The sequence below is a fragment of the Pantoea sp. SGAir0175 genome, assembly GCF_043547855.1.
The window spans coordinates 1838644-1951124 of record NZ_CP028081.1 but is presented as its reverse complement, the minus strand read 5'-3'; the positions used below and the strand labels follow the sequence as shown (position 1 = coordinate 1951124).

General features: G+C 56.9%; 116 protein-coding genes and 3 pseudogenes (2 of these 119 only partly in view). 58 read left to right on the top strand and 61 right to left on the bottom strand.

Annotation, left to right across the window (positions count from 1 at the left end; translation table 11 throughout):
* On the top strand, positions 1 to 216 hold the 3' end of the coding sequence (gene dsbB, locus C1N56_RS09005) for a disulfide bond formation protein DsbB (RefSeq protein ID WP_040679952.1). It extends 315 nt beyond the left edge of the window; the window shows 216 of its 531 coding nt (coding positions 316-531); its start codon lies beyond the left edge, outside the window; the stop codon is at positions 214 to 216.
* Positions 217 to 273: 57 nt separating this feature from the next.
* Here the strand turns inward: dsbB and C1N56_RS09000 are convergent, their stop codons facing one another.
* The 3 genes from C1N56_RS09000 to C1N56_RS08990 all read right to left on the bottom strand — a co-directional run bounded on the left by C1N56_RS09000 (position 274) and on the right by C1N56_RS08990 (position 1991).
* Complete coding sequence (locus C1N56_RS09000) at positions 274 to 720, bottom strand: YcgN family cysteine cluster protein (protein WP_021510046.1); 447 nt, start codon at positions 718 to 720, stop codon at positions 274 to 276.
* A gap of 65 nt (positions 721 to 785) precedes the next feature.
* Positions 786 to 1445: a fumarylacetoacetate hydrolase family protein gene (locus C1N56_RS08995; protein WP_021510045.1), complete on the bottom strand. Its 660-nt coding sequence runs from the start codon at positions 1443 to 1445 to the stop codon at positions 786 to 788.
* A 270-nt stretch (positions 1446 to 1715) separates the two neighbouring features.
* Positions 1716 to 1991: a YcgL domain-containing protein gene (locus C1N56_RS08990; RefSeq protein WP_021510044.1), complete on the bottom strand. Its 276-nt coding sequence runs from the start codon at positions 1989 to 1991 to the stop codon at positions 1716 to 1718.
* A gap of 153 nt (positions 1992 to 2144) precedes the next feature.
* Between C1N56_RS08990 and minC the strand changes: the two genes are divergently transcribed.
* From minC to minE, 3 genes are read left to right on the top strand one after another with little or no spacing between them, the layout of a single operon-like run.
* Positions 2145 to 2852, top strand: coding sequence for a septum site-determining protein MinC (minC, locus tag C1N56_RS08985; RefSeq protein WP_021510043.1), 708 nt, complete (start codon positions 2145 to 2147; stop codon positions 2850 to 2852).
* A 33-nt stretch (positions 2853 to 2885) separates the two neighbouring features.
* Positions 2886 to 3698 (top strand): septum site-determining protein MinD, encoded by an 813-nt coding sequence (gene minD / locus C1N56_RS08980; RefSeq protein ID WP_021510042.1) that lies wholly within the window; start codon positions 2886 to 2888, stop codon positions 3696 to 3698.
* Positions 3699 to 3701: 3 nt separating this feature from the next.
* Positions 3702 to 3971: a cell division topological specificity factor MinE gene (gene minE / locus C1N56_RS08975; protein WP_010616394.1), complete on the top strand. Its 270-nt coding sequence runs from the start codon at positions 3702 to 3704 to the stop codon at positions 3969 to 3971.
* A gap of 55 nt (positions 3972 to 4026) precedes the next feature.
* Here the strand turns inward: minE and rnd are convergent, their stop codons facing one another.
* The 5 genes from rnd to C1N56_RS08950 form a co-directional block, all read right to left on the bottom strand.
* Positions 4027 to 5148, bottom strand: a complete 1122-nt coding sequence (gene rnd, locus C1N56_RS08970; protein WP_059009717.1) for a ribonuclease D — start codon at positions 5146 to 5148, stop codon at positions 4027 to 4029.
* A gap of 105 nt (positions 5149 to 5253) precedes the next feature.
* On the bottom strand, positions 5254 to 6927 hold the full coding sequence (gene fadD, locus C1N56_RS08965) for a long-chain-fatty-acid--CoA ligase FadD (RefSeq protein ID WP_241798699.1): 1674 nt from the start codon (positions 6925 to 6927) through the stop codon (positions 5254 to 5256).
* Positions 6928 to 7135: 208 nt separating this feature from the next.
* Positions 7136 to 7729: a Slp family lipoprotein gene (locus C1N56_RS08960; protein ID WP_010616392.1), complete on the bottom strand. Its 594-nt coding sequence runs from the start codon at positions 7727 to 7729 to the stop codon at positions 7136 to 7138.
* A 60-nt stretch (positions 7730 to 7789) separates the two neighbouring features.
* Positions 7790 to 8491 (bottom strand): tRNA (adenosine(37)-N6)-threonylcarbamoyltransferase complex dimerization subunit type 1 TsaB, encoded by a 702-nt coding sequence (tsaB, locus tag C1N56_RS08955; protein WP_021510038.1) that lies wholly within the window; start codon positions 8489 to 8491, stop codon positions 7790 to 7792.
* A 52-nt stretch (positions 8492 to 8543) separates the two neighbouring features.
* Complete coding sequence (locus C1N56_RS08950) at positions 8544 to 10454, bottom strand: ATP-dependent DNA helicase (protein ID WP_058771245.1); 1911 nt, start codon at positions 10452 to 10454, stop codon at positions 8544 to 8546.
* A 125-nt stretch (positions 10455 to 10579) separates the two neighbouring features.
* Between C1N56_RS08950 and C1N56_RS08945 the strand changes: the two genes are divergently transcribed.
* On the top strand, positions 10580 to 10924 hold the full coding sequence (locus C1N56_RS08945; RefSeq protein ID WP_058757734.1) for a RidA family protein: 345 nt from the start codon (positions 10580 to 10582) through the stop codon (positions 10922 to 10924).
* Positions 10925 to 10937: 13 nt separating this feature from the next.
* Here the strand turns inward: C1N56_RS08945 and C1N56_RS08940 are convergent, their stop codons facing one another.
* Entirely contained in the window at positions 10938 to 11123 is a 186-nt protein-coding gene (locus C1N56_RS08940; RefSeq protein WP_021510035.1) for a YoaH family protein, read from the bottom strand.
* 115 nt (positions 11124 to 11238) lie between these two features.
* Here C1N56_RS08940 and pabB point away from each other — a divergent pair, with 115 nt between their 5' ends.
* The 4 genes from pabB (at position 11239) to C1N56_RS08920 (ending at position 16514) form a co-directional block, all read left to right on the top strand.
* Complete coding sequence (gene pabB / locus C1N56_RS08935) at positions 11239 to 12591, top strand: aminodeoxychorismate synthase component 1 (protein ID WP_394517413.1); 1353 nt, start codon at positions 11239 to 11241, stop codon at positions 12589 to 12591.
* A gap of 1 nt (position 12592) precedes the next feature.
* A complete protein-coding gene (locus tag C1N56_RS08930) occupies positions 12593 to 13162 on the top strand; it encodes a CoA pyrophosphatase (protein WP_058781826.1) in 570 nt (189 codons plus the stop codon).
* Between the two features lie 190 nt (positions 13163 to 13352).
* Positions 13353 to 14717, top strand: coding sequence for an L-serine ammonia-lyase (locus C1N56_RS08925; protein ID WP_058774595.1), 1365 nt, complete (start codon positions 13353 to 13355; stop codon positions 14715 to 14717).
* A gap of 234 nt (positions 14718 to 14951) precedes the next feature.
* Positions 14952 to 16514, top strand: a complete 1563-nt coding sequence (locus C1N56_RS08920; protein ID WP_058757738.1) for an EAL domain-containing protein — start codon at positions 14952 to 14954, stop codon at positions 16512 to 16514.
* A gap of 12 nt (positions 16515 to 16526) precedes the next feature.
* Here C1N56_RS08920 and C1N56_RS08915 read toward each other — a convergent pair whose 3' ends face one another.
* A complete protein-coding gene (locus tag C1N56_RS08915; RefSeq protein ID WP_021510030.1) occupies positions 16527 to 18095 on the bottom strand; it encodes a TerC family protein in 1569 nt (522 codons plus the stop codon).
* Between the two features lie 510 nt (positions 18096 to 18605).
* Here C1N56_RS08915 and manX point away from each other — a divergent pair.
* The 4 genes from manX (at position 18606) to C1N56_RS08895 (ending at position 21837) form a co-directional block, all read left to right on the top strand.
* Positions 18606 to 19568, top strand: a complete 963-nt coding sequence (manX, locus tag C1N56_RS08910) for a PTS mannose transporter subunit IIAB (RefSeq protein WP_058757739.1) — start codon at positions 18606 to 18608, stop codon at positions 19566 to 19568.
* A 57-nt stretch (positions 19569 to 19625) separates the two neighbouring features.
* Positions 19626 to 20426 carry a PTS mannose/fructose/sorbose transporter subunit IIC gene (locus tag C1N56_RS08905; protein WP_031280203.1) on the top strand — a complete coding sequence of 267 codons (801 nt, stop codon included), beginning with the start codon at positions 19626 to 19628 and terminating at the stop codon, positions 20424 to 20426.
* Positions 20427 to 20440: 14 nt separating this feature from the next.
* Positions 20441 to 21286, top strand: a complete 846-nt coding sequence (locus tag C1N56_RS08900; protein ID WP_021510027.1) for a PTS mannose transporter subunit IID — start codon at positions 20441 to 20443, stop codon at positions 21284 to 21286.
* A gap of 92 nt (positions 21287 to 21378) precedes the next feature.
* The gene (locus C1N56_RS08895) at positions 21379 to 21837 is read left to right on the top strand and encodes a DUF986 family protein (RefSeq protein WP_394517412.1); all 459 of its coding nucleotides are present in this window, start codon (positions 21379 to 21381) and stop codon (positions 21835 to 21837) included.
* Here C1N56_RS08895 and rlmA read toward each other — a convergent pair.
* The 5 genes from rlmA to C1N56_RS08870 form a co-directional block, all read right to left on the bottom strand.
* A complete protein-coding gene (gene rlmA / locus C1N56_RS08890; protein ID WP_031280202.1) occupies positions 21834 to 22640 on the bottom strand; it encodes a 23S rRNA (guanine(745)-N(1))-methyltransferase in 807 nt (268 codons plus the stop codon). The two genes, C1N56_RS08895 and rlmA, sit on opposite strands and share 4 nt — an antisense overlap.
* A gap of 140 nt (positions 22641 to 22780) precedes the next feature.
* Complete coding sequence (cspE, locus tag C1N56_RS08885; protein WP_021510024.1) at positions 22781 to 22990, bottom strand: transcription antiterminator/RNA stability regulator CspE; 210 nt, start codon at positions 22988 to 22990, stop codon at positions 22781 to 22783.
* Between the two features lie 83 nt (positions 22991 to 23073).
* Complete coding sequence (locus C1N56_RS08880; protein ID WP_110866451.1) at positions 23074 to 23148, bottom strand: DUF2627 domain-containing protein; 75 nt, start codon at positions 23146 to 23148, stop codon at positions 23074 to 23076.
* A gap of 540 nt (positions 23149 to 23688) precedes the next feature.
* Complete coding sequence (locus C1N56_RS08875) at positions 23689 to 24687, bottom strand: MBL fold metallo-hydrolase (RefSeq protein WP_394517411.1); 999 nt, start codon at positions 24685 to 24687, stop codon at positions 23689 to 23691.
* Between the two features lie 18 nt (positions 24688 to 24705).
* Positions 24706 to 24981, bottom strand: coding sequence for a YebO family protein (locus C1N56_RS08870; protein ID WP_021510022.1), 276 nt, complete (start codon positions 24979 to 24981; stop codon positions 24706 to 24708).
* A gap of 218 nt (positions 24982 to 25199) precedes the next feature.
* Here C1N56_RS08870 and C1N56_RS08865 point away from each other — a divergent pair, with 218 nt between their 5' ends.
* Entirely contained in the window at positions 25200 to 25436 is a 237-nt protein-coding gene (locus tag C1N56_RS08865) for a YobH family protein (protein WP_021510021.1), read from the top strand.
* 40 nt (positions 25437 to 25476) lie between these two features.
* Here the strand turns inward: C1N56_RS08865 and kdgR are convergent, their stop codons facing one another.
* Positions 25477 to 26268 (bottom strand): DNA-binding transcriptional regulator KdgR, encoded by a 792-nt coding sequence (kdgR, locus tag C1N56_RS08860; protein WP_394517410.1) that lies wholly within the window; start codon positions 26266 to 26268, stop codon positions 25477 to 25479.
* Positions 26269 to 26430: 162 nt separating this feature from the next.
* Here kdgR and C1N56_RS08855 point away from each other — a divergent pair, with 162 nt between their 5' ends.
* Positions 26431 to 27813: an MFS transporter gene (locus C1N56_RS08855; protein WP_394517409.1), complete on the top strand. Its 1383-nt coding sequence runs from the start codon at positions 26431 to 26433 to the stop codon at positions 27811 to 27813.
* Positions 27814 to 27856: 43 nt separating this feature from the next.
* On the opposite strand, the gene htpX is transcribed toward C1N56_RS08855, so the two are convergent.
* The 4 genes from htpX to C1N56_RS08835 form a co-directional block, all read right to left on the bottom strand.
* Entirely contained in the window at positions 27857 to 28738 is an 882-nt protein-coding gene (gene htpX / locus C1N56_RS08850) for a protease HtpX (RefSeq protein ID WP_021510018.1), read from the bottom strand.
* 210 nt (positions 28739 to 28948) lie between these two features.
* Positions 28949 to 30988 carry a carboxy terminal-processing peptidase gene (gene prc, locus C1N56_RS08845; RefSeq protein WP_021510017.1) on the bottom strand — a complete coding sequence of 680 codons (2040 nt, stop codon included), beginning with the start codon at positions 30986 to 30988 and terminating at the stop codon, positions 28949 to 28951.
* 20 nt (positions 30989 to 31008) lie between these two features.
* Positions 31009 to 31689, bottom strand: coding sequence for an RNA chaperone ProQ (proQ, locus tag C1N56_RS08840; RefSeq protein ID WP_010616374.1), 681 nt, complete (start codon positions 31687 to 31689; stop codon positions 31009 to 31011).
* Between the two features lie 96 nt (positions 31690 to 31785).
* Entirely contained in the window at positions 31786 to 32286 is a 501-nt protein-coding gene (locus C1N56_RS08835) for a GAF domain-containing protein (RefSeq protein ID WP_058774590.1), read from the bottom strand.
* Between the two features lie 218 nt (positions 32287 to 32504).
* Between C1N56_RS08835 and yebS the strand changes: the two genes are divergently transcribed.
* The 3 genes from yebS to rsmF all read left to right on the top strand — a co-directional run bounded on the left by yebS (position 32505) and on the right by rsmF (position 37889).
* The gene (gene yebS, locus C1N56_RS08830) at positions 32505 to 33749 is read left to right on the top strand and encodes a membrane integrity lipid transport subunit YebS (RefSeq protein ID WP_058757746.1); all 1245 of its coding nucleotides are present in this window, start codon (positions 32505 to 32507) and stop codon (positions 33747 to 33749) included.
* Complete coding sequence (locus C1N56_RS08825) at positions 33718 to 36351, top strand: PqiB family protein (RefSeq protein WP_058771299.1); 2634 nt, start codon at positions 33718 to 33720, stop codon at positions 36349 to 36351. Before yebS ends, C1N56_RS08825 begins: the two co-directional genes overlap by 32 nt.
* Before the next feature lie 113 nt (positions 36352 to 36464).
* Positions 36465 to 37889, top strand: coding sequence for a 16S rRNA (cytosine(1407)-C(5))-methyltransferase RsmF (rsmF, locus tag C1N56_RS08820; protein WP_394517464.1), 1425 nt, complete (start codon positions 36465 to 36467; stop codon positions 37887 to 37889).
* A 6-nt stretch (positions 37890 to 37895) separates the two neighbouring features.
* Here rsmF and C1N56_RS08815 read toward each other — a convergent pair whose 3' ends face one another.
* Positions 37896 to 38543: a metallophosphoesterase gene (locus tag C1N56_RS08815; protein WP_394517463.1), complete on the bottom strand. Its 648-nt coding sequence runs from the start codon at positions 38541 to 38543 to the stop codon at positions 37896 to 37898.
* A 251-nt stretch (positions 38544 to 38794) separates the two neighbouring features.
* On the opposite strand from C1N56_RS08815, the gene C1N56_RS08810 reads away from it, so the two are divergent.
* Positions 38795 to 39526 carry a class I SAM-dependent methyltransferase gene (locus C1N56_RS08810; protein WP_260640142.1) on the top strand — a complete coding sequence of 244 codons (732 nt, stop codon included), beginning with the start codon at positions 38795 to 38797 and terminating at the stop codon, positions 39524 to 39526.
* Positions 39527 to 39760: 234 nt separating this feature from the next.
* Here the strand turns inward: C1N56_RS08810 and C1N56_RS08805 are convergent, their stop codons facing one another.
* Positions 39761 to 39931 (bottom strand): hypothetical protein, encoded by a 171-nt coding sequence (locus C1N56_RS08805; protein ID WP_021510008.1) that lies wholly within the window; start codon positions 39929 to 39931, stop codon positions 39761 to 39763.
* A 388-nt stretch (positions 39932 to 40319) separates the two neighbouring features.
* Between C1N56_RS08805 and C1N56_RS08800 the strand changes: the two genes are divergently transcribed.
* The 4 genes from C1N56_RS08800 (at position 40320) to C1N56_RS08785 (ending at position 41996) form a co-directional block, all read left to right on the top strand.
* Positions 40320 to 40550, top strand: a complete 231-nt coding sequence (locus C1N56_RS08800; RefSeq protein WP_125310105.1) for a hypothetical protein — start codon at positions 40320 to 40322, stop codon at positions 40548 to 40550.
* A gap of 75 nt (positions 40551 to 40625) precedes the next feature.
* Positions 40626 to 41018: a YgiW/YdeI family stress tolerance OB fold protein gene (locus C1N56_RS08795; RefSeq protein ID WP_058757753.1), complete on the top strand. Its 393-nt coding sequence runs from the start codon at positions 40626 to 40628 to the stop codon at positions 41016 to 41018.
* 69 nt (positions 41019 to 41087) lie between these two features.
* Positions 41088 to 41258, top strand: a complete 171-nt coding sequence (locus C1N56_RS08790) for a hypothetical protein (protein WP_394517408.1) — start codon at positions 41088 to 41090, stop codon at positions 41256 to 41258.
* Positions 41259 to 41435: 177 nt separating this feature from the next.
* A complete protein-coding gene (locus C1N56_RS08785; RefSeq protein ID WP_394517407.1) occupies positions 41436 to 41996 on the top strand; it encodes a diguanylate cyclase in 561 nt (186 codons plus the stop codon).
* 110 nt (positions 41997 to 42106) lie between these two features.
* On the opposite strand, the gene C1N56_RS08780 is transcribed toward C1N56_RS08785, so the two are convergent.
* The 3 genes from C1N56_RS08780 to C1N56_RS08770 form a co-directional block, all read right to left on the bottom strand.
* The gene (locus C1N56_RS08780; RefSeq protein ID WP_021510004.1) at positions 42107 to 42235 is read right to left on the bottom strand and encodes a hypothetical protein; all 129 of its coding nucleotides are present in this window, start codon (positions 42233 to 42235) and stop codon (positions 42107 to 42109) included.
* 253 nt (positions 42236 to 42488) lie between these two features.
* Positions 42489 to 42638 (bottom strand): cold shock small protein YmcF, encoded by a 150-nt coding sequence (locus tag C1N56_RS08775; protein ID WP_230857119.1) that lies wholly within the window; start codon positions 42636 to 42638, stop codon positions 42489 to 42491.
* 20 nt (positions 42639 to 42658) lie between these two features.
* Positions 42659 to 42871 (bottom strand): transcription antiterminator/RNA stability regulator CspE, encoded by a 213-nt coding sequence (locus C1N56_RS08770; RefSeq protein ID WP_021510003.1) that lies wholly within the window; start codon positions 42869 to 42871, stop codon positions 42659 to 42661.
* A gap of 1070 nt (positions 42872 to 43941) precedes the next feature.
* Here C1N56_RS08770 and C1N56_RS08765 point away from each other — a divergent pair.
* On the top strand, positions 43942 to 44166 hold the full coding sequence (locus C1N56_RS08765) for a hypothetical protein (protein WP_394517406.1): 225 nt from the start codon (positions 43942 to 43944) through the stop codon (positions 44164 to 44166).
* 319 nt (positions 44167 to 44485) lie between these two features.
* On the opposite strand, the gene C1N56_RS08760 is transcribed toward C1N56_RS08765, so the two are convergent.
* On the bottom strand, positions 44486 to 44818 hold the full coding sequence (locus C1N56_RS08760; RefSeq protein ID WP_394517405.1) for a hypothetical protein: 333 nt from the start codon (positions 44816 to 44818) through the stop codon (positions 44486 to 44488).
* On the opposite strand from C1N56_RS08760, the gene C1N56_RS08755 reads away from it, so the two are divergent.
* Positions 44805 to 45044, top strand: a complete 240-nt coding sequence (locus C1N56_RS08755; RefSeq protein ID WP_394517404.1) for a hypothetical protein — start codon at positions 44805 to 44807, stop codon at positions 45042 to 45044. The genes C1N56_RS08760 and C1N56_RS08755 overlap by 14 nt on opposite strands.
* A 107-nt stretch (positions 45045 to 45151) precedes the next feature.
* Here the strand turns inward: C1N56_RS08755 and C1N56_RS08750 are convergent, their stop codons facing one another.
* The 3 genes from C1N56_RS08750 to C1N56_RS08740 form a co-directional block, all read right to left on the bottom strand.
* Positions 45152 to 46183 (bottom strand): putative phage abortive infection protein, encoded by a 1032-nt coding sequence (locus C1N56_RS08750; protein ID WP_394517403.1) that lies wholly within the window; start codon positions 46181 to 46183, stop codon positions 45152 to 45154.
* 172 nt (positions 46184 to 46355) lie between these two features.
* Positions 46356 to 46907: a hypothetical protein gene (locus C1N56_RS08745; RefSeq protein ID WP_394517402.1), complete on the bottom strand. Its 552-nt coding sequence runs from the start codon at positions 46905 to 46907 to the stop codon at positions 46356 to 46358.
* Positions 46908 to 46979: 72 nt separating this feature from the next.
* Complete coding sequence (locus C1N56_RS08740; RefSeq protein ID WP_394517401.1) at positions 46980 to 47822, bottom strand: phage repressor protein CI; 843 nt, start codon at positions 47820 to 47822, stop codon at positions 46980 to 46982.
* A 114-nt stretch (positions 47823 to 47936) separates the two neighbouring features.
* Here C1N56_RS08740 and C1N56_RS08735 point away from each other — a divergent pair, with 114 nt between their 5' ends.
* The 7 genes and pseudogenes from C1N56_RS08735 to C1N56_RS08705 all read left to right on the top strand — a co-directional run bounded on the left by C1N56_RS08735 (position 47937) and on the right by C1N56_RS08705 (position 53449).
* On the top strand, positions 47937 to 48338 hold the full coding sequence (locus C1N56_RS08735) for a hypothetical protein (protein ID WP_394517400.1): 402 nt from the start codon (positions 47937 to 47939) through the stop codon (positions 48336 to 48338).
* Positions 48339 to 48369: 31 nt separating this feature from the next.
* Positions 48370 to 48939, top strand: a complete 570-nt coding sequence (locus tag C1N56_RS08730) for a phage regulatory CII family protein (RefSeq protein ID WP_394517399.1) — start codon at positions 48370 to 48372, stop codon at positions 48937 to 48939.
* A gap of 12 nt (positions 48940 to 48951) precedes the next feature.
* Positions 48952 to 49228: pseudogene (locus C1N56_RS08725) on the top strand (phage major tail tube protein); the annotation flags it as partial.
* Positions 49227 to 51454: pseudogene (locus C1N56_RS08720) on the top strand (phage tail tape measure protein); the annotation flags it as partial. The pseudogenes C1N56_RS08725 and C1N56_RS08720, both read left to right, overlap by 2 nt.
* Before the next feature lie 3 nt (positions 51455 to 51457).
* Positions 51458 to 51961, top strand: a pseudogene (locus tag C1N56_RS08715) (phage tail protein); the annotation flags it as partial.
* Between the two features lie 19 nt (positions 51962 to 51980).
* On the top strand, positions 51981 to 53156 hold the full coding sequence (locus C1N56_RS08710; protein WP_394517398.1) for a phage late control D family protein: 1176 nt from the start codon (positions 51981 to 51983) through the stop codon (positions 53154 to 53156).
* A 77-nt stretch (positions 53157 to 53233) separates the two neighbouring features.
* The gene (locus C1N56_RS08705) at positions 53234 to 53449 is read left to right on the top strand and encodes an ogr/Delta-like zinc finger family protein (RefSeq protein ID WP_394517462.1); all 216 of its coding nucleotides are present in this window, start codon (positions 53234 to 53236) and stop codon (positions 53447 to 53449) included.
* 55 nt (positions 53450 to 53504) lie between these two features.
* Here C1N56_RS08705 and C1N56_RS08700 read toward each other — a convergent pair whose 3' ends face one another.
* Positions 53505 to 54347, bottom strand: a complete 843-nt coding sequence (locus tag C1N56_RS08700; RefSeq protein ID WP_394517397.1) for a potassium channel family protein — start codon at positions 54345 to 54347, stop codon at positions 53505 to 53507.
* Between the two features lie 178 nt (positions 54348 to 54525).
* Here C1N56_RS08700 and C1N56_RS08695 point away from each other — a divergent pair, with 178 nt between their 5' ends.
* A complete protein-coding gene (locus tag C1N56_RS08695; RefSeq protein WP_394517396.1) occupies positions 54526 to 55590 on the top strand; it encodes a phage integrase in 1065 nt (354 codons plus the stop codon).
* Between the two features lie 312 nt (positions 55591 to 55902).
* Here the strand turns inward: C1N56_RS08695 and C1N56_RS08690 are convergent, their stop codons facing one another.
* The 3 genes from C1N56_RS08690 to copC are packed head-to-tail and all read right to left on the bottom strand — an operon-like array spanning position 55903 to position 57537.
* Entirely contained in the window at positions 55903 to 56250 is a 348-nt protein-coding gene (locus tag C1N56_RS08690) for a YebY family protein (protein WP_394517461.1), read from the bottom strand.
* A 28-nt stretch (positions 56251 to 56278) separates the two neighbouring features.
* Entirely contained in the window at positions 56279 to 57160 is an 882-nt protein-coding gene (gene copD, locus C1N56_RS08685; protein ID WP_394517395.1) for a copper homeostasis membrane protein CopD, read from the bottom strand.
* A complete protein-coding gene (gene copC, locus C1N56_RS08680) occupies positions 57160 to 57537 on the bottom strand; it encodes a copper homeostasis periplasmic binding protein CopC (protein ID WP_262257869.1) in 378 nt (125 codons plus the stop codon). Before copC ends, copD begins: the two co-directional genes overlap by 1 nt.
* 153 nt (positions 57538 to 57690) lie before the next feature.
* Between copC and C1N56_RS08675 the strand changes: the two genes are divergently transcribed.
* Complete coding sequence (locus C1N56_RS08675) at positions 57691 to 57921, top strand: DNA polymerase III subunit theta (RefSeq protein WP_132462384.1); 231 nt, start codon at positions 57691 to 57693, stop codon at positions 57919 to 57921.
* Between the two features lie 3 nt (positions 57922 to 57924).
* Positions 57925 to 58593, top strand: a complete 669-nt coding sequence (gene exoX, locus C1N56_RS08670; protein ID WP_021509985.1) for an exodeoxyribonuclease X — start codon at positions 57925 to 57927, stop codon at positions 58591 to 58593.
* Here the strand turns inward: exoX and C1N56_RS08665 are convergent.
* Entirely contained in the window at positions 58587 to 60650 is a 2064-nt protein-coding gene (locus C1N56_RS08665; protein WP_394517394.1) for a prolyl oligopeptidase family serine peptidase, read from the bottom strand. The two genes, exoX and C1N56_RS08665, sit on opposite strands and share 7 nt — an antisense overlap.
* Before the next feature lie 119 nt (positions 60651 to 60769).
* Complete coding sequence (locus C1N56_RS08660; RefSeq protein ID WP_088518143.1) at positions 60770 to 61411, bottom strand: tellurite resistance TerB family protein; 642 nt, start codon at positions 61409 to 61411, stop codon at positions 60770 to 60772.
* A gap of 161 nt (positions 61412 to 61572) precedes the next feature.
* On the opposite strand from C1N56_RS08660, the gene purT reads away from it, so the two are divergent.
* Positions 61573 to 62751, top strand: a complete 1179-nt coding sequence (gene purT / locus C1N56_RS08655) for a formate-dependent phosphoribosylglycinamide formyltransferase (protein ID WP_031280195.1) — start codon at positions 61573 to 61575, stop codon at positions 62749 to 62751.
* A gap of 85 nt (positions 62752 to 62836) precedes the next feature.
* Here purT and C1N56_RS08650 read toward each other — a convergent pair whose 3' ends face one another.
* Both C1N56_RS08650 and zwf read right to left on the bottom strand, forming a co-directional pair.
* Complete coding sequence (locus C1N56_RS08650; protein WP_058771226.1) at positions 62837 to 63484, bottom strand: bifunctional 4-hydroxy-2-oxoglutarate aldolase/2-dehydro-3-deoxy-phosphogluconate aldolase; 648 nt, start codon at positions 63482 to 63484, stop codon at positions 62837 to 62839.
* 278 nt (positions 63485 to 63762) lie between these two features.
* Entirely contained in the window at positions 63763 to 65238 is a 1476-nt protein-coding gene (gene zwf, locus C1N56_RS08645) for a glucose-6-phosphate dehydrogenase (protein ID WP_021509979.1), read from the bottom strand.
* A gap of 373 nt (positions 65239 to 65611) precedes the next feature.
* Here zwf and C1N56_RS08640 point away from each other — a divergent pair, with 373 nt between their 5' ends.
* From C1N56_RS08640 to C1N56_RS08630, 3 genes are all read left to right on the top strand, one after another.
* The gene (locus tag C1N56_RS08640) at positions 65612 to 66481 is read left to right on the top strand and encodes a MurR/RpiR family transcriptional regulator (RefSeq protein WP_394517393.1); all 870 of its coding nucleotides are present in this window, start codon (positions 65612 to 65614) and stop codon (positions 66479 to 66481) included.
* A gap of 107 nt (positions 66482 to 66588) precedes the next feature.
* Positions 66589 to 68031: a pyruvate kinase gene (gene pyk, locus C1N56_RS08635; RefSeq protein ID WP_021509977.1), complete on the top strand. Its 1443-nt coding sequence runs from the start codon at positions 66589 to 66591 to the stop codon at positions 68029 to 68031.
* Between the two features lie 92 nt (positions 68032 to 68123).
* On the top strand, positions 68124 to 69359 hold the full coding sequence (locus tag C1N56_RS08630) for an MFS transporter (protein ID WP_058757513.1): 1236 nt from the start codon (positions 68124 to 68126) through the stop codon (positions 69357 to 69359).
* A gap of 44 nt (positions 69360 to 69403) precedes the next feature.
* Here the strand turns inward: C1N56_RS08630 and lpxM are convergent, their stop codons facing one another.
* The 3 genes from lpxM to znuA all read right to left on the bottom strand — a co-directional run bounded on the left by lpxM (position 69404) and on the right by znuA (position 72820).
* On the bottom strand, positions 69404 to 70378 hold the full coding sequence (lpxM, locus tag C1N56_RS08625) for a lauroyl-Kdo(2)-lipid IV(A) myristoyltransferase (RefSeq protein ID WP_058771224.1): 975 nt from the start codon (positions 70376 to 70378) through the stop codon (positions 69404 to 69406).
* A 127-nt stretch (positions 70379 to 70505) separates the two neighbouring features.
* Positions 70506 to 71834, bottom strand: a complete 1329-nt coding sequence (gene mepM / locus C1N56_RS08620; RefSeq protein WP_031280193.1) for a murein DD-endopeptidase MepM — start codon at positions 71832 to 71834, stop codon at positions 70506 to 70508.
* A gap of 14 nt (positions 71835 to 71848) precedes the next feature.
* Complete coding sequence (gene znuA, locus C1N56_RS08615) at positions 71849 to 72820, bottom strand: zinc ABC transporter substrate-binding protein ZnuA (protein WP_058757511.1); 972 nt, start codon at positions 72818 to 72820, stop codon at positions 71849 to 71851.
* A 77-nt stretch (positions 72821 to 72897) separates the two neighbouring features.
* On the opposite strand from znuA, the gene znuC reads away from it, so the two are divergent.
* Both znuC and znuB read left to right on the top strand, forming a co-directional pair.
* The gene (gene znuC, locus C1N56_RS08610; protein ID WP_058774752.1) at positions 72898 to 73653 is read left to right on the top strand and encodes a zinc ABC transporter ATP-binding protein ZnuC; all 756 of its coding nucleotides are present in this window, start codon (positions 72898 to 72900) and stop codon (positions 73651 to 73653) included.
* Positions 73650 to 74435 (top strand): zinc ABC transporter permease subunit ZnuB, encoded by a 786-nt coding sequence (gene znuB / locus C1N56_RS08605; protein WP_021509971.1) that lies wholly within the window; start codon positions 73650 to 73652, stop codon positions 74433 to 74435. The genes znuC and znuB overlap by 4 nt, the downstream gene beginning before the upstream one ends.
* A gap of 6 nt (positions 74436 to 74441) precedes the next feature.
* On the opposite strand, the gene ruvB is transcribed toward znuB, so the two are convergent.
* The 6 genes from ruvB to aspS form a co-directional block, all read right to left on the bottom strand.
* Positions 74442 to 75446: a Holliday junction branch migration DNA helicase RuvB gene (gene ruvB / locus C1N56_RS08600; RefSeq protein WP_021509970.1), complete on the bottom strand. Its 1005-nt coding sequence runs from the start codon at positions 75444 to 75446 to the stop codon at positions 74442 to 74444.
* 8 nt (positions 75447 to 75454) lie between these two features.
* Positions 75455 to 76069 (bottom strand): Holliday junction branch migration protein RuvA, encoded by a 615-nt coding sequence (gene ruvA / locus C1N56_RS08595; RefSeq protein WP_394517392.1) that lies wholly within the window; start codon positions 76067 to 76069, stop codon positions 75455 to 75457.
* Between the two features lie 154 nt (positions 76070 to 76223).
* Complete coding sequence (gene ruvC, locus C1N56_RS08590; protein ID WP_021509968.1) at positions 76224 to 76751, bottom strand: crossover junction endodeoxyribonuclease RuvC; 528 nt, start codon at positions 76749 to 76751, stop codon at positions 76224 to 76226.
* A gap of 37 nt (positions 76752 to 76788) precedes the next feature.
* Positions 76789 to 77532: a YebC/PmpR family DNA-binding transcriptional regulator gene (locus tag C1N56_RS08585; protein WP_021509967.1), complete on the bottom strand. Its 744-nt coding sequence runs from the start codon at positions 77530 to 77532 to the stop codon at positions 76789 to 76791.
* A gap of 241 nt (positions 77533 to 77773) precedes the next feature.
* Positions 77774 to 78205, bottom strand: coding sequence for a dihydroneopterin triphosphate diphosphatase (gene nudB, locus C1N56_RS08580; RefSeq protein ID WP_058771222.1), 432 nt, complete (start codon positions 78203 to 78205; stop codon positions 77774 to 77776).
* On the bottom strand, positions 78205 to 79986 hold the full coding sequence (aspS, locus tag C1N56_RS08575; RefSeq protein WP_394517391.1) for an aspartate--tRNA ligase: 1782 nt from the start codon (positions 79984 to 79986) through the stop codon (positions 78205 to 78207). Before aspS ends, nudB begins: the two co-directional genes overlap by 1 nt.
* A 230-nt stretch (positions 79987 to 80216) precedes the next feature.
* Here aspS and C1N56_RS08570 point away from each other — a divergent pair, with 230 nt between their 5' ends.
* The 3 genes from C1N56_RS08570 (at position 80217) to cmoB (ending at position 82810) form a co-directional block, all read left to right on the top strand.
* The gene (locus C1N56_RS08570; RefSeq protein ID WP_058757508.1) at positions 80217 to 81038 is read left to right on the top strand and encodes a DUF72 domain-containing protein; all 822 of its coding nucleotides are present in this window, start codon (positions 80217 to 80219) and stop codon (positions 81036 to 81038) included.
* 78 nt (positions 81039 to 81116) lie between these two features.
* Positions 81117 to 81845, top strand: a complete 729-nt coding sequence (cmoA, locus tag C1N56_RS08565) for a carboxy-S-adenosyl-L-methionine synthase CmoA (RefSeq protein ID WP_058757507.1) — start codon at positions 81117 to 81119, stop codon at positions 81843 to 81845.
* On the top strand, positions 81842 to 82810 hold the full coding sequence (gene cmoB / locus C1N56_RS08560; protein ID WP_088517809.1) for a tRNA 5-methoxyuridine(34)/uridine 5-oxyacetic acid(34) synthase CmoB: 969 nt from the start codon (positions 81842 to 81844) through the stop codon (positions 82808 to 82810). The genes cmoA and cmoB overlap by 4 nt, the downstream gene beginning before the upstream one ends.
* A 3-nt stretch (positions 82811 to 82813) precedes the next feature.
* On the opposite strand, the gene C1N56_RS08555 is transcribed toward cmoB, so the two are convergent.
* The 3 genes from C1N56_RS08555 to cutC all read right to left on the bottom strand — a co-directional run bounded on the left by C1N56_RS08555 (position 82814) and on the right by cutC (position 85249).
* Positions 82814 to 83434: a LysE family translocator gene (locus C1N56_RS08555; RefSeq protein WP_059009766.1), complete on the bottom strand. Its 621-nt coding sequence runs from the start codon at positions 83432 to 83434 to the stop codon at positions 82814 to 82816.
* A gap of 45 nt (positions 83435 to 83479) precedes the next feature.
* Positions 83480 to 84328 (bottom strand): hypothetical protein, encoded by an 849-nt coding sequence (locus C1N56_RS08550; protein WP_058757505.1) that lies wholly within the window; start codon positions 84326 to 84328, stop codon positions 83480 to 83482.
* 168 nt (positions 84329 to 84496) lie between these two features.
* Complete coding sequence (gene cutC, locus C1N56_RS08545) at positions 84497 to 85249, bottom strand: copper homeostasis protein CutC (protein ID WP_058774576.1); 753 nt, start codon at positions 85247 to 85249, stop codon at positions 84497 to 84499.
* An 85-nt stretch (positions 85250 to 85334) separates the two neighbouring features.
* Here cutC and C1N56_RS08540 point away from each other — a divergent pair, with 85 nt between their 5' ends.
* Entirely contained in the window at positions 85335 to 86474 is a 1140-nt protein-coding gene (locus C1N56_RS08540; RefSeq protein WP_394517390.1) for a MalY/PatB family protein, read from the top strand.
* Here the strand turns inward: C1N56_RS08540 and C1N56_RS08535 are convergent.
* A complete protein-coding gene (locus tag C1N56_RS08535) occupies positions 86471 to 87031 on the bottom strand; it encodes a VOC family protein (RefSeq protein ID WP_136548306.1) in 561 nt (186 codons plus the stop codon). The genes C1N56_RS08540 and C1N56_RS08535 overlap by 4 nt on opposite strands.
* A gap of 313 nt (positions 87032 to 87344) precedes the next feature.
* Between C1N56_RS08535 and C1N56_RS08530 the strand changes: the two genes are divergently transcribed.
* Positions 87345 to 87467 (top strand): hypothetical protein, encoded by a 123-nt coding sequence (locus C1N56_RS08530; RefSeq protein ID WP_007889544.1) that lies wholly within the window; start codon positions 87345 to 87347, stop codon positions 87465 to 87467.
* A gap of 166 nt (positions 87468 to 87633) precedes the next feature.
* On the top strand, positions 87634 to 89364 hold the full coding sequence (argS, locus tag C1N56_RS08525; RefSeq protein ID WP_031280190.1) for an arginine--tRNA ligase: 1731 nt from the start codon (positions 87634 to 87636) through the stop codon (positions 89362 to 89364).
* A 50-nt stretch (positions 89365 to 89414) separates the two neighbouring features.
* Here the strand turns inward: argS and C1N56_RS08520 are convergent, their stop codons facing one another.
* The 3 genes from C1N56_RS08520 to flhB are packed head-to-tail and all read right to left on the bottom strand — an operon-like array spanning position 89415 to position 93053.
* Entirely contained in the window at positions 89415 to 89822 is a 408-nt protein-coding gene (locus C1N56_RS08520) for a flagellar protein FlhE (RefSeq protein WP_058771217.1), read from the bottom strand.
* The gene (gene flhA / locus C1N56_RS08515) at positions 89822 to 91909 is read right to left on the bottom strand and encodes a flagellar biosynthesis protein FlhA (protein ID WP_125310400.1); all 2088 of its coding nucleotides are present in this window, start codon (positions 91907 to 91909) and stop codon (positions 89822 to 89824) included. Before flhA ends, C1N56_RS08520 begins: the two co-directional genes overlap by 1 nt.
* Positions 91902 to 93053, bottom strand: coding sequence for a flagellar biosynthesis protein FlhB (gene flhB, locus C1N56_RS08510; RefSeq protein WP_394517389.1), 1152 nt, complete (start codon positions 93051 to 93053; stop codon positions 91902 to 91904). Before flhB ends, flhA begins: the two co-directional genes overlap by 8 nt.
* Positions 93054 to 93692: 639 nt before the next feature.
* Between flhB and C1N56_RS08505 the strand changes: the two genes are divergently transcribed.
* From C1N56_RS08505 to C1N56_RS08470, 8 genes are all read left to right on the top strand, one after another.
* Positions 93693 to 94184 carry a hypothetical protein gene (locus C1N56_RS08505; protein ID WP_021509952.1) on the top strand — a complete coding sequence of 164 codons (492 nt, stop codon included), beginning with the start codon at positions 93693 to 93695 and terminating at the stop codon, positions 94182 to 94184.
* A gap of 85 nt (positions 94185 to 94269) precedes the next feature.
* The gene (gene icmH, locus C1N56_RS08500) at positions 94270 to 95481 is read left to right on the top strand and encodes a type IVB secretion system protein IcmH/DotU (RefSeq protein WP_058774571.1); all 1212 of its coding nucleotides are present in this window, start codon (positions 94270 to 94272) and stop codon (positions 95479 to 95481) included.
* Entirely contained in the window at positions 95481 to 97595 is a 2115-nt protein-coding gene (gene tssM / locus C1N56_RS08495) for a type VI secretion system membrane subunit TssM (RefSeq protein WP_058774570.1), read from the top strand. The genes icmH and tssM overlap by 1 nt, the downstream gene beginning before the upstream one ends.
* Before the next feature lie 13 nt (positions 97596 to 97608).
* Entirely contained in the window at positions 97609 to 98307 is a 699-nt protein-coding gene (tagF, locus tag C1N56_RS08490; RefSeq protein WP_021509949.1) for a type VI secretion system-associated protein TagF, read from the top strand.
* Positions 98308 to 98340: 33 nt separating this feature from the next.
* Positions 98341 to 99471 (top strand): type VI secretion system-associated FHA domain protein TagH, encoded by a 1131-nt coding sequence (tagH, locus tag C1N56_RS08485; protein WP_394517388.1) that lies wholly within the window; start codon positions 98341 to 98343, stop codon positions 99469 to 99471.
* Complete coding sequence (locus C1N56_RS08480) at positions 99468 to 100244, top strand: PP2C family protein-serine/threonine phosphatase (RefSeq protein WP_394517387.1); 777 nt, start codon at positions 99468 to 99470, stop codon at positions 100242 to 100244. The genes tagH and C1N56_RS08480 overlap by 4 nt, the downstream gene beginning before the upstream one ends.
* A 711-nt stretch (positions 100245 to 100955) precedes the next feature.
* Complete coding sequence (locus C1N56_RS08475) at positions 100956 to 101030, top strand: zinc finger domain-containing protein (protein WP_088517819.1); 75 nt, start codon at positions 100956 to 100958, stop codon at positions 101028 to 101030.
* Between the two features lie 245 nt (positions 101031 to 101275).
* Entirely contained in the window at positions 101276 to 102691 is a 1416-nt protein-coding gene (locus C1N56_RS08470) for a serine/threonine protein kinase (protein WP_058771211.1), read from the top strand.
* A 2-nt stretch (positions 102692 to 102693) separates the two neighbouring features.
* Here the strand turns inward: C1N56_RS08470 and C1N56_RS08465 are convergent, their stop codons facing one another.
* On the bottom strand, positions 102694 to 103365 hold the full coding sequence (locus C1N56_RS08465) for a gamma-glutamylcyclotransferase (RefSeq protein WP_021508695.1): 672 nt from the start codon (positions 103363 to 103365) through the stop codon (positions 102694 to 102696).
* 238 nt (positions 103366 to 103603) lie between these two features.
* Positions 103604 to 103834 carry a putative cation transport regulator ChaB gene (gene chaB, locus C1N56_RS08460; RefSeq protein WP_021313035.1) on the bottom strand — a complete coding sequence of 77 codons (231 nt, stop codon included), beginning with the start codon at positions 103832 to 103834 and terminating at the stop codon, positions 103604 to 103606.
* Positions 103835 to 104203: 369 nt separating this feature from the next.
* Between chaB and chaA the strand changes: the two genes are divergently transcribed.
* The gene (chaA, locus tag C1N56_RS08455) at positions 104204 to 105295 is read left to right on the top strand and encodes a sodium-potassium/proton antiporter ChaA (RefSeq protein WP_021508693.1); all 1092 of its coding nucleotides are present in this window, start codon (positions 104204 to 104206) and stop codon (positions 105293 to 105295) included.
* 253 nt (positions 105296 to 105548) lie between these two features.
* Here chaA and kdsA read toward each other — a convergent pair whose 3' ends face one another.
* The 6 genes from kdsA to hemA are packed head-to-tail and all read right to left on the bottom strand — an operon-like array spanning position 105549 to position 110855.
* Complete coding sequence (kdsA, locus tag C1N56_RS08450) at positions 105549 to 106403, bottom strand: 3-deoxy-8-phosphooctulonate synthase (protein ID WP_021509944.1); 855 nt, start codon at positions 106401 to 106403, stop codon at positions 105549 to 105551.
* A gap of 27 nt (positions 106404 to 106430) precedes the next feature.
* A complete protein-coding gene (gene sirB1 / locus C1N56_RS08445) occupies positions 106431 to 107240 on the bottom strand; it encodes an invasion regulator SirB1 (protein ID WP_021509943.1) in 810 nt (269 codons plus the stop codon).
* Positions 107237 to 107635 (bottom strand): SirB2 family protein, encoded by a 399-nt coding sequence (locus tag C1N56_RS08440; protein ID WP_058757490.1) that lies wholly within the window; start codon positions 107633 to 107635, stop codon positions 107237 to 107239. The genes sirB1 and C1N56_RS08440 overlap by 4 nt, the downstream gene beginning before the upstream one ends.
* A 9-nt stretch (positions 107636 to 107644) precedes the next feature.
* A complete protein-coding gene (prmC, locus tag C1N56_RS08435; protein WP_394517386.1) occupies positions 107645 to 108475 on the bottom strand; it encodes a peptide chain release factor N(5)-glutamine methyltransferase in 831 nt (276 codons plus the stop codon).
* Positions 108475 to 109557 (bottom strand): peptide chain release factor 1, encoded by a 1083-nt coding sequence (gene prfA / locus C1N56_RS08430; RefSeq protein WP_021509940.1) that lies wholly within the window; start codon positions 109555 to 109557, stop codon positions 108475 to 108477. The genes prmC and prfA overlap by 1 nt, the downstream gene beginning before the upstream one ends.
* A gap of 41 nt (positions 109558 to 109598) precedes the next feature.
* Positions 109599 to 110855, bottom strand: coding sequence for a glutamyl-tRNA reductase (gene hemA, locus C1N56_RS08425; protein WP_021509939.1), 1257 nt, complete (start codon positions 110853 to 110855; stop codon positions 109599 to 109601).
* Between the two features lie 216 nt (positions 110856 to 111071).
* On the opposite strand from hemA, the gene lolB reads away from it, so the two are divergent.
* Both lolB and ispE read left to right on the top strand, forming a co-directional pair.
* Positions 111072 to 111698, top strand: coding sequence for a lipoprotein insertase outer membrane protein LolB (lolB, locus tag C1N56_RS08420; RefSeq protein WP_058774564.1), 627 nt, complete (start codon positions 111072 to 111074; stop codon positions 111696 to 111698).
* On the top strand, positions 111695 to 112481 hold the 5' portion of the coding sequence (gene ispE, locus C1N56_RS08415; RefSeq protein WP_058774563.1) for a 4-(cytidine 5'-diphospho)-2-C-methyl-D-erythritol kinase. The gene runs 71 nt beyond the window's last position; 787 of the gene's 858 nt are visible here — the first part of the coding sequence; the start codon lies at positions 111695 to 111697; its stop codon lies beyond the right edge, outside the window. The genes lolB and ispE overlap by 4 nt, the downstream gene beginning before the upstream one ends.

Below are 112481 nucleotides of genomic sequence, written 5' to 3'. Positions count from 1 at the left end.
TTTGCTGCTCGCTTCCCGAGCTGGCTGCCGCTGGATAAATGGCTGCCGGCGGTATTTGTCGCCAGCGGTGACTGCGCCGAACGCGGATGGACTTTCCTGACCTGGAGCATGCCGCAGTGGATGATCGTGATTTTTGCCGCTTATCTGCTGGTGGGCATTCTGGTATTAATTGCGCAACCGTTCAAAGCAAAACGTCGCGATCTGTTTGGTCGCTGAGTCCCAGTCAAACTAAGTCTCAGACAAAACAGGCAGCCGCGGCTGCCTGTTGCGTTATCAGCCGTTCCGATCCGGCCGGTCAATAATGTGTTCTTCCCAGTCGCGCACTTCACTCTCGCGCACCGCGATGTATCGCACCGAAATACGCTGAGCATGCATCGCCTTCTTCGACCCGGCAATCAGCGGGTGCCACGCCGGCAGCGTTTTGCCCTCCCCTAACAGCCGGTAAGCGCAGGTGCGCGGCAGCCAGTTAAATGTGGTGAGATTCTCGCGCGTCAGCTTGATGCAATCTTCTTCGTACTCGAAGCGACGCTCATAATTGCGGCACTGACAGGTCTTGATGTTGAGCTGATTGCAGGCGACGTTGGTGAAGTAAATCTCATCGGTATCCGCATCCTGCAACTTATTCAGACAGCACTGTCCACACCCGTCGCACAGCGATTCCCACTCTGCGTCGTTCATTTGGTCCAGGCGTTTGGTCTGCCAGAAAGGTTGATCGGTCATGATAGCGGTCCGGGTTGAGCAACAAGACCGCACCTTATAAAGCTTCAGGTGCGGTGATGCAAGTATTACAGTACGCGGGTGCTGATACCGTGACCGGCCAGCGACACTTCCAGCTTATCGCCGGAGCGCAGCGGGCCCACGCCTTCAGGCGTACCGGTCAGCACCACGTCACCGGCGCGCAGCGTGAAGTACTGGCTCATGTAAGCAATCAGCGGCAGAATTTTGTGGATCATGTCTGCCGTGGTGCCGTGCTGACGCACCTCGCCGTTGATCACAAGCTTCAGTTCGGCGTCCTGCGGATCGACGCTGAATTCAGCCGCCGGAATAAACCCGGACAGCGGACAGGAGTTATCGAAACTCTTGGCGCGCTCCCATGGCTGACCGGCTTTCTTAAACCCGGCCTGCAGATCGCGCAGCGTTAAATCCAGCGCGACGCCATAACCGGCGATCGCTTTCGCCACGTGCTCTTCACTGGCCTGCTTCAGGGTAGCGCCAATCAGCACTGCCAGCTCCACTTCATGATGCACCTCACCAAAGCTGGCCGGGATCGACAGTGGCTGCCGCAAATCACACACCGCGGTTTCCGGTTTGATAAACACCACCGGCTCACTTGGGGTGGCGCTGCCCATCTCTTTAATATGCTTTGCATAGTTGCTGCCGACGCACACCACTTTGCTGACCGGATAATCCAACAGCGCGCCCTGCCAGTTACGATGCTGATACATGCTAATCCCCTGCTTGAGTTGTGTTTGGTGCCAGCCGCGCTGGCGAAGATGTCTCATCAGCCGCCGGAACGTGGCAGGCTGCTGAGCACTATATTAGCGGGTTTGTCGCGGCGCACGTGACGGAAAGCGGCAAAAGCCGTTCCCCAGTTCATCAGGTCCGCCGCTTAAGACAACGATTATTGCCCACAATAATGGGTTAAGGTGAGCAATTAAATTAATGCCGAAGCACTGATTATATTTACAGGATATATTTTTACAGATGAATCTGAATTAAACTTTTTTACCCTGTTCAAGATGAATGTTGAGCAGACTTTCAACCGGTGGTGGGATCTGCAAATAATAACCTTGTTCGCTTAAACCCTGCTTCACTTTATTGATGTCAGCGTTGGCCAGCCTGTCGCGCTGGTCGAGCGACAGCACCATCGCCAGCTGCGGTTTGCCAAAGCCGCGCAGCAGTTCTTCCGGGACGCGCGAAAAATCGTCTTTTTTTTCTACATACAGATAAGTCTGGTCGCGTTGCGGGCTTCTATAGATCACACAAAACATATTTTTTACTCGAATTAACTAAGGGCGTCACTTGCCTGAATATAGCAGTAACTATAACATGCTTGCAGAACTTCGAATATTGACCCGCGGGTGTTAATGACGATTTTATCGGCGTTTACTTCAGGGTCGTAAAACAGGACTGAGTCAGGACAGATGTCGCAATCGCCAATCGAATTCAAGGGCAGCAGTTTTACCCTGTCAGTTGTTCATCTGCACCATTCGCAACCCGAGGTGATTCGTCAGGCGCTGCAGGACAAGATCGACCAGGCCCCGGCTTTTCTGCACAACGCGCCGGTGGTGCTGAACGTGTCAGCCCTGAACGGTGACATCAACTGGAAGCAGATGCAGCAGGCCGTCAGCGCCACCGGCTTACGCATTGTGGGCGTGAGCGGCTGTAAAGATGAAGCCCTGAAAAAGATGATTGCCCGCGCTGGCCTGCCGGTGCTGTCAGAGGGTAAAGAGAACCGCAAACGCGCTGATGCGCCCGCGCCGGAGCCGGAAGCGGTCGCGCCACCGGTCAGCGAACCGGCCAGCAAAACGCGTATCATCAATACGCCAGTGCGTTCCGGTCAGCAGATTTACGCGCGCAACGCCGATTTGATCGTCACCAGCAGCGTCAGCGCCGGTGCCGAACTGGTGGCAGACGGCAACATTCATATTTACGGCATGATGCGCGGCCGCGCGCTGGCCGGTGCCAGCGGCGATCGCGACTGCCAGATTTTTTGCACCAACCTGTCAGCAGAGTTGGTCTCCATTGCCGGCGAATACTGGATCATGGACCAGATCCCGGCGGAATTCTTTGGTAAAGCTGCGCGCCTGTGCCTTAAAGAGGGCGCGCTCACCATCCAGACACTTAATTAGGCCCCTTTTCTTTCGTTAAGGAAATCAACATTTATGGCACGCATCATTGTAGTTACATCGGGTAAAGGGGGCGTTGGCAAGACCACGTCAAGCGCGGCCATCGCCACAGGGTTAGCGCAGAAAGGCAAAAAAACCGTGGTGATCGATTTCGATATCGGTCTGCGTAACCTCGACCTGATCATGGGCTGTGAACGCCGCGTGGTGTATGACTTTGTCAACGTTATTCAGGGCGATGCGACGCTGAATCAGGCACTGATTCGCGACAAGCGCACCGAGCAGCTTTATATTCTGCCCGCCTCACAAACCCGTGATAAAGATGCCCTGACCCGCGAAGGCGTGGAAAAAGTGCTGAACGACCTGGCGGCAATGGACTTCGATTTTATCGTCTGCGACTCGCCGGCCGGTATCGAAACCGGTGCGCTGATGGCGCTGTACTTCGCGGATGAAGCAATCATTACCACCAACCCGGAAGTCTCTTCCGTGCGTGACTCAGACCGTATTCTCGGCATCATCTCGTCGAAATCACGTCGCGCTGAAAACAGCGAAGAGCCGGTAAAAGAGCACCTGTTACTGACCCGCTATAACCCGGGACGCGTAACGCGTGGCGACATGCTGAGCATGGAAGACGTGCTGGAAATCCTGCGCATTCCTCTGGTCGGCGTGATTCCGGAAGATCAGTCGGTGCTGCGCGCGTCTAACCAGGGTGAGCCCGTGATCCTCGATGCAAACTCTGACGCCGGTAAAGCTTACGCTGATACCGTAGATCGCCTGCTTGGCGAAGAACGCCCCTTCCGCTTTATCGAAGAAGAGAAGAAGGGTTTCCTGAAACGCCTGTTCGGGGGATAACCAATGGCATTACTTGATTTCTTTTTATCCCGTAAGAAGAACACAGCCAACATAGCCAAGGAGAGGCTGCAGATTATCGTGGCCGAACGCAGAAGGGGCGACAGTGAGCCCCACTATCTGCCGCAGCTCAAGCGCGATATCCTGGAAGTGATCTGTAAATACGTGAAAATTGACCCGGACATGGTCACGGTGCAGCTGGATCAGAAAGGGGATGACATCTCTATCCTCGAGCTCAACGTGACGCTGCCGGAGACGGAAGACGTTCCTAAATGATTGTAGCGGGTTCCTGATTTTCCCCTGCGTGGTTGCGCAGGGGAAAACGTTCCGCTTACAGCGTGTGTAAAATCTCGTCGATACCGGCTTTCAACACCTCACCCCGCCAGCCTGCCAGCAGTTCCGGCGGACGCGTGGCGCTCTTCAGTCCCCAGTGCACGCTCAGCACCTGGTTAATCTGGCGCCGTGATGCTAACAGCTCCTGACTGTAACCGGTCTGCTCACTCACCTGCTGTACCAGCGCTTTAATCGCTTTAAACGCCTGCTTGTAATGCGCGTGGTCAATCAGATTAGGCAACGGCGGCGGTAATGCGGCCTCATCCAGCGCCTGCGCTTCTGCCACCATCGCCACCAGCGCCTTACCGTGGAAGCGAATTTCGTGACCGTTCAGGCCGAGATGATCCAGCTCGCCAAGGCTGCCGGGCATAAAGCGCGCGACTTTCCACAGGTTCTCTTCGCGCACCACAAAATTCACCGCCATGTCTTTCTGCCGGGCGAGGTTGAGACGCCACGCGGCCAGGCGCTGCAGCACCGCCAGCTGGCGCGGACGCAGCTGCCACGCGTTGGTGATATCGCGCCACGCCTCTTCCGGCTGCAGTACGTCAAGACGGCGCTGACACAGCGTAGCGCATTCACTCAGCGCCGCCGCCATGTTGCCTGCCGCTTCGGTTTGCGCCACCAGCTGATGGGCGATCGGCAGCAGATAAGCCACATCGGCCGCAGCGTACTGGCATTGCCGCTCGGTAAGCGGACGCGCCAGCCAGTCGGTGCGCGCTTCGCTCTTATCCAGCTCAATCTGGTTGAAATGATTGACCATCGCGGCAAAGCCCCACGACAGCGGCTGCCCGGCGAAAGCGGCCAGAATCTGCGTATCGATCATCGGCTCCGGCAGACAGCCGAAACGATGCAGGAAGACTTCGAGGTCTTCCCCGCCGGCGTGCAGGAACTTGGTCAGCTGACGATCCTGCAGCAGCGCAATAAACGGTGCCCAGTCGCTGATGGTTAACGGATCGATCAGAACCAGTTGCTCGCCATCGAAGAGCTGGATCAGGCCAAGCTGCGGATAGTACGTGCGGGTGCGCACGAATTCGGTATCCAGCGCCACGGCGCGATGCTGACGGGCCTGCTGGCATACCGCGGCCAGCTGGTCATTGTGGTCGATCAGGGTGTAATTCACGTTGTCTTTCTCGCTGCGACAAACCTCGCACAGCGCTCCATGTTAAAAGCAATAAAAACGCCGGACGGTGCCGGCGTTAACCTGAGCATTCAGCGGAAGCCAGTACTACGCTTCGCGCTTCGCCTCGTCGCGCAATTCGCGACGTAAAATTTTACCGACGTTGGTCTTCGGCAGCTCATCACGAAACTCAATAATCTTCGGCACTTTATAGCCGGTGAGCTGACGACGACAATGATCCAGCACTTCCTCTTTCGTCAGGGATGGATCTTTTTTCACGATGCACACTTTCACCGCTTCGCCGGAGAGATCGCTCGGCACGCCAATCGCCGCCGCTTCGCGCACCTTGGCGTGCTGCATCAGCACATCTTCGATTTCGTTAGGATACACGTTAAAGCCGGACACCAGAATCATGTCTTTTTTACGATCGACGATGCGGATAAAACCTTCAGCGTCCACGGTAACAATATCACCGGTGTGCAGCCAGCCATTTTTCAGCACTTCCTCGCTGGCATCCGGCCGCTGCCAGTAGCCAATCATGACCTGTGGCCCGCGAATGCACAGTTCGCCCGGTTCGCCCGGCGGCACGTCGCGATCTTCATCATCGACAATACGCACGTCGGTGGACGGAACCGGCAAACCGATGCTGCCGGTGTGGCAGGTAATATCATAAGGATTAACCGACACCAGCGGTGAGCATTCGGTGAGTCCGTAGCCCTCCAGCAGATAGTGTCCGGTGAGTTTCTCCCAGCGCTCGGCCACCGCTTTCTGCACCGCCATACCGCCGCCGGCAGACAGACGCAGCGTGGAGAAATCCAGCTGGTTAAAATTGGCATCGTTCAGCAGGGCGTTGAACAACGTATTAACACCGGTGATGGCGGTAAAGGGAAATTTGCTCAGCTCTTTAACGAAGCCGGGAATATCGCGCGGGTTGGTAATCAGCAGGTTGGTGCCGCCCAGGTCGAGGAACAGCAGACAGTTCACCGTCAGGGCAAAGATGTGATAAAGCGGCAGCGCGGTCACCACCTGCTCCTGACCGGCGCGCAGCAGTTTACCGTAGGTGGCTTTGGTCTGCTCCAGATTAGCCTGCATGTTGCCGTGGGTCAGCATGGCGCCTTTCGCCACGCCGGTAGTGCCACCGGTGTACTGCAGAAATGCCAGATCCTGATTATTGATCACAGGACGATGATAGCTCATCTGCTCGCCCTGCTGCAGCGCATGACGGAACGGTACCGCCCCTGGCAGATGGTATTTCGGTACCAGCTTTTTCACATATTTAACGACGAAGTTCACCAGCGTGGCTTTTACCGGCGCCAGCTGATCGCCCATGCGCGTCAGCATCACGTGCTTAACCGGGGTTTCCGCGACCACTTTTTCCAGCGTATGGGCGAAGTTGGAGACAATGACAATTGCATTGGCACCGCTGTCATTAAGCTGGTGCTTCAGCTCGCGCGGCGTGTACAACGGGTTAACATTCACCACCACCATACCGGCACGCAGCACACCAAACAGCGCCACCGGATACTGCAGCAGATTCGGCATCATCAGCGCGACGCGATCGCCCTGCTGTAAGCCTAATCCCTGTTGCAGCCAGGCCGCAAAAGCACGGCTCTGCTGCTCCAGCTGGCGGTAAGTCATTGGCTGGCCCATGTTAATGAAAGCCACCTGATCGGCATAACGTTGCGCTGCGTGTTCGAAAAGATCGACCAAAGAGGGATAACGGTCTGCGTTAATTTCCGCTGGTACATCTGGCGGATAGCGTTTCAGCCAAACCTTGTTCAAAGATTCACCCCGATATTCTTGTTGCGTAGCCATCGCCGCCTCTGCAATCAGTGTTGTTAACAATATTTTAACTGATTGTACCAGTTTGCCTGTTCCGGCATTTTCAGGTTGCGAGGCGCATCACTAAATTTCGCGCATCGGTTGCGCGCCCAATAAAAAGGCCCGTTCGCGAGCACCGCGACCGGGCCGTAAAAAAACCTGTTTAGCGCTATTCGGTAAGAATGGTCTCGACCTGCGCCGGACCGCCGGTATTCATGCCCCAGTAGGGGTTAGGCCCCCAATAGCCGGGATGGCGACGCGTCGGCCCGTACCAAATCCACGGATCGATCGGCTGCGGCGGCGTCATCACCTGCTGAGTCAAATGCCAGCGCTGATAACCGCGCACATCAATCACCACAAAGTTGTAACTGGCTTTGCCAATTTCCCCTTTCTCGGTGCCTTTGATGTTGCCCAGCACCGTGACGTACTGATTATTGACGTCGATCGGATCAACAAAACCATGAATGTCCGCATAAATGCGGCCAATTGAGGCAGCACCGAGGCGCGGTCGCGCGCTGTCATCCAGCGGCTGAGTGGCAATTTCCAGCCGGGTCAGGCCGTTGAGGTTAGTTACCTTCACGACTTTGCCGCCGAAGCGCGACTCCTGGCCGACATACAGCTGCGGCGCATTCATCACGCGTAATAAATCCTGCTGTGGAAGCTGAGAACTCCCTTTAATGGCATCCGGCACTGACACGCAGCCGCTGAGCAACAGCGCACAGGCTAACAGAGCGCCAGACATCCCTTTACGACTAATTGGCATAGCACTTCTCCTGTTATTTCTCCGTTAGACTGAAGGCGCAAAAATAAGTTGCGTGGGCGCCTAGCGTCCCGGCAATTTTTTCCATGCCACTTCATTGCGCAGATAAACCGGCTCAGCATTTTCCACTGCCACGCTGTCGCCGCGCTGCCAGGCGCTGAGCGCCAGCGGCAGCATATCTTCTGCGGCAGGCAGCGTGACCGTGGTGGTCAGCAGTTGTGCCCCGGTCGCGCCAGCCAGCAGCTGCGGATAAGCCTGCCAGCCGGTGCCGACGGTGGCCCACTCGCCGCTCAGCTGCGCGATGCGCGCCTGTGCCGCTTCCGGCTTGAGTACGGCTTCGCTCTCAGCGCCCTGCCACTCGCCCTGCTCATCACGCTGATACTCTGCCCAGTAGACTTCACCCATGCGCGCATCAATCGCCGCCAGCACGCGCGTTGCCCCGGTCAAACGCCAGGCGCCCTGCGCCATGGTTGCCAGCGAGGATACGCCAATCATCGGCAGATTTGCGCCCAGCGCCAGGCCCTGCGCGATGCCAATGCCGATGCGCACGCCGGTAAAACTGCCGGGCCCGCGGCCAAACGCCAGCGCGTCCAGCGCGCTCAGCGCCAGCGACTGCGCCTGCAGCAATTCCTGCACCAGCGGCAGAATACGTTGAGTATGATCGCGGGGCGCGATTTCGAAGCGGGCATCGATCTGCTGCTGATTCAGCAGCGCGGCAGAGCAGGCTTCTGTCGCGGTGTCCAGGGCTAAAATTCGGGCGGACATAACAACCTCAGAGAATCAAAATGGCGCGCATCTTACCACAGCCGGGCACAAATTAGTGCTGCTCTGGCGGACGCACAAAGTCAATCGCACGCTGTAAATCGCGGGTGCGCGGTGTCGGCGGCAGGCTATTAAGGAACAGACCGCCATACGGACGCGACACCAGCCGCTGGTCACAAATCACCAGCACGCCGCGATCGTCGGTATCGCGAATCAGACGGCCCACGCCCTGCTTGAGGGTGATCACCGCGTCCGGCAGCTGCACATCGTTGAATGGATCGCCGCCGCGCAGACGGCAATCCTCCATGCGCGCCTTCAGCAGCGGATCTTCCGGCGAGGTAAACGGCAGCTTGTCGATGATCACCAGCGACAGCGCATCACCGCGCACGTCAACGCCTTCCCAGAAGCTGCTGGTGGCCACCAGCAGTGCGTTGCCAGCATCAAGAAACTGTTTGAGCAGCTGCCCTTTGCTGGTTTCGCCCTGCAACAGCACTGGTAAGGTCATGGAGGCGCGGAATTCCGCCGCCAGCTCGCGCATCATTTTGTGCGAGGTGCACAGGAAGAAACAGCGCCCTTTGTTGGCTTCAATCAGCGGTTTCATCATGCGTGCCAGCTGACGCGCACCGCCAGGATAGTTGGGTTCCGGCATGTTGCGCGGCACGCACAGCAAGGCCTGCTGCGCATAATCAAACGGACTTTCGAGGATCAGGGTGCGGGCATTATCCACGCCGAGCCGGCTGGCGAAGTGGCTCATCTGTTCGTTGACCGCCAGCGTCGCCGAGGTAAATACCCACGCCGCTTTGCGTCCGTCCATCACTTCGCGGAAGCGCTCCGCAACCGACAGCGGCGTCAGCGCCAGCGTAAAGTGCCGGCTGCTGCATTCGTACCAGTAGCTGAAGCCCGGTTCATCAATCGCACGTAAACGCTTGAGCCGGGTGCGATACAGCGCGGCACGCTCGAAGGCGGCGTCCAGCAGCGCGGAACGGCCCAGCGACAGCTTAATCACGTCGTAACACAGCTCGAGCGCATCATCCAGCAGCGTAAACATGCGCATGATGTTGTTGTCGCTCAGCAGGTCACGCAGATTACCGCGAAAACCGGGCTCGCCCAGCGTCAGGCGGAAATCCTGTGCGCACTGCGCCAGCCGGTCGGCGGATTTCTGCAGCTGCTGCACATCGCGCACCTCGGTGCGGTAGGCAAGGATAATGTCTTTGGCGAGATCCTGCAGTTGCCGGCTCGACAGCTGCTGACCAAAATACTGGCTGGCAATATCCGGCAGCTGGTGCGCTTCATCGAAGATCATCACGTCGGCTTCCGGGATCAGCTCGCCAAATCCCCCCTCTTTGACCACCAGGTCAGCGAGAAACAGGTGATGGTTCACCACCACCACATCCGCATCCATCGCTTTTTTGCGCGCCTTCACCACGAAGCAATCTTTATACAGCGGGCAATCGCTGCCAAGGCAATTATCGTTGGTGCTGGTAACGTAAGGCCAGATCGGGCTGTCTTCCGCGACGCCGGCGCAGCTGCTGACGTCGCCATCAACGGTCTCCGAAGACCAGCTGCGCACGTTAATCAGATCGCCGAGCGCCTGCACGCTGAGATCGCCGCCGGTCTGATTTTGCTGCTCCAGCCGTTCCAGGCACAGATAGTTGGATCGCCCTTTCAGCAGCGCAGTTTTGCCGCTGAACGCCAGGGCGCGGGCAATGGTCGGCAGATCGCGGTTGTAGAGCTGATCCTGCAACGCTTTGGAACCGGTCGACACGATGACTTTTTTCTTCGCCCGCAACGCCGGTGCCAGATAAGCATAAGTTTTACCGGTGCCGGTGCCGGCCTCGACCACCAGCTCGCCCGCCTGCTGCACCGCTTCGCTCACTGCCTGCGCCATTTCGCGCTGTGCCGCGCGCGGCTTAAAGCCGGGAATCGCCTGCGCTAACGCGCCATCCGCTGCAAAATCGTCTGCCACACATCCTCACCGATTGCTCTTAAAACACCTGTAATTATGTCAGGATTCACCGCAGGCGACCACAACAGATGACAGCCGGCCATGGGATATGGCAGGCTAACGCAGCAAAAATAAAGGAGAACAGCATGACCATTACGCGTATTGATGCCGAGCACCGCATGTCCGAAGCGGTTGTACATGACCAGACCGTGTATTACACCAGCGTGCCGGAGAATCTGGATGACGATGCGGAAGCGCAGACCGCCAACGCGCTGGCGGTGATTGACCGCATCCTGACGCGCGTGGGTTCGGATAAAAGCAAAATTCTCGACGCTACCATTTTCCTGGTAGACAAAGAGGACTTTGCCGCGATGAACCGCGCCTGGGATGCGTGGGTCTCGCCGGGTAATGCGCCGGTACGCTGCACGGTGCAGGCCGGCCTGATGAATCCGCGCTATAAAGTGGAAATCAAAATCATCGCCGCGCTATAACGCTCGCCGGGCGCTATTCGTCGTCTTCGTCCTCTTCGAAGCGCGCCCGAATCGCTTCGCCCTGATGGTTCTGGCGAATTTCCTGCGCCACCTGCGCAATCGCCTGCCCGCTGGACATGCCGCCGGCCATCAGTTCCTGAATACGTTCCACTGCCTGCTGCTGCTGTTCGTGCGATAAAGCCGGAAGACCTGAAAACATGATGCACTCCTGTAATGGGGGGACGCATTATTCCACGCTGAACAAACAGGTGCCAGCAGCAAAAAAATATGCCAGGCTACGCGCCTGCCTGCTGAACTGATTTAGCCAAACGAACGTGAAAACCCTCTCGCTACAGTATACGCCCGATACACTTTTACACCGTTTTTCCACGCTGGCGCACCGCCCGTGGGCGATGCTGCTGACCTCTGGTCACGCCGAGCACGCGGATAACCGTTTCGATATTCTCACCGCCGACCCGCGGGTGACCCTGACGACGCGCGGTGACAGCACCGCCATCGACGACGGCACCGGCATCAGCCACTCTAACGCGGATCCGCTGCAGTTGGTGCAGCAGCAGCTGGACGCGCTGGGCACCCGGCCGGCGTTTGATGCAAATCTGCCGTTTCAGGGCGGCGCGCTGGGTCTGTTTGGTTATGACCTCGGTCGCCGTTTCGAAACGCTGCCGCAGCGGGCGCAGCAGGATTTACACACGCCGGATATGGCGGTCGGCATTTATGACTGGGCGCTGATTGCCGATCATCATCGCCAGACGCTGACGCTGATTGCCCTGCACGACGCGGAGCAGCGCTGGCAGTGGCTACAGGCGCTGGCGGTGCCGCAGCCCAAACCTTTTGCCCTGACCAGCGACTGGCAGGCCAATATGAGCTATGCGCAGTACGCCGCGCGTTTCCAGGCAGTGCAGGCCTACATTCAGGCGGGCGACTGCTACCAGGTTAATCTGGCGCAGCGTTTTCAGGCCAGCTATCGCGGCGATGAGTGGCAGGCGTTTTTACGTCTCAACCGCGCCAACCGCGCGCCGTTCAGCGCCTTCCTTCGTCTGCCGCACAGTGCCGTGCTGAGCCTGTCACCGGAGCGTTTTCTCTCGCTGCAGCAGCAGCAGATTGAAACCCGCCCGATTAAAGGCACGCTGCCGCGTCTGGCCGATCCGCAGGCCGATCGGTTGCAGGCGGAGAAACTGGCCAGCGCCGAAAAAGATCGGGCGGAAAACCTGATGATTGTGGACCTGCTGCGTAATGATATTGGCCGCGTCGCCGAGCCGGGCAGCGTCAGCGTGCCGGAGCTGTTTGTGGTGGAGCCGTTCCCGGCGGTGCATCACCTGGTGAGCACGGTGCGGGCCAGGCTGCCAGACGCGCTCTCCGCTACCGATTTGTTGCGCGCCTGTTTCCCCGGCGGCTCCATTACCGGCGCGCCCAAGATCCGTGCCATGGAGATTATCGAAGAACTCGAACCGCAGCGGCGCAATGCGTGGTGCGGCAGTATCGGCTACATCAGCCTGTGCGGGCGTATGGACAGCAGCATTACCATCCGCACGCTGATTGCCGAAAATCAGCAGTTGTACTGCGCGGCGGGTGGCGGTCTGGTGGCTGACAGCGAGGCTGAGGCGGAATATCAGGAGACGCTGCACAAGCTCAACCGTATTCTGCCCTGTCTGCGTGATGAGGCGTGATATGGAGCTGACGCTGGCGCAGTTTCTCAGTCGCTTTGTGCTGCAGCCGCCGCTGGCGAGCGCGCACAGCGTGATCAGCGGACGCCGTGCCGCGGTGCTGGTACCGGTGATTGATGGCGACCAGCCCGAACTGCTGCTGACCCGCCGCTCCGCGCTGCTGCGCAAACATGCCGGGCAGGTGGCGTTCCCCGGCGGCATGATGGATGCCACTGACGATTCGCTGATCGCCACCGCGCTGCGTGAAGCGCAGGAAGAAGTGGGCATCGCACCGCAGCAGGTGCGGGTGGTCGGCGTGCTACCGCCGGTCACCAGCAGTACCGGTTTCGCCGTCACGCCCGTGGTCGGTATCATCCCGCCGCACCTGCCGCTGCAGCTCAACCCGGATGAAGTTGAAAGCGCCTTTTCCATGCCGCTCGCAGAGGCGCTGCGGCTGGGGCGCTACAGCGGACTGACGCTGCGCCGCGGTCATCGCCAGCACCAGGTGTGGCTGTCATGGTATGAAGATTATTTTATCTGGGGCATGACCGCCGGTATCCTGCGCGCGCTCGGCCAGCAGATCGCCCTGCCCTGATCCCCCGTCCCGTTTCACCCTGCCCGAAAAATTGATCCCGTTCACATCCGGGGATACGGATAACTATTTCTGTGGTTTATAATTAGTTTATTTCATGCGAAAAGCTGCTCGCTGCCGCCCGCTGGCGATTACTATTAGCCGCATTAACGGCCTGCGCCGTAGAAAAGAAGATTTGTGAGGAGCGTCACCGGTGATAAGTGTTTTTGACATGTTCAAAGTGGGTATTGGCCCGTCCAGTTCGCATACCGTTGGCCCGATGAAAGCGGGCAAACAGTTTGTTGACCTGCTGATCGAACAGGGCAAGCTGCAGGACGTGACGCGCGTGGCGGTGGATGTCTACGGCTCACTGTCGCTCACCGGGAAAGGACACCACACCGACATTGCCATCATCATGGGTCTGGCCGGCTTTGAGCCTGCCAGCGTCGACATCGACAGCATTCCGGCGTTTATCAAAGATGTCGAAACGCGTGAGCGCCTGCTGCTGGCACAGGGCGCGCGCGAGGTCGACTTCCCGCGTGACGGCGGCATGGTATTCCGCAGCGAAAACCTGTCGCTGCATGAAAACGGCATGACCCTGTACGCTTTTGCCGGCGATCGGCTACTTGAGCGCAAAACCTATTACTCAATTGGCGGCGGCTTTATTGTCGACGAAGCGCATTTTGGTCAGTCAGTGCTGGATGAGGTCGCCGTGCCCTACCCGTTCCATTCAGCCAAAGAGTTGCTCAGTCATTGCCGCGATACCGGCATGTCGCTTTCCGGGCTGGTGATGAAAAACGAACTGGCGCTGCACAGCCGTGACGAGATTTACGCCTATTTTGGTAACATCTGGCAAACCATGCAGGCGTGTATCGACCGTGGCCTGAATACCGAAGGCGTTTTGCCGGGCCCGCTGCGCGTGCCGCGTCGGGCGGCGTCGCTGCGACGTCTGCTGGTCTCCTCAACCAAACATTCTAACGATCCGATGAACGTCATCGACTGGGTCAATATGTTTGCGCTGGCGGTGAATGAAGAGAATGCGGCCGGTGGTCGTGTGGTCACTGCACCGACCAACGGTGCCTGCGGTATCGTGCCGGCGGTGCTGGCGTATTACGATCACTTCATCGAAACGGTCACGCCGGATATCTTTATCCGCTACTTCCTCGCCTCGGGCGCGATTGGCGTGTTGTATAAAATGAACGCCTCGATTTCCGGTGCCGAAGTCGGCTGCCAGGGTGAAGTGGGCGTGGCCTGCTCAATGGCCGCCGCCGGCCTTGCGGAACTGCTGGGAGCCAGCCCGGAGCAGGTGTGCGTTGCCGCTGAAATCGGCATGGAACACAACCTTGGACTGACCTGCGATCCGGTCGCCGGTCAGGTACAGGTGCCGTGCATTGAGCGTAACGCCATTGCTTCGGTGAAAGCGATCAACGCCGCGCGAATGGCGCTGCGCCGCACCAGCGAGCCGCGTGTATCGCTGGATAAGGTGATCGAGACGATGTACGAGACCGGCAAAGACATGAATGCTAAATATCGTGAGACCTCGCGCGGCGGTCTGGCGATCAAGGTGCAGTGCGACTGACCGGCAACGTCGCGTTTCGCTGCTGACAATTGCAGCGATCGGCCATTATTTCTGCAATGGCCTCTACCTCCGCGTTATCAAACCAGATACATTATTTTTGCGCGCGACCTCTACCGGTCGCGCGATTTTTTAGTGCCGCTTTTTTTCTCCAGCCGCGCTAAATTTGGCCGCCGCCATGCCGATAACCTTCACGTTAATTTGGCCTCATTCTTTGTCTTAGCAAGGTGGTTACTGATGCTCCTTCCCCAGCAATTTGTGGGTCAATTTCGCCGTAAGCGCCTGCTTATTGCGTTGGTGATCGCGTCGCTGGTTCTCATTCTTACGCTGACTTTTCGCTACATCGAAGAGAAGTCACGCATTGAGCAGCAGTCCCTTAACTTTGCCACTCGCGCGATTGAGCGCTTTGACCGCATGTTTTCGCCGCTGGACGTCTCCGCCAACAACACGCTGGGGCTGGTGGGCGTACCCTGCACGCAGGTGCGCTATCCGCTGATTGAGAAGATCGCCGCGCTGCAAACCGTGCGTACCGTGCTGCTGGTGCAGGACGATACCATCTACTGTTCGAGTATTTATGGCCCGCGCCACATCTCGTTCAGCCAGACTTATCCCGAGCTGGCGATCAACAACCAGCGCATGATGCTGTCCACCGACGACTACCTGCTAAAAGGTTCGCCGGTGCTGCTGCTGTGGACGCCAAAGTCGCTGGATAACCAGGACGGCCTGCTGCAGATCATCAACATTGAACTGATGACCAATTATCTGCTGGAGCCGCAGCTGCCGTGGGTGGAGCGCGCGATCTTTAACGTAGGCGGACAGAGCCTCGAATACGGTAATCCGCTTATCGAGCATACCGTGCCGTCCGATGACGAAGTGGCGTACGATCAGGCCTCGCTGCGTTATCCCTACAGCATTACGCTGTACGGCCCCTCTCCGGCGCGACTGGCGCTCAACACTCTGCCGTCTCAGCTGCCGCTGGCGGTACTGCTGAGCCTGCTGCTGGGCTATATCGTCTGGCTGGCCACCGCCAATCGCATGAGCCTGAGCTGGCAAATCAGCTATGGCATTACCGCCAACGAATTTATGGTCTACTGCCAGCCGCTGATTAATGCCCGCAGCGGCGACTGCGATGGTATCGAACTGCTGCTGCGCTGGCACAATCCGCGTCAGGGCTGGATTGCCCCGGACGTATTTATTCCGCTGGCCGAACGCCAGAACCTGATTGCACCGCTGACGCGCTTTGTGATTGCCAGAGTCGTCGCGGAGTTGCCTAATCTGCCACAGTGCCCGGCATTTCATATCGCGATTAACGTCGCGGCCAGCCACTTCCGCGATCGCCTGATTGTTGAGGATTTACAGCGCTACTGGTGGCCCGCCAATCCCCTGCCGAAACTGGTGGTGGAGCTGACCGAGCGCGATGCGCTGCCAGTTATCGACCAGACGGTCGTGGCGCAGCTGCATGAAATTGGCGTGCGGCTGGCGATTGACGATTTCGGCACCGGCCACAGTTCGCTGGCCTATCTGAAGGACCTGAAGCCGGACGTACTGAAAATCGATAAAATTTTTACCGCCGCGATTGGTACTGACGCGATCAACGCCACGGTGACCGATATGGTGATTTCACTGGCGCAGCGGCTGAATATCGCGCTGGTCGCGGAGGGCGTGGAAACCGCCGAGCAGGCGCATTATCTGCGCGAGCGCGGCGTGGATCATCTGCAGGGTTACTACTATGCGCGCCCGATGCCGATTGAGGACTTCCCGCAATGGCTGGCGCAGCATCAGGCGCAGCTGGGCGCCTGATGCCGGACGACATCAGGCGTCGCCCTCTTCCTCGTCATGGTGCGGCTTGTCTTTAGTGACGCGCACCAGATCGATACGGTAATCCGTGGCTTCGATAATCTGGAAGTGCAGCGGTGGCAAATCGATAATCTCGCCCGGCAGCGGCAGCTGCCCCTTCTGCTCAATCAACAGGCCGGCCAGCGACGCGTGATCTTCATCCGGATCGACCAGCTCATGGTGGTCGAGCAGCTGCTGCAGCGAGTGCAGATCGGTACCGCCCTTCACCAGCCAGCCGTCGCCATCCGCCACCACATCCGGCGTTTCGTCTTCGTCCGGGAACTCACCGGCAATCGCTTCCAGCACGTCCAGCGGCGTAATCAGGCCCTGCACCACACCAAATTCGTTGGTAACGATGACGAAGCTCCCTTTAGCGCGACGCAATACGCCCAGCAGGTTGATCGGATCCAGTGTTTCCGGCACCACAATCGGCGGCGTGTTGGCCGCGAAGGTCGCGACATCCATACCGTGCTCCAGCGCCACCAGCAGCTCTTTCGCGCGCACCACACCGATGATCTCATCCAGCTCGCCACGACACACCGGGAACAGACTGTGTGGCGTATCCAGCAGTTGAATGCGGATCTCATCCAGCGGACGCGAGACGTCAACCCACGAGATATCGCCGCGCGGCGTCATGATGCTGCGAATCGAACGCTGTGACAGCGTCAGCACGCCGTTAATCATGTAACGCTCTTCGTCTTTAAACGCTTCCTGCGGCATCGCTTCCGTCAGTGACGCTTCTTCGGTATGCGCCGGCTGGTTACGCTGGCGCCCGCCCATCAGACGCAGAATCGCTTCGGCGGTACGTTCACGCATCGGACGGTGCGCCTGATGACGGATAAAGTTCCGGCGCGCAATCTGGTTAAACAGCTCGATCAGAATCGAGAAGCCAATTGCCGCGTACAGATAACCTTTCGGAATATGGAAACCAAAGCCTTCCGCCACCAGCGACAGACCGATCATCAGCAGGAAGCTCAGACACAGCACCACCACCGTTGGGTGCGCGTTGACGAAGCGGGTCAGCGGTTTTGAGGCCAGCAGCATCACGCCCATGGCAATCACCACTGCCGTCATCATCACCGGCAGATGGTTCACCATACCGACGGCGGTAATCACCGCATCCAGGGAGAACACCGCGTCCAGCACCACAATCTGCGTCACGACCGCCCAGAAGCTGGCATAGGCTTTGTTGCCCTGATGCTCCATGCCGCGGTTTTCCAGCCGCTCGTGCAGTTCCATGGTGGCCTTAAACAACAGGAACAAACCACCAATCAACAGAATTAAATCTCGTCCGGAAAAGCTGAAATCGCCTACGCTGAATAGGGGTCGCGTCAGCGTCACCATCCAGGAGATCAGTGACAGCAGGCCGAGGCGCATCACCAGCGCCAGCGACAGACCAATCAGGCGCGCTTTATCACGCTGTTTCGGTGGCAGCTTGTCGGCAAGAATGGCGATAAACACCAGGTTGTCGATGCCGAGCACAATCTCCAGCACGATCAGCGTCAGTAAACCCGCCCAGATTGAGGGGTCGAAGAGAAATTCCATCAATGACTCCTTGCTAAACGTAAGGGCGAACGCGACTGAGCCTGCGCCGGAAGGCGAGACGAGAGAGCGTTAACGGATGAGGCAACACCGGCAGGTGTCAGGGTGCGCGCTGAGCAGCGCGGGGAACAAGTGAAGCGACGTCGGTGACGGTCCATATAGGTGAGCTAAAGCCCGGTACTCCTGAGTAATAAACAGAAAGCTAATGTATCAGTTACATCAACAACGTCAAAAAATTTTCTTACATTTACAAATAACTGCGCCAGCGCAAGAAACTGCCATAAAAATGCCCGTTGCCGCCGGTACGCTCTGAATAGCAGAGCAACGTCACAAATTTTATTTTTTCGCTCACTAAAATAAATCGCGACCTTACTGATGTATCGCGGAATGTTTTGGGCCTTTTCCTGATGACTTTCTTCAATTTAGTCCCGGGCGATCCACAGAAAATAACAACGGTAATTCTCAATGATTCCCGGCCATGGTCGGGAACTCTCATGCGAACGGAGGTAGCAAGTGACCATTGCGCTTGTAATTGGTACACATGGCTGGGCGGCAGAACAGCTGCTGAAAACAGCAGAAATGCTGTTGGGCGAGCAGGAAAATGTCGGATGGATTGATTTCGTTCCCGGCGAAAATGCAGAAACGCTAATCGAAAAATATCAGGCGCAGCTCGCCCGACTCGACACGTCGAAAGGCGTGCTGTTTCTGGTGGACACCTGGGGCGGCAGCCCGTTTAACGCCGCCAGCCGCATCGTGGTGGATAAACCGGGCTATGACGTTATTGCCGGGGTCAACATTCCCATGCTGGTGGAAACCCTGATGGGGCGCGATGACGACCCATCGCTGGAAGAGCTGATCCATATCGCCGTCGAGGCCGGCCGCGAGGGGGTGAAAGCGCTCAAAACCGAATCCGCCGCGCCGGCAGCGGCAGCGCCCGCCCCGAAAGCCCCTGCCCAGCCGCAGAAACCGCTGGCGCCGGGCGAGCACATGAAAATTGGCCTGGCCCGTATCGATGACCGTCTGATCCACGGCCAGGTGGCCACGCGCTGGACCAAAGAGACCAACGTGACGCGCATCATCGTCGTCAGTGATGAAGTGGCCAACGATCACGTACGCAAAACCCTGCTGACTCAGGTGGCGCCGCCGGGCGTAACCGCCCACGTGGTGGATATCGCCAAGATGATCCGCGTGTGGAACAACCCGAAGTACGGTTCCGATCGCGTGATGCTGCTGTTTACCAATCCGACCGATGTTGAGCGCGTGGTGGAGCAAGGCGTGGATATCAAGTCGGTGAATATCGGCGGCATGGCCTTCCGTCAGGGGAAAACGCAGGTTAATAACGCGGTGTCGGTGGATGAGAAGGACATCGCTGCCTTCCGCAAGCTGAATGAGCGCGGTATCGAACTGGAAGTGCGTAAAGTCTCCAACGACCCGAAACTGAAAATGATGGACCTGATTGCGAAGGTCAATGCCTGATTCGCCTGTGCCTGCGCGCGTGGGCAAAAAGTTCTGATCTTGCTGAGGAAAAATGCAATGGAAATAACCTCGCTACAAATAGTGTTGATATTTATTGTGGCCTGTATTGCCGGGATGGGATCGATTCTCGATGAGTTCCAGTTCCACCGGCCGCTGGTGGCCTGTACCCTGATTGGTGCAGTACTGGGTGATATGAAAACCGGCATCATCATCGGCGGTACGCTGGAGATGATCGCGCTGGGCTGGATGAACATCGGTGCGGCAGTGGCACCGGATGCGGCGCTGGCTTCCATCATCTCTACCATTCTGGTCATTGCCGGCGGTCAAAGCGTCGGTGCCGGTATTGCGCTGGCCATCCCGCTGGCCGCAGCCGGTCAGGTGCTGACCATCATCGTGCGAACCATCACTGTCGCCTTCCAGCACGCTGCGGATAAAGCTGCGGAGAAAGGCAACCTGACGGCGATTTCGTGGATCCACGTCTCTGCCCTGCTGCTGCAGGCGATGCGTATTGCTATCCCGGCGCTGATTGTGGCGGTCTCGGTCGGTACCAGCGCAGTGCACAGCCTGCTGAGTTCAATTCCGGAAGTGGTCACCAATGGTCTGAACATCGCCGGCGGCATGATCGTGGTGGTCGGTTACGCGATGGTCATCAACATGATGCGTGCCGGTTATCTGATGCCGTTCTTCTATCTTGGCTTTGTCACCGCCGCGTTCACCAACTTTAACCTGGTGGCGCTGGGCGTGATTGGCGTGGTAATGGCGGTGCTGTACATCCAGCTGGCGCCAAAATACAACCGCGTCGCAGGCGCTGCCTCGGCGGGCCCGGCTAACAACGACCTCGACAACGAACTCGACTAGGAACAGGTGACATCATGGTAGATACAACCAATACTCCAAAGAAACTCACCCCCGGTGACGTGCGCGGTGTGTTCCTGCGCTCTAACCTGTTTCAGGGTTCGTGGAACTTTGAACGCATGCAGGCGCTGGGCTTCTGCTTCTCAATGGTGCCGGTGATCCGTCGCCTGTATCCGGAAAACAACGACGAGCGCAAGCAGGCGATTAAGCGTCACCTTGAGTTCTTCAACACCCATCCTTACGTGGCCGCGCCAGTGCTCGGCGTGACCATGGCAATGGAAGAGCAGCGCGCCAACGGGGCAGCGATCGATGACGGTGCCATTAACGGCATCAAAGTGGGCCTGATGGGGCCGCTGGCTGGCGTGGGCGACCCGATTTTCTGGGGGACCGTGCGTCCGGTGTTCGCCGCACTGGGTGCCGGTATCGCGATGAGCGGCAGCCTGCTTGGTCCGCTGCTGTTCTTCTTCCTGTTTAACATTGCGCGTATGCTGACCCGCTATTACGGCGTGGCTTATGGCTATCGCAAAGGGGTGGATATCGTCAGCGATATGGGCGGCGGCTTCCTGCAAAAACTTACCGAGGGGGCATCGATACTCGGCCTGTTTGTCATGGGGGCGCTGGTCAACAAATGGACGCACGTCAACGTGCCGCTGGTGGTATCCCGCATCACCGACCAGACCGGCAAAACCACGGTCACCACCGTGCAGTCGATTCTCGACCAGCTGATGCCCGGCCTGATTCCACTGCTGCTGACCTTTGGCTGTATGTGGCTGCTGCGCCGTAAAGTTAACGCGCTGTGGATCATCGTTGGCTTCTTTGCCATCGGTATCTTTGGTTACTGGATCGGCCTGCTCGGTCTGTAATCTCACCGCCGGGAGTCAGACTCCCGGCGTTTTTTGAACGGCGTGACCTGAGCGCCAACGCTGAGGTCACTTCGGTTGAGGAAGAAGCCTGTATGTCACTGACTGACGCCCTGATTGCCCTGCTGATCGCCGCTCTCGCCCTGTTTGCGATTTACGACGATGTCATCCTGTCCCGCCGCAATGGACCGACCCGACTGCGCGTCACCCTGCGCCGCCGCCATAAAATCGACAGCGGCATCTTTATCGTGCTGCTACTGATTCTGCTGTGGAACAACGTCAGCCATCATGGCCCGCAGCTCACCACTACCCTGCTGATGGTGCTGTGCTTTATGGCTATCTGGCTGTTCTGGATCCGCAGCCCGCGGCTGCTGATGAAAAATGACGGCCTGTTTTTTGCCAGCGTGTGGATCGATTACCGGCGTATTCAGAGTATGAACCTGTCAGAGGATGGCATTCTGGTGATGCAGCTGGAGCAGCGTCGCCTGCTGATTGCGGTGAAACAGCTCGACGACCTGGAGAAAATCTATCATACGCTGGTGGAGGCGCGTTAAACGCGCTGCCACAGCGTCAGGGTGAAATCCGCGTCACAGCTGAAGGTGGCGCTGGAGGCCAGCTGCTGCCACACCGCTTCACGCGCACGCCAGGCAAAGGGGGTCATCTGCAGCAGGCTCACCGCTTCCGCCCCGTTCAGTGTCATCGAGTAGTGAAGGTTTTGCTGATCGATCTGTTCAAATCCCGCATAGTTTTTCTCTTCCGCCGTATGCAACTGCACTTCGCGATAGATCAACGCCTTAAACTGCTGCAGATGGTGCGGCCCCGGCGTCACCGTCAGCAAATAGCCGCCAGGCCTGATGACGCGGCTCAGCTCCTGCTCGTTACAGGGCGCGTAAATGCGCACGATGGCGTCCAGTGAACCATCGGCAAACGGCAGGCGCTGGCTGGAGGCGACACAAAAGTTAACCGCGCGATAGCGCTTTGCCGCCATGCGCACCGCGGCTTTGGCCACATCCAGACCGTACAGCTGGCTGTCGGGCAACGCGGCAGCCAGGGCGGCGGTGTAATAGCCTTCGCCACAGCCGATATCCAGCAGCTGCGCGGGCCGGTTCGTGAGCGGCTGAGCCAGACGTTGCGCCACCCGATCGCGCAGCGGCTGATAGTGTCCGGCATCCAGAAAGGCCCGACGCGCCTGAAGCATCTCTGCGCTGTCGCCCGGTTCCCGTGAACCTTTGTGCTGCACCGGCAGCAGGTTGACGTACCCCTCTTTTGCCCGATCGAACTGATGACCGGACGCACAGCGATAACTGCTGGCGTGCAGGTGCAAAGCGAGGTGGCAAAGTGGGCAAATCAACGACATAGATAACTCCGGGTTAGCGATTCGCGGCGCAGTTTACCCTGATCATCCGGTAACAGAAAGGATAAAGAAAAGCCCCGCTCATTGAGCAGGGCTTTTAAGATTCGATTCAGCGGTGCATGACACCGAGCCTGAGTGCGAAATCAGATAGCAGTAACGTTAACTGCTGCCGGGCCTTTCTGGCCGTCCTGAATTTCAAACTCAACTTGTTGACCTTCGGCCAGGGTTTTAAAACCGTTGCCCTGGATAGCAGAGAAGTGAACGAACACGTCTTTGCTGCCGTCAGCAGGAGTAATAAAACCAAAACCTTTAGACTCGTTGAACCACTTAACCTGACCTTTAATCTTTGCCATTTTTGCAAATTCCTTAGAGTGTTTATATTGCCCGCAGGCAGTCTTACAGAGAAACCAGAGACATTACTGAATGAGGCACTAATTTAAGGTTCGGCAAGGAAGCGGTATTCAACGTCAACGTCTTTACTCGTAACTTCTTTACTGAAGATGCCATACATAAACAGAACTGTACCTCGTTTGACCCACGATTCGTTATCACATATCCGCTAATTAATGGCAAGCCATTTTTAAACAGTGATCGACATGCCGCACATAATTGCCTGAAACCGGCAGCGAAAGGTGGATAACGTTATTGACAGCAACGCCTCAGCGTGTGCAAAAAAAGTCTATGCGTCAGTATAGTTAGCGCCAGACTCGCGTTTCGTCAAGCGCAGCGGTAAACGCTGCCTTTTCACATTTAAACCAAATAAGTTTAGGCAAAAAATATTGCATTAATATGGCACAGATAAGCTATTTCACTGGCCGTTGTGCAATGAGCAACATAAACTGCGCAGCGCTCAAATCTTGTACAATAAATTGCTGGCAGTACAAGTTAAAAATAGTTTTGCACCAAAATCAGGAAAATATAATCGCCGTTGCCCCAAATATAGGCAGACTGCACGCTGGCATTTATCTCATTTTTTTCTAAACACCCAACAATTAAATGTTAAAAAGCGCGGAAGCCGCTGGCATTTAACAAAAAGGGCTTAGGATAAATCTTAATCGTAATTCATCAGGCTGCGGCTCTCGCCAATTCGCCATGGGGCAAAAGGCGCATCGACCTCGCCCGCCTGCAGCAATGCTTGCGCCAGCACCATCGGCGGATCGTCAAGCGATTCGTCCGCCAGCTCAAATACGCCCCAGTGAATGGGAATCGCCAGCGGTCGCCCTATCTGCTGCCAGAGCTGTACCGCCTGATCCGGGTCCATGTGCTGGCCGCGCATGAACCATTTTGGTGCATAGGCACCTATCGGTAACGCAGCCAGATTAAACGGCCCCAGACGCTGCGCGATGGCAGAGAGATTATCGCTGTAGCCGCTATCGCCGGAGAACCAGAAATTGAGCTGCGCATTACGCACTACCCAGCCGCACCACAGCGACCGGTTGCGATCCCAGTAGGTGCGCATGCTCCAGTGGCGCGCGGGAACGGCTGTGAAGCTGATGTCGTCCAGTTGCACCTGCTGCCACCAGTCCAGTTCGGTGACGGTGCGCACGCCACGGCGGCGACACCAGTCGGCCATCCCCAGCGGTACCAGAAAGTGCGCGGCAGGAAAGCGGCGGGCGATGCGTTTCACCGTAGGCCGATCAAGGTGGTCGTAATGGTTATGCGAGATCAGCACATAATCAAGATGCGGCAGCTGCGCCACGCTGAGCGGCGCCGGGGTTTTACGCTGCGGCCCGGCAAACGGCAACGGCGAGGCGCGTGCCGACAGCGCCGGGTCGATCAAAATATAACGCTGATTGAGACGCAGCAGGAGCGCGGCATGGCCCAGCCACCAGACACAGTCATCTTCACCGCTCAGGTCGGCCTGCTGGCACCAGCTGGCGGTAAAGGCCGCATAGCCGGACTGCGGTGGCAGCGGCAGATTCTGCTGCTTACGCTCGCGCCGCCAGCGCTGTAGATCGCCAGGCTGACGCAACTCCTCTTCCGGGTTACGAAAGCCGTGCGGCGTATGATGGGCCAGCGAAGCGTCATACCAGGGATTTTGCCAGGCCATGGCCTCTCCGTTGTGGGCTTAACGTTCCGGGATCAGGCGAATAAAGTCGCGCTTGTCCCCGGTATCCTGCTCATCCTGCGCTTTTTCGGCCACCGGCTGCGCCTCAGCGATACGGCGCAGCAGCGCGTTCTGTTTCTTTTGCTCTTCCAGCAGCGCTTCCAGCAGCTGAAGCTGTTCACTGGCGCGCACGCTGGCCCGGTTAACAAAAAACCAGGCAATAAAGGCCACAACCACAATGATGGCCAGCACGCCATAGTTAAACAGCGGACCGGTACTGGCGGCTAATTCGTTCATAACTGCATCAATCCTCAAACATCATTCAGGTACATCGCCGCTGATTCTACTCGTTGCGTGCGGAAAAGATACGGTGGCGGAGATAAAGCAGATTATCCCGCCTGCGTGCCGCTTTCAGTTATCTCTGATCGATCCGGCGAGAAAAGCGAGGCATGCTGCTACTATAGAGTTCGCAGCAACGCGGGAACAGCTGCGTTATGTAACACAAGGAGATAAAAATGAAACTACTGATTCGTGCGGTGATGGTGCTGGCTGTCTTGTGGCTGGCGATGCTGTTTACCGGCTACGGCGTGTTAACCGGCAGCAATAAAAACGCAGCCGGGCTGGGCTTACAGTGTAGCTACCTGACCGCGCGCGGCATGATTACCGCACAGTATCTGCACACCGACAGCGGCATTGTTGGCGTTACCGATTGTCCGCTGCTGAAGAAAAGCGGCGAAGTGGTCGACAACTGAGTTAAGCCGCCTGCCGGGCTGCGCGTCAGCCCGGCAGAATTCAGAACGGATAGTCGTAATAACCCATTTGCTCCGACACCTTACACGCGGCACGGTGCAGCATCGCCACATACTCTTTTTTTGCCGGTTCGGAGAAGCGCACCGTCGGGAACGAGAGGCTCATGCCGGCAATCACCACGCCGAAGCGATCAAACACCGGTACCGCCAGACAGCGAATTCCCGCTTCCTGCTCTTCATTATCCTCACCAAAGCCCTGTTGCCTGACCTGCTCCAGCACCGGCAGTAGCGCCTGCGCGCTGACGATAGTGTTAGCGGTGCTGCGACGAAATTCCACTTCACGCAGAATGTCGTTCACCTCCGCGCGCTCACGCCACGCCAGCAGCACTTTGCCGATGGCGGTACTGTGCAGCGGATTACGCCGGCCGATGCGTGAATACATGCGCAGGTTATACAGCGAGTCAATCTTGTGGATATAGACGATGCTGTCTTCTTCCAGCGCGCCGAGATGAATGGTCTCTTTGGTCTGGCGCGACAGTTCGCGCATCTCCACATCGGCGCTGCGAATCAAATCCACGTTCTGCAGCGCGTGCGCGCCAAGTTCAAACAGCTTGAGCGTCAGCGAATATTTTTCGCTCTCGCCCTCCTGCGCCACATAGCCGAGCGATTTCATGGTCTGCAGAAAGCGGTAGACCGTGCTTTTCGACATCATAACCCGCTGCGAAAGCTCGGTAATGCCGTGATCGCGCTCTTCGCCCAGCGCCTGCAGAATGCCAAACACTTTCATCACCGATGATACGGCATCCGGCTGTTTATCGTTATCGCGGCTCGCCATGCGGGACTTCCTTAACGCTTTTGCAAAAAACGCCAGTATAGAGGTTACAGCCGGACGGCGGCAACGACACATCCACTTGTAATTTTTGTCCATTAATGCGGTGATTTCAGGCAGAAAATTGATTAGCATGATGATATTCACTTACTTCACTTCTCCCTGTTTATGTCTCCTACCGTGTCTCAGGATGGATTACCCGTTCCACAGCGCTACGGCGCAATAATTACCATTGCGCTTGGCATCATGATGGCGGTGCTGGACGGCGCGATTGCCAACGTGGCGCTGCCGACCATTGCGCGTGAGCTGAACGCCAGCCCGGCGGAATCGATCTGGATCGTCAACGCCTATCAAATCGCTATCGTGATTTCGCTGCTGTCGCTGTCGTTTCTTGGCGATATGTTCGGCTACCGGCGCGTCTATCAGGTCGGGCTGGTGCTGTTTGTATTCACCTCGCTGTTCTGCGCCCTTTCCTCTTCGCTGAATATGCTCACCGTGGCGCGCGTGCTGCAGGGCTTCGGCGGTGCGGCGCTGATGAGCGTCAACACTGCGCTAATCCGTATTATTTACCCGCAGCGCTTCCTGGGACGCGGCATGGCCATCAACTCGCTGATCGTGGCCGTTTCCAGCGCCGCCGGTCCCACGGTGGCGGCCGCGATTCTCTCCATCGCCAGCTGGAAATGGCTGTTCCTGATCAACGTGCCACTCGGTGTGGTGGCGCTGTGGCTGGCGCTGCGCTTCCTGCCGGATAACACGCAGAAAGCGAAGCAGCAGAAATTTGATGTGCCGAGCGCCATCATGAATGCGCTGTTTTTCGGCCTGCTGATTTCAGCGCTGACCGGCTTCGCGCAGGGAGAAAATGGCTGGCTGATTGCGGGTATGCTGCTGGCGCTGCTGCTGATCGGCGTGGTGTTTGTGCGGCGTCAGCTGGCGATGCCGGTGCCGCTGCTGCCAGTAGATTTGCTGCGCATTCCGGTGTTTTCGTTGTCGATCGGCACCTCGATCTGTTCGTTCTGTGCACAAATGCTGGCGATGGTGTCGCTGCCGTTTTTCCTGCAAAACGTACTGGGCCGGGATGAAGTCGCGACCGGTCTGCTGCTGACGCCGTGGCCGCTGGCTACCATGGTGATGGCACCGATTGCCGGCCGTCTGATCGAGAAGTTTCATGCCGGGCTGCTGGGTGGGCTGGGGCTGGCGCTGTTTGCCGCCGGGCTGTTTCTGCTGGCGCTGCTGCCTGCACAGCCCACGGATGCCGATATTATCTGGCGCATGATGCTGTGCGGTGCCGGCTTCGGGCTGTTCCAGTCACCCAACAATCACACCATCATCTCGTCGGCTCCGCGCCAGCGCAGTGGCGGTGCCAGCGGCATGCTCGGCACCGCGCGACTGGTCGGGCAAAGCACCGGCGCCGCGCTGGTGGCGCTGATGTTTAACCTGTTCAACGACAGCGGCACGGATGCCTCGCTGCTGCTGGCCGGGACCTTTGCCAGCGTGGCGGCGATCGTCAGTATGCTGCGCATGACGCAAAGCCGTCAGCCGGCAGAGTCATAAAAAAAAGGGCGCCCGCAGGCGCCCTGTTCATTTTCTATATGGCTTACTTAAGGTAGGCACCGCTGCGCAGCGCTTCGATACGCTTGTCGAGCGGCGGGTGCGACATAAACAGCTCGCTCAGCGACTTACCTTTACCGTTAATACAGAACGCCATCATGCTGCTGGGTTCCTGCGGTTCGTAGCTGGTTTTCAGGCGCTGCAGCGCGGCAATCATCTTTTCACGCCCCACCAGCTTCGCAGAGCCGGCGTCGGCGTGGAATTCGCGATGGCGCGAGAACCACATGGTGATGATGCTGGCGAGAATACCAAACACCAGTTCCAGCACTGTCGCCACGGCAAAATAGACCAGCGGATTGCCGTTGCTGCTCTCTTCACCGTCGCGGTTGCCGGACAGGAAGCCAGACGCCACCTGCGCAATGATACGCGAAATGAAGATCACGAAGGTGTTCACGATACCCTGAATCAGCGTCATGGTGACCATGTCACCGTTCGCGATGTGGGCGATCTCGTGCGCCAGCACCGCCTCCGCTTCATCGCGGCTCATGTTCTGCAGCAAACCGGTGGAGACCGCTACCAGCGAGGCGTCACGGCGTGCGCCGGTGGCAAAGGCGTTGATATCGGGCGCGTGGTAAATCGCCACCTGCGGCATCGCAATGCCGACCTGCTGAGCCTGGCGGCCGACGGTTTCCATCAGCCAGCGTTCCGTCTCGTTACGGGGTTGTTCAATCACTTCACCGCCGACCGAGCGTAACGCCATCCATTTGGACATCAGCAGTGAAACAAACGCACCGCCAAAGCCAAACAGACCTGCCATAATCATCAGACCCTGAACACTGCTTGACTGGATTCCTGTCAGACTCAGAATCAGTCCGAATACCAACATCACCGCCAGGTTGGTGACCAGGAAAAGCGCAATACGCATCATAAACGTTAATCTTCCTCAGTTGTGCTCGCGCTCATGCGCGGATATACATCCTATGTCCATTGTGGCGCTTTTCAAGCGACCTTAATCTTTAAGTGCCTAAAAAGACATAACTTTACATTTGGTAATGGTAGCGGCTGCAGCCTGCCGGGCGGCGAGTTGCAGGCAAAAAAAAGCACCGCCGCAGCGGTGCTGTGATTTCAGGCCGAAGGGTTACTTCGCTGCCGCCGGCGCTGGCTGGTCTTTTTCCAGCTGGGCCAAATCGTTAGCGATTTTCACCGTTTCATCCAGATATGGATCCGGCTCTTTGTAGTCTTTCGGCAGATCGTCCAGGCTCTTCAGCGGCGCTTTGCCTTCCGCCTGGTAGCGCGCATTGATACGTTCCAGACGCAGCGCATCTTCTTCGTGGTTCTCTTTCTCGCGCTGGGCCAGATTGAGCGACACGATGTTACGCTTATCCTTCATCGCGTTGAAACGCGCGATGTCTTTCATGATGTACTGGAACTCGCGATCTTTGGCGATGCGATCGGCGTGCTCTTTGGTCAGCTGCGGCACCAGCGGCGTGATATCGCCGGTTTTGGTGTAGGTCGCCGCGTTGATGCTGTCCCACGGCAGCGCGTTATCCTCAAACTTCTCGCCGGTCTCTGCTGCTTCCACACCGGTCGGCATCAGCAGGTCTGGCGTGACGCCTTTCCGCTGAGTACTGCCGCCGTTGATGCGGTAGAACTTCTGAATGGTGTACTGGACTGAGCCCAGCGCTGGCCATTCCGGACGCAGCATCTGATCGTAGATGCGGTTGAGTGAGCGATACTGCTGCACCGTGCCCTTACCGAAGGTCGGTTCGCCGACAATCAGCGCGCGGCCGTAATCCTGCATCGCCGCGGCAAAGATTTCCGACGCCGAGGCGCTGAAGCGATCGACCAGCACCACCAGCGGACCTTTGTAGTAAACGATGCCGTCGTTGTCGCTGTCCTCACGCACGCGACCATTATTATCACGCACCTGCACCACCGGGCCACTCGGAATAAACAGGCCGGAGAGCGATACCGCTTCGGTCAGCGCGCCGCCGCCGTTGGTACGCAGATCGATGACGATGCTGTCGACGTTCTGCTTCTGCAGTTTCTGCAGCTGCACTTTCACATCATCGGTCAGGCCAACGTAGAAGCCCGGGATATCCAGCACGCCGACTTTCTCTTTGCCGACGTTGTGCACAGTGCCCTTCACCGCACGATCTTCCAGACGGATTTTCTCACGCGTCAGCGTCACGGTACGGGTTTTGGTGCCCTTGCCGGCTGGCAGGATCTCGAGGCGCACTTTGCTGCCCTTCGGCCCTTTAATTTTGGACACCACGTCATCCAGACGCCAGCCAATCACATCTTCCATTGGCTTGCCCGGCTGGCCGACGCCCACAATGCGGTCGCCCACGCTGATGGATTTGCTCTTGGCCGCCGGACCACCGGCGACCATCGAGTTGATCACCGTGTAGTCATCATCCATCTGCAGCACGGCACCGATACCTTCCAGCGACAGGCTCATTTCGGTGTTGAACTGCTCGGTGTTGCGCGGTGACAGATAGTTCGTATGCGGGTCGATTTCATGCGCGAACGCGGTCATCGCCAGCTGGAACACATCTTCGCTGTTGCTTTGTGCCAGACGACGGATGGCAAAGTTGTAGCGCTTGGTCAGCGTCTCGCGAATCTCTTTGTCATCTTTCCCGGCCAGCTTCAGGCTCAGCTCGTCATACTTCACCTTGGCATCCCACAGCGCGTTTAGCTCATCCGTGCTTTTCGGCCACGGTGCTTTGGCACGATCGATATCGATGGTGTCATTGCCGGTGAAGTTCATCGGGCGGTTCAGCACGCTGAGCGCATACTGATAGCGCTCGAAGCGGCGCTTCTGCGCCAGATTATAGAGATCGTAAAACACATCCAGCTTGCCGCTGCGCAACTCATCACCGAGCGTGGTTTTCTTGTCGGCGAATTGTGCCACGTCCGACGCCAGCAGCACGTTATGGCTGTAGTCGAGCAGATTCAGGTAGCGGTCAAAAATTTTCGCCGAAAAATCCTGATTCAGATCGAACTGACGATAGTGAGAGCGGGTGAAACGCGAGGTGACGCGTTCACTGACGGTGGGATGCTGTGCTTCTTCGTGTAACTGGGGAATCTGGTCGGCGCGGGTAATGTTGTCCGCGCCAAAGGTGGGGCCTGCCAGCAGCAGGCCCGCGATCATACCGATCTTAAAAATGCTGTTCATGCCAGGGTCGGGCCTCCGTTTCAGAACTGCAAGTGTTCTGCGCGCACAATCATTGCCAGGCCGGAAGCGAGCTGGACCCGGACGCCATCTTTAGTAATTTCCAGGATGGTAGCGTCCATTGCACTTTTGCCTGCTTTGACTTTGATGTTTTGACCCGCTTGCAACGTTGAAGTGTCAGTGACGGGTTTTGCCCGCGGTGGACGCGGAGCAGCCTGACGCTCACCGGCCGCAGCACGCGGTGCCTGTGGACGTGGCTTACGCGGTGCGTCACCCTCCGCCGCTTTACGGGCAGCAGGCTTGCGCGGACGACGCTCAGCGGTCTCTTCACCGGCTTCACGTTTTTTCGCTTTTTGCTGCTCGCGCTGCGCCTGCACGCGCGCTTTGGCTTCTTCCAGCTGCTTGCGCGCATGTTCTACGTGCTGCTCATCCAGCACGCCACAGGCGTTGCCGTCGAGATCGACACGGGTGGCACCGGCTTTAATGCCGTAAAGATAACGCCAGCTTGAGGTATAAAGGCGTAAGGCCGAACGCAGTTGCGTCTTGCTCAGGCTGTTTTCGCCCTGAACGCGCTCCACCAGATCCTGAAAGATACCGATTTTGAGCGGACGCGCTTCACCTTCGGCGCTAAAGCAGTGCGGAAAACGCTGCGCCAGAAAGGCGATGACTTCTTTACTGCTGTTCAACTTAGGTTGATTTTCCATGAAATTTCCTGATTACAACGGGTTTGCCGACCAGAGCAGGCATGAACAGGCGACATTATAATGACAACATCGCCAAATGCTATGTGATCCAGTCGATTAGCTGCGCGTCAGCTGAAGAAATTTTTCAATGTCGCTGTTCGCCAGCACTGCACAAAGCCCGTCGGTAAGGGCTACCAGCCCCGCTTCATCCTCGCTATCGAAGCGAGAATAAACCGTACTGTCGATGTCGAGAACACCGACCATCGTGCCATTCACTTTCAGAGGAATCACGATTTCCGCGTTGCTGGCGGCGTCGCAGGCAATGTGCCCCGGGAAAGCGTGTACGTCTTCAACCCGCTGCACGCTATCCTCCGCAACCGCGGTGCCACATACGCCTTTACCCACCGGAATGCGTACGCAGGCGATTTTGCCCTGGAACGGACCCAGCACCAGCGTCTCCGGCTCGGTCAGCAGATAGAAGCCTGCCCAGTTAACCCCTTCCAGGCGTTCAAACAGCAGCGCACTGCAGTTGCCCAGCGCCGCCAGGAAAGAAGTTTCGCCCGCTAACAGTGCGCGGACATCGCGATTTAAATCCTCGTAAAAGGCTTTTTTGTTCATTGTTTAACCATAACTCATCACTGGCGTGACCTTGTTGTCACTCAGTTGTTAAAATAAGCACTAATAATCCAACCCCACAAGGTGAATCATTGTGTTAGTTACTATACCCTTAGCACGCTATGCTTGAGACTATTCTCGTACCATAGATTGATGCAGACAGACGAGCTCTGCTCCGCATGCCGGTAACTGTAACGAACAATGGGCCCCTTGCGTCATTTATGAAAATTCACGCCATCAGCCAGACGTTGCCCCACGCACGTTATCAGCGTTGCCCGCAATGCGATACCCTTTTTTCCTTACCGGATGTGAAATCGCATCAGTCGGCTTATTGCCCGCGCTGTCATGCCCGTATTCAGAACGGTCGCGACTGGTCAATGACGCGGCTCACTGCCATGGCCGTCACGATGGTCGTACTGATGCCGTTCGCCTTCAGCCTGCCGCTGGTGGATATCCGCCTGCTTGGCATGCGCATCAACGCCAGCCTGCTGGAGGGCGTGCTGCAGATGGCGCAACAGGGCAACGTGCTGACAGCCGCCATGGTGGCGTTTTGCACGATTGGCGCGCCGGTGACGCTGGTGGCTGGCATTTGCTATTTGTGGATTGGCCACGCGCTCGGCATGAACCTGCGCCCGGTCCTGCTGATGCTGGAGAAACTCAAAGAGTGGGTCATGCTGGATATCTATCTGGTCGGCGTGGCGGTGGCATCGATTAAGGTGCAGGATTATGCCGCGCTGGAAGTCGGCTACGGGCTGGTCGCCTATATCGCGCTGACCATCATGAGCCTGCTGACGCTGATTCATCTCAACGTGGAGGAGCTGTGGGAACATTATTACCCGCAGTCGGTGCCGCACGAACCGCCCGAGCGGTGGCAGGTTTGCCTGAACTGCCACCATACCGGTATGCCCGATGAACGCGGACGCTGCACGCGCTGCCATACGCCGCTCGATTTTCGCCGCCGCCACAGCCTGCAAAAATCCTGGGCGGCGCTGATCGCCTCGATTGTGCTGCTGATCCCGGCTAACCTGCTGCCGATTTCGGTGGTGTACGTCAACGGTGCGCGGCGCGAAGACACCATTTTCTCCGGGATTCTTGGCCTCGCCTCCGGTAATGTGCCGGTGGCGGCAGTGGTGTTTATCGCCAGTATTCTGGTGCCGTTTACCAAGGTGTTAGTGATGCTGACGCTGTTGCTTAGCATCCATTTTAAGTGTGAACAGGGTTTGAAAACCCGCATCCGTCTGCTGCGGGCCGTCACCTGGGTGGGCCGCTGGTCGATGCTGGATCTGTTCGTCATTGCTTTAACCATGTCGCTGGTCAATCGTGACCAGCTGCTGGCTTTTACCATGGGACCTGCCGCCTTCTACTTTGGCGCGGCAGTCATCCTGACCATTATGGCCGTTGAGTGGCTCGATAGCCGCCTGATCTGGGATGCACATGCAACAGGAAACGCCGACTACACCGACTAGCGCTAATCTGCGTAATAAACGCAAGATTTCGCCGTTCTGGCTTTTGCCCATTATCGCCCTGCTGATTGCCGGCTGGCTGTTATGGACCAATTATCAGGAGCGCGGCACCACCATCACCATCAACTTCCAGACCGCGGACGGCATCGTGCCGGGCCGCACGCCGATTCGCTATCAGGGCGTGGAAGTGGGCACCGTGCAGGGCATTGTGCTGAGCGATGACTACCGCAGCATTCAGATCAAAGCCAGCATCAAGAGCGACATGCGCGATGCGCTACGGGAGAACACCCAGTTCTGGCTGGTGACGCCAAAAGCCTCGCTGGCGGGCGTCTCCGGGCTGGATGCGCTGGTGGGCGGTAACTACATCGGCATGATGCCCGGCGACGGCAAAGAGCGCGATCACTTTACCGCATTGGATACCCAGCCGAAATACCGGGTAAACACCGGCGAACTGCTGATTCACCTGCACGCGCCCGATCTCGGCTCGCTCAACACCGGTTCGCTGGTCTATTACCGTAAAATTCCGGTCGGCCGCGTCTATGACTACAGCATCAACGGTAATACCGATGGCGTGACCATCGACGTGCTGATTGAGCGGCGCTTCACCAACCTGGTGAAAAAACAGAGCCGCTTCTGGAATGTGTCGGGCGTTGACGCCGATGTCAGCCTGAGCGGTGCCAAAGTGAAGCTGGAGAGCCTGGCCGCGCTGGTGAATGGCGCGATTGCCTTTGACTCGCCGGACAGCGGCGAACAGGCCAACAGCGATCAAAACTATCAGCTCTATTCGGACCTGGCGCACAGCCAGCGCGGCGTGCTGATTTCGCTCGATCTGCCCAACGGCGACAACCTGAAAGCCGACAGCACGCCGCTGATGTATCAGGGGCTGGAAGTGGGCACCCTGACCAAACTGACGCTGCTGCCGGGCGGCAAAGTGTCCGGCGAGCTGACGATTGATCCCTCCGTCACCGGCCTGATGCGCAGCGGCACGCGGATTGAGATGCGCGCGCCGAAACTCAGCCTGACCGACACCAGCCTGAGCAGCCTGCTGACCGGCAATACGCTGGAACTGGTCCCGGGCGAAGGTGAGCCGCAGGATCACTTCAGCGTGCTGCCGGCCAGCGAAACGCTGTTGCAGAAGCCGGATGTGCTCACCGTTCAGCTCAGTGCGCCGGAAACCTACGGTATCGACGCCGGACAGCCGGTGATGCTGTATGGCGTGAAGATCGGTCAGGTGATTTCGCGCCGGCTGGATGAAAATGGCATCAGCTTTGTGGCGGCCATCAATCCAGAGCACCGCCAGCTGGTGCACGCCGACAGTAAGTTCATCGTTAACAGCCGTCTCGACGTTAAATTTGGCCTCGACGGCATGCAGGTGCTGGGCGCCAGCGCGCGCGAATGGGTCGACGGCGGTATCCGGCTGGTGCCGGGTGCGAAAGGTCAGCCGTCCAGCCGCTATCCGCTGTACGCCGACTCAGAGCGCGCGGCGGAAGGCATTACCGGCGATCAGCCGCCGACCACGCTCAAACTGACCGCCAACAGCCTGCCGGATGTGCAGGCCGGCTCGGTGGTGCTGTACCGCAAGTTCCAGGTCGGTGAAGTGGTGGATGTGGTGCCGCGCGCCGATGCGTTTGAGATTTCGGTCCATATCCAGCCGCAGTATCGCAAGCTGCTGACCAGCGAGAGCGTGTTCTGGGCTGAAGGCGGCGCCAAAGTCCAGCTCAACGGCAGCGGTCTGACCGTGCAGGCTTCGCCGCTGAACCGCGCGCTGAAAGGCGCAATCAGCTTTGATAACCTGACGGGCGCGCAGGCGGCAAAAGGCGTTAAGCGCGTGCTCTATCCTTCAGAGACCGCCGCGCGTGCAGTCGGCAGCCAGATTACCCTGCACACCTTTGATGCCAGCAAACTGTCGGCCGGCATGCCAATCCGCTACCTCGGCATCAACGTCGGTCAGGTGGAGTCGCTGGCGCTGAGCCAGGATAACAACCAGGTGGTGGCGAAAGCGGTGCTCTATCCGGAGTATGTGCAGGACTTTGCGCGCATCGGCAGCCGCTTCTCTGTTGTCTCGCCGGAGATTTCGCCCGCCGGCGTCAATCACCTGGAAACGCTGCTGCAGCCGTATGTGAACGTGGACCCGGGCAAAGGCGCGCTGGCGCGCAGCTTTGAGCTGCAGGAGAGCACCATTACCGACTCGCGTTACCTTAACGGGCTGAACATCTATGTGGATACCACCGAAGCCGGATCGCTGTCGATTGGCACGCCGGTGCTGTTCCGCGGTGTAGAAGTCGGCACGGTAACCGGCACTTCACTGGGTAACATGGCCGACCGCGTGCAAATCGCGCTGCGCATCAGCAAGAAGTATCAGCATCTGGTGCGTAACAATTCGGTGTTCTGGCTGGCCTCCGGTTATAACCTCGACTTTGGCCTGATTGGCGGCGTGGTGAAAACCGGCACCTTCCAGCAGTTCATTCGCGGCGGCATCCAGTTTGCCACACCACCAACGGTGCCGCTGGCGCCGCAGGCCGGTGCCGACAAGCACTTCCTGCTGCAGGATGAAGCGCCAAAAGAGTGGCGCAACTGGGGCACGGCGATTCCGTCGCCAAACTGAGACAACGGGCAGCCTGCAGGCTGCCCGACTTATTTGCGCCAGGGATATTGCGCACGGCTGTACCTGAGCCGGGCTCGGCGTTACACTTCGCCCTCACTTTGTTAGTCCGGTAGATATCCGTGTCCGATCGTTTTCCTGAAGATTTTCTCGCGCTGATGCGCGCCAGCCTGGCCGACGAGGCCGAACTCGAACGCTTTCTCGCCATCAGTCAGCAGCCGCTGCGCCGCAGTCTGCGCGTCAATACGCTGAAAATCAGCGTGGAGGATTTTCTCACGCGCGTGGCGGGCTACGGCTGGCAGCTGACGCCGATTCCGTGGTGTCGGGAAGGCTTCTGGATTGCGCGTGATGACGAATCGCTGCCGCTCGGCAGCGTCGCGGAACACCTCAGCGGTCTGTTCTATATTCAGGAAGCCAGCTCAATGCTGCCGGTCACCGCGCTGTTTGACGCCGCGCCGGATGCCCGCCAGGTGATGGACGTGGCCGCTGCGCCGGGCTCTAAAACCACGCAAATGGCCGCGCTGATGTGCAATCAGGGCGCGATCCTCGCCAATGAATACTCCGCCAGCCGGGTGAAAGTGCTGCATGCCAATATCAGCCGCTGCGGCGTCAGCAATGTGGCGCTGACCCATTTTGACGGGCGCGTCTTTGGTGCCGCGCTGCCGGAACAGTTCGATGCCGTACTGCTGGATGCGCCCTGCTCCGGCGAAGGCGTGGTGCGCAAAGATGCTGACGCGCTGCGCAACTGGACGCTGGCCAGCACCGAGGCCATCGCCGCCACCCAGCGCGATTTACTCGACAGCGCTTTTCACGCGCTGCAACCGGGCGGCACGCTGATTTACTCGACCTGTACGCTTAATACTATCGAAAACCAGCAGGTGATTGCCTGGCTGCAGCAGCGCTATCCGCAGGCGCTGGAAATTGTGCCGCTCAACGATCTGTTCGCTGGTGCCGAACGCGCGCTGACGCCGGAAGGGTTCCTGCACGTGTTTCCGCATATCTTCGACAGCGAAGGCTTTTTCGTCGCGCGGCTGCGCAAAACTGCCAGCGTGCCGCCATTGCCGGCGCCGACCTACAAACTCGGCAAGCTGCCCTTCTCGCCCGCCAGCCGCAAGCTGGTGGCGGAGGTGGCGCAGGCCGCGCACAAGGTGGGACTGCACTGGGATGAGAGCCTGACACTGTGGCAGCGCGACAAAGAGCTGTGGCTGTTCCCGGCGGCGCTGGAGAGCTGGCTCAGCAAAGTGCGTTTCTCGCGTATCGGTCTCAAACTGGCAGAAACCTTCCCGAAAGGCTTTCGCTGGCAGCATGAAGCGGTGGTGGCGCTGGCGCAACCGGACAGCGCGCTGGCGTTCGAACTGGACGAAGCGCAGGCGGAAAGCTGGTATCGCGGACAGGATATCCATCCCGACACGCCGCCCGCGCGTGATGAAGTGATTGTCACCTACCAGCAGCAGCCGCTGGGCCTGGCGAAACGCGTTGGAAGCCGCATCAAAAACAGCTATCCGCGTGAACTGGTGCGCGACGGGCGGCTGTTCCGCTAACACGCATTACTGCAACTGCACCAGCGTCAGCCGGTTGCCAAATACCGCGCCGGTATCAATGTAATGCTGATTCGCGGCGTTAAGCGGCTGCTCCAGCGGCGTATGGCCAAAGTAGAACGCACTGGCACCGGCGATCGGCTGCGAACGACCGCGCTGATGGCGAGCGAGCCGGTCGCGGCTCCAGACGACCTGATGCCAGTCGACATCCTGTCCCAGTGCATAGGCACTGGCAGGATAGTCAGCATGAGCAATGACGATGACGTGCTCCTCGAATTGCAGATGTAAAATCAGCGGCAGTTCGGCACAGCGCTTCAGCGCATGACGCGCGGCAATCAGCCGCGCACCGCTCAGCTGCCAGAACCAGTCCCCGCCGTTCATCATCCACAGCATCGGATCGTCGCCCTGCAGCGCATCGAGTGCCATCTGCTCGTGATTACCGCGCACGCAGCGGAACCACGGCTCTTCCAGCAGTTGCAGACAGCCAAGGCTGTCCGGCCCGCGGTCGATTAAATCCCCGACCGATAGCAGCAGATCCTGTTGCCGATCAAAGCCCTGCCGCAGCAGCTGCGCATCAAGCTGCACGCGGCAGCCGTGCAAATCACCGACCACCCAAATATTGCGCCAGTTATTTGCACGCAGCGTCTGATAAAACATGTAATCTGCCCCGGTTGACTGGAAGTTTAGTAAACCCGGCATAAAGTATAGTCCGGTGAGGGGTAGCCGCGGAGGCATCAGCGTGAGCAGTCGGAAACAGTTTGTTGGCATCCTCGTGATGATTTTTATTGGCAGCCTGCTGCTGCTGGAGTCGCTCGCGCGCCTGGTGCATCTGCTTTTTGTTGGCTGAGCGGTGTTTCATGCCGCGCTAAACGCTTACACTCCTTTGCGTCTTACTGAAAGGAGTCTCCATGAGTCAGAATATCTACGATAACCCCGAATTTTTTGCTGGCTATGCCACCCTGCCGCGGTCGGTCAACGGACTGGACGGCGCGCCCGAGTGGCCCGCGCTGCGGGCAATGCTGCCTGAACTGCGTGACCAGCGCGTGCTGGATTTGGGCTGCGGCTACGGCTGGTTTTGTCGTTACGCGCAACAGCAAGGCGCGCGTGAAGTTGTGGGGCTGGATGTGTCAGAAAAAATGCTGGCGCAGGCCGCTGCCATGACCGATCGGCCTGGCATCACTTACCAGCGCGCTGACCTCGAAACCCTGCAGCTCAGCAGCACCTTTGATGTGGTGTACAGTTCGCTGGCGCTGCACTATCTCAGCCATATCGACGCCCTGTTTGCCACAATTTTTCATGCGTTACGTCCCGGCGGCGCGCTGGTGTTTTCATGCGAGCATCCGATTTATACCGCTCCGCGTCAGCAGGAGTGGTTCATTGATGATGCCGGGCAGCGCAGCTGGCCAGTCAATCAGTATCAGCAGGAAGGTGAACGGGTCAGCAACTGGTTTGCCGCTGGCGTGAAGAAGCAGCACCGCAAGCTGGCAACGTGGATCAATGCGCTGATTGCCGCCGGTCTGGTGATTGAACGGCTGGATGAGTGGGGTCCGGATGTACAGCAGGTAGCGGAGAATCCGGCGCTGGACGAGGAGCGCGAGCGTCCGATGCTGTTTTTGCTGGCGGCGCGCAGGCCGCTGTAAGGTTTTCAGCAGTGGCTGCATCCTGCAGCCCTGTGAAAATTCCCCCCGGCGCTTATCTCCGGCACTCAATCAAGGTGTTAGCTCTGTAAGGGACGGCACCAACTGTAACGCTTAAGATTATTCCGAACAAGTTAAATGATATTAACTATCATTCTCAACTATTGATCTGGCATGCTGTCTGGCTGAGTCAACGGTGCATATCACAATCACACTACTGCTATGGCCAATCTATGCCTAACGCGTGATTAAAAAGATCGCCAGCATAAAACCGATAAACAAACCGGCAAAGGTCAGCAATCCGGTGCGCGGCGTTTTGGCCTGACCGACAATCGCGCCGATAAAAATGCTCAGAATGGTGAGCGTGCCAATCATCACCCAGAGAAGATAGTGTGTATTTGCTGCCATGCGAAATCCTGTTAAGCGGCCATCAATCAATGCGCCCTGTTATACCATTTTTCGCTGTGGCTGGCTGCTGTAAATATCCGCTGCGTTGTGCTCAACATGACAACGCACCACATAGGTGACAACGTCACTTGCGTATTATCTCACGCAATGTTATTGCGCCTAATAAATGCGCTAATTGAGCAAATAAAGTCCGGCAACAAGGGTACCGACGGAAATAATATGGAATAGCTCAGTCATGGTAGCGACCTCAATTTAATGCCTGTACGACTCAGTCAAGAACAGCATCTGGCGTACGTCAAATCATCACCGCCTGCATTAAGCGCAGCCGATGGCATAAATACCAATCGATGCTTAACTGAATACGTACCCATAAGACAGGAGGAAAGCCATGAGCCAGTCTGCATTAGCCACCTACCTTGCGTTAAGCGACGAGGACCTCAATGAGATGGGCATCCGTCCGGACACGCTGTTCGAAGCGCAGCCCGACGATAACGGCGCCGCCGGTTACTATTTCAACGTACCGGACACCACGCCGCAGCGCGTGCTGGGGCAGAAACGCTGGTCGCTGGGCGATCGCATCGATATTCCGGCCAGCGTGCTCAATAACGATTCAGCGTAACGGCTCCCGCGATGCGCGATCCTGTGCCAGGCTTAAATCATTGTGGAATGTTGCAATCAAGAGGGAATGATTATGATGAAGAAAACGGTACTGGCGTCACTGCTGATGGTGTTTAGTCTGGGCGCTATCGCTGAACAGGGCGGCTTTGAGGGCGGTAAAACCCCGCCACCGCAGAAACAACAGGACGCCGGTTATAAAGGTTCTGAAGACACCGGTCAGACGCATATCGAACAAATTCGGGATTTTCGTCAGGGCGGCTATGTCACGCTGGAAGGTTATATCGTTAAAAAGCTAAGCGGTGATAATTATCAATTCCGCGACAGCACCGGCACCGTGACCATTAAGGCTGCAGCCGATACCTTCAAAGGCAAAACCTATAACGCCGAGGATCAGGTCCGGGTGAGCGGCAAAGTGTATGGCCGGGGCGAAAATACCCGCGTCGATGTTGCACGTATTGAAGAACCTTAATGCATTATTGTCCGGTCCGCCGTCGCGTGTGCGGCGGACGTTATCTTTCCCTTCGCAGGAAATCATCGCATGAAGAGCCTGTTTGCCAGTCTGTTAATCCTCTCCACCCTGACCGCGCTGGCTGGCTGTCAGCAACCTGAACGGCCAATTGGCCCGGACGGACGCCCTAATGTCCCTGCAGAACAACCGGTGCCCGGCAGTCCAATGAGTAAGGGGCCGGTAGGTCAGCCGCAGGCCTGACTGTTAGCGGCATCAGCACTTATCACGCCCTGCCCTGAAAATTTATCGTCCTTATCGCCGCCGGGTTTTATTCCCGGCGGCATTTTTACGTCTGGCTTAATTAAAGTTCACCGCCATTATCCTGATTAATTTTTCATAGCTATGCTTGGTTATTACGCTGAAATAAAGGATATGCTGATGCACAGTCTTGATCCACAAATGTTGCTGTTACTCTATTTTGTCTTACCGGTTTGGCTTATTGCTGGCTTTGCCGACTGGCTTTGCCATCGCGCAACCGAAATAGAGCACACCTCCGGCGTTAAAGAGACGTGGATACATATTTTAATGTTTCTGGAGATGGGCATTCCGCTGCTGCTGGCATTATTTTTTGAGGTGAATGCGCTGATTATTGCGCTAATGATCGTGCTGTTTTTTTGTCATGAAGCCACTGCGTTATGGGACGTCAGCTATGCGGTGAAAAGCAGAAAAGTGACGCCGGTCGAACAACACATCCACAGTTTTCTCGAAATGGTGCCGCTGATGGCGCTGCTACTGGTGATCTCCCGTCACTGGCCGCAATTTCTCGCGCTGTTTGGGGCCGGCAATGAAGCGCCCCGATTTACTCTAACGCTACGTGCCGATCCGCTGCCGCAGGGTTATATTATTGGCGTACTGTGCGCAATCGTGGTGTTTGAACTGCTGCCTTATCTGGAAGAATATCTGCGTACCCAGCGCGCGAAGAAAAACGCCTCAACGTGAACAGCATAAACCACCGTGCTGAATTGAAATGTGGATGATTGGGGAAGCTATTGATTCCACCACAGCCAATACCCACATGATAAAAAAACCTCCCGCGGGAGGTTTATCGATTAGATCGGTTTTTGCCCATCGTCTTCAGGCAATCCGGTGCCGGTATCATCATCGTCATCCAGCGGCTCTTCGCCGGGCACCTGCGCATCATCAGGCAGCGGAGTGACATCATCGGGTCGTTCTGACATAAGCACCTCCATACCCCACATTGGGTAATAACTATTTTAGTTGCGTTATCCTTCAGCCCGGCGGGTTTATCACGCATCTGTGAATTAAGCGTAAGAAGTAAATTAGTCAGCGATTTACGCTTTGCTTATCGCCAGGCTTCAGCTAGTAACCATAAAAAAGGCCACCCGAAGGTGACCAATAATAGGGTACTCGCTGCGTTAGTCATCATGTGTGGTTATTAATTTATTTCGCCACATGAATAACACAACTGAATTAATTCGCTTCTTTCATCACATACAACGACGAGGCGATGGCAATCATAATCGACTTACAAAAAATACATTTTGCGCCGAGTGGATTTTGCCTGTTCCTGTCAAAAATGGACTGGCGATATTGAGAGCCCTGACATTGTGGGCATCTCATAGCATTAATTACTGTAATAATCAGAGACCTGTAACGTTAACAGCTGACGGACCTTTAGGGCCGTTTTCTACAGAGAATTCAACTTTCTGACCGTCATCGAGTGAGCGGAAGTCAGTTCCCTGAATAGCAGAGAAATGGACGAAAACGTCTTTGCTGCCGTCTTCCGGAGAAATGAAGCCGAAACCTTTCTCAGCGTTGAACCATTTTACTGTACCGAGCATTTTATTTGACATGTTTATACCTTGATAATGAGCCATATGGCATTAGAGGCTGAACCGCAGCGACACATCAGAACCTGAGATAAAACTCAAAGAGAAAGGCACAGGAAAGGCACTAACACAGATGAGAGATACAAAACGAACTAACTATGGGACTGTCTGCTTATCAGACCGGAGATGCATTAACGCACGTCTGGCGGGTAAACACAAGGGCTAATAAAATTTAATGGCCAATTAAAGGCGTAACGAAACGGTGAACGCTCCGCGTTTAAAGTTTTAAGTGGATAGATTCAGTCACTATTTTAATCTCTGAAAGCCTCAGGCATTTAAAATAATTATTTTACTGCGGCCACGACTGCCATTTTGTCTGATAAAGAGTAGATGTCCATGGCGTTTAGAGTTTTGCTGTGGTGATGATGTCTCGGAGCACCGTGGTGTGCATCTCGATCCACTGATTGGCCGCCCGCAGTGTTTAATGCCAGCTCAGGCGGTCAAGTTCTTTGATGAGGTTGAAGCTGCTGATGATATAGCGACCGGCAACGTCGCGTTTCACCGCTTGCCTGAAAGCAATTATGAATTGCAACAATCGCTTAGCGCAGAAATAATGTAGCTTGAGGCAATAAAAAACTTACTTAAATGCAACCGTTCATGCCATGCTTTTCCCGGAGCATTACAGAAATGTCGAGCTGCAGCGCCCACACGGCACCAACCCTATTTATCATAGTGAGGAAACATAAGCGGTGAAATGGATTTTATTATCAGGAATATTGCTGTCCATGACAGCCATGGCGGATGATAGATCATTTGAAACGCCAGAAATTAAATGCCTGAATGACCACACTATCTCCTTCATTGAGTCCGATATTTAGGCAAAAAAAATCGTCGATGAGGCTTATGTTATCTGCAAGCCTGAACTGGATGAGTGGATGAAGTTGCAGGAACCGTTGCCTGAAGAAATGAAGCAGAAGACACGTAGGGAGCTGTACGACTTTTACATCAGGATGATAAATATACGACGAAATTATGAAGCTAAGAAAAACACAGAGTCTGCACACCAACCCGATTTATCATAAGGATGCGGATAAATGAGTATAATTTTTGTTCCCCCGCTTATCACGCTTCTGCTTAACAGGGAGAGTGAGAAAGGCAGCCCACTGACTGAGGATGAAGTAAATAACATCAGAGACGATGCGACAGCTATCAGTCTGGATAGTGAAACTGCTTTGGCGATGATGAAGAGCCGTGGCTACCGGGATATAGACCCTGAAAATTGCTGGGCAGAATGGTTGGCATTCAGGAGCGATAAGTAGTGTTTTAGAGCGCAGTGTCAATGGCATGCAAGCCGCCTATATTCAGCCCAGAATGGAGGTGAATTTGCGCAAAGACTGCTGGGCAATAAGAACATATTCATGACCAAAAAGTATCGGGATTCACGCGCTCAGGCGGATCTGATGATTTGATTTGGATATAAGGATTTCGGACAAATTTCGGACATTTTCGTACTGACGGGAATTAATCATTGTAAAACAAAAATATAAAAAAAGACCGAATACTATTTTCGGTCTTAATTTTCAAGTAGTTACTACCGACAATGGCGATGAAATGGCTATTCAATGTTTGGAGCACTTTCTATTCTAAAATATCTATAGATTTGATCTTTTGAATTGTGGCAACAATCTCATCAGGATTACAGTTTGATGCATCGATTTCTTTTATTTTATCTCCATCATAAACAATCCGCACTTTCTTACCACGATTAACAAAAGCTACTATTATGCCTGCCACTCCGCCGATAAGAGCAGTTGTTATTGGCAACAAAATATTTATGTACTCAATATTACCAGCAGAAAAGCATAAAGGTCCCCTCTCATTTTTTTGCCCTAACTTATCGAGTTCATCCTTAATCTCGTCTATAATATTCCATCTTGCACGGCAATGGATTGATTCAATGAAATTATTCATCTTGAGTGACAAACTCCCTTTAATGAAAAAAATTAAATTTGCTGCTGTTTTTATTAATAGTGGGATAACCATTCTTACTGGTAAAAACCTTTCATTCTCCTTTCAAACAACACCAACTGAGCAGATTTGTTTCTTTGGGGCAGATGTGCATCAGCAAAATCTACCCCAAAATGAAACCATTATTTTACTTTCCAGTGATGAAAAAATCATTAAAGACAGCTTGTGATTATTTTTAGCGCAATGTATTTTGAATAAAAACTACATAAAAATAATAATTATACGATTACTATGTAATAACAATACATCAGGTATAACATAGCCATCAATGTATTGTTAATTTTTTTTCAATCGATAAAATCGCTTTGGGAAATCAATATATGAATTTTTGCCAAACGCTCCCCCAGGATGCCGACGCAAATCTAATTTTTTTGAGTTTTGGACAATCTCTTGGTCACTCACTAAGTATTTTCCCAAAAAGAAAAATGACACATAAAACACACCAACAACTTTAACTGTATTATCGCTTTTTGGTCTCGATAAGGGTAAATGCTCGAGCATTTCATATCTGCTAAGTAATCCCTGAAATTCACCACGATCACATACCCCTTTATAACTGTTTAGCATTAAAACAGCCAACTCATTTGCAGAAAGCTGCGCTCTCAAGGTATGGCAATACTCTTTTTTTTCAGAAAGAGAAAATGGTTCAGGCAAATCATCAATTATCTTCATGATCCTGTAGAGATTTCTGAAATAGTGTCCGAACCATTCGTTTTTCTCGTTGTTGATAATCTTATATCTTCTAATTAACTCATCTTCATCTGGATCGTGATAGCTCAAAATATTAATCAATGTTGAAAAACACTCTCGCCCTGTGCTGGTTTCGTTTAAATTAATTCTATCTCTTTCACTTAACCAGCTGTTCTGTATTTTGAAATTACCTAAATCTAACTGAAGATTTTTAACGATTTCGTGATGCAAATTAATTCCACTATAAAATGTACTCTCGATGCTTTGTTTTCTGATTACGTTTTTTGTTTCACTGTATTCTCTCCTAGTTAGTTCCAACTCATCTCGAGAGAGTTTTAACTCCTTTCTTTGCATTACAATTGTCATTACTAAACAAAGAAACGTTATAAATGAAAAAATAGGATTCGCCACCCCTCCTAAAAAATCACCAAATGTACCCAGTTTATCCCATTTAAAGAGTAGAGCAAACAAGTCTATTAAGACGAGAAAAATAAATGCAACAAAAGCAAAAACCATAAAAAAAGATAATTGCCTATTAGTATCTCCCTCTATTATATTATCGATTAAAACTCCAGTTTTTTTCTTGAGTTTTTCAAAAAACTCTAGTTGTTTGCTCATCGCATAAACCTCTACAAATCAGAAAGTTACTGTTTTATCGTTTTATTCACACTATGATATTTACTAAAAGAAAGATTTCGATTTAAACCATTCAAATTAATAAATTAAAAACAAGCGTGCCTGAAAAATGGCTATAGGAGAATTAGCGCTACATGCTAAAAGTCTGTAGCTATCAGTCCTTATGCCATTCTTGGAAATTTTTGGGAAATCTATGGTTGAACCCATCGATATGGCAACTAAGCTTGTGGTAATCGTGGTTGGTTTTTATCTCAAAATGATAGCGAGGTCTATCGATATATCCTTTCACTGAGACATGTAAAGTTGCCACTGTCTTCACATGCAACAAATGATATGCATCTCGCAAGTAGGACACCTCGTATTTCTTCTCATCCAAAGCAGGACTCCAGTTATAATCAACTTCTATTTCTTTCAAAAAGCCAAGTTTTCGAAGCAAGAAATTGGGATGAGGAATACTCTTAGTCACTGTCAATGACTTAATGATAGCTGCAGTCGAGCTCGGGTTGTAGAATGCCAGTTTTATAACAAAATTATCATCGCATTGTTTACACTCAATAAAATTAAGATTAGTTGTATTCACCCTTAAATTATTAGAGTTCAATAAATAACTTTTACGCTGCAACTTACTATTTTTAAGATGAATTATAATCATAAATAAAGATATTGAGGTGTTTATAATTAATAGAACATCTTTGACATCATCCATGGACACATTATCACCTTATTTTATAAACTCAACTTCACCACGCTCACTAAAACGTCATTCGATGTCGCCAATTTATAAATTATTAGTCATAGTTAAAACTACTTTTCCTGCAATTTTCACTTCATCAGCGCCACAAGTGAAGTTAGTTCCTTTACTCATCACACTAATCCTACGTCCTGGCAATAGGGTAATATCATAGATATCGTATTTATTATCAATACCGAGCAACCAACGACCATTGCTGATTTCGAAGATAGTCGTATCAACGATCCATGCCCCAGTATTACTTGAAATAAAAACCGGCTCGTTGAGAGCGTATGGGATAAAGCTTAAATCGACCGCCCAGCTTCCAGCATCATGTAGCACGCCTGTAATTAGACTCTTGCGTGGGACCGCCATGGCTGTGCTTTGTTTGGCGCTTTTGCCTTCATGCGAACCCTTCCCCGTAGCCAACCATAACAGAGACACGCCGGTATCAATCGCACACGTCACTACTACATCTCCAGGAAAATAATTTCTGCGCACCCATGTACTGACTGTGCCGGATGAAATACCAAGCAGCTCGCAGAGTTGCTTCTGAAGCGTAAAGCCATAAGCATCCATGATCCGACGTAGTACAGGCTTGCCGCCGTTCGAAGTTATCTCACTATAAAGAGCCTCACCGTTTGGAGCATGAGGTTCATTTTCAAATTTTGCTTTTGCAAGTTCACCTGTTACTAGCCATTGCAAATTGGCGCCAGTGTCCAACGCACACTTGATTATTGAGTTTCCTGGAACACTATCACGCTGCGTCCAGCCACTAATGTTGTTTGCTGGAATTTCAAGGGCTGCTGCCAGGTCTTTCTGCGTGCTAACACCATAAGAAGACATCAATCTTTCGAGAATCTGAGCGCTACCGCCTTTCCCTACAATCATAAAAACACCAAAAAGTGATAAATAATAATTTATCAAATCGCTTTTAAGATCTAAAGTGCATTCACACCACATGAAACACGATAGAACAAAACGGACCAAAGGAGATACTGCGTTATGCATACTGAAAATGCAATCAGCCAGAACGCATTTGACTTAGTGCAATCTCAAGATTTTATTGCCAATGTCGCAGCGATTTTAATGCCAGCCATCAGCGAAGCGGTTAACGACGCCGTAAACAAAGCCATAACGCTGGCTACATCCCCAACAATGTCTAAGCAGGATTTTGCTGCAGCCAACCGCATTAGCCTGTCAGTGCTGGAAAAATGGATTGCTAACGGGGTTGTGCTGCTCGCCCCTACCCCATCTTTCACCTACACGCAGAACCGCACTAATCGTAAGACTGGCGAAGTGGTAGAAACCACTATGACCAAACATGGCAATCCGCTTATCAATGTTGCTGCGTGGCGTGAAAAGAACCGCCAGCAGGCAATCAAATGCCGCTACATCAAACCATAACTTGATTTTGCAAGTTGAGAAGGATCTGAGCATGTTTGATTTCAAGGTTTCTACCCATACCCATTACGACGATCCCTGTCGCAAATTCGCGTTAGCTCACAACATGGAAGACGTCGCTAAGCAGTCCGGGATGCGCGCGCAAACTCTGCGTAATAAGCTGAATCCAGACCAGCCGCATCAACTTACCGTCTTAGAAGTTTTAGCTCTTACCGATGTCACTGAGGATGCAACATTAGTTGATGGCCTGCTTGCGCAAATCCAGTGCCTCCCCTGTGTGCCGGTAAATGAAGTCGCAGATGAAAAATTTCCCCTGTATGTCATGAAAGCCACCGCAGAAGTAGGCCAGTTAGCCGCTGGCGCAACCTCTACAGAAACTATGACAGCCATCAACGCGAAATTTCGCGAGCTGGTCACTGCCGGTTATCTGCTGGGTGCATCCGCCTGGTATGACGAAAGCGCCAACGACAAAGACACACTGAAAGCGGGCAAGCTCTTTCTCGACTACGACTACACGCCGTGTCCGCCGCTGGAAGACCTGACCCTGCGCCAGCGCATCACCGATAAATATCTGGCGAACTTCGCCGCATCCGTAAACAGCTGAGGAGCCGGATAAATGGCACTCCCACGCAAACTGAAGGGCATGAACCTTTTCAACAACGCCAACAGCTATCAGGGCGTCGTCACCGCCGTTACCCTGCCGAAGCTGGCGCGCAAGCTCGACCCGTTCCGCGCGGGCGGCATGAGCGGCGCGGCCTTCATTGATAACGGTCTGGAAGATGATGCGCTTGATATGGAATGGAGTATCGGCGGCATTGATGAGCTGGTACTCACGCAGTGGGGAGCCTCCGATATTCCCCTGCGCCTTTACCGGCTCTTACCAGCGCGACGATGGCCGTGCAGTTTAAAAACACGGAACGGCCAACTACTCAACAGGCCCGTGCACTGGAAAAGGCCCGGCAGGCAGCGGCAGAGCTGCAGACGAAAACCAACAGCCTGCGCCTGTCGGTGCAGCAGCAGCGCGAGGCGCTTAACGCGGCGGGGATTTCCACCAAAAGCCTGAGCAGCGAGCAGCAGCGCCTGCGAACCTCATCAGCGCAGGCAACCGTCAGCCTGGGCCGTCAGAAAATGGAGCTGCAGCGGCTGAATGCACAGCAGGAGCGGCTGAACCAGACCAGTGAGCGCTACCGCAAAGGCCAGGAGCTGTCGGGCAAGGTGCGCAATATGGGTGCGGCTGGTATCGGGGCTGCAACGGTCGGCGGCATGGCGGCAACCTCGCTGCTGATGCCGGGCTTTGATTTCGCACAGAAGAACTCCGAGCTGCAGGCCGTGCTCGGCGTGGCAAAAGATTCTAAGGAGATGACCGCACTGCGTGCGCAGGCGCGTCAGCTCGGCGATACAACGGCCGCGTCTGCCGATGATGCGGTAGGTGCACAGATCGTTATCGCCAAAGGTGGCGGCGATGCCGCAGCCGTTCAGGCCGTTACGCCTGTCACACTCAACATGGCGCTGGCGAACAAGCGCATGATGGAGGAAAACGCCGGGCTGCTGATGGGTATGAAATCAGCCTTCCAGCTTTCAAACGATAAGGTTGCACACATCGGCGACGTGCTGTCGATGACCATGAATAAAACGGCCGCTGACTTTGACGGGCTTAGCGACGCGCTGACCTACGTCGCCCCGGTGGCGAAAAATGCGGGCGTCAGCATCCCACAGGCGGCAGCGATGGTCGGCGCTTTACACGATGCCAAAATAACCGGCTCGATGGCCGGTACGGGAAGCCGCGCTGTGCTGAGCAGGCTGCAGGCTCCTACCGGTGAATCATTCAAGGCTATCAAAGAACTGGGGATTAAAACCGCAGACGGCAAAGGAAATACCCGGCCGATCTTCGCCATTCTGAAAGAAATGCAGGCGAGCTTTGATCGTAACAAGCTGGGATCGGGCCAGCGTGCCGAGTACATGAAAACTATTTTTGGCGAGGAGGCCAGCTCCTCAGCGGCCGTGCTGATGACAGCCGCCTCAACCGGCAAGCTCGATCAGCTGACCGCCACGTTTAAAGCCTCTGATGGTAAAACCGCCGAGCTGGTCCAGGTCATGCAGGATAACCTCGGCGGCGATCTGAAAGAGCTGCAGTCTGCGTATGAGGCTATCGGCACCGACATTTTGACCAGAACGATGGCACTCTGCGAACACTCACCCAAGATACAGCGGCGCTGCTGCTCAAGGTTGACGGCTGGATTAAAGCTAATCCTGAGCTGGCAGGCGGTATTGCTAAGGTGGTAATGGGCGGGTTGATGTTAGCCGGGGCGCTGGGCGCTATCGGGCTGGTAGCCTGGCCGGTGATTGCAGGCGTTAATACCCTGATTGCCGGAGTGGGCTTCCTCGGCACGGCATTCAGCATCGCGGGCGGAGCGATTACGGCGGCGCTCGGTGCTATCACGCTGCCGGTTCTGGCCGTCGCGGCGGCAATCGTGGCCGGGGCGCTACTGGTGCGCAAATACTGGGAACCCATCAGCGCCTTTATCGCGGGCATGGCCGAAGGCTTCACCGCTGCGATGGGACCGATCAGTGATTCCTTCGGCTCGCTGAAGCCCGTTTTTGAGTGGGTAGGCGGTAAGGTTAAAGAGCTTTGGGACTGGTTCGGCAAACTGCTGGAGCCGGTCAAATCCACGCAGGCCGAACTTGCCGCCGCCGGAGACATGGGCAAGCAGTTCGGCAACATGCTGGCCGAGGCACTGAAAATTCCGGGGCATGCGCTCGATCAGCTTATGGGTGGCATCAACTGAGTGCTGGATAAGCTCGGCATTATCGACACGAAATCCGACGAGCTGAAAGACAAAGTGCCGTCGCCCGATCCAATAGCAACCGGCGGCGCGGGCGCAGATACCGGCGGGCTGGAATACAACCTCGCCTATGGTGGCGCGGCGTACCGTCCGGTTTCAGCGCCGTCAGCAGGCGGCGGATTTACAGACCGCAGCCAGAATACCTATCAGTATGAAATCAATATGCACGAGGGCATGACCAAAGACGACGCAATGGCGTTGATGGCGCAGCACCAGGCCAGAGAGCAGCGCAACCGTCAGGCACAGAACCGCAGCAAGATGGGCTGGGAGGATTAACCGATGATGATGATTTACGGCATGATGCCATTTATGCGGCAGACCCTGCCTTACGGGGATATGCAGCAGAATATTGATTACCGCTGGCCCACTAACAGCCGGTTCGGGCAGCGCCCGTCGGCGCAGTTTATCGGGCCGGGCGATGAAAAAATCACGCTATCCGGGGAGCTGCGCCCGGAAATCACGGGCGGCTCGATGTCGCTGATGACAATCCGCCTGATGGCCGACGAGGGCATGGCATGGCCGCTGATTGGCGGCAGCGGCATGATTTATGGCATGTACGTGATCGAGAGTATTTCTAAAACTTTCAGTGAGTTATACCCCAACGGCACGGCCAGCAAAATCATGTTTACGCTGAGCCTGGAACGCGTTGATGAGTCGCTCACCTCCATGTTTGGCGATTTGAAAAAGCAGGCTGACGGGCTTATCAGCGGCTCCGCCAGTCTGCTAGGTCAATTTACGTCAGCAATCGACGGCGTGAAGTCGGCGGCCGGTAGCCTGATTTCAACTGCAGGGGACTGCTCGGATGATCGGGATAAGCAGCCTGCCGGTGCAGGCCGGGGCGCAGCTGACGCCGGATTTCATGCTGAAGGTTAATTCTAATGACGTCACAACCAACATCCGGGATCGCCTTATCTCGATGACGCTGACCGATAACCGCGGCTTTGAAGCTGACCAGCTGGATATTGAGCTGGACGACGCCGACGGGCAGCTGGCGATGCCGGTACGCGGCGCAGTGATAACGCTGTTTCTCGGTTGGAAAGGACAGACGCTTTTCGGGAAAGGCAATTTCACCGTTGATGAGGTTGAGCACCACGGTGCGCCGGACACCATGACAATCCGCGCCCGCAGTGCTGATTTCCGTGGCTCGCTCAATTCCCGCCGGGAGGTGTCCTATCACGACACTACCCTGGGGGAAGTCGTCACGCAGATAGCCGCTCGCAATAACTTAAAGCCCATGCTGGCTGATGGGTTCGCCGGAATTGCCGTGGCCCACATTGACCAGACGCAGGAAACAGACGCTAAATTCCTGACGCGACTCGCCACGCTTTATGGTGCGGTTGCGGCAGTGAAGGCCGGGCGGCTTCTGTTTATAAAGCCCGGTAACGGCGTCACCGCCAGCGGAAAGCCAATCCCGCAGATGACGATCACGCGGCAGGATGGTGACCGGCACAGCTTCAGCATTGCCGACCGTGGCGCATACACTGGCGTCTCGGCAAGCTGGCTGCATACTAAAGACCCTAAGCCTAAGAAAGTTAAGGTAAAGCGCAAGCCGAAAGAAAAGCATCTGCGCGCGCTGGAGCACCCGGCGGCTAAAAAGAAAAAGACGACCGCGACCAAAACACCGGAGGCCAAAGAGGGTGATTATCTGGCGGGTACAGAAAACAACATCTTTACCCTGACGACCGTGTATGCATCGAAAGCAGCAGCGATGCGGGCTGCAAAAGCAAAGTGGGATAAGCTGCAGCGCGGCGTCGCTGAGTTCTCGCTCACGCTTGCAATGGGGCGCGCCGACCTGTACCCGGAAACACCGGTCAGGGTGAGCGGCTTTAAATCAGTGATCGATGCGCAGCCGTGGATTATCAGCAAGGTCACACATAGCCTTAGCGGCAGCGGATACACGACCACGCTTGAGTTTGAAGTGCTGCTTTCAGGTATTGAATATCAGTCAGAAACAGAGGGTGAAACGGAAACTGCTTAATTCGGGTGTAATTTGCAAAACACAATTTGCATATTCAAACTAAGTGGCTCTCCCCTGCCCTTTTGAGGATATCGATGATGATGCACTGCCCTTTATGCCAGACAGCAGCCCACGCAAAAAGCAGCCGCTATGTTTCAAAAGAAACAAAAGAACGTTATCACCAGTGCCAGAATATTAATTGCAGCTGCACATTCAAAACACAAGAGACCGTGACAGGAATGATTGTATCGCCTGGGCAAATCAATAAGGTGCCGATGTATACTAGCCAGCAGCAACCGTCCTTACTCCACTGATCTAGCCCGCTTACGCGGGCGTTATTCATAGCATCATGTAAATTTACCTACTTTGCTAATCATTTTTTTGTAGTTTAGTAACCACTTTGCTTGTCGCGAATGCTAAGATAAAAATTGAAACCAGCAACTGAAAAGTTACCATCCCTCTGGCACCCGGGGAACTTGCCATGATATCCCCAAAAGTAGTAGTAGTTGAAATACCGACGCTGTAATAAAAAAAATCCAACATAGTCATTCCAGGCCTATCTCTATTAATCAAAAAAGATTCTGCTTTTTTTTGCAGTTCAAGCCTTCTCTTTTCATTCTCATCTATTTCTTTCCTAATCCTATCTTTCTGTAAGTTTTTATCTTGAATTTCACTCCACGTTTTCTTGTCATTGAATTCAGCCCTATGTTCAAACGCATAATCATTTGCTTCTTTTATTTTTTTGGCAATATTCAATTTTAACTCTGCAACAGCGACATTATCTGCGCTATTTTCTGTCTTAGTAGTTAATAAAGCCACTAACTCAGCTTTCAAATCTTTAACAGAATCGTTAACATATTGATTATAATTAACATCTAATATAGCTTCATTTCGCTTAATTAAAACCCCTTCTTCTGAGTAAGTCTTATTTAGATCATTATTTAACTTAAGGCCATTTAAAACAATCTCATTGTGTTCAGAGACTAATTGATTGCTTCTAGCATAAAGGTCTGACTGAGAAAAATATCGCCCGTCATTTATTTCTGGATTCAAACCATAAGCGATCCTTGAGGCGTTTTCGATAGGAGTGGAATTTAAGTAATCATTTTTAACAAAAGAATCAGGATTAACTTTCCAAAAAAACCAGTGTGCAAATGTAAAAAAAATTATCACTAAGCTAAAGTGTACAAGAGGATTTCTAAAAGTTGACACAGTAATTATCCTTAAAATAAAAAATAATACTTAAAGCGTAACTAGTGAAAATACGCCGCCGATATATTTATCATAATCGGCAAAAATCACATAAAACTTAGTGTTGGAATTCAAAAAAACAAACATTAAATACTGTTTTTATATACAGCATCTTACTGTTATTTGATGGAGAAATATTATGGCGATTAGGAAGCTCAGCACGGGTAAATGGCTCTGCGAGTGCTATCTCAACGGGAGGGATGGTAAACGGGTAAGACAACAATTCAAGACGCGAGCTGAAGCTATTGCCTTTGAGCAATACACTCAAGACGAAATTAAGGCTAAACCCTGGCTTGCCGACAAAGAAGATAACCGCAAGCTGAGCGAACTTATCGAGCTATGGTACAAGCTGCACGGGTGCTCGCTAAGTGATAGAAAGGGCCGACTTGGTAAACTCAATATTATTTGTAATGGCATGGGTAATCCCGTTGCTGCTTCTATCACTTCAAAGGATTGGGCACATTATCGGGACAGGCGTTTACAGAGCCTCATACAGAATGGATACAAAACCAGTGATAAATCGTTAAAGGTCTCACCGGGTACCATTAACTGTGAACATGCATTCCTTCGCGCTCTTTTTAATGAGCTGGAACGGCTTGGCGAAATCAGCTACCCCAACCCACTTAAAAATATACGGGAGTTTGATCAGCCAGAGAAAGAAATGGCATGGTTGACTGAAACCCAGATACAAAAGCTTTTTGCCGCCTGCAAAGTTCACGATAACCCTGATCTGACGCTGATTATCAAAATTTGCCTTTCAACCGGGTGCCGCTGGAGTGAAGCAGCGAATCTTAAAGCCTCACAATTGTCTCCAAACAAAATCACGTTCATTAATACCAAAGGCAAAAAGAACCGCTCGGTACCCATCGACAATGCCCTCTATAACGAATTAAAAGACAAAGAAGGCCGTTTTTTTGGAGAGTGCTATCGCCAGTTTTATCGGGTCATTCGCCTGGCCGGCATTGTATTACCAGAAGGCCAGATGAGCCATGTACTTCGCCATAGCTTTGCCAGCCACTTTATGATGGCCGGGGGAAATATCATCGTGCTGCAGCGTATTCTCGGGCATTCCGACATCAGGGTGACTATGCGTTATGCGCACTTCGCGCCCGACCATCTTGAAGATGCAATTCGCTGCAATCCGCTGGCATTGATGACGAAGAAAAATGGCGACAAAGTGGCGGCACAGAGTCCAGCACAGTAGAACAAAAGGCAACAGAGTGGCGTTTAACTCTTTGATTCTAATCTAAGATGTTGTTCTTAAATGCCAACCAAAAAAAGACCCAATACGATTCCTGTATCGGGTCCAGGGAAATGGCTCGTTGAGAGCCGTGCGCTAAAAGTTGGCATTTTTGCAGGCGAGGACGCCTTGCCTTTTAAAGGTAGACCAGCATCGGTGATTTTCCAGCCAGCGGGCTTCGCCGCCGGCAAAAGCTGCCAACTCTGTGATCGGGCTGGCACTAACGGCTGGCAGGCGCAGCGGCAAAAATGTGCGCTACGCCTGATAATGCAGGGATTATTTACCGCACAGCTGCTGGGCGCGATCGACGATCGGCTGCAGGCTCATCTTTTGTCCGGGATGCGCTTTATCGGCGGCAAGGATTGTATCGATGGATTGCAATGTGCCCTGCCCGGCATTGCCGCGCGCCAGCGCTTTATCATTGAGCGGATACTGCAGCAGCGTGCTGGGGTTAATGGCAAACAGCGCGCCATCTTTCTCGCAGGTCAGCATCACCTCTTCGCGGGTGAACGGCCACTTATCTTTGCCCATTTCAAAACGGCTGACGGTGATAATCTGCCCGGCGAACGCCCGGCTGCACAACGCCATCAGTAACCCAGCTGGAATCAGTTTCTTCAGCAAAATCTCGACCTCATCTCATCTTTTAACAGATTCAGGCCGGCGACAGCGTGGCAAACACGCTCACCAGCCCGATAACAATCAACGCCAGCAGCAGCTCGAGCTGCGTCAGACGGGTAAAAAGTTTCGGTGCCCGGCTGGCGGCCAGGCGAAAACGCGGCACCAGCAGATAGCGATTAAGCAGCGCAATCAGCACCATCAGTGCCACCAGCAACGCTTTGCTCACCAGCAGCTCGCTCCACAGCGTGGCGGTCCAGTTGAGCGGCGTACCGGCAATTAGCAGGCTGTTGACCGTGCCGGTAACAATCGCCAGCGCCACGGCCAGATGACCATAGCGTGAAAAGCGCATCATGCTGCGAATGGCATCGGTGCGCCAGGCGATGTTACGCGCCTCGCGCATTAATAGCAGCAGCGGCAGCAGGCCACCGGCCCAGTAGGCGGCCGCGATCAGGTGCAGCGCATGATTCCCCTGCTGCAGCAGTCCCGGCATGCCGTCGCGCATCGCCGCATGGCCGACACCCGCCAGTGCCACCAGCTGCAACAGCGCAGTCGCCAGTAACGCCTGCTGGCGCAGATTACCACGCAGGCGCAGCGCCAGCGTGCTGAGCAGGGCAAACAGGATAACCCAGCGCCAAACCGCGCCGAAGCGCGTACCCAGCACCGCCAGCCAAACGTCGATGCTGGCGATACTGCGCCAGTCGCCGCTCATCAGCCCGGTCTGCGCCGCCAGCATCAACAGCGCACTGAGTAAACTCAGCACGGCGCTGTATCCCATCAGCCGCCGCCAGCGCTGTGCCAGCACCGGTCGGTAGCGCGCCGGCGCCAGCAGCGCGGTATAAAATGCACTGCCGGTCAGCAGAAACAGCGCCAGAAAATGCAGCGCCCGCAGGCCGATCCAGAACGCGCTAAGACTCATTACTTCACGCTGAAGCTGTAGCTACCTTTGGTTTTGTGGCCGTCCACTGACAGCACGTGCCAGTTGACCTGATACTGGCCCGACGCCAGCGGCTGGGCGATCGGCACAATCAGCTGATCGTGCTGCTGCGGATTCAGCTGGGCTTTCTCCAGCGCCACCGGCTGCTGCTGCGCGTTGGTCATTTCCACGCCGCTGAATGCCGGTTCAATATCTTCGGTGAATGTCAGGGTGAGTTGCTGCGGCGCGCGCTCCACCATGGCGTTATCCGCCGGCACCGGGGCTTTGAGGTGGGCATGTGCCAGAGCCAGCTGGCTGAAGCCCAGCGTCGCGCCCGCCAGCAGTAGCGCGATAACGCGCCTGGATGCAGTTTTCATCATCACGTCTTCCCTTTTAACTGCGGCACTGCGCCGCAAATGTGGCAGCAGGATACGCCGCTGCTTTTAGGCTGTCGAGACTTGCGGTGCGATCCAATTCCCTTGATCCAGCAGGGCGAAACCATTATTTTTGCCCCTGTTTATCAGGAGAAAAGCATGAGCCAAAACCTTGCCCTGCTGTCGCAGGAAGAGAAAGACAAAGTAAACGTCGATCTCGCCGCCGCTGGCGTGGCGTTTAAAGAGCGCTACAACATGCCGGTGATCGCCGAGATGGTGGAGCGCGAGCAGCCGGAAGCGCTGCGCGACTGGTTCCGTCAGCGCCTGATGACCTATCGCCAGGCATCGCTTAGCCTCTCCCGCCTGCCCTACGAACCTAAGCAGAAATAATTTATGTTACGCGTAATCGATACGGAAACCTGTGGCCTGCAGGGCGGCGTGGTGGAAGTGGCGTCAGTGGATGTCATTGACGGCCAGATCGTCAATCCGATGAGCGATCTGATCTGCCCGGATCGGCCCATCAGTCGTCAGGCGATGGCGGTGCACCGCATCACTGAAGCCATGGTGGTGGGCAAGCCGACCATCGAAGAGGCGATTGGCCGCTATCACGGTAGCCCGCACTATGTGGCGCATAACGCCAGCTTTGACCGGCGCATGCTGCCGACGATGCCGGGCGAATGGATCTGCACCATGACGCTGGCTCGCCAGCTGTGGCCGGGCATTAAATACGGTAATCAGGCGCTGCGTCACAGCCTCAAACTCGAGGTGTCGCCGCCGGATGATCTGCACGCGCACCGCGCGCTGTACGATTGCTACGTCACCGCCGCGCTGCTGATCCGCATTATGGAAACCTCCGGCTGGAGCGCCAGCGAGATGGTGAGTCGCTGCCAGCCGGCGCCGGTCAGCGACGAGGTGTTCCCGTTTGGTAAGTATCGTGGTCAGAGCATCGGCAGCATCGCGCGTAAAGATCCGGGCTATCTGCGCTGGGTACTGGAAAACGTACGTGATTTGCGCGCGCCGCTGCGGCAGACGCTGCGCAAATACGTTAAGGACACTCAGTAATCGCTGCGCGGCGGCAGCGTGCCCTGCGCCAGGGCGATCAGGAAAGTGAACTCCTGCGCCACGCCTTCATAGGATTTATAACGTCCTGATTTGCCGCCGTGGCCGGAATCCATATCGGTGCAGAGTAACAGCAGCGCATCGTTGGTGCGCAGCTCACGCAGCTTTGCCACCCACTTCGCCGGTTCCCAGTACTGTACCTGCGAATCGTGCAGCCCGGTGGTCACCAGCAGGTGCGGATACGCCTGCGCCGTCACGTTGTCATACGGGCTGTACTGGCGGATGTAGCGATAGAATTCCGCCTGCTCCGGATTGCCCCACTCATCATATTCACCGGTGGTCAGCGGAATCGACGGATCGAGCATGGTCGTGACCACATCGACAAACGGCACCTGAGCGATCACGCCGTGAAACAGCTGCGGTGCCATATTCAGCACGCCGCCCATCAGTAAGCCTCCGGCACTGCCGCCCATGGCGTACAGCTGCTGCGGGTTGCCGTAGCCTTTCGCCACCAGCGCTTCAGTCACATCAATGAAGTCGGTGAAGCTGTTCATTTTATGTTGCAGCCGGCCATCGTCATACCACTGCTGGCCCAGCTCGCCGCCGCCGCGCACGTGGATAATCGCGTAGATGAAACCGCGCTCCAGCAAACTGATGCGGCTGGTGCCAAAACTGGCCTCCATGCTGCTGCCATAGGCGCCGTAGCCGTACGCCAGCAGCGGATTGGCGCCGCGCTGAAAGTGTTTGCGGTGATAAACCAGTGAGACCGGCACTTCCGTGCCGTCGCGCACCGTGATCCACAGGTGTTCACTTTTGTAGTCGGCAGAGTCAAAACCCGGCACCGGGGTTTGCTTGAGAATGCGCCGCTCGCCGGTCTCCATGTTCAGTTCGAACAGCGTGGTCGGCGTCGTCATCGACGAGTAGCCGTAGCGCAGCGTGTCACTTTCCGGCGTGGGGTTGTAGGCCAGCCAGGTGACATAGGCCGGATCGTCAAAGGCAATACCGTAGCTCTCACCGCTGGCCCAGTTAATCTGGCGCAGGGTATTTACCCCGCGCTGGCGCTCTTCGACTACCAGCCAGTTACGAAACAGCTGGAAATCTTCCATCACCACGTGGTCGCGCGGCGGAATCAGGGTTTGCCAGCGATCTTCAGCCAGCCACGCGCTGCGGTACAGGCCGAAATTTTTGCCGTCGCGGTTGGAGCGAATGAAGAATTGGTGATCGTAGTGATCGATGCTGTATTCATGATCGCGCCGCCGCGGACAAAACACCTGCGGCTGTGCGTCCGGATATTCCGCGTCAATCAGCAGAATTTCACTGGTAGTTGTGCTGAACAGCGCGATCAGGATGAAGTGTTCCGAGGTGGTTTTATGCACGCTGAGGTGGAAAGACTCATCCTGCTCTTCATACACCAGCTGATCTTCCGACTGCGGATGCCCCAGTTCGTGACGCCACACCTGATAAGCCAGCAGCGTTTTCGAATGCTTGCGTACGTAGTAGAGGGTGCGTGAGTCGTTGGCCCACGCCACGCTGGAGGACGCGTCGCGCAGCACCTCCGGATACCAGCTGCCGCTGTTGAGGTTACGAAAGCGGATGCCGTACTGGCGGCGCGATAAAAAATCTTCCGCCAGCGCCATCACCTGGTTATCCGGGCTGATATCCAGCGTGCCCATGGTGTAAAAGTCACTGTGCGCGGCGCGCTGGTTGCCATCCAGCAGCAGTTGCCACGGCTGGTCGGCGGGCGCATCCACCGGCTGGCGGAAATAGGCCGCGTACTCATTGCCGGCTTCGTAACGGCTCTGGTAGCGATAGCCGCGTTTAACGTACGGTACCGAGTGGTCCTGCGCCGGTAGCCGATCGATGATCTCTTTCAGTACCCGATCCTGCAGCGCATCCTGCGAGGCCATCATCGCTTTACCGTAGCGGTTTTCCGCCTCCAGATAAGCCAGTACCTCGGGGTTTTGCCGGTCATCATCACGCAGCCAGAAATAGTTATCGGTGCGCGTTTCGCCGTGTAACGTCATGTGGTGGGGGATTTTTTTCGCTTGCGGCTGATTCATTACAGAGTTTCTCCCTGAAAGACGACATCCTGCAAGCGTGGCACTTCTGGCAGAGGAAGCCAAGCCGGAAACGCACGCGAAGTGTAACCGGAGGCCGCCGCAACCGCCTCCGGCGTGACTCAGGCCGCTTTTTCCGCCGCGATGTCGCGCTGAATACCGTCGCGCACGTCCTGCGGAATTTTTAGCGCATCGCCGAGCGCAGAGAGGTAACTGCGTTCCATGAAATGATCGACATCGATCGCCGCACAGCTAAGGAAATAGAGTTCCAGCGCTTCCTCTTCATTTTTCACGTCGGCGGCCAGCCACTGCGGATCGAGCGGACGGTTCATTGCCTGCTGAATCAGCGCTTCCGCCTGCGCCCCGTAACCGGCCTGATGGATATTCTGCTCGATGGCCGTGCGCTCGCGATCGTCAATGTGCCCGTCGCTTTTCGCAGCAAACACCAGCGCAGTTACCAGTCGCTCCGCGCGCTGGTCGAGCGGCGTCTGCAGCTGGCCAAACGCAGGCTCATCCTGATGGGTTTCACGCACGCGCTGCTTGTATTTATTCCACAGCACCGCGCCTGCCGCCGCCCCGCCGCCGACCAGCAGCGCGGTGCCGCCGTATTTGGTTAACAGCTTGCGCGACGATTTGCTGGCAATCAGTAAACCCGCCAGGCCACCCAGCGCGCCGGGTGCCAGCATATCGCTCAGGCCGCCTGATTTGCCGTCACCGCCCTTCTTTGCCAGAACCGATTGAATTTGCTGCAGCCAGTTACTCATCGTTTAACTCCTGTTTAAGTTTCCGCTCACTATGCTGCCGCACGCTGTGTCAGTTAACGTCAGAGCCGGCAAAGTATGGCAAAGCCGGACGTGCACAATGCGTGAGTACGCAAACGTTTTCGTTTATACTGCGCGCGCATTTTGACTGCTAAGGTGAAATTATGACGACTCTCGGAACCGCGCTGCGTCCTGCCGCAACGCGTGTCATGCTGTTAGGTTCAGGTGAATTAGGCAAAGAGGTAGCGCTGGAGTGTCAGCGTCTCGGGGTGGAAGTGATCGCTGTCGATCGCTATGCCGATGCCCCGGCGATGCACGTTGCGCATCGCAGCCACGTCATTAACATGCTGGACGGTGACGCACTGGCGGCGCTGATTGCGCAGGAGCAGCCCCACTTTGTGGTGCCGGAAATCGAAGCCATCGCCACCGAAAAACTGCTGGAGCTGGAAGCGCAGGGGCAAAAAGTGGTGCCGACGGCCCGTGCTGCACGTCTGACCATGAACCGCGAAGGCATTCGCCGTCTGGCGGCTGAAGAGCTGGCGTTACCGACTTCAACCTATCAGTTTGCGGATAGCAAAGCGCGTTTCGTCGCGGCCGCGCACGAGATCGGTTTTCCCTGCATCGTGAAACCGGTAATGAGCTCCTCCGGTAAAGGCCAGAGCTTCATTCGCGAAGCCAGCCAGCTGGATCACGCCTGGGATTATGCGCAGCAAGGTGGACGCGCGGGCGCGGGCCGGGTGATTGTCGAGGGCGTCGTGAAGTTCGATTTTGAAATCACCCTGCTGACCATCAGCGCGGTGGACGGCATCCATTTCTGCGCGCCAATTGGCCATCGTCAGGAAGATGGCGATTACCGGGAATCCTGGCAGCCGCAGCAGATGAGCGAACTGGCCCTGCAGCGCGCGCAGGATATCGCCGCTAACGTGGTGAAAGCGCTCGGCGGTTACGGCCTGTTTGGCGTGGAGCTGTTTGTGTGCGGCGACGAGGTGGTGTTTAGCGAAGTCTCTCCACGTCCGCACGATACCGGTATGGTGACGCTGATTTCGCAGGATCTCTCTGAGTTCGCGCTGCACGTGCGCGCCTTCCTCGGCCTGCCGATTGGCGGCATTCGCCAGTATGGACCGGCTGCTTCGGCGGTGATCCTGCCACAGCTCGATAGCCACAACGTGCAGTTTGTGAATGTGGAAGCCGCACTCGGTGCGGGTCTGCAGCTGCGCCTGTTTGGTAAGCCGGAAATTGCGGGGCAGCGCCGTCTGGGTGTCGCGCTGGCGACCGGTGACAGCACCGATGATGCCGTGGCCCGCGCCATTGCCAGCGCCGCAGCCGTGCAGGTTCAGGGCTGATTGACCGGGTGGTGACGCAGCGCCATCACCACCCGCAAAAATTGACCGCTGCCGCGTAGCAGTTGCGCGGCAGCGCTATTCGCGATCAGCGGGGTGAAGCCGCACCTGCCACAGCCTCACGCGCCAGCTGCGTGATGCGATCCCAGTCGCCGCTCTCCAGCGCATCGTTTGGCACCAGCCACGAACCGCCAATACACAGCACGCTTTTCAGCGCCAGATAGTCATGATAGTTGGCCGGGGAAATACCGCCGGTCGGGCAGAAACGCACCTGCGGGAATGGACCACCAATCGCCGCCAGCGCTTTGACGCCACCGTTAGCCTCTGCCGGGAAGAACTTGAACTCGCGCAAACCATAATCCATGCCGACCATCAGTTCCGACACGGTGCTGATGCCTGGAATCAGCGGCACCGGGCCTTCCACCGCCGCCTTGAGCAGTGGCTCAGTGAGCCCCGGGCTAATGACAAACTGCGCACCGGCGTCGGTCACTTCTTTCAGCTGCTGGGTATTGATCACCGTGCCGGCACCCACAATCGCTTCCGGGACTTCTTTGATCATTGCCCGCAGCGCATCCATCGCCACCGGCGTGCGCAGCGTCACTTCCAGCACGCGTACGCCACCTGCGACCAGCGCTTTGGCCATCGGCACCGCATGTTCCAGCTTGTTGACGACAATCACCGGCACAACCGGGCCGGTAGTCAGAATCTGTTCCGCACTCGTTTTCCAGTTCTTCATTACGTTTCCTCAGGAGAGACAGCCCAACGCGCGGTCCGGCTGTCAGAAAGAGAGCCCTACCATACAAGATCGGCCGGACGGACGTCTATTGGATATCATCAATTTTTGAAACCGCGGTTCATTTTTGAATGATTGCCTGGTGCGCATCATTTCGCATCGGTCTGCAGAGTCGCCATTAATGGCGACCAGGATAAACCCTGCTGACTGAAAACAAAACGCCCCTGGCGAACAGCGCAGGGGCGTAAATATAAACTTCTCAGTCAGCGATGCAGGAGCGGTTATTCAAACTCGTTCCACGAACGGCCGTCGCGGGTGATCATCGCCACCGAGGCGACCGGGCCCCATGTGCCGGCCTGATACGGTTTGGAGGCGTCGCCATCCGCATTCCACGCTTCAATAATCGAATCGACATAAGTCCACGCCGCTTCGACCTCATCGCGGCGCACAAACAGTGCCTGAATGCCGCGCATGGTTTCCAGCAGCAGACGCTCATAGGCATCCGCCAGATGCGACTGATTGAAGGTTTCGGAGTAGCTCAGATCCAGCTTGGTGGTCTGCAGCTTGTGCTTGTGATCAAGACCCGGCACCTTGTTGAGGATTTCAATATCCACGCCCTCGTCCGGCTGCAGACGAATCGTCAGCTTGTTCTGCGGCAGTTCGGCGTAAGAGTCCTTAAACAGGTTCATTTCCGGGTTTTTGAAGTACACCACCACTTCTGAGCACTTGGTCGGCAGACGCTTACCGGTGCGCAGGTAGAAAGGCACGCCCGCCCAGCGCCAGTTATCGATATCCACGCGGATGGCGACGAAGGTTTCGGTGCTGCTCTGCTTGTTGGCGCCCTCTTCTTCCAGGTAGCCCGGCACTTTTTTGCCCTGCACAAAACCGGCAGTGTACTGACCGCGTACGGTTTTCTCGCGCACGTTGGTCTGGTCGATGCGGCGCAGCGAGCGCAGCACTTTCACCTTCTCATCACGAATCGCGTCAGCACTGAGATCGGACGGCGGCGACATGGCGATCATGGTCAGGATCTGCAGCAGGTGGTTCTGGATCATGTCACGCATCTGGCCGGCTTTGTCGAAGTAACCCCAGCGGCCTTCGATACCTACCTCTTCCGCCACGGTGATCTGCACGTGGTCGATGGTGCGGTTGTCCCAGTTATTGACGAAAATCGAGTTGGCAAAACGCAGCGCCAGCAGGTTGAGCACCGTCTCTTTACCAAGATAATGGTCGATACGGAACACCTGGCTTTCATCAAAGAATTTACCGACGCTGTCGTTAATCTCCTGCGAGGTCTCCAGCGAGGTGCCAAGCGGCTTCTCCATCACCACGCGCGCCGGTTTGGCGTTGAGTTTAGCGGCGCCCAGGCCTTCACAGATGGCGCCAAAGGTGCTCGGCGGCATGGCAAAGTAATTGATGGTGACGCGGTTTTTCTGATCCAGCATCTTGCCCAGTTTCGAGAAGTGCGAGGTGTCGTTAACGTCGAGGTTGCAGAAGTCGAGACGGCCGCTGAGTTTGTCCCACAGCGCTTCGTCAATCTTCTCCTTCATGAAGGTTTCCAGCGCTTCACGCACCACTTTGGTGTAGGCCTCTTTGTCCCACTCCGCGCGACCCACGCCAATAATGCGCGTGGTATCGTGAATCTGACCGGCTTTCTCCAGCTGATACAGTGAAGGCAACAGTTTCCGGCGTGCAAGATCGCCTTTGGCACCGAAAATCACCAGATCGCATGCCTGGGCTGTTTGTGTTACCGCCATTTTCCTCTCCTCGTTGCAGGATATACCCGGCCTGAGCGTCCTCATCCTGCCGGGTCCTTATTGTAATTTTCTTACAGCACAATGTACTTTTTTCACCGCTCCAGGACAACCCGGCTGCGGTCGGTTACAGGTGATTATCCTGCACCGCCGGGGCGCATTTAACGTGTTGCGAAGTGCGCTAACGCGCCTTTTTCTGTTTCGATGTTTGTCGGGCGAAAACCCGGCAGCGATCAAAGTATGACAAAAAAAGCGCGGTTACATTTGTCCGCCGCTGCGTACGTCAGGCTATTACACGGTATATTCCGCATAATTGGCAGCGATTTCACGCACGGGTGAACGCAAAAAAGTGATTGATGGTCATCGGGTTAACAACATGCTGGATCAAATACAGGCGCAGCTGGCCGCGCTGAGCAAATCAGAACGCAAAGTGGCAGAACAGATTCTGGCCGCGCCGCAGCAGGCGATGCACTCGAGCATTGCCACGCTGGCACAGGCGGCGCAGGTCAGCGAACCGACGGTGAACCGCTTCTGTCACCGCATGGGCACGCGCGGCTTTCCCGATTTCAAGCTGCAGCTGGCACAGAGTCTGGCCAAAGGACAGAGCTGGGTCAGTCGCGATGTCGAAGAAAATGACAGTGTAGAACGCTACAGTCACAAGATTTTTGATTCCGCGCTGGCGGGACTCAGCCGCGTGCGTCAGCAACTGGATATGCAGGTGATCGATCAGGCGGTGCAGGCGCTGTCGAAGGCGCACAAAATTGCCTTCTTCGGTCTCGGTGCTTCAGCGGTGGTGGCGCATGATGCCACCAACAAGTTTCTGCGTTTTAATCTGCCGGTCATCTGGTCCGAGGATATTGTGATCCAGCGCATGAGTTGCATAAATAGTGGACCAAATGACGTGTTTGTTCTGATATCGCATACTGGCCGCACCAAAAATATGATAGAACTGGCTCGCCTGGCGCGTGTAAACGCTTCCACCGTGCTGGCTATCACCTCGCCCGGATCGCCGCTGGCAGATGAAGCCACGCTGGCGCTGACGCTGGATGTACCGGAAGATACCGACATCTATCTGCCGATGGTTTCCCGCCTGGCGCAGCTCACCGTGGTTGACGTGCTGGCAACCGGTTTTACCCTGGAGCGCGGTACGGCTTTCCGTGAGAATCTGAAGCGGGTAAAAGAGGCGCTGAAAGCGTCGCGCCTCGAAAAGCCGGCGACGGAATCACGCGCACAGCAAAATAATTAACATCACATTCACAATGTGAGTCGAATCACAGCCCCTCGATCATATAGAATGAGTGACCATTGCGTGTCACTTGTGATCGACACGATACTTTGTCAACGGAGTCCTTCATGTCCAGACGTCTCAGAAGAACCAAGATCGTTACAACCCTCGGCCCCGCCACCGATCGCGACAACAACCTCGAAAAAATCATCGCGGCGGGCGCTAACGTTGTGCGACTCAATTTCTCCCACGGCACCCCGGAAGATCATCAACTGCGCGCCGATAAAGTGCGGCAGATTGCGGCCAAACTCGGTCGCCACGTCGCCATTCTTGGCGATCTGCAAGGCCCTAAAATTCGCGTATCAACCTTTAAAGAAGGCAAAGTTTTCCTCAATGTCGGTGACCGCTTTCTGCTGGATGCCAACCTGAGCAAAGGCGAAGGCGACAAAGAGAAAGTCGGTATCGACTATAAAGGCCTGCCGGAAGATGTGGTGCCGGGCGATATCCTGCTGCTGGACGACGGCCGTGTGCAGCTGAAGGTGCTGGAAGTTCAGGGGGTGAAAGTCTTCACCGAAGTGACTGTCGGCGGCCCGCTCTCCAACAATAAAGGCATCAACAAGCTCGGCGGCGGCCTGTCGGCTGAAGCGCTGACCGAAAAAGATAAGCTGGATATCATTACCGCGGCGAAAATTGGCGTCGACTATCTGGCGGTCTCCTTCCCGCGTAACGGCGAAGACATGAACTACGCGCGCCGTCTGGCACGCGATGCCGGCTGCGACGCCAAACTGGTGGCGAAAGTGGAGCGTGCTGAAGCGGTGGCAACGCAGGAAGCGATGGACGACATCATCCTCGCCTCCGACGTGGTGATGGTGGCGCGTGGCGATCTCGGCGTGGAAATTGGCGATCCGGAGCTGGTGGGCATTCAGAAAGCATTGATTCGTCGTGCGCGTCAGCTGAACCGCACCATCATTACTGCTACCCAGATGATGGAGTCGATGATCACTAATCCGATGCCGACCCGCGCGGAAGTGATGGATGTAGCAAACGCCGTGCTGGACGGCACCGATGCGGTGATGCTGTCGGCGGAAACGGCGGCCGGTCAGTATCCGGCGGAAACCGTGTCAGCGATGGCGAAGGTGTGTCTTGGCGCGGAAAAAATTCCAAGCGTGAACGTATCCAAACACCGCCTGGACGTGCAGTTCGACAATATCGAAGAAGCGATTGCCATGTCGGCGATGTACGCCGCTAACCATTTGCAGGGCGTGTCGGCCATCATTACCATGACCGAATCTGGCCGTACCGCACTGATGACGTCGCGCATCACTTCGGGTCTGCCGATCTTCGCAATGTCACGTCATGAACGTACCCTGAACCTGACCGCGCTGTACCGTGGCGTGACGCCGGTGTTTTTTGACAGCAACAACGATGGTGTCGCCGCCGCGCACGATGCGGTTAATCTGCTGCGCGACAAAGGGTTCCTCGTCTCTGGCGACCTGGTGATTGTCACCCAGGGCGACGTGATGGCGACCACCGGGACCACCAACACCAGCCGTGTCCTGCGCGTAGACTGAGTTTTACGCACCTCCTTACAGCGGCTGTAACAACATGGACAAACGCGACTGCCTGGCAGTCGCGTTTTATTTTTCACTGACAAGGAGGCCAGATGGCCCGCTATCAACCCATCAGTCAACTCACCGGGCGCGTGCTGCTGTTTCCGCTCGCGCTGGTGCTGTTTGAGTTTGCGACCTACATCGCCCATGACATGATTCAGCCCGGCATGCTGCTGGTCACCGCCGAGTTTAACGTCGGCCCGGAATGGGTATCCACCTCACTCACTGCCTATCTGATGGGCGGCGTGGTGCTGCAGTGGCTGCTCGGTCCGCTGTCGGATAAATATGGCCGGCGTCCGGTGTTGCTGTTCGGCATTCTGTTCTTTGCAGCCGCCTGTGTTCTCACCACCTGGGTGAGCAACATCGAGCAGTTCGTTACGCTGCGTTTTATCCAGGGCATCAGCCTGTGCTTCATTGGCGCAGTAAGCTATGCCGCAGTGCAGGAGGCGTTTGACGAGGCGTTAGCTGTGCGCATGATGGCGCTGATGGCTAACGTGGCGCTGCTGGCACCGCTGGCGGGTCCGCTGGCCGGTGCCGCCTGGCTCACGGTGGGCGAATGGCGCAGTATGTTCTGGCTGTTTGCGGTTTGCAGCCTGCTGGCGTTTGTGGTGCTGTGGCGCATCATGCCGGAAACCGCCGGCGATCGCAGCCACTCCATTGCGTTACCGAACCTGGCGCGCGGCTACGGACGGCTGGCGCGCGATAAGCAGGTGATGTACGGCTCCTTCGCTATCGGCCTGGTGTTCATCCCGATTCTTACCTGGGTGGCGCTGTCGCCGGTGATTCTGATGCATGAAGAGGGCTTATCCCGCCTGCAGTATGCATTGCTGCAATTACCGGTGTTTCTGGCGATGATCGCCGGTAACCTGACGCTGGGCAAACTGGCGGGACGCGTGGCCATCGAGCAACCGGTTAAATTTGCCGCCTGGCCGATTCTGCTCGGCCTGAGCATCGCACTGGTGGCGAACCTGCTCAACAGCCACAGTTACCTGCTGCTCACCGCCGGCCTTAGCCTGTATGCGTTTGGTGCCGGGATGGTCAACGCCGGGCTGTACCGGCTGACGCTCTATTCCAGCAGCGAAGGTAAAGGCAGCATCGCCGCGATGCTGGGGATGATCAGCATTCTGACGCTGGCGGCAGGGATTGAAGTGGCAAAAAGCGGTTATTTCAGCGGCGGTACGCCGTGGTTCAGCGCGATCAACTTCGTCGCCGGCGTGTTGTGGTTTGGCCTGGTGACGCTGTTCCTGCGCGAGCGCAAGCGGCGCAGTCGCCTGACGAGCGTAGAATAAGTGATGATGAACCGTGCCGGGCGGCACGGTTCAGCACGCGTTAGCTATTTACGCGGGTATAAATCCTTTCGCGCGTAAGGCTCAATATCCCCTTCTTTACGCGTCTTCAGCAGTTTGAGAATCCATGTGTACTGCTCCGGATGCGGACGCACGAAGATTTCCACCTCTTCGTTCATGCGCCGCGCCAGCGTGGTGTCATCGGCATCCAGCAGATCGTCCATCGGCGGGCGCACATAAATCTCCAGCTTGTGCGTCGCGCTGTTATACACCGGGAACAGCGGCACTACGCGCGCGCGGCACACTTTCATCAGACGCCCGACCGCCGGCAATGTCGCTTTATAGGTAGCAAAGAAATCGACAAACTCGCTGTGCTCTGCACCGTGGTCCTGGTCCGGCAGATAGTAGCCGTAATAGCCCTGACGCACCGAGGCGATAAACGGTTTGATGCCGTCGTTGCGCGCGTGCATGCGGCCGCCAAAACGGCGACGGACGGTGTTCCAGATATAATCCATCAGCGGATCGCTTTGATTGTGGAACATCGCCGCCATCATCTGACCTTCCGAGGCCAGCAGCATCGCCGGAATATCCACGCCCCAGCCGTGTGGCACGAGGAAAATCACGTTCTCATGATTCTCCTGCAGCGCCGTGATGATCTCGCGGCCGTGCCACTCAACGCGCTGGCGCACGCGTTCAGGATTACGCATCCCCAGCTCGGCCATCATCACCATCGCCTGCGGCGCGGTGGCAAACATACGATCAGCAATCTCTTCGCGCTGTGCTTCGCTGAGCTCCGGCAGGCAATAGTAGAGATTGATCAGCGCACGGCGGCGCGCACTTTTCGCCAGCTTGCCGGCAAACTTACCCAGCCCGCCCAGCACCGGATCACGCACCTTGGCCGGCAGCATCGCCATACCGGCCAGCGCACCAATCGCCAGCCAGCTGCCCCAGTATTTCGGCTTTAAAAAAGAACGTTGAAAAACGGGAATAAACTCACTGTTATTTTTTTTTCGGGTTTCCATGCACTCGCCTCTGACAATGACGGCTCAATAATAGTGACGGCAGGTAATTTTGCAATCTTCACAGGCCAGATAGCAAAAAACCGACGAAGAATCCGTCGGTTTTTGCGCGTTTGCCCGGAAATTAACGTTATTTCAGCGTCAGCTGTGGCAGATAACTCTTCACCTGCGCCAGATAGGTGCTGCGATCTTTACCGGTCAGCCCTTCCATGCGCGGCAATTTCGCCGTCAGCGGGTTGACCGCCTGGTTGTTGATCCACACTTCATAATGCAGATGCGGTCCGGTGGAGCGACCGGTGTTACCGGAAAGCGCGATGCGATCGCCGCGTTTCACTTTCTGTCCCGGTTTCACCAGCGCTTTGCTCAGATGCATGTAGCGGGTCATGTACTGACGACCGTGACGGATCGCGACGTAGTTACCGGCGGCTCCGCCGTTCTTCGCGATCACCACTTCGCCATCGCCGACGGCCAGCACCGGCGTACCAATCGGCAGCGCAAAATCGACGCCTTTATGCGGCGCGATGCGGCCGGTTACCGGATTGAGACGGCGCGGATTGAAGTTTGACGAGACGCGGTACTGTTTCACCGTCGGGAAGCGCATGAAGCCACGCGCAAGACCGGAGCCGTTGCGGTCGTAGAACTTGCCGTCTTCCGCGCGGAACGCGTAGTAATCTTTACCGCCGGTGCGCAGGCGCACGCCGAGCAGCTGACTCTGCGCACTCTTACCGTCCAGCATCTCGCGCGACATCAGTACGCTAAAGTCGTCACCGGCGCGCAGTTTGCGGAAATCCATCTGCCACTGCATGGCTTTAATCACGCTGCTGGTTTCGGCGCTGGTCAGGCCGGCGCGCTGGGCGCTGGCGGCGAAACTGCCGCGCACTTCGCCTTTCAGCACGCTGTTCTGCCATTCACCCTTCTGCATCTCCTGCTGCATCTTAAAGCTGCCGTTCGGCTGACGCGCATAGGTGCGGGTTTCACGCCGATCGATCTCCCAGGTGAAATCCTGCAGCGCGCCATCGGCATCCAGCGTCCAGCTCAGCTGCTGCCCCACGCGCAGATTACGCAAACTCTTGTCGCTGCTGACCAGCGCATTAATGTCACCGAGATCGATACCGTACTGATTAAGCGCGCTGCTCAGCGTATCGCCTGAGGAAACGGTGTAATCATGCTGATCGGGATTGACAGGCACGTCTTTATCAATGTCATCCGACGGGATCTCGTCTTCCGGTTCCGCCGTGGTTTGATCGATCGGTTCACTGGCTTCCGGCAGCAGCGTGCGCAGCTCGTTTTTGTCCAGCGTGATGTCTTTCACGATGGGCGCAACATCGCGGGGATGATAGACGTAAGGCCGCCAGACAGCGACGGCCAGTGTAACAACGGTGAGTGACCCCAGCATAACGCGGTGGGGGCGCGGCAAATTATTAAATGCGAGGGCGACAGAGCGGGCTATCTGCTGCACTTTTACCTATTCCTCTATGCTCCATTCAGGCAGCTCGCATACTGGCTTGACAGCTGTGAGAGGAATTTCACGTAGCTGTCTTTGGTTAAGCTGATTCCCATGCCTAACGGGTCGAGGGTGCCTTTACGCACGCTGGTTCCGCGAGACACGGCATCGATGACCGCCGGCCTGAATTGTGGTTCAGCAAAAACGCAGACTGCTTTCTGCTCAACCAACTGTGTTCGTATTTGATGTAAACGCTGGGCGCCCGGCTGGATCTCAGGATTGACGGTAAAATGACCTAATGGTGATAAACCGTAATGTTTCTCAAAGTAGCTGTAAGCGTCGTGAAAAACGAAATAACCCTTGTTCCGTACCGGCGCGAGTTGTGCGCCAATCCGTTTGTCTGTGTCCGCCAATTGTGCCTCAAACTGCTGCAGGTTGGCGTCAAGTTTGGCTTTGCTTTGCGGCATAAGTTCCAATAATTTTCCGTGGATTGCAACAGCAGATTGTTTCGCAATCTCCGGCGACATCCACAGGTGCATATTAAACTCGCCGTGGTGATGATGAGTATGAGACGGGTCCTGGTTCTCAGAATTGTCTGAGTCATGGTCGTGATCGTGACCGTGCTCATGTTCGTCCTCATCTTCACCACCGCTAATCAATAGCGGTTTTACGCCAGGCAAGGCGGCAATTTCAAGGTTTTTACTGGCTGGTAACTCTCCGGCGGACTTCGTCAGAAAGGCTTCCATCTCCGGACCGGTCCATACTACTAAGTCAGCGTTTTTAATACGTTTTACATCGGATGGCCGTAAGGCATAATCGTGCTCTGAGGCACCGTCCGGCAGCAATACTTCAACCGGCGTAATGCCATCGGCAATGGCGGCTGCGATAAATCCGAGAGGCTTGATTGAAGCCACCACCGCAGACTGCGCGGAAAACGTGGTGGCGAGGCTTAACGTCGCCGCAGAAAGGGTAAAAGCCAGGCGCTTTTTATTGTGTAACATAATGCGTCATTCCATCGTGACCAGGTGATGGAATGTGATATTATAACATTCGAAATTCAATGCAACCCGTAAATATCATGTCGTCACTTGTTACACTCGAAAACATTTCGGTGAAGTTTGGCCAGCGTGCGGTGCTGGCAGGCATCAGCCTGTCGCTGCAGCCGGGCAAAATTCTCACCCTGCTGGGTCCCAACGGAGCCGGCAAGTCCACGCTGGTGCGCACGGTACTCGGCCTGCTCACGCCAGACAGCGGCAGCGTCCGCCGCGCGCCGGGGCTGCGTATTGGCTATGTGCCGCAAAAGCTGCACATCGATCCGACGCTGCCGATCAGCGTTGAGCGCTTTATGCGTCTGACGCGCGGCAGTCGCCGTGATGATATTTTGCCGGCGCTGAAGCGGGTGCAGGCCGGCCATCTGCTGCAGTCACCGCTGCAAAAACTGTCTGGTGGTGAAACGCAGCGCGTGCTGCTGGCGCGCGCCCTGCTCAACCAGCCGCAGCTGCTGGTGCTGGACGAACCGACGCAGGGCGTGGATGTTAACGGCCAGGTGGCGCTCTACGATTTGATCGATCAACTGCGACGCGAGCTCAACTGCGGCGTGCTGATGGTGTCGCACGACCTGCATCTGGTGATGGCAAAGACCGACGAAGTGCTGTGCCTCAACCATCACATCTGCTGTTCCGGCACGCCGGAAGCCGTCTCGCAGCATCCGGAATTTATCGCCATGTTTGGCCCGCGCGGCGCACAGCAGCTGGCGATCTACCGCCATCACCATAATCACCGTCACGATTTACAGGGACGCATTGTTCTGCGCAAAGGAAACGGCCCGTCATGATTGAACTGTTATTACCCGGCTGGCTGGGCGGCGTATTGCTGGCCCTGGCGGCCGGTCCGCTCGGCTCTTTTGTCGTCTGGCGCCGCATGTCCTATTTCGGTGATACCCTCGCCCACGCCTCTCTGCTCGGCGTGGCGTTTGGTCTGCTGCTCAACGTGAACCCCTATTATGCGGTGATTCTGGTGACAGTGTGCCTGGCGCTCGGGCTGGTGTGGCTGGAGCGACGCCCGCATCTGGCGATCGATACGCTGTTAGGGATTATGGCGCACAGCGCGCTGTCGCTGGGTCTGGTGGTGGTCAGTCTGATGCAGGGCGTGCGCGTTGATTTGATGGCCTATCTGTTTGGCGATTTGCTGGCGATCACCCCGGATGATTTGTCGCTGATGGCGGGCGGCGTGGCAATCGTGCTGGTGGTGATGGCGTGGCAATGGCGTTCGCTGCTGTCGATGACCATCAGTCCGGAGCTGGCGCAGGTGGACGGCGTAAACATTCAGCGTACCCGCCTGATGCTGATGCTGGTAACCGCGCTGACCATTGGTGTGGCGATGAAATTTGTTGGCGCGCTGATCATTACTTCACTGCTGATCATTCCGGCCGCCACGGCGCGACGCTTCTCGCGTTCGCCAGAACAGATGGCCGGCTTTGCGGTGCTCATCGGCATCATTGCCGTCACCGGTGGCCTGACTTTCTCTGCCAGCTACGACACCCCGGCCGGTCCGTCGGTGGTGCTGTGTGCTGCGGTACTGTTCATTATCAGCATGGCAAAAAAACCGGCGGCGTGACGCCGGTTACTCTTCGCGGCTGATGCCGAAATGCTTATAGGCGTGCTGCGTGGCCATCCGGCCGCGCGGCGTGCGCTGAATAAAGCCCTGCTGGATCAGGAAGGGTTCGATAACGTCCTCAATGGTTTCACGCTCCTCACCAATCGCCGCCGCCAGATTATCCAGCCCCACCGGACCGCCCATGAACTTGTCGATAATCGCCAGCAGTAGCTTGCGGTCCATATAGTCGAAGCCCTGATTGTCCACATTGAGCATATCCAGTGCGCTGGCGGCGACTTCGCCACTCATGTTGCCACTGGCGCGCACTTCGGCGAAGTCACGTACACGGCGCAGCAGGCGGTTGGCGATACGCGGCGTACCGCGCGCACGGCGCGCCACTTCCAGCGCGCCCTCTTCGCTCAGCGTTAGCCCCAGGCAGGCGGCACTGCGTCCGACGATGTGCTGCAGATCCGGCACATTGTAGAACTCCAGGCGCTGCACAATCCCAAAGCGATCGCGCAGCGGTGAGGTGAGCGAGCCTGCGCGGGTGGTGGCACCAATCAGGGTAAACGGCGGCAAATCCAGTTTGATCGAGCGCGCTGCAGGTCCGTCACCGATCATGATATCCAGCTGATAATCTTCCATCGCCGGATACAGCACCTCTTCCACTACCGGCGACAGGCGATGAATTTCATCGATAAACAAGACGTCGTGCGGTTCAAGGTTGGTGAGCATCGCCGCCAGGTCACCGGCCTTTTCCAGCACAGGACCGGATGTGGTGCGCAGATTGACGCCCATCTCATTAGCTACGATATTGGCCAGCGTGGTTTTGCCCAGCCCGGGCGGACCAAAGATCAGCAGGTGGTCCAGCGCATCGCCGCGCAGTTTGGCGGCCTGGATGAAAATCTCCATCTGCTCTCGCACCTGCGGCTGCCCGACATACTCCGTCAGCAGTTTGGGGCGAATCGCGCGGTCGAGGCTCTCTTCCTCAGTGAATGAACTGCCCGAGACCAGGCGGTCGGCTTCAATCATGCATTACCTCAAATAGCAGCGCGCAGGGCTTCGCGAATCAGGGTTTCACAATCCGCATCTGGTTTGCCAACCTTGCTGACCATACGGCTGGCTTCCTGCGGTTTATAACCCAGCGCTACAAGCGCCGCAACTGCTTCAGCCTCGGCGTCGTTGTTATCCTGCTGTGCCGACGGCGTGGTCAGGGTAAACGCCGAGTCGCCGCCAAACAGGTCGCCGTGCATGCCTTTGAAGCGATCTTTCATCTCAACCACCAGACGCTCAGCGGTTTTCTTGCCCACGCCCGGCAGCTTCACCAGCGAGGCGATCTCTTCGCGCTCCACCGCCGTGACAAACTGCTGCGCTGACATGCCGGAAAGAATCGCCAGCGCCAGTTTGGGCCCGACGCCGTTGACTTTGATCAGCTCACGGAACAGCGCCCGCTCCTGCTTACTTTTAAACCCGAACAGCAGCTGCGCATCTTCCCGCACCACAAACTGGGTGAAGATAATTGCTTCCTGGTTGATGTCCGGCAGCTCGTAAAAGCAGGTCATTGGCAGGTGCACTTCGTAACCCACACCGTGCGCCTCAATCAGCACCAGCGGCGGCTGTTTTTCCAGAATAATGCCTCGTAAACGACCAATCACCTGAGCAATTCCTTAGTGTATGTGTAAGCGTCTGAATCATCGGCCTCCTGCCACACCGCGCTCAACCGCGCGCCTGCTGGAGGTAAAATGTCGGCTATGTATATCATAAAAAAGGCTGGATGCATATCCAGCCTATTGAATGGCCACGCTTTTGCTAACCGGATCGCAAACGTCCGCGCGTCAGTACCAGTTTGCTGTCGCTCATGCGCGCCGCATTCTGGCTGACGTGGCAATGGGTGATGGCGATGGCAAGCGCATCGGCGGCATCCGCCTGCGGATTGGCCGGCAGTTTGAGCAGCGTGCGCACCATGTGCTGCACCTGGCTTTTTTCCGCGCTACCGATGCCGGTTACCGTCTGCTTCACCTGACGGGCCGCATACTCAAACACCGGCAGATCAAGGTTGACTGCTGCGACAATCGCCGCGCCACGCGCCTGCCCCAGCTTGAGCGCCGAATCCGCGTTCTTCGCCATAAACACCTGCTCAATGGCGAAGTAATCCGGCGCGAACTGGGTGATGATTTCGCTGACGCCAGCGTAAATCAGTTTGAGGCGGGAAGGCAGATCGGTGACGTTAGTGCGGATACAGCCGCTGCCCAGATAGCTGAGCTGGCGGCCGGTCTGGCGGATGACACCGTAGCCGGTGACGCGCGAGCCGGGGTCAATCCCGAGTATTATCGCCATAGCGCGTCTCCGTATTGCAGGGGGGTGCGTAACGCCATTACAGCGTTTCCGCTACCTCATCAGAAATTTCACCGTTATGGTAAACTTCCTGCACATCATCACAATCTTCCAGCATATCGATCAGACGCAGCAGTTTAGGTGCCGTCTCGGCATCCAGTTCCGCTTTGGTTGATGGAATCATCGACACTTCAGCACTGTCGGCTTTCAGACCGGTGGCTTCCAGTGCATCGCGCACGCTGCCCAGCTCTTCCCACGCGGTGAAGACGTCAATCGCGCCATCATCATAGCTCACGACGTCTTCTGCACCGGCTTCCAGCGCCGCTTCCATCACGGCATCTTCGTCCTGGCCTGGTGCGAAGGAGATCACGCCTTTCTTGCTGAACAGGTAAGAGACCGAACCGTCGGTGCCGAGGTTACCGCCGGTTTTGCTGAAGGCGTGACGCACTTCGCCCACGGTACGGTTACGGTTATCACTCAAACACTCCACCATGACCGCAGAGCCGCCCGGACCGTAACCTTCATAGATGATGGTTTCCATGTTGCTGTCATCTTCACCGCCGACGCCGCGCGCGATAGCACGGTTCATGGTGTCACGCGTCATGTTGTTGGACAGTGCTTTGTCCATCGCTGCGCGCAAACGCGGGTTGGAGCCGGCATCGCCACCGCCCAGCTTGGCCGCTGTCACCAGCTCGCGAATGATTTTGGTGAAGATTTTACCGCGCTTGGCGTCCTGAGCCGCTTTGCGGTGCTTCGTATTCGCCCATTTACTATGTCCAGCCATCTTACATATTCTCCGATCTTTAACAGGGTGCAGGCTATCTTGCTGGCAATCTTGTTCCCCGGCAGTGCGCGCAATCCTCACGTACTCATGTACGCTCCGGTTGCTGTGCGCTGGCGGTGAACAACCTTGCTGCGCCGATGACGCCTGACTGTTCTATTTTAGCGGTGCAAATCTTTCGACTTACACCGTATGTCTGTAATTTAACGATAAAACCACCGGAAAAACGCGCGGTGGCGGGCATTCAGATAAATTCGTCGATTGCCTGACGATTACTCCACGAGCGGGTTAGTGCGGCGGCGGCGGCCGGTGTCAGCCACTGTGCGGCGAGGTGCTCGCTCAGCAGTGGCTGGCGTTCGGCGGGCAGCGCCAGCCGGAACCAGTGTTCCCGGTTATGCGTGATGCCCGGCGCATAGCGATGGCGATAGTGCGGAAAGATCTCAAACTCAATCTGTTTGTGGCAATCTTCCAGCACCAGCCCCTCTGCGGCGATATCAATCGCCAGCTCTTCAGCCACTTCGCGCTGCGCCGTTTGCGCCGGCGTTTCGCCCGGCTCCAGGCTGCCGGTAACCGACTGCCAGAAGCTGGGGTCATCGCGCCGCTGCAGCATTAACACCCGGCCGGTATCTTGCGCAAAAATCACCACCAGCACCGATACCGGGTGTTTATAGCCCATTATTTCGTCTCTGGAGCGACTTTCTTCGGCGCGATCTGGATACCGAGGTCCGCCAGCGCCGCCGGATTGGCTTCGCTCGGTGCTTCGGTCATCAGACAGGCCGCCGCGGTGGTTTTCGGGAACGCAATCACATCGCGGATATTGTCGGTGCCGGTCAGCAGCATGGTCAGACGGTCAAGACCGAATGCCAGACCTGCGTGCGGCGGGGTACCGAACTTCAGCGCATCCAGCAGGAAGCCAAACTTCTCACGCTGCTCTTCTTCGCTGATGCCCAGAATGCTAAACACCGTCTGCTGCATATTGCCGCTGTGGATACGCACCGAACCGCCGCCCACTTCATAACCGTTGATCACCATATCGTAGGCGTTAGCCACCGCCTGCGTTGGATCGGCCGCCAGCTGTTCCGCCGTCAGCGCTTTTGGCGAGGTGAACGGATGGTGCATCGCCGCCAGGCCGCCCTCGTCGTCCTCTTCGAACATTGGGAAGTCGACCACCCACAGCGGGGCCCAGGCTTTATCATTGGTGATTTGCAGGTCACGGCCCACTTTCAGGCGCAGTGCACCCAGCGCATCCGCCACCACTTTGGCACGATCGGCGCCGAAGAAGATCAGGTCGCCGTCCTGCGCGTCGGTACGCTGCAGAATAGCTTCAACGATCTCTGGCGTCAGGAATTTGGCCACCGGGCTCTGCACACCGTCGAAACCGCTGGCGCGCGCATTGATCTTCATCCACGCCAGACCTTTGGCACCGTAAATGCCGACAAAGCTGCCGTATTCGTCGATTTGCTTACGCGTCAGCGCGGCACCGCCCGGCACGCGCAGCGCCGCGACGCGACCTTTCGGGTCGTTTGCCGGGCCGGCGAACACCTGGAATTCAACGCTTTTCAGCAGGTCAGCAACGTCCACCAGCTCCATCGGGTTACGCAGGTCTGGCTTATCGGAGCCGTAACGGTTCATCGCTTCGGCGAAGGTCATCTGCGGGAAGTCACCGAGGTCGACGCCTTTGATGTCCAGCCACAGTTCACGGATCATCTGCTCCATCACGCTGCGCACCTGCTCAGCGCTCATGAACGAGGTTTCCACGTCGATCTGGGTGAACTCAGGCTGACGGTCTGCACGCAGGTCTTCGTCACGGAAGCATTTGACGATCTGATAGTAGCGGTCAAAACCAGACATCATCAGCAGCTGTTTGAACAGCTGCGGTGACTGCGGCAGCGCGTAGAATTTACCTTTGTGCACCCGGCTCGGCACCAGGTAGTCACGCGCGCCTTCCGGCGTGGCTTTGGTCAGCATCGGGGTTTCGATGTCGAGGAAGCCTTCACCGTCCATAAAGCGGCGCACGAAGCTGGTAATTCTGGCACGGGTTTTCAGACGCTGCGCCATTTCCGGACGACGCAGGTCGAGGTAGCGATAGGTCAGACGCGCTTCTTCGCTGTTGGTCTGGTTAGAGTCCAGCGGCAGCGGTTCTGCGCGGTTGATGATGTTCAGCTCATGGGCGAACACTTCGATGTCACCGGTGGCCATGTCGCTGTTGCGGTTTTTCTCTTCACGCGCACGCACAGTACCGGTGATCTGGATACAGAATTCATTACGCAGTTCAGACGCCAGCTGGAAAGCCTGCTGATGATCGGCATCGAAAAACACCTGCGCGATGCCTTCGCGGTCACGCATATCGATAAAAATCAGGCTGCCGAGATCGCGACGGCGATTGACCCAGCCGCAGAGAGTAACTTGCTGACCCACATGAGACAGATTGAGCTGTCCGCAATATTCTGTACGCATAACGTATCCTTTTAACTTCGCCGCTGCTGCCAGACAGCATCAGGCCGCGTAACCTTCTGAGATGCTGCCGCAAAAAAGGCGGCTATTATAATGGAAAATGGCAGGCAGGATAAGCAGATCCCGCGCAAAGCGGACAAATCGTCAGCGTTTGCCGCGCGATCGGTTCCTGACCGTGGCAAAACCAGGTAACGTACGGCGCATTTTCCGCGCCACAGCAGGCAGGAGCAGTTTTGACACTTCGTATTGGATTACCGCAATGGCAGCACGCCAACTGGAAAGTATTGGGTATCGAAACCCTGGCGGATTACGCCCGGCTGTTCGGCTGCGTCGAAGGCAACACCACGCTTTACGCGCTGCCCAAACCCGAAGTGGTGCAGCGCTGGTATGACATGACTGACGACGCCTTTCGCTTCTGCTTTAAATTTCCTGACACCATCAGTCACAAAGCGGCGCTGAAGAACTGCGATGAGCTGGTGAATGAATTTCTGCGCCTGCTGGATCCGCTCAGCCAGCGCATCGGCCAGTACTGGCTGCAGCTGCCCGCCGCCTTTTCACCGGCGCAGCTGACAGATTTATGGGCGTTTCTCGATCGCCTGCCGCGCAGCTTTCACTATGGCGTGGAAGTGCGCCATGCGGCCTTTTTTGCTAAAGGCGAGGCCGAGCGCGCGCTGAATCGCGGCCTGCATCAGCGCGGGGTTAATCGGGTGATTCTCGACAGCCGTCCGGTGCACGCCTCTGCCTCGCTTAGCCCGGCCGCCGTGCATGCGCGCGCGCAAAAGCCGCGCGTGCCGACGCACGCGGTGCGCACTGCCGGTCAGCCGATGGTGCGCTTTATCGGCAGCGACAGCGTGGAGGAGAGCCTGCCACTGTTTGATGTCTGGCAGCAAAAACTGGCGGACTGGCAGCACGACAGCGACCCGCTGCTGTTCATCCACACGCCGGATATGGGCGCGGTGTTTCCGCTGCTGCAGGCGCTGTGGCCGCAGCTGCAACAGCTGGAGCCGACGCTGCGCCCGCTCCCCGCCTGGCCACAGCAATCCAGCCTGTTCTAAACGCAGGGAAACGGGTGCAGCCTGCGGCAGTTTCTGCCAGAATAGCGCCCTTTCCGTTTTCTCTCCGGATAATTCATTATGTCTGACCGCGATACGCTATTCTCCGCGCCCATCGATAAACTGGGCGACTGGACCTTTGACGAGCGCGTGGCTGAAGTCTTTCCCGATATGATTCAGCGCTCGGTGCCGGGTTACTCCAACATCATTTCGATGATTGGCATGCTGGCAGAACGCTTTGTGCAGCCCAACAGCCAGGTTTACGATCTCGGCTGCTCGCTGGGCGCGGCCACGCTGGCGGTGCGCCGCAATATTCAGGCACCGGGTTGCCAGATTATTGCCGTCGATAATTCGCCGGCGATGGTGGAACGCTGCCGCCGTCACATCGACGCCTTCCGCGCCGCTACGCCGGTGCAGGTGCTGGAAGCGGATATCCGCGATATCCACATCGAAAACGCCTCACTGGTAGTGCTCAACTTTACCCTGCAGTTCCTTGAGCCGGACGCGCGCCTGACGCTACTGCAGAAAATCGCCGCCGGCCTCAATCCGGGCGGTGCGCTGGTGCTGTCGGAAAAGTTCAGCTTTGAGGATGCCGACGTCGGCGAACTGCTGTTCAACATGCACCACGACTTTAAGCGCGCCAACGGCTACAGCGAGCTGGAGATCAGCCAGAAGCGCAGCATGCTGGAGAACGTGATGCTGACGGACAGCGTGGAAACGCATAAAGCCCGTCTGAAAAGCGCTGGCTTTGCCCACGCCGAGCTGTGGTTCCAGTGCTTTAACTTTGGCTCACTGGTGGCGTTGAAATGATTGATTTTGGCCGTTTTTATCAGCAAATCGCCACCGGTCCGCTCGCCAGCTGGCTGGAAGTGTTACCAGCGCAGGTCGCCGCCTGGCAGCGTGAAAACCTGCACGGACATTTTCGCAACTGGGAGAAGTCGGTCGACAATCTGCCGCTGCTGGTGCCGCAGCAGCTCGATCTGCTGCACAGCGTCAGCGCGCAGCATGACGCGTTAACCGCTCGCCAGCGTGCAGGCATCGAAAAGCTGCTGCGTAACCTGATGCCGTGGCGCAAAGGGCCGTTTTCGCTCTACGGCTGCGACATCGACACCGAATGGCGCTCCGACTGGAAGTGGGACCGCGTGCTGCCGCATATCTCTTCGCTGGCGGGTCGAACCGTGCTGGATGTGGGCTGCGGCAGCGGTTATCACATGTGGCGCATGATTGGTGCCGGCGCGCAGCTGGTGGTCGGTATCGATCCGATGCAGCTGTTCCTGTGCCAGTTCGAAGCGGTGCGTAAGCTGCTGGGTGACGATCGCCGTGCGCATCTGCTGCCACTGGGCATTGAGCAGCTGCCGGCGCTGCAGGCGTTCGATACCGTGTTCTCCATGGGCGTGCTCTATCACCGGCGTTCGCCGCTCGACCATCTGCTGCAGCTGAAAAATCAGCTGGTCAGCGACGGCGAACTGGTGCTGGAGACGCTGGTGATTGAAGGCGATGAAAACGCGGTGCTGGTACCGGGTGAACGCTATGCGCAGATGCGCAACGTTTACTTTATTCCGTCTGCGGCGGCGCTGAAAAACTGGCTGGAGAAGTGCGGTTTTGTCGATGTGCGCATCGCCGATTACGCCATCACCTCGGTGGAAGAGCAGCGTCGCACCGACTGGATGACCAGCGAATCGCTGGCGGAGTTCCTCGATCCGCACGACAGCAGCAAAACGATTGAAGGCTATCCCGCCCCGCTGCGTGCCGTGCTGGTGGCGCGCAAACCGTAACGCTTAACGCCGCGACAGCGCCAGCTTCGCGGCGAAACCAATAAACACGCAGCCGGTCAGGCGATCCATCACTTTTAACACTGCCGGACGGCGCAGATGACCAGCAAAGTACTGGCTGCCGCTAATCAATACCGCGTTCCACACTAAGCCAATCACCATGTGGGTGAGCGCCATCAGTGTGCACCACAGCGCCACCGATCCGCCGGCCGGGATAAACTGCGGCAGAAAAGTGACGTAAAAAACCCCGACTTTGGGATTGAGCAGGTTACCGGTCAGGCCACGCGCGAAGCAGGTCAGATAGCGCTCTTCCCGCTTTTGCCCCTCCTGCCCGCTGGCCACCGTGCTGCGCGGGTTAAGCAGCAGTCTGACGCCGAGATACAGCAGGTACACGGCACCGATGCCTTTCAGCAGGTTATAAGCCATTTCCGAAGCCAGCAGCAGCGCGCCTAAGCCCAGTCCGACCGCCACGCCCCACACCAGACAGCCGAGCGTAACGCCCAATGCCGTCGCTGAGGCACGCTGCCAGCCCTGCGCAGCCGCTGAACGCAGCACCAGCGCGGTATCGAAGCCGGGCGTCAACGTAAGCAGGGTAATGGCGAAAAGGAATGAAATAACCAGTGTCATGATGGGCTCCCGGGTTGTGCACAGAACAGCATACGCGACGGCGCATCAATTGTCCGTCGCCGGACGATCCCAGTACTGATATTTGTAGGCCGAACTCAGATGCCGCTCAATGGTGCCTTTGGCAAACACTTCGGTCTCATGCAAATAGCTCAGCGTGCAATTGCCCACCTCGTCCCACAACTGGCACTCATCCACCGATCGCAAAGTGCTGACCGGCGTGGTCGAGGTGCCGTGCAATCGCAGTTCGCGCCACTGATTATCGTAGCTGTAGGTCTCTTTGCTGCGCGCGCTGGTGGATGCCACCACCAGCCCCTGTGGATTCCAGCGCCAGGTATTCTCGCCGTTGGTCAGCGCATCACTGCCGCGCGCGATACTTTTTTCCAGCCGGAAGTGTTTATCGTAGCGGTAAGTGGTATCGGTAAAGCCCTCTTTCCCCATGCTGGTAAATTTGTCCGAGGCGCTGATGATGTTGCCGTGTTGCCCCATCTGCCAGCTGATGGTGCCCTGCCGGTTATCCACCACTTCCTCTTTGCCCGCGCGGGTCACTTTAACCAGATAAGCATAGTCAGCCACCCAACCGCGCTGCACGCGCGCGATATGCTGCTCCATGCTCAGCACCACGTTGCCTTCGCTTTTGTCATAGGTGATATCAGCCACCATCAGATCGCCGCACTGGTCAAACTGCCCGAGCACGCGCTTCTGCGAGTTGACGTCTTTACCAAACTCCCCGGCCACCACCTGGCGCACCGCGCCTTTGGCGTCGCCGCCCAGCATAATCCAGTTGTTGCTGCTGGTGATATTTTTGCTCAGCGGCGGGCAGGTGCTGCTGGCGGCCAGCGCCGCGCCGGCAACGGGGAACAGCAGAATCACAACAGCATAAGGGAGGGATTTCATCAGCGTTATCCGCGCGTTAAGCCATAGAGTAATCAAAGCATCTTTTTCACCAATGCGCTATTCATGGCGAAGCGGCAGACAAAAAGAACCCCAGCAAGGAACTGGGGTTTGGTACTTGCAAACATCACGTCAGGTTTTCGGCGTGCTGCGCGGCAAAATTGGTACGGGTCAGGCGACCCGATCAACGCTCATCTGCATCATGCTCTTCATGGCTTCGACGACATCGCCATCGACACAGGAGCGGCTGAATTCATCGGTTTCCGCTTCAGAACACATCGAGACACCGGCTTTACGGTAGCGCATCGGTGACGCGACGGCACGGCTGGCGGAGCTGTGGACTTCCTGCAATCCGCTGTCGAGGAACTTTTGCAGATTGCTGAGGCGCACGCCTGCCCCTGCCATAATGATTGGACCGGTGCTGTATTCATTTAGTTCCCGTAATAATGCAATTCCGGTTTCAGCGCTCTGCTGCTGACCGGAAGTCAGAACGCGGGCGATCCCTAAATCAGTCAGCACCTCCAGCGAACGCTTCGGGCTGTGGCACAAATCAAAGGCGCGATGGAAGGTCACAGCCATGCCGTCGCACAGCGCCATAATCTGCTGCATGCGTACCGTGTCGACGTGCGCATCTTCGTCCAGCATGCCAATCACCAGGCCAGGAAAACCCAGCTCGCGAATGCGCGCCACGTCCGATTTCATCACCTCAAATTCGCGTGCGGTGTAACAAAAATCGCCGCCGCGCGGCCGCACGATCGGGTGGACCGGAATGGTCAGTTCACGTTGTGCGGCTTCCAGCATACCCGCCGAAGGTGTCAGTCCGCCTTCACGCGGAGCACTGCACAGCTCCACGCGATCGGCACCGGACGCCTGCGCAGTCATTGCGCAGTCGATGCCATAGCAACAAATTTCCAGTTTCGTCATACCTTGCTCCTTTTCATGACTGCTGGCTCGGGAGGAGTGCATCAGTTAGTCTGCTCATTCAGACAGTTTACGTGGAAAGCGCACTATGGCATTCGATTTTGATCAAGGGATAGACCGTCGTCACAGCGATAGTTTGAAATGGCACAAATATGGTGATCGCGATGTGCTGCCTTTGTGGGTTGCCGACACCGATTTTCGCTCGCCGCCGTGCATCATTGAGGCCATTAAACAGCGTGCCGACCACGGTGTTTTCGGCTATGGCGCGACGCCGCACGGTTTGATTGATATCACTATTTCCCGCTTAGCCCAGCGCTATGGCTGGCAGATTGAGCCGGAATGGATTGTGTTGCTGCCGGGCGTGGTGAGCGGACTGAATTTATCGGTCCGGGCATTTACCGAGTCGTCGCAGAGCACCGTGGCACCGACGCCGATTTATCCGCCGTTTCGCGCGGCGGCGCGGCTGGCGCAGCGCGCTCAGGTCAATCTGCCATTGCAGTTACAGCAGGATCGCTGGGTTATGCAGCTGGATGACAGCCAGATGCAGGGCAACGAGCGCCTGCTCATGCTGTGCAATCCGCAGAATCCGGGCGGCACCGTTTACCGCCGTGATGAGCTGGAAGCGCAGCTGGCCTTTGCCCAACGCCACGATTTGCTGGTGTGCTCCGATGAAATCCATTGTGACCTGCTGTTAACGCCCGGCGTACAGCACATTCCGTTTGCCTCGCTGAGCGAAGACGCCGCCCAGCGCAGCATTACCCTGATTTCGCCGTCTAAAACCTTCAACATCGCAGGGCTGGGTGCGTCCATGGCCATTATCCCTCATCCCGAACTGCGGAAACGCTTTAAGCAGGTGCGTGAAGGCATCGTACCGGGCGTGGATATTCTGGCGCTGGTAGCGGCGGAAGCCGCATGGCGCGGCGGTGATGCGTGGCTGGCAGACCAGCTGGCTTACCTGCGCGCCAATCGTGACTGGCTGATGCAGCAGGTGAATGCGCTGCCGGAACTCAGCATGGTCGCGCCAGAGGCCAGCTACCTCGGCTGGATTGACGCCAGCCAGCTGGATGTCGCCAGCCCGGCGCTGTATTTCGAAAAACACGGTCTCGGTTTCTCGCCGGGCCGTGATTTCGGCGACGATCGCTTCGTGCGCTTCAACTTTGGCTGCACGCACGCCACCCTGCAGCAGGCGGTATCGCGCCTGCAGCAGGCGGTGGCAGCGCGGCGCTAAGCCTGTTCGCTGGCAACGATCTCCTCCAGCCGCCACGGATGAAACTTGATGGTAGTTTGCCCGTCCGTCACCGCTAAGGTCGGATTGGGCAGACGTTCGTTTTCGCCCTGCGGCGTGCTGGTTTTAAACGCGATGCCCGGCTGCGTCAGCGCCTCATCTGCCAGCAACGCCATCGCACGCATGCCCAGCGTTTCCGGCTCGCCGCGCAACACAATTTCCACATGCTCCCAGCCTTCATGGCGATACAGCTTCTCACCAGGCCACGGCAGCTCGATCACATCCACCTGCCAGCCCGCTATCCGCAGCGGCTCATGCAGCTTAAACAGGCAGATCGGCCGTCCGTTGATCATCGCTTCGGAAAACTGATCGCCGATTTGCAGTAACCCGGCTTTCCAGCGCTCTGCCGTGGCGAACTGGTGACAGCGCACCGCCACGTGGTCCGCCTCATGCTGCGTGAGGTCAAGGCCGAGGCGTGACGCAAAATGTTGCAAAGCCTGTTCAAATCGGGACAGGTCTTGTTTTAAGTCACTCAGTTCTGAAGGAAAATCCAGATTCATACGTTAAATACCTCAAACTCAGTTCAGATCTTTTAATCAATAAAAAAACAGGGCTGCCGCAGCTTTCGCTTGACAAAATGCTCGGATTCATCCGATTTCACGCCAAAAACCTTCAAAAACCGCATAAATCTCCCCTCTCTTTCGGATTAATCGCGTAATCAGGTCCACACGTTACTTTATAAAAGCGCCTTAACCAACTGTTATTATTAACAATAGTTAATACAATGAGATAACTCTTATTTACCCGTCAATCAATTGCAGTAGCTGACCCTTTCTTATAAATTTGGGTTTCACAACTACAAGGAATGGCCCTATGTCTATGCTCATTGTTGTCGCGGTCCTGATAGCCTTGATGGGATTTGCAATTTCCCGCCACTGGAAGGTGCGTGAAGACAAAAGCGTTAAAAATCCCCGTCGCCACCCGCGCCGCCGTTAACCGGCGCGCGGGCCTGCGTCCACCGGCAGCCATAACCGATTGCTGACGCACCCCAACATTTCACGTATACTTCCCCTCTTATTTTTTCCGTCCCGACACGCACGCGGGATGACGACATCGGCTCGCCCTCAGCTGGCGGGCCTTTTCAGCATATGAAGGTAACGCGGTGAATATTCAGGCTCTTCTTTCCGATAAAGTCAGTCAGGCGATGGTGGCGGCAGGCGCACCGGCCGATTGCGAACCGCAGGTTCGTCAGTCTGCAAAAGTGCAGTTCGGCGATTACCAGGCGAACGGTATCATGGCCGTGGCGAAAAAGCTCGGTCAGGTGCCGCGCCAGCTGGCTGAGCAGGTAGTTCAGCATCTGGATCTGGCTGGCATCGCCAGCAAAGTCGACATCGCCGGTCCCGGCTTTATCAACATCTTCCTCGACCGCCAGTGGCTGGCACAGCAGGCCGCGCAGGCGCTGCAGCTGCCACGCCTGGGCGTCAGCGAAGTGACACCTCAGACTATCGTGATTGACTACTCGGCGCCCAACGTGGCGAAAGAGATGCACGTCGGTCACGTGCGATCCACCATCATCGGTGATGCCGCAGTGCGCACCCAGGAGTTTCTCGGTCATCACGTCATCCGCGCTAACCACGTCGGTGACTGGGGCACACAGTTTGGCATGCTGATCGCCTATCTGGAGAAGCAGCAGAACGAGCACCATGAAGATATCGCGCTGGCTGACCTTGAAGCCTTCTACCGCGAAGCGAAACGCACCTATGACGAAGACGAAGCCTTCGCCGAGCGCGCCCGCGGCTACGTGGTGAAACTGCAGGGTGGCGACGAATATTGCCGCGCCATGTGGAAAAAGCTGGTGGATATCACCATGAGTCAGAACCAGCAGGTGTATGACCGCCTCAACGTTACCCTGACGCGTAAGGATGTGATGGGTGAAAGCCTGTATAACGACATGCTGCCGGGCATCGTCGCCGATCTGCGCGAAAAAGGGCTGGCAGTGACCAGCGAAGGCGCCACCGTGGTCTTCCTTGATGAGTTCAAAAACAAGGAAGGTGAACCGATGGGCGTGATCATCCAGAAGAAGGATGGCGGCTATCTCTACACCACCACCGATATCGCCTGCGCCAAATATCGCTATGAAACGCTGCATGCCGATCGCGTGCTGTACTACATCGATTCCCGCCAGCATCAGCATCTGCAGCAGGCGTGGACCATCGTGCGCAAAGCGGGCTACGTGCCGGAGTCAGTGCCGCTGGAGCACCATGCGTTCGGCATGATGCTGGGCAAAGATGGCCGTCCGTTCAAGACGCGCAGCGGTGGCACCATCAAACTCTCCGATCTGCTGGATGAAGCCGTTGAGCGCGCCCATGCGCTGGTCAGCGAGAAAAATCCGGAGATGAGCGCGGCAGAGCTGAAAGAGCTGGCGGAAGTGGTCGGCATCGGCGCGGTGAAATACGCCGACCTGTCGAAAAGCCGCACCACCGATTACATCTTCGACTGGGACAACATGCTGGCGTTTGAAGGCAACACCGCGCCGTACATGCAGTACGCCTACACGCGTGTGCTCTCGGTATTCCGTAAAGCGGGCATTGAGGCAGACAGCCTGCACGGCGATATCATCCTGACTGACGAGCGCGAAGCGCTGCTGGCGACCCGTCTGCTGCAGTTTGAAGAGACCATCACCCAGGTCGCGCGCGATGGCACCCCGCACGTGATGTGTGCTTATCTGTACGATCTGGCCGGTCTGTTCTCGGGCTTCTATGAGCACTGCCCGATTCTCTCCGCCGAAGAGGAAAACGTACGCAACAGCCGCCTGCAGCTGGCGGCGCTGACGGCGAAAACCCTGAAGCAGGGGCTGGATACGCTGGGCATCAAAACCGTCGAGCGAATGTAAGCCTAAAAAAACCCGCTGCGGCGGGTTTTTTATTGGCTATTGGCTATTTGCTATTGGTAATTGACCATCACTTCACTGCTCACCACCCGCAGACCGGGCGGCAACGCTCCCTGCCCCTGAAAGCCGAAAGCCAGATGCAGCGTTTCATCGGCTGCCACGTTGGCGAGCCCGCGCGTGCTGCCACTGGCGCCGTCCAGCTCCACGCAGCGCTGACTGGCGCACAGCCGCACCAGCAGACCGGATGGCGCCGGTCGGCTCAGCGTGTAGCGCCAGTTTACCAGCGAAATAGTCCCTGCAGCCGCTGAAGGCGCTTTGAGCGCCGGCGACAGCAGCCAGTTGCCGCGCACGCCCAGGCTCGGGCCGCTGGCGCTGGCCTGCCACGCACCGCTGGCGGCTTTGCCCGTTAGCGGCAGCGCCAGCAGCGCCGCCAGCAGCCATGAGAGCGTCACGCCGCGCATTATTTGCCGCCTATGGTAGCAGTCATGCGGATCTGCCGGTTATCGGTCAGCTCCATATTGGACAGCACCACCAGCTGCGGCAGGTTGCGGCGCAGGAAGCGCGCCAGCAGCGCCCGCAGCGGATGGTTAACCAGCAGCACCGGAGGCGCACCGGTCATCTCCTGCTGCTGCAGCGCGGCCTGCGCCTGCATCAGCAGCCGATCGGCAAGACCCGGTTCCAGACCGCCACCGCCCTGCAGCGCCTGCAGCAGCAGACGTTCCAGCGTGGCATCCAGTCCAATCACCTGCACTTCGCCGTTGCCCGGGAACCACTGCTGGGTAATCGCGCGGCCCAGCGCGACGCGTACCACGCTGGTCAGTTCCTGCGGATCGTTCTGCACCGGCGCATGTTCGGCCAGCGTTTCGATAATGGTGCGCATGTCGCGAATCGAAACGCGTTCGGTCAGCAGATTTTGCAACACTTTATGCAGCGTGGTCAGGGTAATCACGCCCGGCACCAGATCTTCCGTCAGCTTTGGCATCTCCTGGGTGACGCGGTCCAGCAGCTGCTGCGCTTCCTGACGCCCAAACAGCTCGCTGGCGTACTGGCCGATCAGGTGATTAAGGTGAGTAGCTACCACGGTACTGGCTTCCACTACGGTGTAGCCCTGAATCTGTGCCTGCTCTTTCAGCGCGCTGTCGATCCAGATGGCCGCGAGGCCAAACGCCGGGTCAACCGTCGCTTCACCCGGCAGCGTGCCCGCCGCCGTGCCCGGGTTGATCGCCATCCAGCGTCCCGGATAAGCATCGCCGCTGCCAATCTCCACGCCCTTCATCAGGATGCGATAGCGCGCCGGCGGCAGCTCCATGTTGTCACGAATGTGCACCACCGGTGGCAGGAAGCCGACCTCCTGCGCCACCTTTTTACGGATACTGCGGATACGCCCGAGCAGCTCGCCGTTTTGCAGATGATCGACCATCGGAATCAGGCGATAGCCCACTTCCATGCCAAGCGAATCTTCCAGCTGGACGTCGGTCCACGAGGCTTCGACCGTGGCCGGCGTCTCCTGCGTTTTCACCACGCTGGAGGCTTCACTTTGTTTCTTCGGCTGCATTTCGCGGCCGCGCAGCCACCAGGCCAGGCCGAGCAGCGCCGCGGTGAACAGCAGGAACACAAAGTTCGGCATGCCGGGCACAAGGCCCAGCAGGCCAATCACGCCGGCGCTCAGCATCAGCACGCGCGGATTGTTAAACAGCTGGCCCACCATCTGTTCGCCGACGTCCTGATCGGTGCTGACGCGGGTAACGATGACACCGGCAGCGGTAGAGATCACCAGCGCCGGGATCTGCGCCACCAGGCCGTCACCGATGGTCAGCAGCGTATAGGTTTCCCCGGCGTGGCCGAGATCCATACCGTGCTGCACCACGCCCACCAGCAGACCACCGATCACGTTGATCACCATGATCAGGATGCCGGCGATGGCGTCGCCGCGCACAAACTTACTGGCACCGTCCATCGAGCCGTAGAAATCCGCTTCCTGGGTCACCTCGGCGCGCCGGCGTTTGGCTTCGTCTTCACCAATCAGGCCAGCGTTCAAATCGGCATCGATCGCCATCTGCTTGCCGGGCATACCATCCAGCACGAAACGCGCGCCCACTTCGGCGATACGTCCGGCACCTTTGGTGATGACCATGAAGTTGATGATCACGAGGATGATGAACACCACGATACCAATGGCGAAATTACCGCCGACGAGGAAGTGACCAAAGGCTTCAACCACGCGCCCGGCGGCATCAGCACCCGTATGCCCTTCCAGCAGGATGATACGCGTTGAGGCGACGTTCAGCGCCAGACGCAGCAGCGTTGAGAACAGCAAAATGGTCGGGAAGGCAGCGAATTCCAGCGTGCGCTGGGTGAACATCGCCACCAGCAGCACCATGATGGACAGCGCAATGTTGAAGGTAAACAGCAGGTCAAGGATGAACGCCGGCAGCGGCAATACCATCATCGACAGGATCAGCATGATCAGCACCGGACCAGCCAGCACCTGCCATTGCGTGTCTTTAAAATTGCCCGGTAAACGCAGCTTTTCGGCCAGATTAGCCATGGTTGGTGTTCTCTCCTGCAAAGTCCATATCTGCCGGGACCGGCAGATGTTTTGGTTTGTCTGGAATCAGGCCGCCTTCACGCTTCCAGCGTCGCAGCTGCCAGACCCACGCCAGCACTTCTGCCACGGCGGCATAGAGCGCGCCCGGAATAAACTGGCCAATTTCCGTATGACGATAGAGCGCACGCGCCAGCGGCGGCGCTTCCAGAATCGGTACGCGGTGCTCTTTTGCGATTTCACGAATGCGCAGAGCAATGTCACCGGCGCCTTTGGCAATCACTTTCGGCGCGCTCATCTTGCCTTCCTGATACTGCAGCGCCACCGAGTAGTGCGTCGGGTTAGTCACGATGACGTCCGCCTTCGGCACGTCGGCCATCATGCGGCGGCGGGCGGCGGCACGCATCGCCTGGCGGATACGCCCTTTAACGTGCGGGTCGCCTTCGTTCTGCTTGTGTTCATCGCGAATTTCCTGGCGCGTCATGCGCAGCTTTTTGAAGTAGCTGTAGAGCTGCCAGAACACATCAAAGCCAACCATCGGGATCAGTCCCAGCATCACCAGCGCACAGCTGATGGCGGTCATCGACAGGCCATGCTGCAGCGCATTCACCGGCGATTCGCTCATCAGACGCAGCATCTCCTGCCAGTGACTCCACAAATACCAGCCAGCCACCAGCGCCACCAGCACCGCTTTGAGGATCGCCTTCACCAGTTCCGCCCACGTCTGACCGGAGAACATGCGCGCAATGCCCGGTAACGGGTTGAGCTTTTTAAAATCGAATTTGATGGATTTTCCGCTGATGTTGATTCCCCCCAGAATCATCGGCGCGGCGATGGCCACGATCACCAGCCCGGCCATCAGCGGCAGCAGCGCGATCACCGCCTGCATCACCAGGTTGCCGATGTGCGAGACGATAATTTTATCGTCGTTGACCATGCCGTGGTCGAAGCGGAAGCCGGTGGCCACCATGCTGGCCAGCCGTTGCGCCATATTGTGGCCGCCCAGCCAGATGATCAGCAGCCCGGCCAGCAGCATCAGTACCGAAGTCAGCTCGCGCGAACGCGGAATCTGCCCCTCCTGCCGTGCTTTCTCAAGTCGGTGGGGGGTGGGCGATTCTGTTTTGTCCTCGTTGCTCTCTTCAGCCACGACATACCTCAGCTGGCAGGAATTCTGAGCATAGGATGCCAAAACCCTTCGGGTCTAAAGCGCGGATTAAGCGAGAAAAAGATGGGTTTATTTAGCCATAAGTGAAATCAGGACCTGCGCTAACCTGGCACGGGCCAATCACCAGCGAACGGTTCCGCGACCTTTGCTGCGCAATACGGTTAAGTGGTGGAGCAAGCAAAAGCCGTGCCGGACTGGCTGGGTTACTGACACGGCTGCGCCCGGAAATTCCGAAAATCATAAAATTGTTTCGCCGCGCAATCTTTTTTTATCTGAAAAAATAGATAAATCTTATTTACCAATCCCCCTAAGCACCATCAGGGGGCAAATGTCGCGCCGCACACCAGCCGCGCTTGCTTACGCAAATAAATTAATGCAGCTTATCTATCGTCCCAGCCAGAACGATCGCGGCGTGCCGTTAAGGCGTTTTTTCGCCCGGTAGCACGGGATTTGCCGCGGTGCAATGGTTTGAATTCTCAAAAGTCTTAGGTAGACTTAAGTCAGCACTATCTTTCTGTAATTTGACTGTTTTTTAGTGGCCTTCTCACTGCATAATCTGCCCGCCCGCTGAGTGCGTGCCGGATACAACTCTGCAGCGATACTGATGAAAATTTGAGGATCATGGTGAATAAGAGTCTCTTGCTAACGCTGCTGGCGGCTTTAACGCTGGCGGGATGTAAAGCGCCTCCACCGCCCGTGACGGATGACACCCTGGTCACCAGCGAAGTGAACGGCGTAAAACTGGTTCATCGTCATGCAGTGGCAGCACCCGGTGAATTTACCCCGGTGAATGAGAGCTTTCGCGCGCTGTATGCCGCCTCTGTGATGACCCTGCCGGATTACGGCGGCAAAGTGGTCCGTTATCTGGATAACGCCCAAACCTTTGAGGTGCTGGGTCGCGTCGAGCACAACTGGCTGGCGATTGCAGAAGAACCCAGCGGTCAGCTGATTGGCTACGTGCCCCCCAAAGCTGGCGTGGAGAGCAGCCGCTATGATGCCACGCTGCGCAGCGACCGGCCGCGTCCCCGTCGTACTAAACAGGTCTGCGTGGCCGTGGGGGGCGCCAGTAAAGCATGCCGCACCAATGATACCGCGACCTGGATCTTAGACTGATGATGCAATCCGGCGCATATTGCCCGCAGCACACCGCTGCTTTGCGGGCTAACCGTTCCGTTATTGCCAGGATAATTGAGATTTAATGACTCAGGACTCCCTTGCCCGCGATGGCATTGTCGCGGGCAACGATAACCTTTTGCTGAATGCCGCAGCCCCGATTCTGAATGCCGTCGTGCGTATACGGCAGGCGGCGACGCACGACGATCCCGCCGGCCTGCGTCAGCTGCTGATTGAAGAGATCCGCCAGTTCGAGCAACGCTGCAAGCAGGCGGGTTTGCCATTTGAGATGATCATTGGTGCACGCTACTGCCTGTGTAGCGTGCTGGACGAAGCGGCGGCGCAAACCCCCTGGGGCACGCGCGGCGTCTGGTCCGGCAATGGCATGCTGGTGACCTTTCATAACGAAAGCTGGGGCGGCGAAAAAGTGTTCCAGCTACTGTCGCGCGTGTCGCAAAGCCCGCAGCAGCATTTATGGCTGCTGGAAGTGATTCACTACTGCCTGCTGCTGGGCTACGAAGGGCGCTATCGCGGCAGCGACAGCGGACGCGCACAGTGTGAAGGCATTCGTAAACGGCTGGCGCAGCTGATTGCGGAAACCCGCCCGGCACCACCACCGCGCGCGCCGCTGGTGGAAGTGCATCCGCTGGTCAGCACCCTGACGCGACCAATGGTGCCACTGTGGGCCTGCGTCACGCTGGCTACGCTGATTGCCTGTCTGATCTACAGCGGGCTCAACTGGCGGTTGGGCAATGCGGCCGAACCGCTGCTGCGCGCCATCTATCAAACCCCGCTGCCGCAAATCATGCCGGGCCGCCGCCCCACCTCACCGCAGGCGCTGCTCGATCTGCATCAGCGTCTTAACGACGTGATTGCCGCAGGCCAGCTGGAAGTGAGCGATGGTGCCTTTGGCAGCAAAGTGATCATCCCTGCGGACAAGCTGTTTGCGCCGGACGGTACGGTGGTAAACCAGGTTGGCCGCGCGCTGCTGGCGCACGTGGCCAGCGCGATGAAGACGGTAAAAGGCACGGTGCTGGTATCGGTCTATACCGATAATCGTCCGGTGGATGGCCGTTTCGCCTCCAGCTATGAGTTCTCCTTCGCCCGTGCCCGTGCCGTTACGCAACTGCTGAATACGCAGCTGGCGGACGGTCACAGCGTTAAAGCCGAAGGCCGCGGTGACAGCAATCCGCTCTTACCCAATGACAGCAATGAAAACCGCGCCCGCAATCGCCGGGTGGAGATCACCCTGTTTGCGGCACCGGAAACCCTCGGCAACCATCAGGGAGGCCAGTGATGCGCGCATCACTCCAACATCTGTTAACCCATCGCCTGCTGTGGGGCCTGATTGGCGTCACGGCGCTGAGCTGCGTGCTGTGGATGCTCGGTCCGCTGTGGAGCTGGGGAGATACCCGTCCACTGGAGCCGGTATTCCCGCGCCAGCTGGCGGTCGGTCTGCTCTATTTCTGCTGGGTGCTGTTCCAGTTTATTCCCGCCATCTGGCGCGGCTGGTTTAACAGCAAGCTGCTCAATCGCCTGCAGGAGATGAGTCACGAAGAAGCGTCCGATCGCCAGGCGACCGAGACGCTGCTGACCCAGCGCTTCAGTGAAGCGGCGCTGCGGCTGAAACGCACTCAGTTTGGTCGCCGGCATCAGAAAAGCTGGCTGGCGCGTTTTCAGAGTCACTATCTGTATCAGCTGCCGTGGTACGTGATGATAGGCGCGCCCGGCGCCGGTAAAACCACCGCGCTGCTGAATGCTGGTCTGGAGTTTCCGTTAACTGACAGCCTCGGCAAAGAGGCGGTACGCGGCGTCGGCGGCACGCGTCACTGCGACTGGTGGTTCACCGACAGCGCAGTCTTAATCGACACCGCGGGCCGTTACGCACTGCAGGAGAGCCAGCGCGCGCGCGACGGTGCCGAGTGGCATAACTTCATTAAACTGCTAAAGCGCTACCGCACGCGCCAGCCGATCAACGGCGTGATCATGACCATCAGCGTGGCTGACCTGCTGACCGACTCCGCCGAGGCACGTCACGCCCAGGCCAGCGCGCTGCGCAGCCGCATGGTCGAGCTGCATCAGCAAACCGGCATTCATTTCCCGGTGTATGTGATGGTCACCAAAACCGACCTGCTGAAAGGGTTTATGAGCTTTTACGGCAACCTGAGTAAGCCGCAGCGCGATGCCATCTGGGGCTTCACCTTCCCGTGGGAACCGGGCAAGCCGCATAAAGATGACTGGCACCGCAGCTTTAGCGAGCGCTTTCAGCAGCTGGAGCAGCGTCTGCAGCAGCAGCTGGCCGACGTGATGGCCGGCGAGCGCGATCTCACCCAGCGCGCCGACAGCTTCCTGTTCCCGCAGGAGTTCAGTTCGCTGCGTCCGTTACTCAACGAATATCTCGACGTGGTGTTTTCCCGCCATGAGGATGAGATTGCCTGGTCGGCGCGCGGCCTGTTCTTCACCAGCGGTACCCAGGAAGGCCTGCCGTTTGACCGCATCATGGGTGAACTCAACCGTAAGCTACAGCTGCCACACACCGGCGAGTCGAGCCTTGCCGCGTGGGACAGCGTTAACCGCAGCAATCCGATTCCGGGTACCAAAGGCCAGAGCTTCTTTATTCGCGACCTGTTAAGCGACCTGGTGTTCCGCGAAAGCGGCCTTGCCGGCAGCAACCGTCACTGGGAGTATCGTAACCGGCTGCTGCACTGGATCGGTTACGGCGCGCTCACCGGCGCGCTGGTGCTGCTCTCCGGTTTGTGGCTCACCAGCTACGTGCAGAATCAGCGTTATCTCGATCAGGTCGCGGCGCGTATCGGGCCGATTACCGCGCAAAGTCAGCAGGTTATTCATCAGCCAGCCGATAATATTTTTGATCTGCTACCCTTCTTAAATAACCTGGTGAAACTGCCGCTGTCGGCGCATTTTTCTCTCGACAATCCACCGCTTACCATGCGCGCTGGACTGTATCGCGGTAACCAGGTGAGCGATGCCGCATGGGTGCTTTATCAAAATGCGCTTAAGTCTTTACTGCTGCCGCGTGTGGCCCAGCAAATTACCAACCTGCTGCGTGACGATCCCGGCACCGACAATGACTACAGCCGCAATGCGCTGCGCGCTTATCAGATGTTGTATCAGCCGCGTAACTATGACGGCGAATTTCTGCGCGGCTGGCTGATGCAAAATCTGCAGCGCACGCTGCCGGACAACGTCAGCGCGCGCGATCTGCAGCAGCTTGACTGGCACCTTAGCCAGCTGCTCGATCAGCAGATTCAGTCGTCGCCTTATGCGCGCGACAATGCGCTGATGATGCGTAAGCTTGCGGAAAATCTGAAAAATGCCGGTCAGAATGGCCGTATGCTGGCGGTTGCGCCACACACCGTATCGCAGCGATTGACCGGACACAGTGAGTAATGGTGAGGTAACCATGGCGAGTTACACCGCGCCGGGCTGGTATGGCAAATTACCGGCCACCGGTGATTTTCTGCGCCAGCGGCTCAGTGAAGCCACGGTGACGCCGTGGAGCCACTGGTTTCAACAAGGCTTAATCCACTGGCATCAGCAGGAAGAGGCCAGCACGCAACAGTTTTTACGCGCGCCGGTATGGAATTTTGTCCTGCCGCTATCGCCGCTGCGCCAGCAGGTGCAGCTGGGCTGTCTGCTGCCCTCGTGCGATCGCGTCGGCCGTGCGTGGCCGCTGCTGGCGCTGCACAGCATTCCGCTCAGCGCGTGGCATGCTTCACAACTGGCGATCTCCGGCGACTGGTATCAGGAACTCGGCGCGCTGCTGTGGCAGGCGGTGCGCGATCGCCTCAGCCCGGACGCGCTGGAGACGCAGATTCAGCAGCTGGCTCCGCTGCTGCTGCCGGATAAGCAGCGCAGCGACATCATGGATGTGATTGGTTTTGACGATTTGCCCTGCACCCTGAGCTGGCGTGAAGTGGCCGACCGTTTTGATCCCCAACAGCACATTAGCTACTGGTGGAGTAATCGCAGTGACGGCTTTGCCCACGCCACGCATAAACACAGTGGCCCGCTCACCGCGCAACTTTTTTCGTTATTGTTTAACCCGGCGGCGGGTGCCCAGCCGGGACGTAATGGCCTCTATCCACCGATGTTTGAATAGGCCAGTGCGCTTGCCTTGTTAACGGGATGACTCATGCAATTTACCATTGTGCAGTGCAATACGGATGTGCCCGCCAAAACCGTCGCGTTTAGCCCGCCTGGCGGGACCATTGGCCGCAGCCAGGATAACGACCTGGTGCTGCCCGACGAATCGCGCGCTATCTCGCGCCTGCAGGCACTGGTGCACCTGTCGCCAGACGGCGAGTGCCGCCTGACCAACCAGGGCAGCGTCACTTCAGTGGTGCTGAACGGCGTGGCGCTGCAGCGCGGCTCGCAGGTGCGGCTGCGCCACGGCGATACGCTGCAGATTGGCGAATATGGCCTGGAAGTGCGTGACCCGGCGTGTCAGAACGCACCGCAGGACGATCCGCTGGCGTTTTTTGCTAACAGCGCCGCCGATCCGCTGGGTATGCAGCAGGACGAAAGCGTGCCGGAACCGGAAGTGCTGCCACAGAGTGACAGTCCGCGTCACGAACGCCGCCCGGACGCGCGCCTGGCGATCGATCCGCAAAGCGATGCGCCCGTGATGCCAGCCGTGCTGGCGGGCGCCGATCAGGACAAACTGATCGCCGCGCTGCTGGAAGGCATGGGCCTGAATAATGGTCACCAGACGCCGATCACCGAAGAGCAGATGCGCGTCACTGGCCGCATGCTCAGCCTGTTTTCGCAGGGTACGGTTGCCCTGCTCTCTTCGCGCTCCATCCTCAAGCGCGGCGTTAAAGCCGACATGACGATGATCCTTAACGAAGCCAACAACCCGTTTAAAATTCTGCCCTCCGGCAAAACCGTGCTGATGCAGATGTACCAGAGCCAGATGCCTGGCTTTATGCCGCCGGAAGCAGCGGTGCGCGATGCGCTGGTGGATTTACAGGCGCATCAGCTGGGAATGATTGCCGGTATTCGCGCCATCATCGCCGCCATGCTGCAGTCGTTTAATCCGCAGCGTCTGGAAGAGGAAGCGCGCAAAGACGGCGTGCTGCCTAAGATGCCGTTCAGCGGCGGACGCAAAGCGGCGCTGTGGGACTATTTTCTCCGTCACTATCAGCGCACCGCAGGCGAGATTGAAGATGACTTCCACACCCTGTTTGGTGAAGCCTTTCTGCATGCCTACGACATGGAAGTGAATCAGTACAAAGATTCCCAGACGCGGACCGAAGACGCATGAAAATGAAGTTTGCCAGCCGCTGCCAGCAGGGTATGCGTGACGAAAACCAGGATCGCACCGGTGCCGAAGTCGATGAACACAAAGCCTGTTTTCTGGTGTGCGACGGCGTGGCCGGTCTGCCCGGCGGCGATTATGCGGCCCAGCTGGTGCGCGATACCCTGCTGACGCAGCTGCAGCAAAGCGACACGTTCACGCCGGAGAGTACGCGCGCGGCGATAGAAAAGTGTCAGCAAACGCTGGTCAGCGCCCAGGGGAACAATCCGAATTTTTCGCGCATGAGCACCACCCTTGCCGCCCTGTTTATTGACCGCACAACGCAGCGCGCATGGTGGGCGCACGCCGGTGATAGCCGGGTTTATCACTTCCGCCACGGGGTGCTGCATCAGGTGACGCGTGACCACAGTCTGGCGCAGCAGCTGCGCGAAGCCGGCTATGAAAATACCGGCATTAACAGTAATTTACTTTATAATGCGCTGGGTATTGAGCCGGCCCGACCGGCCACCTTCAGCGAGGTGATTGAGCTGACCGATGGTGACGCATTTCTGGTCTGTACCGACGGTTTCTGGCTCAACCTCACCACCGACGAAATGGAACAGGCACTGCGCATGGTAAACGCCTGCGAAGAGTGGCTGGCATTGATGGAACAGGCCGTAAACCGCAGTGTTAAAAGCGACAATCTCAGCGCTCTGGCAATCTGGATTGGCGAACCGCAGGACGCGACGCTGCTTTATTCCCAGGCTGATGCGGCACGTTTTCTGCCGTCACGTTATTGATTGCAAGGATCATTATGAAACTGTGGTTGCCGGGCGTTGCCGCCCTGTTACTGGCCCTGAATGCGCAGGCGGAAGATTACCGGGTGGTCTACTCGCCCAGCCTGTCGCTGGAAGTCTATATCGATAACGTTGCCAGTAATGCGCCCGACGACTGGTGTAAAGAGACGCTGCCGCTGCGCATCGTGTCCGGCAAAAGTAGCGACACCAGCATTCTTACCAGCTTCCTGCCGCGCGTCGGCACGCTGCTGGCGAACCAGTGCGGCCTGCTGGATGAGATCCCCTGGCAGATGACCAGCAAAGAGGGCAGCGTGCTGGCTAACGGCAGCGCGGCAAAACTGCAGAACTGGCGGCCGATCATCCTCAACGACGCGACCGCCAGCGCCAGTGCAAATACCGCGGCGCCGCTGGATTTATCGCGTCCGGCCGACAGCACGCCGCTGCAGCACTTCGCCCTGCCCGGCGGCTGCCATTTCCGTACCTGGTGGGATGAAAACGGCGGTTCGCTGTTTATCCCTGAGAACCCGCAGCAGCATTGCTCAACCGAGGGCTGGCTGGAAGGTCCGGCGGCGATGACGCTGCTGAGTGACGGCAAAACGCGCAGCCAGACGGTGACGTTCCTGCAGGGTTATCCCATCGCCGATCTCACGCTGACCCGCACGCCGCTGGAGGTGGTGGCGGTGAACAAACAGCGCATGATTGTCACGCGGCCCGATGCCAGCGATAGCTGGCTGGTGCTGCCGTTTGATGCTCAGCAGCACGTCTGGCGCTTCAGCGGTACGCTGCTGATTAAAATGGATAAAAACACCGGCACGGATAGCGAAGCGGTGAAATCGCGGGTTGATAGCTTACGCGGCATCTGGTCGCCGCAGTTTATGCCACAGCAAAAAGTGACTGTGTTACTGATTGACACCCTGCACGCCGATCTGGCCGATCCGGCAATTGGTGCCTGGCGTAACATTAATTAATTAGCGGTTGTTGCCCGCCGTCACCGGCGTGACGGGGCGCTACAGGACGTGTTCAGAGAGCTCACTATGTCGGCAAACGAAAATCATACCCCCAATGCCCTGCCTGCGGGCTACCGGTTTAACGAGTTTGAAATCAAGGAAGTGATCGGCGGCGGCGGCTTTGGCATTGTCTATCGCGCCTGGGATCATCAGCTGGAACGCACTATCGCCATCAAAGAGTACATGCCGGTGTCACTGGCGGTACGCGGTGCGGATCTGGCGCTGGAACTGCGCGGCGAGCGCTTCCAGAAACTGTTTAATGCCGGACGCAACAGCTTTATTCAGGAGGCACGGCTGCTGGCGCGCTTCAATCATCCCGGTCTGCTGCACGTCCTGCGCTTCTGGGAAGAGAACGGCACGGCTTACATGGGCACGCTCTACTACAGCGGCATGACGCTGAAAGAGTGGCAGCTCACCAGCCCGGACAGCATTGACGAAGCGTGGATTCGCCGTCTGTTACCGCCGCTGTTTGGTGCCATCAACACCATTCACACCGCCGGTTACCTGCATCGTGATATTTCGCTCGATAACATTCAGATTCAGGAAAACCAGCTGCCGGTGCTGCTCGACTTTGGCTCGGCGCGCAAAGAGATTGGCAACCTGTCAGATGAAACCGAGATCATGCTCAAGCCGGGCTTCGCGCCAATTGAGCAGTACAGCGAAGAGGGAGAAGTCGAACAGGGACCGTGGACCGATATTTACGCGCTGGGCGCGGTGCTGCATACGCTGATCACCGGCCACGCGCCGCCGGTCAGCGTGGTGCGCTGCATTGAAGATAACTACCAGCCGCTGGTGGAGCGCAAGCCTGAGGGGTATTCGCTGCCGCTGCTGCACGCGATCGACTGCGCGCTGGCGATGAAGCCGGAAGACCGTCCGCAGAGTATTGATGCTTTTGCCCGGCTGATCGATCTGCCGGTGAGCGATGTCGAAGCGCTGGTGACGACCTTCCCGGTGACCGCGGAGAGCCAGCCCGTGCCGGAGCCGGTAGCGGCCGTGCCGGAACCGCAGGTAATGGCGGTTAATCATGCCGCCGCCGCGATTGAACCGGTGACGCCGCGCAATGTGCGCCGTTTGTCGCCTGCCCTGCTCGCCGCCGCTGCCGTGGCGTTGCTTGCCGTGGTGGTCGTAGTGTGGAAAGCCAATCGCCCGAGCGACGCACCGCCGGTGGCGGCCAGCAGCGCCCCGGCAGCGACCCCATCAGCGGGCAGCGCGCCCGCCAGCAGCGCGCCAACCATGGCGACGGTTTACCTGCAGTTGCAGGCAGGGGAAAATATCGTGCTGAACGGCGAAGCGAAGGATGTGAAACCCGCCAGCAGCGGTTTCGCCTCGCTGAATCTGGCGGCAGGCAGCTATCGTATTGAAGTGCATCACGGCAGCCAGGTGCGCAGCCAGATGCTGACGATTAACCAGCCGGGTACCTGGCTGATTAATCCGGGTAATTGAGGTTAGCCGCGCGCGGCGCTCTGCTGCAGCGCGCGCACTTCGGCCGCAAGGCGCGTTAACGCCTCTTCCTGCATGCCGCGTTTGCCCAGTTCCTGTTCCAGCGAGAAGAGATACTGCGCGTTGCTGCCGAGCGGACCGCTGGCCTGAGCGATCAGCGGAGCAATGGTGCTGCGGCAGGAGTCGGCTTCATACAGCGGATGACGCGGATCCATGATAAACACCAGCGCCGTAACCGTGCGGCCATCCTCCAGCGTCAGTTCACACCAGGTGGGCAGATAGCAGCCGGTGATCATTTCCCGTTTCCACAGCAGCTCAAGCTCTTCATGCAGGCGCGCTTCCGGCAGGCGAAACGCCAGACCGCTGGTAGAACCGCCCTCTTTCAGCGCCAGCATCCGTCCTGGTGCGGCCACGGTGCCGCGTCCGGCGGTCAGCCGCAGGCAAAAGGCACGATGCCAGCCCTCGAGCCGTCCGGTCGCCACCTCTTCCGCTTCAAAGACCGGGTTCCACATCAGGGAACCGTAGCCGAAGATCCATACCGGGCTTTGATCGGGACGACAGGCAAGCGTGGCGCAGAGCGACGCGGCGCGCTTCTCACAGCTCCACAGCAGCGCTTCGTCAATATCACCAAATGAAGTTTTGCAATCCGCTTTTAGTAAGAATTCCCGGGTTAACACTGCGATCTCCTCTACTGCGCTGACCTTCCTGTCGTTATAGCTCCCTGAATCTGCGATTTTACAGGCGGCGCCCGCGGCGTCGACTTAAGACAAGACAGTAATGCATTTGCCATAAACGTTTCAAGATTGACCCCGATCACAAAGGGGAAATTATCTGTAAATAGCATCGGCTGCCTGGCAGGATTCTTGAACGAAGCGCGGAGAAGTGTGAAGCGGGCCGCAGTGGCCCGCGCGGGAGCTAGTGTTTAGGATGCCACTTGTCGTCCTCGCCTTTGGCGTACTCTTTTTTGACCGCCGCCCAGGCGACTTTGTGTGCCACCTGCTCGCGCGATTCATCACCGCGACGATCGTCTTCATCTTTATACTGATCCCAGGCGCTGTTAAACGCCTTTTGGTAGATGGTTTGCGCATGGCCCGGCAGCACGTGGCGCACGCTGTCCGGCAGTTCCCGGTTCGATGAATAAGGCATAGTTCCTCCTGTTTCAGGTTCCCTGTATAAGTCTGGAAGAGAACGGCAAAAACGCAAACCTGCTATTTCATACTTCTGCCAGCAAAAAAGGCGGGTAGTGAGGATAAGGCCAGATGATTCAGTTCTGTTCTTCCTCCTTTCACGCAGGATAGATGAGAAACACGCACTATTAACCTGCTGATGAAAAGGGCTAATTTGCTGATTAACGCGAATTTCTCTTCGTTCAGAGAAAAATGACAAAAAGTAAAAACGCGTAAAAAATCTGCGTGAGCAGTGGTGAAAAGTTACACTGCGCTTCGTCAGATGAGTCACTATATTTATCAGGCAGCAATTGCCTGTTTTTGTTCTTTTTGCCGAAGAGGATGGCGCATGGCTGGACATGAGAAGACCCGACACAGCGAGTATTCGCTGATTTTCCCGATTCTGGCGCTGGCGGTGCTGAGCTTTTTTGGCGGCCAGACAGCGCTTCTGCCGGTAATCGGCATCAATCTGCTGGCGCTGGTGGCGATTTTAAGCAGCGCCTTCAGCGTAGTACGTCACGCCGACGTTCTGGCGCACCGGTTAGGTGAACCCTACGGCTCGCTGATCCTCAGCCTGTCCGTGGTAATTCTGGAAGTGAGCCTGATTTCGGCGCTGATGGCGACTGGCGATGCAGCGCCCGCGCTGATGCGCGATACGCTCTACTCCATCATCATGATCGTTACCGCCGGACTGGTGGGCTGTGCCCTGCTGCTTGGCGGACGTAAATTTGCCACCCAGTACGTTAACCTGGCTGGCGTGAAGCAGTACATGATCGCCATTTTCCCGCTGGCGATTCTGGTGCTGGTGTTTCCCAATGCCCTGCCCGGCGGCAATTTCACCACCGCGCAGGCGCTGATTATTGCGGCGATCTCTGCGGCGATGTACGGCGTGTTCCTGCTGATTCAGACCAAAACCCACCAGAGCCTGTTTGTTTACGAGCATGAAGACGAGAGCGATGATGGCGACCCGCATCACGGTAAGCCTTCCGCGCACAGCTCGCTGTGGCACACCGCGTGGCTGATTGTGCATCTGATTGCGGTGATCAGCGTGACCAAGATGAACGCCAACTCGCTGGAAATGCTGCTCACTGAAATGAACGCGCCGGAGCAGTTTACAGGTTTCCTCGTCGCGCTGCTGATTCTGTCGCCGGAAGGTCTGGGCGCAATCAAGGCGGTGCTGATGAATCAGGTGCAGCGCGCGATGAACCTGTTTTTCGGTTCGGTGCTGGCCACCATTTCATTGACGGTGCCGACGGTGACCATTATCGCCACCCTGACCGGTCAGCAATTGATTTTCGGCCTTGAGCCGCCGCATATGGTGGTGATGAGCGCGGTGCTGATTTTGTGCCACATCTCGTTCTCCACTGGCCGCACCAACGTGCTCAACGGCGCAGCGCATCTGGCCCTGTTTGCCGGCTATCTGCTGACGATTATGCTGTAACGTGGAATGAAGTGGTCGCCATAAATGGCGACCCTACAGCGCAGGGTGCGCATTAATGTGCATCAGGTGAAACGGTCGCCATAAATGGCGACCCAACAACGCTGGGCGTGCATTCATGTGCATCAGATGAACCGGTCGCCATGAGCGGCGACCGTACAATGTAGGGTGCGCATTTATGCGCACCTGGATAGAGATATCCTAACGGCTCAATGACGGGGGATGGTTTCAACGTCATCTTACTGATTAATAACAATCAGTTACTGGTATCCAGCTCCGGAAAACTTTTAACCAGATCGTCAATCGCTTTCATCTGCGCCAGGAACGGTTCCAGCTTATCGAGCGGCAGCGCGGACGGGCCGTCGCATTTGGCGCTATTCGGCTCCGGGTGCGCTTCGATGAACAGACCGGCGATGCCTACCGCCATGCCCGCACGCGCCAGTTCGGCAACCTGCGCACGACGACCGCCAGAGGCCGCGCCAAACGGATCGCGCGTCTGCAGCGCATGGGTGACGTCAAAAATCACCGGGCTGTTGTTAGTGACTTTCTTCATCACGTTGAAACCGAGCATATCAACCACCAGGTTGTCATACCCGAAGTTGCTGCCGCGATCGCACAGAATCACCTTGTCGTTGCCGCCTTCGGCAAACTTATCGACGATATTGCCCATCTGGCCCGGGCTGACGAACTGCGGCTTCTTCACGTTGATCACGGCACCGGTTTTCGCCATCGCTTCCACCAGGTCGGTCTGACGCGCCAGGAAGGCCGGCAGCTGAATCACATCCACCACGTCGGCGACCGGCTGCGCCTGCCAGCTTTCGTGCACGTCAGTGATAATTTTCACGCCGAACGCCTGCTTCAGCGCCTGGAAAATTTTCATGCCTTCGTCGAGGCCAGGGCCACGGTAAGACTTGATAGAAGAGCGGTTGGCTTTGTCAAAAGAGGCTTTGAACACATACGGAATGCCGAGCTTGTCGGTTACCTTCACGTAATGTTCGCAGATGCGCATGGCGAGATCCTGGGATTCCAGCACGTTCATGCCGCCGAAGAGAACAAATGGCAGATCGTTTGCGACCTTGATATCGCCGATACTCACTACTTTCTGTGTCATGCCCTTTCCTTAAATGTCGGGGGACGCTTAGTGCAGCGTCACCTGTTTCTGTTCAATTGCGTGGATCTGCACTTTAATCATCTCGCTGACCGGGTCTTCAGGACACTGTTCAACGAAATAGGTCAAATCGGTCAGTGCGATATGCTCGCACTCCAGCTGGGCGTAAATCAAACCGCGGTCGCGAATCTCATAGGGATCGTCCGGGTCGATTTGCAGCAGCACCTGGCTGACGTTGAGCGCCAGCTCCATCTGCTTCTCATCCATCAGCGCCGCTTTCAGCGTGTCGAGCATTTTGCGCATCACGCTGACGGTTTTTGCTTCGTCGAGGTCGTCAGAGTAGAGCTTTGCCGTCGGGCTGATGTTGCCCTTCAGCCACACTTCCAGCGTATGGGTGTCGAGCGTTTCACCGTTAAACGGATTGATCAGCCACATTTCACCGTCGAGCCAGTCGGCACGCAGAATAAGCTGCGTCGGGAAAATCACCGGCATCAGCGGCAGCTCTAGCTCATCCGCAATGTGCAGCAGAATCACGCCGAGTGATACCGCCGTTCCCTGCCGGCTCTTCAGCACTTTATCGATCCACAGCGCGTCTGACAGATTGTAGACGCCGCTGGCACCGCCAAAGCCCCACTGCTGGTAAAACAGATCGAGCAGCTTCTCCAGCTGCAGATCCGCATCCTGTTCGCTACTGACATAGCGCCGCGCCTCTTCAACCAGGTCAGCCAGCTGCTGCTGGACGGAAGGCGCGGAAAAATCATTGCGTATGGCGCAGGTCGCGCCAATCACCGCTTCACTTAACGGTGTTTCACTGTAATCAAGTTGCACTGGCGAGGTCATACTATCCCCAATAACGGCATTTTGGTCATCGCCAGTTTAATCACCAGTAATAATGCGACCACGGCGACTAAACAGGCGACCCAGCGGGTCGCCATGCTGCGCGGGCGACGACTCAATGCCACGGAACCTAAGGCGATGTAGATGATAACCGCTAACAGCTTCTCCGTCAGCCAGCTTCCTTGTGGGGTAAACGGATAAAAGTGGGTAATAAGCACCAGCAGTGCACCGCTGAGCAGCAGGAATGTATCGTTGATGTGCGGCGCAATGCGCACCCAGCGGCGCTGCAGCAGGGCAGATCCGGTGGTCAGCCAGTAAAAACGCAGCAGAAACAGTGTGATGGTGATCGCGACCGTCAGCAGATGGAAATTTTTAATCAGCGGATACCAGCTGGCCATAGTGCTTCCTTAAGTAAGTTGTCCAAGCGTGACGCGCGGATTGCCGCCGTAATCCTCAACGGTAGTAACCGCCTGAAAGCCATTACGGGTTAGCAGCGCGCGTACAGCCTCGCCCTGCTGCCAGCCGTGTTCCAGCAGCAGCCAACCCTGCGACTGCAACCAGTGCGGCGCGCGTTCAATGATTAATCGTAAATCGGCCAGCCCGGCCTCCTCCGCCACCAGCGCGCTGAGCGGCTCAAAACGCACGTCGCCCTGCTGCAGATGTTCATCGGCGGCATCAATGTAAGGCGGATTGCTGACAATCAGATCGAAACGTTGGGCGGGCAGATCGTCGAACCAGTGGCTGAGCACAAATCCGGCGTTGGTGAGGTGCAGGCGCTGGGCGTTGTCCTGCGCCAGCGCAACCGCAGCGGCGATGCGGTCGCAGCCGGTAATCTGACAATCTGGCCGCTCGCTGGCCAGCGCCAGCGCAATGGCGCCGGTGCCGGTACCGAGATCGAGCACCGCGGAGGGCGTCGCGGGCAGCCGCAGCAGCGCCTGCTCCACCAGCACTTCGGTATCCGGACGCGGAATCAGCGTGGCATCACTGACGCGCAGCGGCAGCGACCAGAACTCGCGTTCGCCCACCAGATGCGCAATCGGCTCACCGCGCACGCGGCGTGCCAGTAACGTCTCCAGCTGTGCCAGTTGCGCATCATCGAGCGGGCTGTCATCAAACGCTATCAACCAGCTGCGCGACTTGCCGGTGACAAAACCCAGCAGAATCTCCGCGTCGCGCTTCGGGCTATCGCCTCCGCACAACGCAGCCTGCGCCTGCTGCAGCCAGCGCCGGACGTTCATCACTCCTGCCCGGCCAGTGCGGCCAGCTGGTCAGCCTGATACTCCTGCACAATCGGCTCGATCAGCGTATCCAGCTTGCCTTCCATGGTTTCGTCGAGGCGGTAGAGCGTCAGGTTGATACGGTGATCGGTGACGCGCCCCTGCGGGAAGTTATAGGTACGGATTCGGTCGGAACGGTCGCCGCTGCCCAGCAGGTTACGCCGCGTTGAGGCTTCCGCCGCCTGGCGCTTCGCCATTTCCGCCGCGTGAATGCGTGCACCCAGCACCGCCAGCGCTTTGGCTTTGTTTTTGTGCTGCGAGCGCTCATCCTGGCACTCCACCACGATGCCGGTTGGCAGGTGGGTGATACGGATCGCCGAATCGGTGGTGTTAACGTGCTGACCGCCCGCGCCGGAAGAGCGGAAAGTGTCGATTTTCAGATCGCCCGGATTGATGTCCGGCAGCTCGGCTTCCGGCAGCTCCGGCATCACCGCCACGGTACAGGCGGAGGTGTGAATGCGCCCCTGCGATTCGGTTTCCGGCACGCGCTGCACGCGATGGCCGCCGGATTCAAACTTCATGCGGCCATAGGCGCCATCACCGGTAATACGCGCAATGACTTCTTTGTAGCCGCCATGCTCGCCGTCGTTGGCGCTCATGATCTCCACCTGCCAGCGGCGCGCTTCGGCATAGCGGCTGTACATGCGGAACAGATCGCCGGCGAAAATCGCCGCTTCGTCGCCACCGGTACCGGCACGCACTTCGATAAAGCACGGACGTTCATCGTCGGGATCTTTCGGCAGCAGCAGCACCTGAAGCTGCTGTTCCAGCACCTCGCGCTTTTCGCGCGATAGTTTCAACTCTTCCTGCGCCATGTCGCGCATTTCCGCATCATCGAGCAGCATTTCAGCCGTTTCGACATCTTCCTGCACCTGCTGCCATTCGCGGAAACAACGGGTGACGTCGCTCAGCTGGGCATATTCACGTGATAACGCGCGGAAACGGTCCTGATCGCCAATTACGCCGGCATCGCCCAGTAACGCTTCAACTTCTTCATGGCGTTCCTGCAGCGCTTCCAGCTTGGCAACAATCGAGCTCTTCATCTAATAGAGGGTATCCCAGTGATAGGTCGTGACAGACCAGATTACTCTAAACCGAGGCTGTCACGTAAGATCTGCAGGCGTTCGCTGTCGCCGTCGCGCGCGGCCTGCTGCAGTGATTTGGTTGGTGCATGAATTAAACGGTTGGTGAGCTTGTGTGCCAGCTCCTGCAAGACTTTTTCGGCATCAGCACCCTGACGCAACGCCGCCAGCGCGCGATCCTGCAGCTCGGCGCGCACGTCGTCGGCCTGCGCGCGGTATTCGCGGATGGTCTCACCGGCGCTTTGCGCGCGCAGCCAGGCCATGAATTCACCGCTCTCCTGCACCACAATGCTTTCCGCCTGCACCGCCGCCGCTTTGCGCTGCGCCATGTTCTGCTCGATAATCGCCTGCAGATCATCCACGCTGTACAGATAGGCGTTAGCCAGCTTACCCACTTCCGGCTCAACATCGCGCGGCACGGCGATATCCACCAGCAGCATAGGCTGATTGCGGCGCGCCTTCAGCGCCCGTTCCACCATGCCTTTGCCAATAATCGGCAGCGGACTGGCGGTGGAGGAGATAATGATATCGGCATCGGCCAGGCGGGTTTCGATATCGGCAAGGCCAATCACTTCGGCACCCACTTCGTCCGCCAGCAGCTGTGCGCGTTCACGCGTGCGGTTGGCGATCATCAGTTTGCGCACGCTGTGTTCGCGCAGGTGACGCGCCACCAGTTCGATGGTTTCACCGGCACCGACCAGCAGCACGTTAACGCTGCTGAGTGATTCGAAAATCTGACGGGCTAAGGAGCAGGCAGCAAAGGCAACCGAGACGGCGCTGGCGCCGATTTCGGTTTCGGTGCGCACACGCTTGGCCACCGAGAAGGTTTTCTGGAACATGCGTTCCAGCTCGCTGCTCAGCGCATGGTCGCGCGAGGAGTCAGCATGGGCTTTTTTGACCTGACCGAGAATCTGTGGCTCGCCCAGCACCAGCGAGTCGAGTCCGCTGGCCACGCGCATCAGGTGGCTGACCGCCGCATTATCCTGATGCCAGTACAGGCTGTTGCGCACGTCCTCTTCACGTAAGTCGTGATACTCGCACAACCAGCGCACCAGCTGCTCCTGCAGATCGGTCTGCTGCTCTACGCTGAGGTAGAGTTCCGTCCGGTTACAGGTAGAAAGCACCACCCCGCTCTGCACCATCGGCTGAGACAGCAAGCTGTTCAGCGCCTGGTCCAGCGTGTCTGGCGTGAACGAAACACGTTCACGCAGCGCAACAGGTGCGGTTTTGTGGTTGATTCCGAGAGCAAGCAGCGTCATGGTGATTCGGGTTGGGAAGTCCCAATAATTGTCAGGTTTTGTGCTGCGCATTCTACAAGATGCAACAGATCAAGAAAAGCCATACAAAGCCTATGACTGTAATAAGATTAAACTGATCGTGCGCAATTATCCTGACATCGCCATTGACGGCACAGAGACGGATGGTTAGCGTTACCGGTTACGACGTAAAAACGTGTCTGAGGAGACGACCACGTGATGCATTTGCCCCCGCGCCAGCTATTGCGCCTTTTGCCCCTTGCCAGCGTGTTGCTGGCTGCCTGTAGCATCAATAAACCCCAGCAAGGTCCCGGTCCCAGCACGACAGCGCCGCAGTGGCAGCAACACCAGCAGGCGGTAGCGAAAATTACCCAGTACCAGACGCGCGGCGCGTTTGCCTATCTGTCGGATAAGCAGAAGGTTTATGCCCGCTTCAACTGGCAGCAAACAGCCGCAGACCGCTACCGTCTGCTGCTGACTAACCCGCTCGGCAGCACGGAACTGCAGCTCGACGCGCAGGGTTCGGTGGTGCAGATTGTTGATAACAAAGGCAAACGCTACGTCAGCAACGACGCGGAGAAGATGATTTCCCAGCTCACCGGCATGGATATTCCGCTGGCGAACCTGCGTCAGTGGATGATGGGGCTGCCAGGCGACGCCAGCGACTACCAGCTGAACAACAATTATCAGCTGCAAAGCCTGACCTACAGCCGCAACGGCCAGCAGTGGAAGGTGAATATCAGCGATTACGACAGCAAGGTGAACCCGCCGCTGCCGGCCAACCTCGAACTGACCGAAGGCGGTCAGCGCATCAAACTGCGCATGGATAGCTGGACCACACAATGATCACCACCTGGCCCGCGCCGGCAAAGCTCAACCTGTTTCTCTACATTACCGGCCGTCGTGCAGACGGCTACCACAATTTGCAGACGCTGTTTCAGTTTCTCGACGTTGGCGACACCCTGGAGATTACCCCGGATAACAGCGGCAGTATCACCCTGCTGACGCCGCTCGACGGTGTGGCCGATGAAGACAACCTGATCGTGCGCGCGGCGCTGGCGCTGCGCGCCGCAGCGGCGGACAAAGGCACGCTGCCGCCGCAGGCCGGTGCCCGGATCGCGCTTGAGAAGCGCCTGCCGATGGGCGGTGGTCTGGGCGGTGGTTCGTCTGATGCAGCGACGGTGCTGGTGGCGCTGAACCATTTGTGGCGCACCCAGCTCAGCGTGGATGAGCTGGCTACGCTTGGCGTGCGTCTCGGTGCCGATGTACCGGTATTCGTGCGCGGCCACGCGGCGTTTGCGGAGGGGGTGGGCGAGCAATTGCAGCCCGCAAATCCTGCGGAAAAATGGTATCTGGTGGCGCATCCTGGCGTCAGCATCGCCACCCCGGATCTGTTTCGCGATCCTGAACTGACGCGCGATTCACCAATACGCACATTAGATGAACTGTTGCAGCGTCCTTTTCACAATGATTGTGAAGCGGTAGCAAGAAAACGTTTTCGTGAGGTTGATGCGCTGCTTTCCTGGCTGCTAGAATACGCGCCGTCGCGCCTGACAGGGACCGGCGCTTGTGTGTTTGCTGAATTTGACACCGAGTCCGCTGCTCGTCAGGTGCTGGAGCTTGCCCCGA

Excerpts from the sequence above, each read along its gene's own strand:
- C1N56_RS09000 (WP_021510046.1), bottom strand. The coding sequence starts at position 720 with ATGACCGATCAACCTTTCTGGCAGACCAAACGCCTGGACCAAATGAAC.
- C1N56_RS08995 (WP_021510045.1), bottom strand. The coding sequence starts at position 1,445 with ATGTATCAGCATCGTAACTGGCAGGGCGCGCTGTTGGATTATCCGGTC.
- C1N56_RS08990 (WP_021510044.1), bottom strand. The coding sequence starts at position 1,991 with ATGTTTTGTGTGATCTATAGAAGCCCGCAACGCGACCAGACTTATCTG.
- minC (WP_021510043.1), top strand. The coding sequence starts at position 2,145 with ATGTCGCAATCGCCAATCGAATTCAAGGGCAGCAGTTTTACCCTGTCA.
- minD (WP_021510042.1), top strand. The coding sequence starts at position 2,886 with ATGGCACGCATCATTGTAGTTACATCGGGTAAAGGGGGCGTTGGCAAG.
- minE (WP_010616394.1), top strand. The coding sequence starts at position 3,702 with ATGGCATTACTTGATTTCTTTTTATCCCGTAAGAAGAACACAGCCAAC.
- C1N56_RS08960 (WP_010616392.1), bottom strand. The coding sequence starts at position 7,729 with ATGCCAATTAGTCGTAAAGGGATGTCTGGCGCTCTGTTAGCCTGTGCG.
- tsaB (WP_021510038.1), bottom strand. The coding sequence starts at position 8,491 with ATGTCCGCCCGAATTTTAGCCCTGGACACCGCGACAGAAGCCTGCTCT.
- C1N56_RS08945 (WP_058757734.1), top strand. The coding sequence starts at position 10,580 with ATGACCATTACGCGTATTGATGCCGAGCACCGCATGTCCGAAGCGGTT.
- C1N56_RS08940 (WP_021510035.1), bottom strand. The coding sequence starts at position 11,123 with ATGTTTTCAGGTCTTCCGGCTTTATCGCACGAACAGCAGCAGCAGGCA.
- C1N56_RS08930 (WP_058781826.1), top strand. The coding sequence starts at position 12,593 with ATGGAGCTGACGCTGGCGCAGTTTCTCAGTCGCTTTGTGCTGCAGCCG.
- C1N56_RS08920 (WP_058757738.1), top strand. The coding sequence starts at position 14,952 with ATGCTCCTTCCCCAGCAATTTGTGGGTCAATTTCGCCGTAAGCGCCTG.
- C1N56_RS08915 (WP_021510030.1), bottom strand. The coding sequence starts at position 18,095 with ATGGAATTTCTCTTCGACCCCTCAATCTGGGCGGGTTTACTGACGCTG.
- C1N56_RS08905 (WP_031280203.1), top strand. The coding sequence starts at position 19,626 with ATGGAAATAACCTCGCTACAAATAGTGTTGATATTTATTGTGGCCTGT.
- C1N56_RS08900 (WP_021510027.1), top strand. The coding sequence starts at position 20,441 with ATGGTAGATACAACCAATACTCCAAAGAAACTCACCCCCGGTGACGTG.
- C1N56_RS08895 (WP_394517412.1), top strand. The coding sequence starts at position 21,379 with ATGTCACTGACTGACGCCCTGATTGCCCTGCTGATCGCCGCTCTCGCC.
- rlmA (WP_031280202.1), bottom strand. The coding sequence starts at position 22,640 with ATGTCGTTGATTTGCCCACTTTGCCACCTCGCTTTGCACCTGCACGCC.
- cspE (WP_021510024.1), bottom strand. The coding sequence starts at position 22,990 with ATGGCAAAGATTAAAGGTCAGGTTAAGTGGTTCAACGAGTCTAAAGGT.
- C1N56_RS08875 (WP_394517411.1), bottom strand. The coding sequence starts at position 24,687 with ATGGCCTGGCAAAATCCCTGGTATGACGCTTCGCTGGCCCATCATACG.
- C1N56_RS08870 (WP_021510022.1), bottom strand. The coding sequence starts at position 24,981 with ATGAACGAATTAGCCGCCAGTACCGGTCCGCTGTTTAACTATGGCGTG.
- C1N56_RS08865 (WP_021510021.1), top strand. The coding sequence starts at position 25,200 with ATGAAACTACTGATTCGTGCGGTGATGGTGCTGGCTGTCTTGTGGCTG.
- kdgR (WP_394517410.1), bottom strand. The coding sequence starts at position 26,268 with ATGGCGAGCCGCGATAACGATAAACAGCCGGATGCCGTATCATCGGTG.
- C1N56_RS08855 (WP_394517409.1), top strand. The coding sequence starts at position 26,431 with ATGTCTCCTACCGTGTCTCAGGATGGATTACCCGTTCCACAGCGCTAC.
- htpX (WP_021510018.1), bottom strand. The coding sequence starts at position 28,738 with ATGATGCGTATTGCGCTTTTCCTGGTCACCAACCTGGCGGTGATGTTG.
- prc (WP_021510017.1), bottom strand. The coding sequence starts at position 30,988 with ATGAACAGCATTTTTAAGATCGGTATGATCGCGGGCCTGCTGCTGGCA.
- proQ (WP_010616374.1), bottom strand. The coding sequence starts at position 31,689 with ATGGAAAATCAACCTAAGTTGAACAGCAGTAAAGAAGTCATCGCCTTT.
- C1N56_RS08835 (WP_058774590.1), bottom strand. The coding sequence starts at position 32,286 with ATGAACAAAAAAGCCTTTTACGAGGATTTAAATCGCGATGTCCGCGCA.
- yebS (WP_058757746.1), top strand. The coding sequence starts at position 32,505 with ATGAAAATTCACGCCATCAGCCAGACGTTGCCCCACGCACGTTATCAG.
- C1N56_RS08825 (WP_058771299.1), top strand. The coding sequence starts at position 33,718 with ATGCAACAGGAAACGCCGACTACACCGACTAGCGCTAATCTGCGTAAT.
- C1N56_RS08815 (WP_394517463.1), bottom strand. The coding sequence starts at position 38,543 with ATGTTTTATCAGACGCTGCGTGCAAATAACTGGCGCAATATTTGGGTG.
- C1N56_RS08810 (WP_260640142.1), top strand. The coding sequence starts at position 38,795 with ATGAGTCAGAATATCTACGATAACCCCGAATTTTTTGCTGGCTATGCC.
- C1N56_RS08805 (WP_021510008.1), bottom strand. The coding sequence starts at position 39,931 with ATGGCAGCAAATACACACTATCTTCTCTGGGTGATGATTGGCACGCTC.
- C1N56_RS08800 (WP_125310105.1), top strand. The coding sequence starts at position 40,320 with ATGAGCCAGTCTGCATTAGCCACCTACCTTGCGTTAAGCGACGAGGAC.
- C1N56_RS08795 (WP_058757753.1), top strand. The coding sequence starts at position 40,626 with ATGAAGAAAACGGTACTGGCGTCACTGCTGATGGTGTTTAGTCTGGGC.
- C1N56_RS08790 (WP_394517408.1), top strand. The coding sequence starts at position 41,088 with ATGAAGAGCCTGTTTGCCAGTCTGTTAATCCTCTCCACCCTGACCGCG.
- C1N56_RS08785 (WP_394517407.1), top strand. The coding sequence starts at position 41,436 with ATGCACAGTCTTGATCCACAAATGTTGCTGTTACTCTATTTTGTCTTA.
- C1N56_RS08780 (WP_021510004.1), bottom strand. The coding sequence starts at position 42,235 with ATGTCAGAACGACCCGATGATGTCACTCCGCTGCCTGATGATGCGCAG.
- C1N56_RS08775 (WP_230857119.1), bottom strand. The coding sequence starts at position 42,638 with ATGAGATGCCCACAATGTCAGGGCTCTCAATATCGCCAGTCCATTTTT.
- C1N56_RS08770 (WP_021510003.1), bottom strand. The coding sequence starts at position 42,871 with ATGTCAAATAAAATGCTCGGTACAGTAAAATGGTTCAACGCTGAGAAA.
- C1N56_RS08765 (WP_394517406.1), top strand. The coding sequence starts at position 43,942 with ATGAGTATAATTTTTGTTCCCCCGCTTATCACGCTTCTGCTTAACAGG.
- C1N56_RS08755 (WP_394517404.1), top strand. The coding sequence starts at position 44,805 with ATGAAATTATTCATCTTGAGTGACAAACTCCCTTTAATGAAAAAAATT.
- C1N56_RS08760 (WP_394517405.1), bottom strand. The coding sequence starts at position 44,818 with ATGAATAATTTCATTGAATCAATCCATTGCCGTGCAAGATGGAATATT.
- C1N56_RS08750 (WP_394517403.1), bottom strand. The coding sequence starts at position 46,183 with ATGAGCAAACAACTAGAGTTTTTTGAAAAACTCAAGAAAAAAACTGGA.
- C1N56_RS08745 (WP_394517402.1), bottom strand. The coding sequence starts at position 46,907 with ATGGATGATGTCAAAGATGTTCTATTAATTATAAACACCTCAATATCT.
- C1N56_RS08740 (WP_394517401.1), bottom strand. The coding sequence starts at position 47,822 with ATGATTGTAGGGAAAGGCGGTAGCGCTCAGATTCTCGAAAGATTGATG.
- C1N56_RS08735 (WP_394517400.1), top strand. The coding sequence starts at position 47,937 with ATGCATACTGAAAATGCAATCAGCCAGAACGCATTTGACTTAGTGCAA.
- C1N56_RS08730 (WP_394517399.1), top strand. The coding sequence starts at position 48,370 with ATGTTTGATTTCAAGGTTTCTACCCATACCCATTACGACGATCCCTGT.
- C1N56_RS08710 (WP_394517398.1), top strand. The coding sequence starts at position 51,981 with ATGATCGGGATAAGCAGCCTGCCGGTGCAGGCCGGGGCGCAGCTGACG.
- C1N56_RS08705 (WP_394517462.1), top strand. The coding sequence starts at position 53,234 with ATGATGCACTGCCCTTTATGCCAGACAGCAGCCCACGCAAAAAGCAGC.
- C1N56_RS08695 (WP_394517396.1), top strand. The coding sequence starts at position 54,526 with ATGGCGATTAGGAAGCTCAGCACGGGTAAATGGCTCTGCGAGTGCTAT.
- copD (WP_394517395.1), bottom strand. The coding sequence starts at position 57,160 with ATGAGTCTTAGCGCGTTCTGGATCGGCCTGCGGGCGCTGCATTTTCTG.
- copC (WP_262257869.1), bottom strand. The coding sequence starts at position 57,537 with ATGATGAAAACTGCATCCAGGCGCGTTATCGCGCTACTGCTGGCGGGC.
- C1N56_RS08675 (WP_132462384.1), top strand. The coding sequence starts at position 57,691 with ATGAGCCAAAACCTTGCCCTGCTGTCGCAGGAAGAGAAAGACAAAGTA.
- exoX (WP_021509985.1), top strand. The coding sequence starts at position 57,925 with ATGTTACGCGTAATCGATACGGAAACCTGTGGCCTGCAGGGCGGCGTG.
- C1N56_RS08665 (WP_394517394.1), bottom strand. The coding sequence starts at position 60,650 with ATGAATCAGCCGCAAGCGAAAAAAATCCCCCACCACATGACGTTACAC.
- C1N56_RS08660 (WP_088518143.1), bottom strand. The coding sequence starts at position 61,411 with ATGAGTAACTGGCTGCAGCAAATTCAATCGGTTCTGGCAAAGAAGGGC.
- purT (WP_031280195.1), top strand. The coding sequence starts at position 61,573 with ATGACGACTCTCGGAACCGCGCTGCGTCCTGCCGCAACGCGTGTCATG.
- C1N56_RS08650 (WP_058771226.1), bottom strand. The coding sequence starts at position 63,484 with ATGAAGAACTGGAAAACGAGTGCGGAACAGATTCTGACTACCGGCCCG.
- zwf (WP_021509979.1), bottom strand. The coding sequence starts at position 65,238 with ATGGCGGTAACACAAACAGCCCAGGCATGCGATCTGGTGATTTTCGGT.
- C1N56_RS08640 (WP_394517393.1), top strand. The coding sequence starts at position 65,612 with ATGCTGGATCAAATACAGGCGCAGCTGGCCGCGCTGAGCAAATCAGAA.
- pyk (WP_021509977.1), top strand. The coding sequence starts at position 66,589 with ATGTCCAGACGTCTCAGAAGAACCAAGATCGTTACAACCCTCGGCCCC.
- C1N56_RS08630 (WP_058757513.1), top strand. The coding sequence starts at position 68,124 with ATGGCCCGCTATCAACCCATCAGTCAACTCACCGGGCGCGTGCTGCTG.
- lpxM (WP_058771224.1), bottom strand. The coding sequence starts at position 70,378 with ATGGAAACCCGAAAAAAAAATAACAGTGAGTTTATTCCCGTTTTTCAA.
- znuA (WP_058757511.1), bottom strand. The coding sequence starts at position 72,820 with ATGTTACACAATAAAAAGCGCCTGGCTTTTACCCTTTCTGCGGCGACG.
- znuC (WP_058774752.1), top strand. The coding sequence starts at position 72,898 with ATGTCGTCACTTGTTACACTCGAAAACATTTCGGTGAAGTTTGGCCAG.
- znuB (WP_021509971.1), top strand. The coding sequence starts at position 73,650 with ATGATTGAACTGTTATTACCCGGCTGGCTGGGCGGCGTATTGCTGGCC.
- ruvB (WP_021509970.1), bottom strand. The coding sequence starts at position 75,446 with ATGATTGAAGCCGACCGCCTGGTCTCGGGCAGTTCATTCACTGAGGAA.
- ruvC (WP_021509968.1), bottom strand. The coding sequence starts at position 76,751 with ATGGCGATAATACTCGGGATTGACCCCGGCTCGCGCGTCACCGGCTAC.
- C1N56_RS08585 (WP_021509967.1), bottom strand. The coding sequence starts at position 77,532 with ATGGCTGGACATAGTAAATGGGCGAATACGAAGCACCGCAAAGCGGCT.
- nudB (WP_058771222.1), bottom strand. The coding sequence starts at position 78,205 with ATGGGCTATAAACACCCGGTATCGGTGCTGGTGGTGATTTTTGCGCAA.
- aspS (WP_394517391.1), bottom strand. The coding sequence starts at position 79,986 with ATGCGTACAGAATATTGCGGACAGCTCAATCTGTCTCATGTGGGTCAG.
- cmoA (WP_058757507.1), top strand. The coding sequence starts at position 81,117 with ATGTCTGACCGCGATACGCTATTCTCCGCGCCCATCGATAAACTGGGC.
- cmoB (WP_088517809.1), top strand. The coding sequence starts at position 81,842 with ATGATTGATTTTGGCCGTTTTTATCAGCAAATCGCCACCGGTCCGCTC.
- C1N56_RS08555 (WP_059009766.1), bottom strand. The coding sequence starts at position 83,434 with ATGACACTGGTTATTTCATTCCTTTTCGCCATTACCCTGCTTACGTTG.
- C1N56_RS08550 (WP_058757505.1), bottom strand. The coding sequence starts at position 84,328 with ATGAAATCCCTCCCTTATGCTGTTGTGATTCTGCTGTTCCCCGTTGCC.
- cutC (WP_058774576.1), bottom strand. The coding sequence starts at position 85,249 with ATGACGAAACTGGAAATTTGTTGCTATGGCATCGACTGCGCAATGACT.
- C1N56_RS08540 (WP_394517390.1), top strand. The coding sequence starts at position 85,335 with ATGGCATTCGATTTTGATCAAGGGATAGACCGTCGTCACAGCGATAGT.
- C1N56_RS08535 (WP_136548306.1), bottom strand. The coding sequence starts at position 87,031 with ATGAATCTGGATTTTCCTTCAGAACTGAGTGACTTAAAACAAGACCTG.
- C1N56_RS08530 (WP_007889544.1), top strand. The coding sequence starts at position 87,345 with ATGTCTATGCTCATTGTTGTCGCGGTCCTGATAGCCTTGATGGGATTT.
- C1N56_RS08520 (WP_058771217.1), bottom strand. The coding sequence starts at position 89,822 with ATGCGCGGCGTGACGCTCTCATGGCTGCTGGCGGCGCTGCTGGCGCTG.
- flhA (WP_125310400.1), bottom strand. The coding sequence starts at position 91,909 with ATGGCTAATCTGGCCGAAAAGCTGCGTTTACCGGGCAATTTTAAAGAC.
- C1N56_RS08505 (WP_021509952.1), top strand. The coding sequence starts at position 93,693 with ATGGTGAATAAGAGTCTCTTGCTAACGCTGCTGGCGGCTTTAACGCTG.
- icmH (WP_058774571.1), top strand. The coding sequence starts at position 94,270 with ATGACTCAGGACTCCCTTGCCCGCGATGGCATTGTCGCGGGCAACGAT.
- tssM (WP_058774570.1), top strand. The coding sequence starts at position 95,481 with ATGCGCGCATCACTCCAACATCTGTTAACCCATCGCCTGCTGTGGGGC.
- tagF (WP_021509949.1), top strand. The coding sequence starts at position 97,609 with ATGGCGAGTTACACCGCGCCGGGCTGGTATGGCAAATTACCGGCCACC.
- tagH (WP_394517388.1), top strand. The coding sequence starts at position 98,341 with ATGCAATTTACCATTGTGCAGTGCAATACGGATGTGCCCGCCAAAACC.
- C1N56_RS08480 (WP_394517387.1), top strand. The coding sequence starts at position 99,468 with ATGAAAATGAAGTTTGCCAGCCGCTGCCAGCAGGGTATGCGTGACGAA.
- C1N56_RS08470 (WP_058771211.1), top strand. The coding sequence starts at position 101,276 with ATGTCGGCAAACGAAAATCATACCCCCAATGCCCTGCCTGCGGGCTAC.
- chaB (WP_021313035.1), bottom strand. The coding sequence starts at position 103,834 with ATGCCTTATTCATCGAACCGGGAACTGCCGGACAGCGTGCGCCACGTG.
- chaA (WP_021508693.1), top strand. The coding sequence starts at position 104,204 with ATGGCTGGACATGAGAAGACCCGACACAGCGAGTATTCGCTGATTTTC.
- kdsA (WP_021509944.1), bottom strand. The coding sequence starts at position 106,403 with ATGACACAGAAAGTAGTGAGTATCGGCGATATCAAGGTCGCAAACGAT.
- sirB1 (WP_021509943.1), bottom strand. The coding sequence starts at position 107,240 with ATGACCTCGCCAGTGCAACTTGATTACAGTGAAACACCGTTAAGTGAA.
- C1N56_RS08440 (WP_058757490.1), bottom strand. The coding sequence starts at position 107,635 with ATGGCCAGCTGGTATCCGCTGATTAAAAATTTCCATCTGCTGACGGTC.
- prmC (WP_394517386.1), bottom strand. The coding sequence starts at position 108,475 with ATGAACGTCCGGCGCTGGCTGCAGCAGGCGCAGGCTGCGTTGTGCGGA.
- prfA (WP_021509940.1), bottom strand. The coding sequence starts at position 109,557 with ATGAAGAGCTCGATTGTTGCCAAGCTGGAAGCGCTGCAGGAACGCCAT.
- hemA (WP_021509939.1), bottom strand. The coding sequence starts at position 110,855 with ATGACGCTGCTTGCTCTCGGAATCAACCACAAAACCGCACCTGTTGCG.
- lolB (WP_058774564.1), top strand. The coding sequence starts at position 111,072 with ATGCATTTGCCCCCGCGCCAGCTATTGCGCCTTTTGCCCCTTGCCAGC.